At 42.5% G+C, this 115,343-nt stretch carries 81 protein-coding genes, 1 tRNA gene and 1 pseudogene (3 of these 83 running past the window's edge); 38 read left to right on the top strand and 45 right to left on the bottom strand.

The window, feature by feature from the left end:
• From CGC64_RS05305 to CGC64_RS05285, 5 genes are all read right to left on the bottom strand, one after another.
• Nucleotides 1-697 carry the beginning of a RagB/SusD family nutrient uptake outer membrane protein gene (locus CGC64_RS05305; protein WP_005678959.1) on the bottom strand. Its footprint begins 941 nt before the window's first position, so 697 of the gene's 1,638 nt are visible here — the first part of the coding sequence; the start codon lies at nt 695-697; its stop codon lies off the left edge, out of view.
• Between the two features lie 28 nt (nt 698-725).
• The gene (locus CGC64_RS05300; protein WP_005678958.1) at nt 726-3,740 is read right to left on the bottom strand and encodes a SusC/RagA family TonB-linked outer membrane protein; all 3,015 of its coding nucleotides are present in this window, start codon (nt 3,738-3,740) and stop codon (nt 726-728) included.
• Nucleotides 3,741-3,772: 32 nt separating this feature from the next.
• The gene (locus tag CGC64_RS05295; protein ID WP_005678957.1) at nt 3,773-5,713 is read right to left on the bottom strand and encodes a RagB/SusD family nutrient uptake outer membrane protein; all 1,941 of its coding nucleotides are present in this window, start codon (nt 5,711-5,713) and stop codon (nt 3,773-3,775) included.
• Between the two features lie 6 nt (nt 5,714-5,719).
• Nucleotides 5,720-8,851 (bottom strand): SusC/RagA family TonB-linked outer membrane protein, encoded by a 3,132-nt coding sequence (locus CGC64_RS05290; protein WP_005678956.1) that lies wholly within the window; start codon nt 8,849-8,851, stop codon nt 5,720-5,722.
• A 249-nt stretch (nt 8,852-9,100) separates the two neighbouring features.
• A complete protein-coding gene (locus CGC64_RS05285) occupies nt 9,101-13,255 on the bottom strand; it encodes a hybrid sensor histidine kinase/response regulator transcription factor (protein ID WP_005678955.1) in 4,155 nt (1,384 codons plus the stop codon).
• Nucleotides 13,256-13,455: 200 nt separating this feature from the next.
• On the opposite strand from CGC64_RS05285, the gene CGC64_RS05280 reads away from it, so the two are divergent.
• On the top strand, nt 13,456-14,460 hold the full coding sequence (locus CGC64_RS05280; protein WP_005678954.1) for a family 43 glycosylhydrolase: 1,005 nt from the start codon (nt 13,456-13,458) through the stop codon (nt 14,458-14,460).
• Between the two features lie 386 nt (nt 14,461-14,846).
• On the opposite strand, the gene CGC64_RS05275 is transcribed toward CGC64_RS05280, so the two are convergent.
• The 6 genes from CGC64_RS05275 to folP form a co-directional block, all read right to left on the bottom strand.
• Nucleotides 14,847-16,808, bottom strand: coding sequence for a glycoside hydrolase family 97 protein (locus CGC64_RS05275; RefSeq protein ID WP_005678953.1), 1,962 nt, complete (start codon nt 16,806-16,808; stop codon nt 14,847-14,849).
• Between the two features lie 78 nt (nt 16,809-16,886).
• Nucleotides 16,887-19,346: an alpha-L-arabinofuranosidase C-terminal domain-containing protein gene (locus CGC64_RS05270; RefSeq protein WP_032855471.1), complete on the bottom strand. Its 2,460-nt coding sequence runs from the start codon at nt 19,344-19,346 to the stop codon at nt 16,887-16,889.
• Nucleotides 19,347-19,538: 192 nt separating this feature from the next.
• Nucleotides 19,539-20,510, bottom strand: coding sequence for a glycoside hydrolase family 43 protein (locus CGC64_RS05265; protein ID WP_005678951.1), 972 nt, complete (start codon nt 20,508-20,510; stop codon nt 19,539-19,541).
• A gap of 28 nt (nt 20,511-20,538) precedes the next feature.
• On the bottom strand, nt 20,539-22,875 hold the full coding sequence (locus CGC64_RS05260) for a beta-galactosidase (RefSeq protein ID WP_005678950.1): 2,337 nt from the start codon (nt 22,873-22,875) through the stop codon (nt 20,539-20,541).
• 191 nt (nt 22,876-23,066) lie between these two features.
• Nucleotides 23,067-23,831 carry a diadenylate cyclase CdaA gene (gene cdaA, locus CGC64_RS05255; RefSeq protein ID WP_005678948.1) on the bottom strand — a complete coding sequence of 255 codons (765 nt, stop codon included), beginning with the start codon at nt 23,829-23,831 and terminating at the stop codon, nt 23,067-23,069.
• Nucleotides 23,821-24,684 carry a dihydropteroate synthase gene (gene folP / locus CGC64_RS05250; protein WP_005678947.1) on the bottom strand — a complete coding sequence of 288 codons (864 nt, stop codon included), beginning with the start codon at nt 24,682-24,684 and terminating at the stop codon, nt 23,821-23,823. Before folP ends, cdaA begins: the two co-directional genes overlap by 11 nt.
• 117 nt (nt 24,685-24,801) lie before the next feature.
• Between folP and CGC64_RS05245 the strand changes: the two genes are divergently transcribed.
• Nucleotides 24,802-26,817: a tetratricopeptide repeat-containing sensor histidine kinase gene (locus CGC64_RS05245; protein ID WP_005678946.1), complete on the top strand. Its 2,016-nt coding sequence runs from the start codon at nt 24,802-24,804 to the stop codon at nt 26,815-26,817.
• A gap of 76 nt (nt 26,818-26,893) precedes the next feature.
• Nucleotides 26,894-28,192, top strand: a complete 1,299-nt coding sequence (locus tag CGC64_RS05240) for a UDP-N-acetylmuramoyl-tripeptide--D-alanyl-D-alanine ligase (RefSeq protein ID WP_005678945.1) — start codon at nt 26,894-26,896, stop codon at nt 28,190-28,192.
• Here CGC64_RS05240 and CGC64_RS05235 read toward each other — a convergent pair whose 3' ends face one another.
• Nucleotides 28,193-28,582, bottom strand: coding sequence for a VanZ family protein (locus CGC64_RS05235; RefSeq protein ID WP_005678944.1), 390 nt, complete (start codon nt 28,580-28,582; stop codon nt 28,193-28,195).
• A 103-nt stretch (nt 28,583-28,685) separates the two neighbouring features.
• On the opposite strand from CGC64_RS05235, the gene CGC64_RS05230 reads away from it, so the two are divergent.
• Both CGC64_RS05230 and CGC64_RS05225 read left to right on the top strand, forming a co-directional pair.
• A complete protein-coding gene (locus tag CGC64_RS05230) occupies nt 28,686-30,056 on the top strand; it encodes a sodium-dependent transporter (protein WP_005678943.1) in 1,371 nt (456 codons plus the stop codon).
• Nucleotides 30,056-30,979 (top strand): helix-hairpin-helix domain-containing protein, encoded by a 924-nt coding sequence (locus CGC64_RS05225; RefSeq protein WP_005678942.1) that lies wholly within the window; start codon nt 30,056-30,058, stop codon nt 30,977-30,979. Before CGC64_RS05230 ends, CGC64_RS05225 begins: the two co-directional genes overlap by 1 nt.
• A 202-nt stretch (nt 30,980-31,181) precedes the next feature.
• Here CGC64_RS05225 and CGC64_RS05220 read toward each other — a convergent pair whose 3' ends face one another.
• Genes CGC64_RS05220 through CGC64_RS05210 form a run of 3 tightly spaced genes read right to left on the bottom strand, consistent with a single transcriptional unit; the run spans nt 31,182 to nt 34,695 of the window.
• On the bottom strand, nt 31,182-31,838 hold the full coding sequence (locus CGC64_RS05220) for an ABC transporter ATP-binding protein (protein ID WP_005678941.1): 657 nt from the start codon (nt 31,836-31,838) through the stop codon (nt 31,182-31,184).
• A gap of 5 nt (nt 31,839-31,843) precedes the next feature.
• Complete coding sequence (locus CGC64_RS05215; RefSeq protein ID WP_005682232.1) at nt 31,844-32,578, bottom strand: tRNA threonylcarbamoyladenosine dehydratase; 735 nt, start codon at nt 32,576-32,578, stop codon at nt 31,844-31,846.
• On the bottom strand, nt 32,560-34,695 hold the full coding sequence (locus CGC64_RS05210) for a cation:proton antiporter (protein WP_005682233.1): 2,136 nt from the start codon (nt 34,693-34,695) through the stop codon (nt 32,560-32,562). Before CGC64_RS05210 ends, CGC64_RS05215 begins: the two co-directional genes overlap by 19 nt.
• A gap of 260 nt (nt 34,696-34,955) precedes the next feature.
• Between CGC64_RS05210 and CGC64_RS05205 the strand changes: the two genes are divergently transcribed.
• Nucleotides 34,956-35,963: an aspartate-semialdehyde dehydrogenase gene (locus CGC64_RS05205; protein ID WP_005678936.1), complete on the top strand. Its 1,008-nt coding sequence runs from the start codon at nt 34,956-34,958 to the stop codon at nt 35,961-35,963.
• Nucleotides 35,964-36,163: 200 nt separating this feature from the next.
• Here the strand turns inward: CGC64_RS05205 and CGC64_RS05200 are convergent, their stop codons facing one another.
• Together CGC64_RS05200 and CGC64_RS05195 are read right to left on the bottom strand one after the other, a co-directional pair.
• Complete coding sequence (locus CGC64_RS05200; RefSeq protein ID WP_005678934.1) at nt 36,164-36,703, bottom strand: DUF5043 domain-containing protein; 540 nt, start codon at nt 36,701-36,703, stop codon at nt 36,164-36,166.
• Nucleotide 36,704: 1 nt separating this feature from the next.
• Nucleotides 36,705-37,019 carry a hypothetical protein gene (locus tag CGC64_RS05195; RefSeq protein ID WP_005678933.1) on the bottom strand — a complete coding sequence of 105 codons (315 nt, stop codon included), beginning with the start codon at nt 37,017-37,019 and terminating at the stop codon, nt 36,705-36,707.
• 222 nt (nt 37,020-37,241) lie between these two features.
• Between CGC64_RS05195 and CGC64_RS05190 the strand changes: the two are divergent.
• The 10 genes and pseudogenes from CGC64_RS05190 to murQ all read left to right on the top strand — a co-directional run.
• Nucleotides 37,242-37,657, top strand: a pseudogene (locus CGC64_RS05190) (DUF4857 domain-containing protein); the annotation flags it as partial.
• A gap of 282 nt (nt 37,658-37,939) precedes the next feature.
• Nucleotides 37,940-39,235 (top strand): lamin tail domain-containing protein, encoded by a 1,296-nt coding sequence (locus CGC64_RS05185; protein ID WP_005678931.1) that lies wholly within the window; start codon nt 37,940-37,942, stop codon nt 39,233-39,235.
• Between the two features lie 181 nt (nt 39,236-39,416).
• The gene (locus CGC64_RS05180; protein WP_005678930.1) at nt 39,417-40,862 is read left to right on the top strand and encodes an alpha-L-fucosidase; all 1,446 of its coding nucleotides are present in this window, start codon (nt 39,417-39,419) and stop codon (nt 40,860-40,862) included.
• 34 nt (nt 40,863-40,896) lie between these two features.
• Nucleotides 40,897-42,369, top strand: a complete 1,473-nt coding sequence (locus CGC64_RS05175; RefSeq protein WP_005678928.1) for a sodium:solute symporter — start codon at nt 40,897-40,899, stop codon at nt 42,367-42,369.
• 14 nt (nt 42,370-42,383) lie between these two features.
• Nucleotides 42,384-44,855 carry a DUF4922 domain-containing protein gene (locus CGC64_RS05170; protein ID WP_005678926.1) on the top strand — a complete coding sequence of 824 codons (2,472 nt, stop codon included), beginning with the start codon at nt 42,384-42,386 and terminating at the stop codon, nt 44,853-44,855.
• A gap of 6 nt (nt 44,856-44,861) precedes the next feature.
• Nucleotides 44,862-46,202: a SpoIID/LytB domain-containing protein gene (locus CGC64_RS05165; RefSeq protein ID WP_005678923.1), complete on the top strand. Its 1,341-nt coding sequence runs from the start codon at nt 44,862-44,864 to the stop codon at nt 46,200-46,202.
• Nucleotides 46,203-46,217: 15 nt separating this feature from the next.
• A complete protein-coding gene (locus CGC64_RS05160; RefSeq protein ID WP_032855469.1) occupies nt 46,218-47,501 on the top strand; it encodes an MFS transporter in 1,284 nt (427 codons plus the stop codon).
• 41 nt (nt 47,502-47,542) lie between these two features.
• Nucleotides 47,543-48,658, top strand: coding sequence for an acyltransferase family protein (locus CGC64_RS05155; RefSeq protein WP_005678921.1), 1,116 nt, complete (start codon nt 47,543-47,545; stop codon nt 48,656-48,658).
• Nucleotides 48,655-49,491 (top strand): hypothetical protein, encoded by an 837-nt coding sequence (locus CGC64_RS05150; RefSeq protein WP_005678920.1) that lies wholly within the window; start codon nt 48,655-48,657, stop codon nt 49,489-49,491. The genes CGC64_RS05155 and CGC64_RS05150 overlap by 4 nt, the downstream gene beginning before the upstream one ends.
• A gap of 41 nt (nt 49,492-49,532) precedes the next feature.
• A complete protein-coding gene (murQ, locus tag CGC64_RS05145; RefSeq protein ID WP_005678919.1) occupies nt 49,533-50,363 on the top strand; it encodes an N-acetylmuramic acid 6-phosphate etherase in 831 nt (276 codons plus the stop codon).
• 180 nt (nt 50,364-50,543) lie between these two features.
• Here murQ and CGC64_RS05140 read toward each other — a convergent pair whose 3' ends face one another.
• The 3 genes from CGC64_RS05140 to CGC64_RS05130 all read right to left on the bottom strand — a co-directional run bounded on the left by CGC64_RS05140 (nt 50,544) and on the right by CGC64_RS05130 (nt 55,654).
• Nucleotides 50,544-51,113: an FKBP-type peptidyl-prolyl cis-trans isomerase gene (locus CGC64_RS05140; protein WP_005678918.1), complete on the bottom strand. Its 570-nt coding sequence runs from the start codon at nt 51,111-51,113 to the stop codon at nt 50,544-50,546.
• Nucleotides 51,114-51,124: 11 nt separating this feature from the next.
• The gene (locus CGC64_RS05135) at nt 51,125-52,666 is read right to left on the bottom strand and encodes a glycine--tRNA ligase (RefSeq protein WP_005678917.1); all 1,542 of its coding nucleotides are present in this window, start codon (nt 52,664-52,666) and stop codon (nt 51,125-51,127) included.
• Between the two features lie 702 nt (nt 52,667-53,368).
• Nucleotides 53,369-55,654 (bottom strand): hypothetical protein, encoded by a 2,286-nt coding sequence (locus CGC64_RS05130; RefSeq protein WP_005678914.1) that lies wholly within the window; start codon nt 55,652-55,654, stop codon nt 53,369-53,371.
• A 422-nt stretch (nt 55,655-56,076) separates the two neighbouring features.
• Between CGC64_RS05130 and CGC64_RS05125 the strand changes: the two genes are divergently transcribed.
• The 9 genes from CGC64_RS05125 (at nt 56,077) to CGC64_RS05085 (ending at nt 70,442) form a co-directional block, all read left to right on the top strand.
• Entirely contained in the window at nt 56,077-58,722 is a 2,646-nt protein-coding gene (locus tag CGC64_RS05125) for a DNA gyrase/topoisomerase IV subunit A (RefSeq protein ID WP_005678912.1), read from the top strand.
• Nucleotides 58,722-59,585: a DUF3316 domain-containing protein gene (locus CGC64_RS05120; RefSeq protein ID WP_005678909.1), complete on the top strand. Its 864-nt coding sequence runs from the start codon at nt 58,722-58,724 to the stop codon at nt 59,583-59,585. Before CGC64_RS05125 ends, CGC64_RS05120 begins: the two co-directional genes overlap by 1 nt.
• Nucleotides 59,586-59,635: 50 nt before the next feature.
• A complete protein-coding gene (locus tag CGC64_RS05115) occupies nt 59,636-60,658 on the top strand; it encodes a S41 family peptidase (protein WP_089421555.1) in 1,023 nt (340 codons plus the stop codon).
• Nucleotides 60,659-60,729: 71 nt separating this feature from the next.
• Nucleotides 60,730-60,814, top strand: a tRNA-Leu gene (locus CGC64_RS05110).
• Between the two features lie 57 nt (nt 60,815-60,871).
• Nucleotides 60,872-61,762 carry a carbohydrate kinase family protein gene (locus CGC64_RS05105; protein ID WP_005679335.1) on the top strand — a complete coding sequence of 297 codons (891 nt, stop codon included), beginning with the start codon at nt 60,872-60,874 and terminating at the stop codon, nt 61,760-61,762.
• A gap of 147 nt (nt 61,763-61,909) precedes the next feature.
• Nucleotides 61,910-64,975 (top strand): SusC/RagA family TonB-linked outer membrane protein, encoded by a 3,066-nt coding sequence (locus CGC64_RS05100; protein WP_005679334.1) that lies wholly within the window; start codon nt 61,910-61,912, stop codon nt 64,973-64,975.
• A 91-nt stretch (nt 64,976-65,066) separates the two neighbouring features.
• On the top strand, nt 65,067-66,596 hold the full coding sequence (locus tag CGC64_RS05095; protein ID WP_005679333.1) for a RagB/SusD family nutrient uptake outer membrane protein: 1,530 nt from the start codon (nt 65,067-65,069) through the stop codon (nt 66,594-66,596).
• A gap of 21 nt (nt 66,597-66,617) precedes the next feature.
• The gene (bglX, locus tag CGC64_RS05090; protein WP_005679332.1) at nt 66,618-68,927 is read left to right on the top strand and encodes a beta-glucosidase BglX; all 2,310 of its coding nucleotides are present in this window, start codon (nt 66,618-66,620) and stop codon (nt 68,925-68,927) included.
• A 162-nt stretch (nt 68,928-69,089) separates the two neighbouring features.
• A complete protein-coding gene (locus CGC64_RS05085; RefSeq protein WP_032838382.1) occupies nt 69,090-70,442 on the top strand; it encodes a glucoamylase family protein in 1,353 nt (450 codons plus the stop codon).
• A 25-nt stretch (nt 70,443-70,467) separates the two neighbouring features.
• Here CGC64_RS05085 and CGC64_RS05080 read toward each other — a convergent pair whose 3' ends face one another.
• Complete coding sequence (locus CGC64_RS05080) at nt 70,468-73,020, bottom strand: outer membrane beta-barrel family protein (RefSeq protein ID WP_005679330.1); 2,553 nt, start codon at nt 73,018-73,020, stop codon at nt 70,468-70,470.
• 152 nt (nt 73,021-73,172) lie between these two features.
• A complete protein-coding gene (locus tag CGC64_RS05075; protein WP_032855509.1) occupies nt 73,173-73,637 on the bottom strand; it encodes a hypothetical protein in 465 nt (154 codons plus the stop codon).
• 973 nt (nt 73,638-74,610) lie between these two features.
• On the opposite strand from CGC64_RS05075, the gene CGC64_RS05065 reads away from it, so the two are divergent.
• A complete protein-coding gene (locus CGC64_RS05065; RefSeq protein WP_005679327.1) occupies nt 74,611-76,722 on the top strand; it encodes a BT4734/BF3469 family protein in 2,112 nt (703 codons plus the stop codon).
• A gap of 166 nt (nt 76,723-76,888) precedes the next feature.
• Here the strand turns inward: CGC64_RS05065 and CGC64_RS05060 are convergent, their stop codons facing one another.
• Complete coding sequence (locus CGC64_RS05060; RefSeq protein ID WP_005679326.1) at nt 76,889-78,451, bottom strand: ATP-binding protein; 1,563 nt, start codon at nt 78,449-78,451, stop codon at nt 76,889-76,891.
• A 416-nt stretch (nt 78,452-78,867) separates the two neighbouring features.
• Here CGC64_RS05060 and CGC64_RS05055 point away from each other — a divergent pair, with 416 nt between their 5' ends.
• The 6 genes from CGC64_RS05055 to CGC64_RS05030 all read left to right on the top strand — a co-directional run bounded on the left by CGC64_RS05055 (nt 78,868) and on the right by CGC64_RS05030 (nt 89,481).
• Complete coding sequence (locus CGC64_RS05055) at nt 78,868-81,579, top strand: DUF5689 domain-containing protein (protein ID WP_005679325.1); 2,712 nt, start codon at nt 78,868-78,870, stop codon at nt 81,577-81,579.
• Between the two features lie 81 nt (nt 81,580-81,660).
• Nucleotides 81,661-82,857, top strand: a complete 1,197-nt coding sequence (locus tag CGC64_RS05050) for a DNA/RNA non-specific endonuclease (protein WP_005679324.1) — start codon at nt 81,661-81,663, stop codon at nt 82,855-82,857.
• An 11-nt stretch (nt 82,858-82,868) separates the two neighbouring features.
• Nucleotides 82,869-83,903, top strand: a complete 1,035-nt coding sequence (locus CGC64_RS05045) for an endonuclease/exonuclease/phosphatase family protein (protein WP_005682257.1) — start codon at nt 82,869-82,871, stop codon at nt 83,901-83,903.
• 13 nt (nt 83,904-83,916) lie between these two features.
• Nucleotides 83,917-86,661, top strand: coding sequence for a carboxypeptidase-like regulatory domain-containing protein (locus tag CGC64_RS05040; protein ID WP_005679322.1), 2,745 nt, complete (start codon nt 83,917-83,919; stop codon nt 86,659-86,661).
• Between the two features lie 25 nt (nt 86,662-86,686).
• Nucleotides 86,687-87,685 carry a DUF5689 domain-containing protein gene (locus tag CGC64_RS05035; protein ID WP_032855523.1) on the top strand — a complete coding sequence of 333 codons (999 nt, stop codon included), beginning with the start codon at nt 86,687-86,689 and terminating at the stop codon, nt 87,683-87,685.
• Nucleotides 87,686-87,825: 140 nt separating this feature from the next.
• The gene (locus CGC64_RS05030; RefSeq protein ID WP_005682003.1) at nt 87,826-89,481 is read left to right on the top strand and encodes an IS1182 family transposase; all 1,656 of its coding nucleotides are present in this window, start codon (nt 87,826-87,828) and stop codon (nt 89,479-89,481) included.
• Between the two features lie 108 nt (nt 89,482-89,589).
• On the opposite strand, the gene CGC64_RS05025 is transcribed toward CGC64_RS05030, so the two are convergent.
• From CGC64_RS05025 to CGC64_RS05005, 6 genes are all read right to left on the bottom strand, one after another.
• A complete protein-coding gene (locus tag CGC64_RS05025; protein ID WP_032855522.1) occupies nt 89,590-90,882 on the bottom strand; it encodes an MgtC/SapB family protein in 1,293 nt (430 codons plus the stop codon).
• A gap of 55 nt (nt 90,883-90,937) precedes the next feature.
• Nucleotides 90,938-91,405, bottom strand: a complete 468-nt coding sequence (locus tag CGC64_RS05020) for a CYTH domain-containing protein (protein WP_005679318.1) — start codon at nt 91,403-91,405, stop codon at nt 90,938-90,940.
• A 22-nt stretch (nt 91,406-91,427) separates the two neighbouring features.
• Nucleotides 91,428-92,480: a porin gene (locus CGC64_RS05015; RefSeq protein ID WP_005679317.1), complete on the bottom strand. Its 1,053-nt coding sequence runs from the start codon at nt 92,478-92,480 to the stop codon at nt 91,428-91,430.
• Between the two features lie 222 nt (nt 92,481-92,702).
• The gene (locus CGC64_RS19230) at nt 92,703-92,837 is read right to left on the bottom strand and encodes a hypothetical protein (RefSeq protein WP_005679316.1); all 135 of its coding nucleotides are present in this window, start codon (nt 92,835-92,837) and stop codon (nt 92,703-92,705) included.
• 84 nt (nt 92,838-92,921) lie between these two features.
• A protein-coding gene (prfB, locus tag CGC64_RS05010; RefSeq protein ID WP_122118086.1) for a peptide chain release factor 2 occupies nt 92,922-94,038 on the bottom strand; the annotation gives its coding sequence in 2 pieces (ribosomal slippage) (nt 92,922-93,974 and nt 93,976-94,038; 1,116 coding nt in all).
• A gap of 64 nt (nt 94,039-94,102) precedes the next feature.
• Nucleotides 94,103-95,908, bottom strand: coding sequence for an AMP-dependent synthetase/ligase (locus CGC64_RS05005; protein WP_005679312.1), 1,806 nt, complete (start codon nt 95,906-95,908; stop codon nt 94,103-94,105).
• A gap of 108 nt (nt 95,909-96,016) precedes the next feature.
• Here CGC64_RS05005 and CGC64_RS05000 point away from each other — a divergent pair, with 108 nt between their 5' ends.
• Nucleotides 96,017-97,084: a M20 family metallo-hydrolase gene (locus CGC64_RS05000; protein WP_005679311.1), complete on the top strand. Its 1,068-nt coding sequence runs from the start codon at nt 96,017-96,019 to the stop codon at nt 97,082-97,084.
• Nucleotides 97,085-97,607: 523 nt separating this feature from the next.
• Here the strand turns inward: CGC64_RS05000 and CGC64_RS04995 are convergent.
• From CGC64_RS04995 to CGC64_RS04970, 5 genes are all read right to left on the bottom strand, one after another.
• A complete protein-coding gene (locus tag CGC64_RS04995) occupies nt 97,608-98,615 on the bottom strand; it encodes a DUF2059 domain-containing protein (RefSeq protein ID WP_032855520.1) in 1,008 nt (335 codons plus the stop codon).
• Nucleotides 98,616-98,908: 293 nt separating this feature from the next.
• Nucleotides 98,909-99,364, bottom strand: a complete 456-nt coding sequence (locus tag CGC64_RS04990) for a tetratricopeptide repeat protein (protein ID WP_005679309.1) — start codon at nt 99,362-99,364, stop codon at nt 98,909-98,911.
• A 136-nt stretch (nt 99,365-99,500) separates the two neighbouring features.
• Complete coding sequence (locus tag CGC64_RS04985) at nt 99,501-99,872, bottom strand: hypothetical protein (protein WP_005679308.1); 372 nt, start codon at nt 99,870-99,872, stop codon at nt 99,501-99,503.
• A 5-nt stretch (nt 99,873-99,877) separates the two neighbouring features.
• Nucleotides 99,878-100,180, bottom strand: a complete 303-nt coding sequence (locus tag CGC64_RS04980; protein ID WP_005679307.1) for a hypothetical protein — start codon at nt 100,178-100,180, stop codon at nt 99,878-99,880.
• 165 nt (nt 100,181-100,345) lie between these two features.
• The gene (locus CGC64_RS04970; protein ID WP_005679306.1) at nt 100,346-100,891 is read right to left on the bottom strand and encodes a hypothetical protein; all 546 of its coding nucleotides are present in this window, start codon (nt 100,889-100,891) and stop codon (nt 100,346-100,348) included.
• 263 nt (nt 100,892-101,154) lie between these two features.
• On the opposite strand from CGC64_RS04970, the gene CGC64_RS04965 reads away from it, so the two are divergent.
• Complete coding sequence (locus CGC64_RS04965) at nt 101,155-101,805, top strand: hypothetical protein (protein WP_005679304.1); 651 nt, start codon at nt 101,155-101,157, stop codon at nt 101,803-101,805.
• A gap of 308 nt (nt 101,806-102,113) precedes the next feature.
• Here the strand turns inward: CGC64_RS04965 and CGC64_RS04955 are convergent, their stop codons facing one another.
• From CGC64_RS04955 to dut, 9 genes are all read right to left on the bottom strand, one after another.
• The gene (locus CGC64_RS04955) at nt 102,114-102,476 is read right to left on the bottom strand and encodes a hypothetical protein (protein WP_005679302.1); all 363 of its coding nucleotides are present in this window, start codon (nt 102,474-102,476) and stop codon (nt 102,114-102,116) included.
• Between the two features lies 1 nt (nt 102,477).
• Complete coding sequence (locus CGC64_RS04950; RefSeq protein WP_005679300.1) at nt 102,478-102,780, bottom strand: hypothetical protein; 303 nt, start codon at nt 102,778-102,780, stop codon at nt 102,478-102,480.
• Nucleotides 102,781-103,251: 471 nt separating this feature from the next.
• Complete coding sequence (locus CGC64_RS04940) at nt 103,252-104,052, bottom strand: hypothetical protein (RefSeq protein WP_005679299.1); 801 nt, start codon at nt 104,050-104,052, stop codon at nt 103,252-103,254.
• A 174-nt stretch (nt 104,053-104,226) separates the two neighbouring features.
• Entirely contained in the window at nt 104,227-104,802 is a 576-nt protein-coding gene (locus tag CGC64_RS04935) for a DNA-3-methyladenine glycosylase I (RefSeq protein ID WP_005679298.1), read from the bottom strand.
• Nucleotides 104,803-104,926: 124 nt separating this feature from the next.
• Nucleotides 104,927-106,057, bottom strand: a complete 1,131-nt coding sequence (locus CGC64_RS04930) for an aldose epimerase family protein (RefSeq protein ID WP_005679297.1) — start codon at nt 106,055-106,057, stop codon at nt 104,927-104,929.
• A 255-nt stretch (nt 106,058-106,312) separates the two neighbouring features.
• A complete protein-coding gene (locus tag CGC64_RS04925; RefSeq protein WP_005679296.1) occupies nt 106,313-107,620 on the bottom strand; it encodes a murein hydrolase activator EnvC family protein in 1,308 nt (435 codons plus the stop codon).
• Nucleotides 107,617-108,183, bottom strand: coding sequence for a DUF4292 domain-containing protein (locus CGC64_RS04920; RefSeq protein ID WP_005679295.1), 567 nt, complete (start codon nt 108,181-108,183; stop codon nt 107,617-107,619). Before CGC64_RS04920 ends, CGC64_RS04925 begins: the two co-directional genes overlap by 4 nt.
• Nucleotides 108,180-110,024 carry a tetratricopeptide repeat protein gene (locus CGC64_RS04915; protein WP_032855503.1) on the bottom strand — a complete coding sequence of 615 codons (1,845 nt, stop codon included), beginning with the start codon at nt 110,022-110,024 and terminating at the stop codon, nt 108,180-108,182. The genes CGC64_RS04920 and CGC64_RS04915 overlap by 4 nt, the downstream gene beginning before the upstream one ends.
• Nucleotides 110,021-110,455 (bottom strand): dUTP diphosphatase, encoded by a 435-nt coding sequence (dut, locus tag CGC64_RS04910; protein ID WP_005679292.1) that lies wholly within the window; start codon nt 110,453-110,455, stop codon nt 110,021-110,023. Before dut ends, CGC64_RS04915 begins: the two co-directional genes overlap by 4 nt.
• Nucleotides 110,456-110,580: 125 nt before the next feature.
• On the opposite strand from dut, the gene CGC64_RS04905 reads away from it, so the two are divergent.
• A complete protein-coding gene (locus CGC64_RS04905; RefSeq protein ID WP_032838457.1) occupies nt 110,581-111,927 on the top strand; it encodes a deoxyguanosinetriphosphate triphosphohydrolase in 1,347 nt (448 codons plus the stop codon).
• Here the strand turns inward: CGC64_RS04905 and CGC64_RS04900 are convergent.
• On the bottom strand, nt 111,899-112,912 hold the full coding sequence (locus CGC64_RS04900; protein WP_005679290.1) for a GNAT family N-acetyltransferase: 1,014 nt from the start codon (nt 112,910-112,912) through the stop codon (nt 111,899-111,901). The genes CGC64_RS04905 and CGC64_RS04900 overlap by 29 nt on opposite strands.
• Before the next feature lie 26 nt (nt 112,913-112,938).
• A complete protein-coding gene (locus tag CGC64_RS04895; protein ID WP_005679289.1) occupies nt 112,939-113,757 on the bottom strand; it encodes a 1-acyl-sn-glycerol-3-phosphate acyltransferase in 819 nt (272 codons plus the stop codon).
• A gap of 260 nt (nt 113,758-114,017) precedes the next feature.
• Here CGC64_RS04895 and CGC64_RS04890 point away from each other — a divergent pair, with 260 nt between their 5' ends.
• Nucleotides 114,018-114,521 (top strand): RNA polymerase sigma factor, encoded by a 504-nt coding sequence (locus CGC64_RS04890; RefSeq protein WP_005679288.1) that lies wholly within the window; start codon nt 114,018-114,020, stop codon nt 114,519-114,521.
• Between the two features lie 352 nt (nt 114,522-114,873).
• On the top strand, nt 114,874-115,343 hold the 5' portion of the coding sequence (gene mraZ / locus CGC64_RS04885; protein ID WP_005679286.1) for a division/cell wall cluster transcriptional repressor MraZ. The gene runs 1 nt beyond the window's last position; only the first 470 of its 471 coding nucleotides appear in the window; it begins with the start codon at nt 114,874-114,876; the stop codon is cut by the window's right edge — 2 of its three bases fall inside, at nt 115,342-115,343.
• Nucleotides 115,331-115,343, top strand: the beginning of a protein-coding gene (gene rsmH, locus CGC64_RS04880; RefSeq protein WP_005679285.1) for a 16S rRNA (cytosine(1402)-N(4))-methyltransferase RsmH. Its footprint extends 902 nt past the window's final position; the window shows 13 of its 915 coding nt (coding positions 1-13); it begins with the start codon at nt 115,331-115,333; its stop codon lies off the right edge, out of view. Before mraZ ends, rsmH begins: the two co-directional genes overlap by 14 nt.

Here is a 115,343-nt window from a genome sequence, read left to right as displayed (position 1 = left end):
ATGCGGCACGGGCTTTTAATGCCAAAGCAGTTCCCTGCGTGACACGACCGGCCTCCGGGTTGGAACCACCCGCAGCATCATTATCCAAAGCGGAATAAGAAACGGGCAACTCAGGCGCCACTTCCTCACATTCACTAATAATAAAATCAAAGACTTCCGACGCCGGAGTACGTGAAAGAGAATTAGCTTCTTTCTCTGTCAACACATTCACCGTAAAAGGCACATCCCCATACGCACGCACCAACAAGAAATAGTAATACGCACGTAGCAGACGAACTTCATACTGATAACGATTAAACCGGTTCATCTGAGCCTCATAATCCTGCGCATAGCGTAAATCATAAAAATCAAGGTCTTTACTTTCTTCCAGAAAGTAATTAGCGGCACGAATACCCGAATAATACCCCCACAGAGACTTAGGGTTCAATGCACTCCAAGCACCATTTGTATAGTCGAGAACAGATGAATAAGTAACAGCCATTTCTGCTTCATCACAAGCGGAAGCCAATGACTGATAGCTTGGCAAGTCGGAATCCAGATAACTATAGATATTATTCACAAATCCTGCCGTACGGGAAAAATCCGAAAAGACATAATCCTTGTCGTATGACGTGTATTCATGATAATCCATCTTATCGTTGCAAGCTGACACCACCGCTATACAAGCTATTCCTAGGCATATATTTTTCAATTTCATAGTTTCTTTCTTTTTATAGCGTTAAACGTTAAAATCCTACTGACAAACCAACATGAATAGATCGGGTAGCAGGATAAGAGCTATTCATCGCTTCCGGATCCAATTGGTCAATACTATCGAAGCAAAGTAAATCAACCCCTCTTACATATACTTTCGCATTCTTTACCCAAAACCTGTTCAACCAGGATGAAGGAAGCTTGTAGTACACCTCACAATTACGCAACTTCAAAAAAGAACGATCTGCCAACCATAAAGAGCTTGTCTGCAGATTGTTGTCAACAGTTTCCGTCGTCAACCTTGGGAAACGAGCGTTCGGAGTTTCCGGTGTCCAACGATTCCGGTAAACATAATTAGAAATTGTCGTATTATCCACCAATGGACGATAGTAAGTTCCCGACAAGATTGCCGTATAATTTCCCACTCCTTGGAATTGTGCACTAAAACCTAATCCCTTCCATTCCAAACCAAGACTGAACGAATAATAAATTTCAGGACATGTACTATTGTATCCCATAGCTACTCTATCATCCGAATTAATTACTTTATCACCATTCATGTCCTTGTACTTAATATCTCCGGCCTTTACCGGTCCAAACTGCTGTGGCAAGCTATTATCTATATCTGCCTGATCTACAAAATATCCAATAGCCTGCAATCCAAAGATTTGTCCTACCGGATTGCCCGTAGAGCGCGTATAGTCGTAAGCTGCCGGTTCTTCTAGCATTTCTATAATTTTACTTCGATTGTAAGTGAACGTTCCTCCCAAATTTAATTCCACATTACCCATCTTCTTATAGTAATTGGCGCCGATTTCCGTGCCCCAACTATCTACGATACCCGCATTTACATAAGAACCGGATGCACCCAACACCGCCGAGTTCTGTCCGTCTGAACTGACCCAAATATCAGAACGTCTTTCATAAAAGCCATCCACTGTCAAAGTCAATCCCTTGAACAAGGTAGCATCCACACCCGCATTATACTTATAAGCTTTTTCTGTGGTTCCGTTAACAGATGCCAGACGACCTTCATGCCAGCCTCCGTCACCACCGAAATTATTATTTATCGGATAGCCATTACCGCCACCTACCGTCTCATTCCAATAGCCGTTACCGGGAATATTATCCGTATTCAACATACCGAAGGAAGCCCGCAGTTTCAGGAAATCCACCACATTCTGGCTTTGCATAAACTTCTCATTAGAAATAAGCCATGCCAGCCCAACTGTAGGAGATACATTCCAGCGATGATCGGGCGCCAATAAGTTGGAGGCAGAAGCCATCAATGTAAAATCTGCAAAATAACGGTTCTTAAAGCCATAATGAGTATACCAACCCGCATTCTGACGGTAGAACGTATTATTGATTCCTTTAGCATTATCATATTTATAGGTATAAAGCAACATGGAATACAGACTGTGTACACCAAACTGACGTTGCCAATCGACATTCATTTGGAAGTTAAAGGCGCGATATTGCCAGTCAAGTTTGCTGTCACCCGACATTTCCGTATCTTTTCCTCCCGTTATTTCCTCACCAGCTATCGGCAATCCGTTTTCCCAGGAAGCGACCGATGCCATACCATATTTATATCCTTTTGTGTGATTCTCCCAGTAAGAAGCGAGATTGTCATATCCTATACGGACAGAAGCTCCTAACCCCTTGGTTAAAGAAGACAAATCCTGCCGTAAAGACATATCAGCATATAATCCACGAGTATGTCCTTTTGAGTATGCGCGCCCTTCAGTCAACGCTACCGGATTCCAGTTCTCACCCCAAGTAGTATTTCCTCCCCACAAACCACTTTTCGTACGGATAGGGAAAGCCGCTGAAGGTAATTGATACAGTTTGCTTATCAAATTATCGCTGCCCATACCCGGACGACTGAATTCATTCAAAATCCCCATGATATTGGCCTGCATCTTTGTTTTCGGTGACAAATCAATATCCAGATTGGTACGGAAGTTAGCTTTTGAATACTTTTCCTGAGTGGAATAGTCAGCATTCGTATCAAAGTTTTTGATAAATCCACGGTTATTCTGCAAATTCATCATTGTATAATAACGCATCTTGGTAGATCCGCCGCGAAAACTTAATGTTGCGATATCTGACGCCCCACGATCACGAAAAACTTCTTCCCACCAGTTTACATTCGGATAAAGATAAGGAGAAGTGCCATTCTTAAACGCATTCAATTCATTTTGCGAATATCGCACCTGCTTGCCATCATTTGTCAATGCTTCATTTAAGGCAGAAGCATACGTATAGGCATCCGCCAATTCCGGCTTGCGCGTCATATAATTGAAAGCATGGTCATAAGAAAAATTAATCTCACGAGTATCGTATTTACCACGTTTTGTCACAATATTGACTACGCCATTCACTCCCCTATAGCCATAGAGAGCCAACGCGGCCGCATCACGAAGTACACTAACAGATTCCACTTCTTCCGGAGTAATATATTTTAAAGCCTGCCAGTTATTATCCCGTTCAAGTCCGTCCACGACCAACAAGATGCCATTATTACCATTCAGTGTCTTCAGGCCGCGAATATACATCGACGGCATCTGCTCCCATACCACACCGGTACTTTGCATGGTAGTCAGTCCCAGCACATTGCCATATAATGAATTTCCGATTGAAAAAGCCGAACTTTTATCTATATTCTCTGCATATACAGTAGATACGGCACCAGTAGACTCCGCATTCGTTTGCTGCAATCCAAATCCGTAATTTACTTTCTCTGAAGAGTAATCCATGACAACCGTCAATTCCGAACCGTTTTCTATTTTCACCACCTTCATTGCATCATCACCAGTCTGTACTTTCAAACGGCTTCCTTTCACAGCAGTGATTTCAAAACGTCCATTTTTATCTGTAGCCACCCGCACCAATGGGTTCTCTTCAACCGAAACCAAGGCTCCCGCTACCGGCTTCCCTTTTTCATCAAGAACTCTTCCGGTTACATTATCTTCACTTTGTGCCCAGCCGTTCAAGGTGACGCAAGCGAATATCGCTAAAGCTAGTATCTTATATTTTTTCATTTTATTCTATGATTAATCGTAGTTATTCCACATTAATTCCAACCAGGATTTTGAGTCAATCCGTATTTCTTGTTCACCTCTGACGGTGGGAATGCTGACAAATACCACTTCGGACTAAAATTACTCCACCATGCACGGGAAGGATTCACTAGCGGAAACGCTTCATGAGTGAATTTCGTTGGTTTAGGATAAATACTGCTGTTTCCGGTACTTCCGGACCAAGGCGTATTTCCTCCCCCATCATTTCTATAAATCTTCAATCCATGGAGTTGTTTTCTAAAAAGATCTTCTCTTTTATATCGTGTCATGTCAAACAGACGTACATCTTCCAAGCCTAATTCGCAAGCACGTTCTCTGAGGATCTCTTCCAGCAAGGCATCAGCGTCAGTCGTCAGATTCTTGCCGGGATTGCAAACCGCCAAGTCTCCTAAACCAACACGGGCACGTACTTTATTTACTTGCTCAATAGCACCTGGCAGATCATTCTTCGATTTAAGCAAAGCCTCCGCATAAATCAGATACATTTCTGCCAGACGCAGATATGGCCATTGCAGATATTTATCTTTCAGAGAATTGACACCTTCCTTATAGAACTTGTAACATCCGAATCCGGTAGCATATTTGCCTGTCTCTTTCTCTGTATCATTAATATTGTCACGTCCTCCAATCCATAATTCGGCAGCATGATCTCCAAACTGTGTTCCATTCACCAGCATCGTTTCATACAACCGTGGGTCACGAATCGGTTTATTGTAATCATTATCCGTATAAAACAAGTCTGTAGCAGTATTCAACTGGAAAGGTTCGCCATTACTCATTGGAAACATCTCCATAAATTCCAGTGTGGGGGTCAATCCACCCGTAATAACTGTACCATTTCCGCTATTGACAAAAATATACTGCCATTCATCCCATGAATTAAATTTACCGAAACGGGAAATATGCGTAGAAATCAACAGTTCTTTATTATTCTCACGGGTAAAATAGGCCTTATTATACGCATCTCTGTAACCTTTTGCCGTAGCTTCCGTTGCCTGTGTCAGTTCATAATACCCTCTTGATTGAAGTTCTGTAAAGAAATCAACACAAGCCTGCAAACACTGGTCCCATAACTCCGGTTTGTAAGCACCATACCACACCTGATGATTAGTCACAGCATCTTGCGGCGGCTCCGTACAATAGGGGACATTGTCATTAAACAATGGGCTGGCTGCAAACAAAAGAATCTTACACTTGAGCCCCATAGCAGCTGCTTTGGTAAAGCGTCCTTGCCAATTCGTGTCATCCGTACCTAAGTCCCACGGAAGTTGAGGAGTAGCAGCAGCCTCATCTAAAAGATTAATCATGTAATTCACCGTTTCTTCCACCGTAGCGCGAGGCAATTCATAAGAAGGCTGCACGTCATAGGTTTCCTTTATTAACGGAAGCCCTCCAAAGTGGCGAAACAAATCAAAATAACGAGATGCTACAATCACTTTAGCTTCTGCCGCCAAACGTTTTTTCTCCGCATCTTCCATATCCGGAACCCGCTCTACATTCTCCACAAAAAGTAATGCAGCACGAATCGCCTCCCAACAATTCTCTTTAGTATAACCAAAGCGCGTATCATCGCTACTATCCTCATCACCTGCCTTATAAGAGCCTGAATAGTATTTCCGGTTAATTCCATTCCAATCCGTGTGGCTATGCCAGCAATCGGACATCATTTCAAAGATTCCTGTGTTCATTTTCCCCTCCACCGTATTCCAATATACAGGGAGCGCGTAATAAAGTTTACTATAAGTATTCCACAGGAAAGCACGAGCGTACGTAGCTTTTCCGAAGATTGTATCTTGCGTTACCGCTACCCCCGGAGCCTTTTCTAAAAAGCTATCTCCAAATTTCACTTGATCGACACAAGAAGAGGAAAACAAAGCTACTCCTGCCAATGTCGCTATAAACCATTTACTTAAATGTTTCATCATATTATTCATAAAGTATTAGAATCCAAGTTTCAATCCAATATTAAATACACGTGTCAAAGGATAATTAGGGCGGGAGCTCTGACGAGATTCCGGGTCTCCCCATTTGAATCCGGTAATAGTAATCAAATTATATCCATTTACATACAACCGGCAATTATCCATCTTCAGTTTCTTCATGAAAGGGAAATTGAAATTATAACCTATTTCCACACTTTTCAGACGCAAATAGCTGGCATTAATCAAATACAAGTCAGACCCTGCATAATTATTGGAAGCATGCAAACTAGAAGTACGCGGGAATTTAGCAGTGAATGTATCAGCCGATGAACGCCACGTTGTATCATACTGATAAAGCAACAATCCTTTTTCATTTGTGTCACCCAACGGACGTCTGAATTCGTCTAACATCCGATCCACATTCCAAGCTCCTGTCCATTGCATGGAAAAATCAAAATTCTTCCAACTGAATCCGGTATTCAATCCGGCAGTGTATTCCGGCATATCGGTATACCCTATATCGCGCGTAGCATCATTGGAATTTATTTCACCATCGGCATTCAAATCCACATAAACGCAATCACCCGGCACCAATGTAATACCATGATTAGCTATCGGACGTCCAAACTCCTCTTGATAACGCATATCTGCCGTTTCATCATAGAACCCCCAAAACTTATACATCGAACGGGAACCTATTCTACGTCCAGTCTCATACATCCAAGGCTCATTTTGATCTACCTCATTCTTATAGACAATTTTATTCCTTGAGAAAGAAATATTAAAGTTTGCCCAATATCTGAAATCATTTTTCAGAGTTTCGTTCCATTTCAACTGTACTTCAAATCCTCTATTCAATGTCTCCCCAACGTTAACAGAAGGAAGTGACATACCTAGAATTGCCGGCAAATAATCGGGTTTAGATAAAATATCACTACGATCTTCCCTAAAGTAATCTAAAGAAACCGTCAAACGCTCTGCCAGGAAGGTGGCATCCACTCCATAATTCTGCTTTACTGCAGTTTCCCACTTGGCATCCGGATTAGAACGGCTGACTTCACTGGCACCGGGCATTTTATTTCCAACATTCTGCCCGAAATAATATCCTCCATCACCATATTGATAAGAATCAGGCAAATATAAGAATCGTTGTGATACATCATTACCCACCATTCCTACAGAAGCACGTAGTTTTAAATAATTCACTACACTTTTAATCGGTTGGAAGAAAGATTCCTCACTTACAACCCAGCCCAATGAACCTGCCGGGAAGAAACCATACCGATTTCCTGGACGAAAGTTTTCCGAACCATTATAACCCGCATTAAACTCTGCCATATAACGGGTTTTCCAATCATAAGTCACACGTCCTACCAAACCTACATATCCGGTAGGAATGTCAGAGTACTCTGACGGATAGTATTTCTTTGATTGATTATAGAGTAACAATGCTGTCACATTATGATCCCCAAACTTACGGGCATAATTCAATGCCAGTTCCATATACCAGTTGCGCGCCTTAGAAAAACCGTTATCAGGTTCCCCATAACTTAATTGAGAGTCAGTCCCATATTTACGAAGAGAAATAGATCCATCAGCATTTGCAACAGGTGTATAATAAGCCTTGGATGAACTCGCTTTCTTAGTATTAGCATATTCTGAATTATAAGCACCTTTCAGTTTTACGGACAATCCTTTTGTGATAAAATCCAACTTTTGATTCAATGCAAGGTCTACATTCAACACATTTGTTGTCTTTGTCTGAAAGCCTTTTCCATAATAAGAGCTCAATCCATCCACTCCCGTAAAAGGAAGAACTTCAGAATTAGATACAACACGTTCACCGTTTACAATACCTGCACCCGCAAAAGGAACCGCCCAATAAAGTTTGCGGAACAATTGATTCTGATCTTCACCTGATTCCGGAGTACGCTTTGTCTCTATACGACCGCCAATATTGACTGACAGTAAGGTTGTTTTCGTTACATCAAAATCCAAATTAGCACGATAATTGTATCGTTTGTAATCAAAGTTAAAATCATCTGTCGCATTAAACTGCTTGAACATACCGCCTTGCGTGAACAAACCGGCAGAAACAAAATATTTCATATTACTAGTTCCACCAGATATATTCACATTATGCTGAGACTGAAAAGCAGCCTTATTCATACAATAATCAATCCAATTAATATCCGGATACATCAACGGATTAGAATGATTGCGGAATGTTTCCAACTGTTCATCGCTAAAAGTAGCCACCCCACCATCATTTACTTTCATCATATTATAATAGGAAGCATACTGGTAAGAATTAGCGAACTCCAGATCCTTCGTTCGCACATTGACACCAGCCGATGTAGAGAAAGAAACCTTAGCCTTACCTTCTGCACCACGTTTGGTTGTAATCAAGATAACACCATTGGCACCACGTACACCAAATACAGCCGTAGCTGAAGCGTCTTTCAACACAGTCACGCTCTCAATTTCATTCGGATCAATCTGAGAAAAGTCACGTTCTACACCATCAACCTGAATCAGCGGTTTCGCATTGTTCCATGTAGCGACACCACGCACATAAATATCTGCTGCATCCGCTCCCGGCTCACCGGAATATTGTACAGAAGAAATACCGGTGATTTGCCCGGATAATACATTAGATAAAGATCCTGCCGGAGTCTTCAACAGATCATCCCCCTTCATAGATGAAATAGCTCCTGTGATAGATACTTTTTTCTGTACACCATAAGCTACTACTTGCACTTCACCCAGTGTCTGTGCGTCTTCTTCTAATACTATATTTAGACTAACACCTTTCTTTGCGGTTACCTCTTTATCCTTGTAACCAATAAAACTAATTTTGATTTTCGCACTTGCACCGGATACATTGATTGAAAACTTACCCTCAAAATCGGTAATGGTTCCTTGTGTCGTTCCTACAACCTTTACATTGGCCCCAATCACCGGTTCACCATAGGCATCCTTCACTACACCTGTGATTCTTGTAGAATTCTGTTGTACTACCTCCGGCATGGGAGTATCGTCACCATAGCCGTTCAGAGGAATCAAAAGAAATAAAAACAAAGGGAATACGATTGGGAGTAACCGTTTCTTCCCGACTTGTCTTCCATGGAAGGTCTTTCGCTTTTCCATTCAGTATAAAATTAAGATTAAACATTAAATAAACAAATCTCATGATCCTTAGGAATCACAACGCAAAGATAGAAACCTCCCCTCCTACCAACCTCCAAAGATGCTTTTTAGAGGTAGAATTTTAGACATTCGCCTTTTTTGAATGATAATTCGACATAAAAAAGAGCATAGAAAACTTTCCCTATACAAAGTACAAGGATTAAGCAGAACAAGATAATATAAAATAGAAAGGTAAACCAGAACAGATTTCTACTCGTGCTCTTTTTCAACTACAAATTGGTCGAGGTATTCAGAAGGTAAAACTCCAAACTCTTTCTTGAAGCAAGCACTGAAATATTTTGGATCATTAAATCCGACCGCATAAGCCAATTCGGAGACACGTATACTATTTCCTTTTTCCTCCATAATCCGGCAAGCCGATTTCAAACGGACGTTCCGGATAAAGGCAGAGGTGTTCAGCCCAGTCAAAGACTTTAGCTTCTTATATAAAGTAGATTTACTAGTTTTCATTTCATCCGCAAACTGGGGTTGGTCAAATTCACAATCTTCCAGATGATTATTCACACAGTCAATGGCTCGTTGCATAAAATCCTCATCCAGACTGGTATAATTCAAATCTTTTAATTCAAAAACCAGCTGTTTCTTAAATTCGTGCGCCATACGCTCCTTATATTTCAGCAAATTACGAATACGTGCATGCAATACAGCCAAATTGAAAGGTTTGCTTATAAAAGCATCCGCCCCTACCTCATACGCTTCCGCCCTGTCCTCTTCCTTATTTTTAGCAGTCAATAGAATCACAGGAATATGACTGATTTCCAGTTTCCCCTTCACATATTTACAAAACTCCATTCCGTCCATCTCCGGCATCATCACATCAGACACAATCAAATCAATGTCTTCATTCTCCAACACTGCAATGCCTTCTTTTCCATTTTCAGCAGTAAAAACATTGTATTCATGCCTCAAGAGTTTCGTCATTAAATGCAATAGTTCCTCATTATCTTCTATTACTAATATAGAATTTGCCTTTTCGGCCGTAACTAATATTTCATCAGACTGTTTCTCATCCATTTCTTCTTCATAAGCTACTAATTTCTGAACCGGTAAGATTACTTCATCATCAATTTGTTCTTCCCTGAAATAAGAACGGTCAATAGGAAGGCGGATAATAAACTCTGTTCCCTGTCCTTCTTCACTTTCCACAGTAATAGTTCCTTCATGCAACTCTACCAAATCTTTAGTTAATGAAAGCCCGATTCCTGTACCAATGGTATTAAATTTCCGGTAATCACCCTCGTAGAAACGACGGAAAAGTGTCTTTTGTTTCTCTTTCGATATCCCTTTCCCATTGTCCTTTACACGTAAAAGCACCCAATCTTTATTTTCCGCATAGGATAAAGTTACCTGAATAAAACCATCTTCTTTGGTATATTTTGCAGCGTTAGACAGAAGATTATAAAGAATCTTATCCAATTTATCCGTATCAAAATAACCAATGATTGATTCCGGATCACACAACACAGAGAAATGTATCTTTTGTTTCTTAATCAAAGGCTGAAAACTTTCCGCCCCATTTTTCACAAAGGAAGCGATATCTCCCGGAGATACACGAAGCCTCAGATTGCCGGTTTCCGCTTTTCGAAATTCAAGGATTTGTTGTAATAAACGTATCAACCGACGAATATTACTATTCATCACCACATACAAGTCTGTATGCTTTGGAGCTTGTATTTTAAGCTCATCTACGGTAGCTGAAATAATTGTCAACGGAGTCAGCAATTCATGGGTAATATTTGTGAAGAACTGCAACTTGGCATGGTTCAACTCCTCCGCTTTCGCCTTCTCCAATTCACGCAAACGGAGTTCATTCCGTAGTAAAATACGATTTTTCGTTATTCTGTATAGTCCAATGACAGTTCCAATGACAATCAATAAATATAAAATATATGCCCACCAGGTTGCCCAAAATGGAGGAAGCACAACAACCGTCATTTCCCGAATATATCCATTCCAAATACCATTCTCATTTGTCACTTTCAATTTAAATTTATACGTCCCGCTTTTCAAATTATTATAGTAAGCAAAACGACGCTCGGCGCTTGTATAAACCCAATCCTTATCAAATCCCTCTAACTGATAAGCGTATCGGTTAAGTTCGGGATTCTTATATGTCAGTGCCGCAAACTCTATATTGAAGTTATTATATTTATAAGGTAACTCTATTTTCTGAGTAAAAGCAGGAGTTAATGGAGATATTTCCCGTTGCACCTCCAAAGGTAATGTACTTATGGAACGATTGAATATCTTTATATCCGTAATTGCAAACTGAACATCTCCTTGAATATCTTCCATATCCTCAGGAATAAAGCTATTATAGCCTTTATAACCACCAAAAAACAATTCTCCCTCCCGACTGCAAGCAGATTGAGCGATAAAGAAATTTCCTTGTAGCCCATCAGCTTCTGTGTACACACGAACAACCGGTTCGTTACTTTTCATTTGAGCACCCAGTTTTACCAAACCGACATTCGTCCCCAACCACAAATTTCCATTTTTATCTTCTTCGATACTTCCGACCATATCTCCGGGAATATTATATTCCTGATTTTTCTCTTCAAACCGGTCATTCTGTCTATTATACAGATAAATTCCTCCCCCTTCGGTGCCAACCCATAAACGTCCCGATTTATCTATGTGCAAACACAATACATTATTGGTCAGCATTCTTTTATTATAAAAACTATAATTATAATATTTCAAGGTAGACGGATTTCGGATGTCACCTTCAATATGAATCAGACCATAATTCGAAGTGGCTATCCACATACTATTATCACTATCGGCAATTATATCCCTTACATAAAACCAATTCAATTGAGCACCATCTACAAAACTCATATTTTCGAATAAAAAGCTATTTCCATCCGCCAACTGTACACCTAAACTTCCACGTGTACCTACCCAACAATTAGCATATTTGTCTTCATAAAGTGCAGAAACACAAGAAGAACCTAAGAATTTACAATTTTCCGGAGTCAGGTTTCTTACCCTTTGTCCTTTGTGGTAAGCAAATATTCCACCATCATACGTTCCAAACCAAATTTCTCCACTACCCTTTCTCTGGACGACAGAAAAAACTGTGGGAATAGTCATTCCGGTAAATTCCGGCATTTGTGAATGCGACTTCAATTTTCCTGTTGCATATTCCAGACAAGCTAATCCATAGGTACCGATCCCCATCCAAATATTATTGTCAGAATCTGTAAACAAAGACCGTACGGAAGTGGTCGGAATATCATCATCGGCAAAATTCAAACTATGAAAGGTAAACATAGACTGATGTGTATCTGCATTCAGGACTCCTCCTCCAATAGAACCAAGCCACATCATACCGGAGTTATCACGTATAATGGAATTTATTTCATCACAAGAAATATAATGAGAAGAGCCGCGGGATTTATAATTAATAAAGTGTCCGGGAGTATCATTGCTCATAATACTCAACCCGCTACGTGTTCCTACCCACAAAGTATTGGTATTCAAGTCTTCAGATATATCATATACAATATCATCGGATAAACTAATATTGTCACCTAATTTATGCCGATAGTTCACGTAAGATACCCGTTGCAGGTCTTTCGGATTATTGAGTTTAAAAAGTCCGCAATTCCAACTACCTACCCATATATTTTTATTGGTATCTTCGTAAATAACATGAGCAGAATTACGTTCATTCAATTGAGGATAAGCATAAAACTTGCCGGTAGAAGGGACATACCTATATAATCCCGACGACCATGTACCAATCCATAAATCACCTTCCGAGTCTTCGAATAAAGATTTGATAGCAGTATAATCCAGGACTCCATCAGTCTGTTCCCGATGATAAACTACAAATGAATCTTTTTCGGCAATATATTTGCACAGCCCGGAATCCGTTCCCAGCCATACAGAATGATCCCGAGTAACCAGCAAACAAGATACGACATTATTAGGAATTTCAGGAGCCAGAATTTTTCTGATCTCCCCTGTTTTTTTATTAAGAATATTCAAGCCTTCCTGAGTGCCAATCCACAAGTTGTGTTTATAATCATCCACCAAACAAAGTATGTTGTTATTAGTCAGTAAACCGGGGGCGTAAAGATTTGATTTATATAACGTTGCCTCATAGCCATCATATTGATAAAACCCGTAACGGCTAGCCAACCAGATAAAGCCATCCTTATCCTGATAAACTTTCTGGATTTCATCTGTAGGCAAATTATTAAGAGCAGGCAGTTTCTTAAAATTCAAATGTGAAACAATATCACCTTCGAATGCGAAAAGTAAAGTTGAAAATAAGGCACAAAAAATAGAGGCATAAAACCTTCTATTGATATAAGAATATTGATTGTTTTCCATAATACAATAATTGTAATATTTGCAAAGATAAAAAAGTTTTATGTATATATAAGGAGAATTATCATTCTTTTTAATCGATTTTACACGCAAAAACGCCCTTTTCTGTAATTGAATGATATATAACCGTTATCGAAACATATTTGCTCCAAAGATTTGATTAAAAGAATTATCTTTGAACCCTGAAACAAATACCTCAAGTCATGAAACATTTATTTATCAGGTTTCTTTTATTTTACCTGTTTTTTATTGGAATAAGCCCAATAAACGCACAACACAGAAAGTCTGCTAATCCTATTTTATCCGGCTTTCATGCCGATCCGGAGATCTTATACTCCCGGCAGACCAAACGTTATTATATCTATCCTACCAGTGACGGTTTCCCCGGTTGGGGTGGAAGTTATTTTAAAGTCTTCTCTTCAAGGAATTTGAAGGAATGGAAAGAAGAAAGAGTCATTTTAGATATGAAAAAAGATGTCTCTTGGGCAAACGGAAATGCTTGGGCCCCCTGTATTGAAGAAAAGGAAATAGACGGGAAATATAAATACTTTTTTTATTACAGTGCAAATTCTGTCACTAATAAAGGCAAGCAAATAGGAGTAGCCACGGCAAACTCACCGACCGGTCCGTTCACCGATTCCGGAAAACCGATTATCACTTCCTCACCTGTCGGACAAGGGCAACAAATTGATGTGGATGTATTTACTGATCCCACATCAGGCAAAAGTTATCTCTACTGGGGGAACGGCTATATGGCAGGGGCCGAACTCAATAATGATATGCTGTCTGTCAAAGAAGAAACAATCACGGTGATGACTCCCAAAGGCGGAACTCTGCAAACGTATGCTTTCCGAGAAGCTCCCTATGTATTCTTCAGAAAAGGAGTTTATTATTTCCTATGGTCCGTTGATGACACGGGATCACCCAATTATCATGTAGCTTATGGGACCGGCAATTCTCCATTAGGCCCCATTCAGGTTGCCAAAGAACCGATTATTCTCATACAATCTCCTAAAGATGAAATTTACGGTCCGGCACATTGTTCGGTTCTTCAAGTTCCTGACAAAAAGGACAGTTGGTTTATCGTATATCATCGTATTAATAAGGAATATCTGAAACATGGACCGGGTTGGCACCGTGAAGTCTGTATAGACCGGTTGGAATTTAATAAAGACGGGACAATCAAGCAAGTAATTCCCACACCCTAATCCCATTATCAAGTTTCATTAGAAAATGATAAATCAGGATCAGGTAAAGTCAGTTTCCTTATGGGAAACTCTAGTTTCCAAGGCTCGAAACTTTAGTTTCAAAGGTTTGAAACTAGAGTTTCAGAGTCTTGAAACCAATCGTTTCACTAAGGGAAACACTTTGTTTCTCGGTGAGAAACAGAATCGTTTGCCTTAGCTACTTTTTCGCCTGTAGACTCTATCTAAATTGAAGGTGATAGGTGATAGATTAGGTGATAGGTTAGCGACAACCTATCACCATTCTGAATGTACGATGAACAAGCAGTTTCAGAAGGGCGGTGATAGGTTGAAAGAGGATTCTTGTTTTTTACATAGGAAGAGGATCGCGAATATACAGGGTCCGGCATTTATAATGTTTCTTCTATCCGATCAGAAAGCACAATTCCTCCTTGAGGATAAACTTCTAATTGCACCCTTCCCTTTTCTTTTACCTTCAAAGGTATAAGCTGAGGTTCTCCTCTCTTATCATCTTTATAAAGAGACACTGTTTTTCCGGCAAACATATCCAAATCAAGCTTCAATTTTAACGGTTCACTTCCGGCATTTACAGCTGCTACATACCAAGTATCTCCATGACGACGGGCTAAAACTATGTATTTTCCCGGATAACCTTCAATGAAACGTGTTTCATCCCAAGTGACAGGAACCTGTTTCATAAAATCCATGCAAACCGGAGAAACATCATTCAGATTATTCGGAGCAAGAGCAAAGTTCTGAACGGGATTTTGGAATAGTATGGCTGTCGCCAACTGGAATATGTCAGTAGTACGACGAGTGGTGCCTCCGTCATTGTTACGATTCAGACGCTTGTTCAGGAAGCAGCCGCCAAACTCCATACAGCCTACTGCGTTGCGAATGAACGGATGCAGGCAAGTATTGAATGCTTCTTCATCACAGAAATGCTGGCTGAACACCATATTCTCGGAAGCCAACACAGCTTCGCTGCCTACATAATTAGGATACATACGTTCCCAGCCGCGAGGTAAGGTGCAACCATGGAAGATTACCATTAGCCCGTGGTCATCCGCATCGCTCAGGATCTCTTCATACAGGCGCATCGTCTCCTGTTTGTCGCCACCGAAAAAATCGACTTTGATTCCTTTTACACCCAGGCTTTGCAGCCATTTCATTTCACGTTTGCGGATGATTGCATTGTCCATGTGATTAATCGGGCCTTGTTCAATGTCATTCCAATAGCCGGAGGAACTGTACCACAAAAATAATTCCACTCCTTTGCCACGTGCGTAGTCAATCAGAGATTTCATACGTTCACGGCCGATATTAGTATCCCACCAGTTATCTATCAGTGCATATTCATATCCCATAGCGGCGGCAAAATCAATGTAACGCATCTGGTCGTCATAGTTGATACTGCCGTCCTGCCAAAGAATCCAACTCCATGTGCCACGCCCGAAACGATAGTCATGCTTCGTCTCATAAAGAGGGTTTACGACATCCCAAGGAACAGTGGTTTCCACAATCGGTTTCAACGTTTCGCCGACGGTAATCGTACGCCAAGGGGTAGCACCGGGTAATGCGAATGCCGGAGCAACCGTTCCGTTGCCATTATTCTCTTCGGGCATCGGGAACGCCACTGTGTACAGATTGCCTTCACTGACATCGCTCAAACGGGAACCGCAATAGCGACTGTCTACTCCTGTTTCGCTCACCAACACCCAACCGGCGTCACCGATACGGAACAGACAAGGGAAAGTATATCCATGACCGTACTGCGAACGTTCGCTCATCGGTGCATCCGCTTTATATTCTTCTTCATAACTCGGTTTTGTGCGCTTCCATCCGATCATCGCATCGCTCTGCGGACACAGGAAAGTTGTAGTCTGCCGCGGAAAACGGAAACCGGTCTGTTCATGATTGACGGTAACGCTGCCTTTCCCTCCCTGTCGCGGTAAGGTATAACGGAAAGCGACATCATTATTACTTACGCGGAAAACGATTCCTATCTTCTGTCCCTGCGCATTCTCCAAATTACAAGTCAGTTCATTCGCACGATAATGTACTTGGGAAGTCTTAATACGTGTCTGATGATAGACAGTGTCTATCACCTCTACGGAATGTCCCGACAACTTCAGGGCTTTCGTAAAGTCGCCTATATTCGTGCTGATTCCCAAAGGAGATTTTTCCAGCATTGCTTTCCCGTTGTAGGTAACGGAATAGCAGGGAGTTTCTTCGTCCTGCACAAATACAACTAATTGCAGTTTCTCATCCGGGCCTTTCACTACTACATCTTGTGCTGCAAGGCTATTCAGGCTGAGAGATATCGCCAATATGCTTACAATGTTTTTCATATATACTAATTCCAGCTTATTATCTTTAGAAAATTCACATCTACCCCCAGATACGTTCTTTTTCACTTCCAGCAACTTCTACTTCGTTTTCAGACGAATCACCGTAAATGAATAGGCGGGTAGTTGCTGCTTGAAGTTTGCTCCGACTTCGATAGTGTCGGTCACGGGAAGTGGAGTTGATTCCGGTGCACCTGCCAATACTGTCCTTACAGCAGAAGGTTGAACACTGCCTATGCCGGGTAATTGTATTTCTGTCTCCACACTGACAGGCAATAAGTTGACCAGTTTCACAATCACATCTCCGGTCTTGCTATCGCGGACAATGGAGGAACCGATACGAAGCTTCACCCGGTTGTCCTGATTATCAAGAATTATCTGTGAGGGGATATAATGGCTACCTGCATTCTGCCCATATAACTTTTGAACGTAATATCCGGTAGTCGGTTTCACTTCACGGTTATTGAAGTAAATCAAGTCCGGGCTCCATTGGGTATGCTTTTCTTTTGCCAGCAAAGGAGCATAAGAAGTCATGTGTACTACGTCTCCATTACGTTCCAAGGCGGTCAGGTAAAGAGCTTCAGTCAATGCTGTTTCCATATTGGCTTTCCGCCCGGGAATATGAGTGGCATATTCGCCTAGATAAACTTTAGTCTTTTTTGAACGGTCGTATTTATCGTAGAAGTCCTGATTATGCAGAAACCACCCCGGAGACTGATAATAATGTTCGTCTACCATAGGAATGCCTAATTTATCCGCCAACTTCCAACCTTCGACGTAATCGGTACCTTCATTGAAAGGACCAACTGTACCTACAACGATTATTTCAGGGTATTTCTCCTTAATCGCATTGAAAATCATCGTAAAGCGTTCCTCGAAAACATCAGTGATAAGATCCTCATTACCGATACCTATATACTTCAGATTGAAAGGCTTCGGATGTCCGGATTCGGCACGTACCTTTCCCCATTTTGTCTTTCGGGCGTCACCATTCGCCCATTCTATCAAATCTAGAATATCCTGAATATAAGCAGGCATTTCACTCATCGGGATACCGCCTTGTTGTCCGCCTCTCAAATCACCGTGACAAGCAGAGTTCTGACAAGGCACACCGGCAGCAAGCACCGGAAGCGGTTCGGCACCTATATCCTCGCAAAACTGGAAATATTCATAATAACCCAGTCCCATGCTCTGATGATACCCCCAAAGATTGCGGGCAGATTTACGGGCTTCCAACGGGCCAATCGTATTTTTCCATTGATAGATATTCTTCAAACCGTCTCCATGAGCTACACAACCACCGGGGAAACGGACAAAGCGAGGATGTATATCGGCTAGTGTCTGCGCCAAATCGGCACGCAGGCCATTCTTTCTACCTTTGAATGTATTCTGTGGAAAAAGAGAAATCATATCCAATTCGACTTCTCCCACTGATTGCAGTTGAAGTTCCAGATGCGTATCGGCAGCTGTTTTTGCAGTCAATACAGTTTTATAAGTTTTCCATGAACGGGAAGAAACGGTTATCGATGCCTCTCCCTGCACTGTGCCATTGGAATCTATCAAACGTATCTGCAATTTGTTAGATTTATGTCCGGCCGGAATACGTCCAAACAAAGAGAAATCATACTTTTCGCCGGCTTGAAGGGCTATCCCATCAAACCCTGCATTTGTCAGTACAGCTCCCGGCTGTTGTATATTCAACACAGCGTAATGAGGATTATTCGGATGAACGGGATCAGAGGTATTTATTGTGAATGTGGCATTATCTCCCTCCAACTTCCAGGAATGCGTACTGTTCCAATTCTTATCTCCCTCACGGTCGGACGGGTCATATTCAAAATCCCTGTTTTGAATCAGTTCTGCGTATAAGCCACCATCAGCAGAATAGTTAATATCTTCGAAGAATATTCCCAACAGCAAATTACTGATTTCTTTTGTTTCCTCCGGTTGTACCGTAATCGTCGCTTTTACAGGTTTCAGCCCGGCAAAACGCTCTTTATCTTGTACCGGACGTTCTGCATGCAAAAAATTCCGGTATTGGTTCCTTTCATAGTGTTTCGTCAACTTGTCCACCAGTGTCCAAGATACCCGATTAATATTTCCGGTCTGTTCCTGCCCGTCAATAGTTACCTTTACTCTTGTTCCCTCAAAATCAGAGGTTACCTGAGGATATTTCTGACTTTCCCAATAAACCAGGTCTTTCGATTTTGCCTGCCCGTATCCGTCATGCGTATTCAACTTCCATGTGCAGAGCCATCCGCCGTCAGGAAGTTGCTTCAAGAACGGATCGAGCATTTTCTTCTGCGATCCCCAACGGCTATAATCACAACGGAGGTATCCGGTTCCCTGTCCTACTGCGAACCAATGCTTCTGATCCATGCTCCAGGCAAAACGAAGTCCGCTGCGTCCGTCATCCCGGGAAGTTGCATACGAAAATAGAAAAACGGAATCCGGAGTGTTCGCCGCCTCTCCGATTGCAGCTAAAGTAACCTGTTGGAACGACAAAAACAAGACAATTACTAGCAGGAATAATTTTTTCATGGCATAAGTATCATTAAGATTATCAATCATAAAGACAAACTCTTCACTGTTATGAGAAGCACATATTTAGTGTAAAATCACCAATTATTATTCAAAGGCATATCAAGAAACAAGCGAACAAGAACAAATTGTACGCCTTTCCTGTCTTATGTATTATTTTCCAGTCTTAAGGCAGCAATTTGCTCCGGCTTATCATAGGCCGATTGGTTTACCGTAGACCTTATACAAACGTTTCAATTCTTTTTCAGTGATAGGTATCACAGTTCCGTGACGAGGGTGAAAGTCCATACTGACAGCATGATCTATGACTTTAAAATTTTCCAGGTCGGTACTTTCCGTAAACTGGTATTTGCCTTTCATATATACATCGTACATCAGGATATACTTGTCCGAACCTATTAGCGGAAAGATACTCGAACCTTCTACCGCTTCTTTCGTCTGCTGTTTGTATTCCCCTGATTCCGTCCATTGTCCGGAAGTCAGGGAGACGGTAGCCGCTTTCTTGATGCCGTTTCCATCTCCTTCTGTCTTATAAAACAGATGATACAGTCCATCTTTATAGATGATATCTCCGTCGATACATGACTTGCCATTTTTAGGAAGAAACAAGGGCTTCGGCTCACCTTCAAGGTCGGTAAAGTCTTTATTCGCATACGCATAATAAATGATATCTGCGCCATTGCCATGCTTCATTGACCAATATACCATATACTTTCCGGCTTCTTTGTCATAAACGGTCTGTGGAGCCCATACACGTTTCAGGTTTTCCTGGGCAGGATATTTCTTTTGAATATTGACAATATTGGAAGTCCAGTGCACCAGGTCCTTCGATTTCAACAGCACCATGGCACGGTTGGAATCCCAACCGTTTCCGGACACCATGTCGGTGACAACCATATAGAATGTTTTACCGTTCTCACAACGCAAGATATGAGGATCACGTACCCCACCCGTAGAACTAATCACACGGGAATCAAGTACAGGTTGGTTACCATTCAGGGCTTTATAATTATATCCGTCGAGGCTGACTGCCATGCGGATCGCTTCTTCGCTCATCCGGTTCCCGGTAAAGTAGACAAACAAGTAAGCGGATTGCTGGCAGTAACCGGTCAGCACTCCTATAAAAAGGAGTGCTAAAAGGGTAGTATATTTCTTCATATTCATTTAATATTCAGCACTTGGCTGGGAGTAATCAATACTTGAAATCGGCTGGTTTCACATAGACACGATATTCTTTAATCATACCCGGATAATTCTTTTCGGCACGGGGCAGATAACGGAAGCCTGTTACAGTCTCCACCTTACTCAAATCAATCACCAGTTGGTGAGGATACGCCACATTATCTACTGTCATCCAGAAAGTAGATTCCTGTAAATCGAAAATCTTATCGGCTGTACGGTTACCGCTGCGTGTTTCCTCACTATCGGCATAACGAATCTTCCAATGTTCTCGGGATACCGGTTTACCGTCCGCACCCAGAACATCAAATTCTGCAATAGCAGCAATATTGTCATTTGCCTGTGGTGAAAGAGCTTCGAGACAAAAATAACGTCCTTTCACCGGAGTAGTAAAACGTACTTCCTGCCAGCTGTTGCCCGGAGTAAATGCACCTTCGTGTGCAACCTTCTCGCCTGTCAGTTTCAGTTTCTCTCCCTCTTTGCGATGAGTTTCCGGTGCTTTTTCACGAAGCACATCCAAGAGGGGTTTCTTCAGGCCTTTGATAGAAGCTTTGACGGGACCTTTCAAGTCAAGAACAAGAATCTCATTCTCACCTTCTTTCAGCCAACATCCCGGCATAAAGAGAGTCTGCTGAGGACCAATCTCCCAGAAACGTCCCATAGCATGACCGTTCACCCATACCATACCTTTTCCCCAAGTACTCATATCAAGGAAAGTATCACCGACTTTGTCCAGTTTAAAGGTCGTTTTATAGTAAGCAGGCATAGCTGGTAATATTTTCGTATCCTGATAGTTCTTATTCTTAATAAAGGAGTAATCTACAGGGAAGCTGTACACCGTCCAGTTTTTCAGTTCTTTTGACCGGTCGCCGGAAACAAGTTCCACCTTTTCCGTGATTCCCTTCCGGTCGTGAATGGACTTATCAAAGTTTACACGTCCCATAGCCTCTACCAGAATATCCAGTTGCGTCCCTTTCTTCAAAGCAGGCAACACCGTCGTAAACTCACCTTTACGACGATCCAAACGTGTCAACAGTTTACCGTCAGCATAGATTTGTGCCCAATCATGCACTTCGGTAATCTTCAGAGTCGTTCCGGATTTTACAGATTCGGACAATGTCGTCCGATACAGAATTGTTCCCCAACCTTGGTTAAATTGTTCCATAGGTTGAATATCCACCGTTTGTTTTGCTTCCGGCAGATTAGAGAAAAGAGGAGCTATTTTTGTAAAATGAAACTCAGGAATTTCAATGACCGGCAATGCGGCAGGTATTTCAGGCAACGCTTCACCGGCAGGAAGATATGTTTTCAATAAATCGCGAAGCAGGAAATATTTCTCTGTCGTCCAACCGGCTTCACTGATAGGAGCGTCATAATCATAGGAACTGCACATGGCAGAATAAGCAGGATTATTAGCACCTCCCCAATGTCCGAAAGTGGTTCCGCCGTGAGTCATATAAAGACTGAAAGAGATATTACGATCGAGCATATCCTTGATTCCCTGTACCATGTCTTTTGCAGGACGCGTCTCATGTTTTCGTCCCCAATGGTCGAACCAGCCACTCCAGAATTCACTGCACATCAACGGAGTTTCCGGACGAAGTTCTTTCAGTTTCTTGAATTGTTGGTCAATATTGGCACCGGTTCCAAAATTCACTGTCCAGAGCAAATCCTCCAATGCGTTATTTGTGAAGTTACTACTCCAGTCACACTGGAAAAGAGGCACATCCGTAAACCCTGATTCGCGTACCAAATCACGCACGGCAGCTACATAAGGCTTGTCGGTTGCATAAGAGCTGTATTCATTCTCTACCTGCACCATGATGATATTACCACCTTTATTTACTTGCAGTGGCGCCAATTGTTTGCCGACTTCTTTCATAAAGATGCCTACGCGCTCCATATAATAGGGATCGAGGGTACGAAGCGCCACATCTTTTTTCTTCAGCAGCCACCAGGGAAGACCTCCCATTTCCCATTCCGCACACACATAAGGACCGGGACGGACAATGACATACATCCCATGCTTTTGTGCCGCACGACAGAAAGCAGCAATATCGTTCTGACCGGAAAAGTCAAACTTACCTTCTTCCTGTTCATGGATATTCCAAAAGATATAGATACAAATGGTATTCATCCCCAATGTTTTGCACATCTCAATACGATGTTCCCAATAAGCTTGCGGGATACGGGTGTAATGAAGTTCGGCGGCCTTCACCACAAATGGTTCACCGTCCAGCAAAAAGGTATTCTTGCCGGCTTCAAATTTGCGGGCAGTAGTTTGTGCCTGTGCACTACTAAAGATAACGACTGTAAAAAGTACCAGTAAAGCAATCAATCTGTTTCTCATGGTTTATTCAAAATAGAATTTTAATAGTATACGACAAAGGTAGGCGATTCACCTAAATCCGAGGGCATAATTATCATTCAAAAAGGGTTAGAAATAAAGCAAAATAACTACAAACAGGGCCATTTTCATTTATTTTCCCACTACAAAAGCAATATCCAGTATAAGTCCGGCTATCAGTCATAACACCAAAATCAGTTTTCTTTCGTCAACATACTTTCCAGTTCTTCCGCATTCAGGCGAAGATAGAATTGCCCGCGATAGGCGACAGAGATAGCTCCCGTTTCTTCGGAAACAATAATGGCGTGTGCATCCGACTGCTGTGAGATACCCATAGCGGCCCGATGACGCAAGCCGAGTTCTTTAGGTATATTCAAATCGTGAGAAACAGGAAGAATACATCCTGCCGCTTTGATACGTTTCTTGCTGATAACCATTGCCCCGTCATGTAACGGACTATTCTTGAAGAAGATATTTTCAATTAAACGTTGGTTGATTGCCGCATCAATCATTTCACCTGTACGGACGATTTCGTCTAAAGGAACGTTATGCTCAATGACAATCAGTGCACCGACTTTTTGCTTTCCCATGCTCAGACAAGCCATTACCACAGGCATAATATCATCATGTTTCAATACTTCTTTCTTCGCCCCGTTAAAGAGACGGGCCAATGCACTGACATGCCGGTGAGAACCCAAAGTCAGCAAGAAACGGCGTATCTCGTCCTGAAACAGTACGATCAGCGCTATCACGCCCACATTCATCAAAGTATCGAAGATGGAACCCAGCAACTTCATCTCCAAAACCTGAGTCACCACCAACCAGATCAGTATAAAAACCAGAATACCGGTGAATACCTTGATAGAGCCGGAAGCCTTCATCAACTTGTATGTATAATACAGCAAGAAAGCCGCCAACAGAATATCAATAAAATCTTTTATGCCAAATTCAAAAAACATCGTTCTCTGATTTTAATTTTTCAACAATGCGAACCGCTTCCACTGCTTCGCGTACATCATGTACCCGAAGGATGTGAGCGCCTTTCATTAACGCAACGGTATCCAATATAGTTGTCCCGTTCAACGAATCCTGCGGAGTGCCCCCCAACAATTTATAAATCATAGATTTTCGTGAAACTCCTACCAACAAAGGTAATTCGAATATACGGAACTCTTCGAGATGTGCCATTAGTTCATAATTATGCTCCAACGTCTTCCCGAACCCGAATCCTGGGTCGAGTATGATATCCTTCACTCCCAAATCACGAAGCTGCTGAACTTTACGCGCGAAGTAAAGGAAAACGTCCTTTATCAGATTATCATAATGGGGTTCTTTCTGCATATTCTGCGGGGTGCCCTGCATATGCATCATGATATAGGGCACTCCCAGTCCGGCTACTGTCTGAAACATCCGGTCATCCATTTCACCGGCAGCAATATCGTTAATGACAGCAACGCCATACTCGTTTACGCATTGCGCTGCTACATCAGCCCGAAAAGTATCTACGGAAATAATAGCCTCCGGATGATTGCGGTTCAGAATCTCCAGACCGGTGCGTAACCGGTTCATTTCTTCTTCGGCAGAAATATGTTCTGCATTAGGACGCGAAGAATAAGCACCTATATCGATAATAGCAGCGCCTTCATCAATGATTTGTCGGGCCCGGGCAGCAATATCTTCTTCGGTCTGCATCCGGCTACCGGCATAAAAAGAATCGGGAGTTACATTCAGAATACCCATTACCTGCGGAATGGAGAGATCAAGCAACTGCCCTTTTACATTTATATAAATAGGAGACGTAGATTTCATCATTGACAGTATTCCTTTTAGATTGCCCACAAATGTAGAGAAAAAAAGCAAGCAATCGTACTAAAAAGAAGAAATAAACGTATATTTGCAAACAACAGAAGAAACCGAAAACATCATACCATGAGCCAAACAGCCCTATCTTTCACCCGATTTCTTTTTTTATTTTTATTCTTTACCGCTTCTGTAAAAGCCCAGAAAGAAGCTAAAGACTTTAACGTTGACTCTACCCTTTATGCCTATTATCAACGTTGTCAGGAATGCTTATTGCAACCCGTTGTACTTAGCATGTCCGATACCTTGTATCGAATGGCAGAGGAACGGCATGATAAACGGATGCAGGCAGTAGCTATTTCCACCCAACTGGATTATCATTATTTTCAGGCAACAAATGAAGACAGCATTATCTATTATACCAATAAGGTGAAAGACTTCGCCAAAGCAACCCAACAACCCAAGTATTATTATTTCGCATGGTCGAACAGGCTTATTCTATATTATCTGAAAAACGGTAGAACCAATATTGCACTTTATGAAGCGCAAAAGATGCTGAAAGAAGCACAAGAGGAAGACGACAAAACCGGTCTGTCCCGCTGCTATAACATCATGTCGCAGATTTATACAGTCAAAAGACTGGATTCCATGGCTTTCGAATGGCAATTGAAAGAAATAGAACTGACGGAGAAATATGATCTGGAAAACTATAACATCTCGCAAACATACAGCCAGATAAGCAGTTATTACATCAATACCAACCAGCCGGAAAAGGCACTGGAAGCATTGAAAAAGGCGGATGCAACCGCATACTCCCCTACACAAAAAATATCCGTGCAACTGGAATACGTTAATTATTACAGCAAATTCGGAGATATGCAGGCAGCCGAGAAAATACTAAACGAATGTAAAACAGCATTTGATCAGGATAAAAGATTATGGTCGATAAAGAAAAGACTATATAATATAGAATACGTCTATTATCTGCAATCCAAGCAATACCCAAAGGCACTGGAAGCTGCCAAGAAACAGGAAGCGGAGGAATTAAACCTTAGCGAAAGTATACAGAACAGTGTCCATTACCTGACGAAAGGAAAAATATACAGCAATATGGGTAATATGAGCGAAGCAATCAAATACCTGCAAATGTATATCGAAGCAGAGGATTCTTTAAAGATAGCCAATGAACAAATGGCCAGCAGCGAATTTGCCACTCTGCTCGAAGTGGAGAAACTCAATGCCGAAAAAAAGGAATTAATGCTCCAGGCACAGGAAAAGGAGATACGCAATAAGACGACATTAATCATCTCATTAATTGTTTTGTTAGGTATCCTATTCATGTTCTTATACAGAGAGAATTTCCTGAAACGTAAGTTGAAAGTTTCGGAAAGCGAACTTAAAATCAGGAATGAAGAGCTCACTATATCCCGGGAGGAATTGCACAAAGCCAAAGATATAGCCGAAGCAAGCAGCCGGATGAAGACAACGTTTATTGAAAGTATGACACATGAGATTCGTACACCGCTTAATTCGATTGTAGGCTTCTCACAGATTTTAAATGACCATTATAGCAATAGTCCGGAAACTCAGGAATTCGTCAAAATCATAGAGAATAATAGTAATGACCTACTCCGGTTAGTTACCGACGTGCTTGCTCTGTCCGAACTCGACCAATATGACAAGCTACCTACGAATATCACCACAGACGTCAACGCCATCTGCGAACTTGCTTACGAAGTAGCTAAAAATAAGAGCCAGAAAGGAGTTGAAGTATTCTTCAAACCTGAAAGAGAAAGCCTGTTTATACTCAGCAATCAGGAACGTATCTCACAAGTATTGAATAATCTGATGCACAACGCTGCCAAATTCACCTCGCACGGAAGTATCTGTATAGCGTATTCCATATCGGAAGCTGAAAAGAAGATTGAAATCAGTGTCACCGATACAGGAATAGGGATACCCGCAGACAAACAAAATTGCGTATTCGAACGTTTCTATAAAGTAAATTCTTTCACACAAGGGACAGGACTAGGACTTTCTATATCCCGAAGTATTGCAGAAAAACTGGGAGGCAGCCTCCAGATAGATTCTTCTTATACAGACGGATGTCGGATCGTACTAACCCTACCTTTAGTATACGCCTAAGCAAAAAACCGTCCGAAGCCGTATCTAATCCGAAAGAATAGCCTATCTTTGCAACGTTTTAATAGATGTTCAGGTTATGAAACTTTCTGCTATTTACCAGATTTTTCTGGATTGTCAATCAGTAACCACTGATAGCCGGAATTGTCCGGACGGTTCATTGTTTATCGCTCTGAAAGGCGAGTCATTCAATGGCAATGCCTTTGCCGGAAAAGCGTTGGAAGACGGTTGCGCATTTGCTATTATTGACGAGGCCCAATATGCCATAGAGGGTGATCGACGATACATACTCGTAAACGACTGCCTGCAAACATTGCAACAGCTAGCCAACTATCATCGACGTCAACTCGGAACACGGGTTATCGGTATCACCGGAACCAATGGAAAAACAACAACCAAAGAATTAATCTCCGCCGTTCTTTCTCAAACGCATAACATTCTCTATACCCAAGGAAACCTGAACAACCATATCGGAGTGCCAACAACTCTACTCCGGCTGAAACCGGAACATGACCTTGCCGTCATCGAAATGGGTGCCAATCATCAGGGAGAAATCAAATTCCTTTGTGAAATAGCCGAACCGGATTATGGCATTATAACCAATGTCGGTAAAGCTCACTTGGAAGGATTCGGTTCTTTTGAAGGTGTAATCAAGACTAAAGGAGAGCTGTATGACTTCCTCCGCAAGAAAGGAAATTCTACAATCTTTATCCACCATGACAATCCCTATCTGATGAATATAGCCAAAGGATTGAATCTGATTTCTTATGGAAGCGGGGAAGATCTTTATGTCAACGGCTGCATCACAGGGAATTCACCTTATCTCGCTCTCGAATGGAAGGCAGAAAAGAATGGTGAAATCCACCGGATACGGACGCAGTTAATCGGAGAGTATAATTTCCCCAATGCCCTGGCTGCCATTACAATCGGACGGTTCTTCGGGGTGGAAGACCGGAAGATAGACGAAGCGTTGGCCGGATATACACCCCAGAATAATCGTTCACAGCTTAAAGAGACAGCAGACAATACCCTTATCATTGATGCATACAATGCCAATCCTACCAGTATGGCGGCTGCCCTGCAAAACTTTCGGAATATGACAGTTTCTCACAAAATGCTTATATTGGGGGACATGCGCGAACTGGGCACCGAAAGTCTGAACGAACATCAGAAGATTGTTGATTACATAAAAGAGAGCGACTTTGAAAAAGTATGGCTGGTCGGAGAGCAGTTTGCATCTGTCTGTCACTCTTTCAAGACGTATGCAAATGTACAAGAGGTCATAAAGGAACTTGAAACAAATAAGCCTAAAGGCTATACCATTCTCATCAAAGGTTCCAATGGGATCAAACTTAGCTCAACAGTAGAATATTTATAATCACTGTTTCATCATTCTTGGACGCACCACATAATAAGCAACCAGACTTGCGAGCAATGCTCCGGTAGAATTTGCTGCAAAATCCAGCCAGTCTCCTCCACGGTAACTGGTACAGTATTCTTGCAGCAATTCTACACACCCGCTGAACAGCACGGGGCAGAAGAACGCTCCTACCCAAGCATGCCACAACGGTGCCTCGTCCCGGCGATGTGCACGCAAAAATTCCAGCCACAACATACCTGACATACCGAAATACATACAAATATGAACCAGCTTGTCTAAGTTAGGAATCTCACTCAAATCCGTCTTGGGTGGTTTAAAAAATGAAAGATAAATCACAGTCAGGATTATAAAAAGTGAGATCGGATATTTCTTAATATAAGATAGCATATCTAAATAATATTACATATTTCGTGCAAATATAAGTATCATTTTCTATATTTGCACTCTTATAGGTACATTTTATAACGATTTGTAAGATAAAACAAGATTTATGACAAAAAATGATAGAGCGAACTTCGGTAGTAAGTTAGGCGTAATACTTGCTTCCGCCGGCTCGGCAGTAGGACTGGGTAATATCTGGCGGTTTCCCTATGAAACCGGAAATCACGGAGGTGCTGCATTTATATTAATCTATTTAGGGTGTATTCTCCTTTTAGGGCTTCCTATTATGATTGCAGAGTTTCTGATAGGACGCCATTCGCAAGCTAATACGGCAAGGGCTTACCAAAAATTAGCTCCCGGCACACATTGGCGCTGGGTGGGACGTATGGGAGTATTGGCAGGTTTCCTGATTCTCAGTTATTATGCCGTAGTTGCAGGGTGGACGCTGGAATATATTCTCGAAGCTGCCACTAATGGTTTCTCAGGAAAAACCTCCGGAGAATTCATCACCTCGTTCCAACAATTCTCCAGTAATCCCTGGCGACCAGTTATCTGGTTAATAGCCTTCCTGCTGATTACGCACTTCATCATCGTGAAAGGGGTAGAAAAAGGAATCGAGAAATCTTCCAAGATTATGATGCCTACCTTATTTATTATTATAGTTATATTGGTTGTTTGTTCGGTCACTCTACCGGGAGCCGGTGCGGGCATCGAGTTTCTACTGAAACCGGACTTTAGCAAGGTGGACGGAAATGTATTTTTGAGTGCTATGGGCCAAGCCTTCTTCTCTTTAAGCCTGGGAATGGGATGTCTTTGTACGTACGCCTCTTATTTCAGCAAAGAGACCAACCTGACAAAAACGGCTTTCAGTGTAGGAATCATTGATACTTTCGTTGCGATATTAGCCGGATTTATCATCTTCCCGGCCGCTTTCTCCGTAGGCATACAACCTGATTCGGGTCCAAGCCTCATCTTTATCACTCTGCCTAACGTATTCCAACAGGCATTCGGCGGAGTACCTATATTGGCATACATATTCTCTGTGATGTTTTATGCATTGCTGGCAATGGCTGCATTAACCTCCACGATTTCCCTGCATGAGGTAGTAACCGCCTATCTGCACGAGGAATTCAACTTATCCCGTGGAAAAGCAGCAAGACTCGTGACCGGAGGATGCATCTTTTTGGGAATATTCTGTTCACTATCCCTCGGAGTGACGAAAGGATTCACGATTTTCGGTTTGGGAATGTTCGACCTCTTCGACTTTGTTACGGCTAAAATCATGTTGCCGCTCGGCGGGCTCTGTATTTCTCTCTTTACCGGCTGGTATCTTGATAAGAAAATCGTCTGGTCGGAGATTACAAATAACGGTTCAATAGAAATTCCTGTATACAAACTAATCATCTTTATATTAAAATATATCGCCCCAATCGCTATCTCACTGATATTCATCAATGAACTGGGACTAATCAAACTATAATGTGGAAAGACTTTTTTTATTTCACTAAAACCGAACGACAAGGCATTATCGTCCTTGTCGTTCTTATTATAGGGGTATTCTCAATTCCCCGGCTCGTGCAACTATTCTCCACTCCTCAAGAAGTTACTCCTGAAGAAGATGAGAAATTCAAGCTAGAATATGATGAATTCATTTCATCGATCAAAGAAATAAAACCTCAAAGGAAATTCGCAGAAGGGGACCCTCCGAAAAACGATTCCTATTCACCAAAAGAAGTCAGGCTCTCTATATTCGATCCGAACACTGCCGATTCCATTACTTTTATATCATTGGGATTGCCTCCGTGGATAGCTAAAAACATTCTGCGTTACCGCAAGAAACAGGGAAAGTTCCGTCATCCGGAAGATTTCCAAAAGATATACGGGTTGACAGACGAGCAATATCAGACTTTACATCCTTATATCCGTATTACCGAACAGTCCTCAACAAAAGATACCGTCCGACTATTAATGAAACAAAGGATGCCGCAGGATACCCTGTTTAAATATCAGCCCGGCACCGTCATCAACCTGAATGAAGCAGACACGACCGAACTTAAGAAAATTCCAGGTATCGGAAGTGCCATTGCCCGTATGATTGTAAATTACCGGACACAGCTAGGGGGCTTTTATAAAATAGAGCAATTACAGGAGAAACATTTAAAAGCAGAGATGCTCCGACCCTGGTTCTCTATCAACGCAACCCAAATCCGCCGTATTAACATAAATAAGGCAAGTATCGAACGGATGATGCATCATCCGTATATAAACTACTATCAAGCCAAAGTTATTGTGGAATACCGAAAAAAGAAAGGGATCTTGACAAACCTCAAGCAATTATCACTTTACGAGGAATTCAATACAGCAGATTTCGAACGGATTACTCCTTATATTTGTTATGAATAGTTCCTCGTTTGTCACAATAAATAAAAAAAGATGCATTCCTATCACACCAGACAAGAATGCATCACACACAAACAAAACAAACACTCTACTATCATCTTCACAGACTTCCGTAGAGAAGCGACTATAAATATATAGCTAAAAGATAGAACACTTGCAAGGTTCTACCTTTTTGGTATGCATTTTTAGAAGTTGAGTTCTCTTATTAATCTTTTTTAATCATGCCGTCAACCATATGTATCGTTCGGTCGGTGATTTTCGAAAGTCCCTCGTCATGGGTAACAATCACAAAAGTCTGTCCTAAACGCTCCCTCAGGTCAAAGAACAGTTGATGTAAATCTTCTTTATTATGTGTATCCAAACTACCGGAAGGTTCATCCGCCAGTATTACAGCCGGATCATTGATTAAAGCACGCGCCACAGCAACGCGTTGTTTCTCTCCTCCCGACAACTCATTCGGTTTATGGGAAGCACGCTCTGCCAATCCCATAAAATCGAGTATTCTAATAGCATGTTCGTTTGCCTCTTTCGAAGATACTCCTGCGATAAACGCAGGAATCATCACATTCTCCAATGCGGTGAACTCCGGCAGCAATTGATGAAACTGAAAAACGAAACCTATATTCTTATTACGGAATGCAGAGAGTTCTTTTTCTTTCATCCGGCTCACTACAGTTCCGTCAATCTGTACATTACCTGCATCCGGTTCGTCCAACGTTCCCATGATCTGCAACAAGGTAGTCTTACCTGCCCCACTAGGACCTACAATACTGACAATCTCGCCTTTGTTAATTTCCAGATCAATACCTTTCAGGACTTGCAATGAACCGAAGCTTTTTGTTATTCCTTCTAATTTTATCATGATATTTATAATCGTTTAATGACATATTCCGCCAAATAGCAGCCGAACACAGCCGGCATATAGCTCACTGTCCCGCAAGTTGATTTCTTATTCTGTTCATCATCAGTCAGCAATACAGCTTTCGGATCAGCCTGTTCGGTACTGAATACTACCGGAAGTTTACGTTTCATTCCCATTTTCTGCAAACGTTTCCGCACCGCCTTACTTAGTCCACAATGATAAGTATCCCAAAGATCTGCAAAACGGACCTGAGAGATATCGCTCTTTGCTCCCGCTCCCATACTGGACACAATCTTGATATGCCGTTTCATCGCCTCATAAATCAAGAAGCACTTCGGACTGATTGTATCAATTGCGTCTACTATAAAATCATACTTGCCTGCGTCCAATAGTTCCGGTATATTCTCATCTTTCAGATAAACAGGGAGTACCGTCAGTTCAATATCCGGATTGATATCTTTATACCGGGTAGCCAATACTTCCGCTTTCGGCATTCCCAACGTAGAGTGCATGGCAGGTAACTGGCGGTTCATATTCGTAGGCTGCACGGTATCCGCATCTACAATAGTCATTTTGCCAACTCCCGTACGACAAAGCATTTCGGCAGCATAAGCGCCCACTCCGCCTAATCCCACAACCAATACGTGTGCCTTCCGGATGCGATTCATCTTTTCTTCTCCTAACAGGAGTTCCGTTCTTTGTTGCCAGTCGTTTTTTTCCATTAGCTTTTCTTTAACCATTTATAGAACCATTTACCCACTTTCTCATAATGTTGTGATTCATTATGACCGCGCGGATCAGAGAAAGACACAATTTCCTGCGGATCTCCGAATTGGTCGGGATACAGGATAATCAAACTATTGTTTGAGAAATATTTTCCTAGCTGCGCCGGAAGACGTTCGAAAGAGGTGTCATAAGAGATAGAACCGCGACGGGCTGAGATTACCACCAGCAAATGATCATAGTTCACTTGCCCTGTTAATAACAAAAGGTCTTCCCATTCTTCCAACAAGGAAAATTCAGTCGGAGTTCCTGCATATTTTTTCTTTACCAGTTGCTGAAGACGCATCAGCGTACGTTCATTGGAAAAGAAATGCACGCGACATCCCAGAATACTTCCCATACGGCAGAAATGTTCCACCCATTTTGAGAACCCGGTTTCATATTCCGCCTTTGGTGGCACGGCAATATTTATCCGGCGCAAAGTATTAACCGGCATCAGAAACTTAGCGATCATCACCTCGCGATGTGTACCTTTCAAAAGGCTTTCCGCCAAATTCCCGAAAAAGGTATCAACAATATTCGCTTTCCGATGCAGACCGATTACTACATCCGTAGCTTCATATTCTTTAATCGTGTGGATAATTCCCGAAGCGATGTTCAGGTCATAACGGCTGACCATATTTACAGGAACATCGGCAGCAGCGGCAATCATTGCCGCTTTTTCCAAATTTCGCTTTCCTTGCAGTTCTTTCTTCTCCGAACTGTTACTATCATTAATAACGTTTAATGCGATTAAACCATTCTTCTGTTTGGCGTCTTTTATCACTAAAGCCAGATTTATCAAATCCTCAATTGTATCCGGGTTAGCCACGGGAATCAATATCTGTTCGGTACTTTTCTTTGCACCTTGTTCCTCTGATTGCAATTCCTCATTCATAGCGAAACGGCGGGCGGAACGTTCTGTTACCAAAGAACTGATTACACAAGTAAAAAGAATCATCACCACCGTACCGTTCAACACATCATCATTCAGCAAACGCTCCCCATTCTCCATAATAATTTCGTGACCGATCAATACCGCTGCAAGCGTAGCTGCTGCCTGAGCATTACTAAGTCCGAATATCATACTCCGTTCATTCGGTTGCATACGGTAAATCTTCTGCGTGATCCATGCAGCCAGCCATTTACTAAAAGTAGCTACCACTGTCATAACGACAGCAACTTTCAATGCCTCGCCTCCGGTAAACAGGCTTCGTACATCAATAATCATTCCTACACCAATCAGGAAGTAAGGAATAAACAGTGCATTTCCTACAAATTCCAACCGATTCATCAAGGGAGATACATGAGGAATCAGACGGTTCAAGACCAATCCGGCAAGGAAAGCTCCCAAAATGCCTTCCATTCCTACAAACTCCATTAATCCACCACCGAGAAAGACCATCGCCAGCACAAATACAAATTGCATCACGCTATCATCGTACTTCCGGAAAAACCAACGGCCGATACGAGGAAAGAAGAAAACAATCAGAAATCCGAGAAAAGCAACTTTTGCCACAAGAAATCCCCAGAACCAACCGTCAACAGTTCCTTTGAACATACCGCCTATGACGGCAAGGATTATCAAAGCAAGAGTAACGGTAACAGCCGTACCACCAATCGTAATATTGACACTGCGCAAACGCGACAATCCATAACGACTGATAATAGGATAAGCTATCAACGTATGAGAAGCATACATACTAGCCAGTAACACAGCGGTAAGGAAACCATAACCCAACACACTCATACTACTCCAGATACCCAATCCCATTGGAATAAGAAAAGTGAGCCAACCGAACACAATGCTTTTCGTCCGGTTCTTCTTGAAGTCTTCCATGTCCATTTCGAGTCCGGCAAGGAACATGATATAATATAGTCCTACTTTACCGAAGAGTTCGAAGCTGCTGTCACGATCGAGCACGTGAAAGCCATGTTCACCTATCAGTACTCCCGCCAGAATCATGCCAATAATATGAGGTATATGAAGGCGTCCCAAAATCATCGGAGCAAAAAGAATGATAATCAATACCAAAAAGAATACCCAGGTCGGATCGGTTATCGGTAAAGTCAAATTAAAATCAAACAAGTTCATAGGCTGTGGCTTTAGGAATTCAATGCAAAGGAACAAAAAAGTTCGCATACCACCAATAAGTTACAAGGTTTGAGTCGTGAGTTTTAGGTTATTTCAATACAGGTTCTATCAGTTACTGCTAAAAACTCATAGTCTTATAACTTTTTTCTCACCCGAAATACTGATTATATGGCAAAATGTTATAATTTTGCAGCCAAATATCTTCTATTCGACAGTGTAAGAAGATAAATACAATATTCACAATTTAACAAAAGAAAAAGATGAAAGTAGCTATTGTTGGCGTAAGCGGAGCCGTGGGACAGGAATTCCTGCGCGTGCTCGATGAGAGAAACTTCCCGTTGGACGAGTTAGTTTTGTTCGGTTCTAAACGTAGTGCCGGAACAATTTATACTTTCCGCGGTAAACAGATCGAGGTGAAACTCTTACAACACAACGATGACTTTAAAGGGGTAGACATTGCTTTCACTTCTGCCGGAGCAGGAACATCCAAGGAATTCGAAAAAACAATCACCAAGTATGGTGCTGTGATGATCGATAACTCCAGTGCATTCCGTATGGATGCCGATGTACCTTTGGTAGTGCCTGAAGTAAATGCCGAAGACGCATTGGAACGTCCTCGCGGCGTCATCGCCAACCCGAACTGTACGACTATCCAAATGGTAGTTGCACTAAAAGCCATCGAACAGCTTTCTCATATAAAAACCGTGCACGTGTCTACCTATCAGGCAGCAAGTGGTGCGGGTGCTGCTGCCATGGACGAATTGTATGAACAATATCGCCAAGTATTGGCTAACGAACCTGTTACCGTGGAAAAATTCGCGTATCAGTTGGCATTCAACCTGATTCCTCAGATTGACGTCTTCACCGAAAATGGTTACACCAAAGAAGAAATGAAGATGTTCAACGAAACACGCAAAATCATGCACTCCGATATCAAAGTCAGTGCTACTTGCGTACGTGTTCCTGCATTACGTGCTCACTCTGAAAGCATTTGGGTAGAAACAGAACGTCCGATTTCCGTAGAAGAAGCCCGCGAAGCATTCGCCAAGGGCGAAGGATTGGTTCTTCAGGACAATCCGGCAGAAAAGGAATATCCGATGCCGTTGTTCCTTGCAGGTAAAGATCCGGTTTACGTAGGACGTATCCGTAAAGACCTGACGAACGAAAACGGACTGACTTTCTGGATTGTAGGTGACCAGATCAAGAAAGGTGCGGCATTGAACGCAGTACAGATAGCTGAGTATCTGATTAAAGTAAAAAACGTATAAGAAGGCATAAAGCCTAAGGATATCCAAATGATCGACTTAGGGATATTCCTAAAATAAGAAAATGCAAGGCAACTAATTCGCTATGAATTAGTTGCCTTTTTACATCTTTAAGCATTCCCTCGAAAATACAATTGACGACGAAAACGGGAGTAACTTACTGTTTTTCTTATTATTACACACCATTTTTTAATATTAGTATTCTATTTCACAGTATGAGCCCACACAAAAGGAATATAATTGAACCTTTTTCCTTTTTCCGTTATATTAAAGACTATTTCCTTTTTCAACTTTATTTCCATTTCTTGATAAACAGAAACCGGTACTGTTGCAAGCATACTAACAGCCGGAAAACGATATTCTACATCACGTATTATTCCTGTGTTAGTATCAACACGCAGTATTATTATAAATTTGCAACCTTGTACCCGCGTTCTCTCCTCTTCAGAAAAAGATTCATTCAAAATAGACAAACATTTTCCCCATAACTGACTATCATCTACAAAGTTTGCCTCTTTTCTTTCAGCATCAGTCATTTCTGCGCCCGTTTCTTTATTGACAGCTTCAACTTCTGTAAACTTATTACTTTTACTATATAGCCTTACAGACTTGGATTCTTGTGTTACATCACAAACATAACGCTGAGCATAAAACACCTGAGTAGTATCATAATAAAATGTTTGTGCATACATATCAACTAGCACAAATAACAAACTAACTAGGACTATTACTTTTTTTCTCATATCAACAATTTTTAGCTATTTCTCTTAAATTTTCAAAATCAAATTCCACACCACGACTATTGTCATATGGATAATCTTTATAGGCATCAGTTTTTCTAAAAACATTTACAATATTATTTTCAATAAGACCATTCACATATTCCGGTGACATATCAGGTAGTAATCTCCTTTTATTGTTAATATATGTACTTAACATCTGTATCGCTATGCCTCGATTGTCTGCATGCTCAGCCGCAAACGACCATCCTGGAGCATCATCCTCACTCTTTAATAAATAACAGTATTGCGCAAAATGTGCCTCAATTTCATGATTCATTTTCGCATTACAGAATGAAGTGATGTTCTTCTCCTTTCGATACTGGTACGCATGAAACAATTTATGAAAAAGTTCGTTGCTCTCCAACTTTGAATTTATTCTAAGAAGATTGTTTTGTGGATAATATGCCGTATCTATCTAAAAATGTATATCAAAAGTAGTAAATAATAATATTAAAGACAAGATATATATAGTTTTTCTCGAAATCAATTAAGCAAATAAATTAACGTAACCATTGCATTCCTGCTTCTCTGGCAGTTACCGTGGCGCTACACAATTTCTTTGTCGTAAAGCCGGAGAAGATTTCCTTTACGCTATGCAGTTCCGTGATCGGTGACTTCGTCATGATGGAGCAAGAGGAAGAGAAAGGAACCGTACGCTGTGACCTCACCGGAAATATTTATTCGGAAACAGTATTCGCCAGTATCCTGTCCATGTTTTATTTCCGCCGGTTGATGTCCGACGAGCGTTTTCCGGACACTCTCAACGGAGTAACCGTTACTCCCAAGATAGTACAGACGGAGAACTTCAACTTCCGAAATGTCCCTACCGATATAAATACCCCATCTATCAGGCTGTACCCTCTGTTGGAGTCCATGTTCGGACGCGTAGACTTGAAAATGCCCGGCATAACATTCACTTCCTATACGGATAAATATGTAATGCCCCGCTTCAAACAGTCTTTTAATGTTACCTATAAATAAAATGAATCAGAGATTACCGGAAGCCTATAAAACAGAATGGCCCCCGGCAGTCCTTGATTATTATTTCTAAATTCCACTTAAAACAATAGACGATTTTTTTTCTTTATTCAACAGAAAGCCATACCTTTGTCCCCGTAATCATAAGATAAGCCGCAATTGTCTCTGCGTTATTCACAAACAAATACGGTTAAATAAAATGACTTTATACAAAACCGTATGAGAATTTGTAAGACTTTCACGTTTCTAAGTATCTTTATTGTCTTATTCTATAATTGTTCGCTTCCCGCCGACGATGAAGATGAGGGAAATCCAGAAGAAGATAATACTACATCCGAACTGCCCTGGGAAGGAGAAACAGATAAATTCACAATCAACTCTAAAGAAGGACTGCGCCTGAACGATCCGCAAGAAAATGCAGGAACCGCTTATGTCACTATACCTTCCAACTCCGTAAAGAATACCCGTTGGGAGTTCGGAGTTCGCCTTACATTCAATCCTTCCGCCAACAATTATGCTCGATTTTACCTGACTTCTTCTTCAAATGTACTCTCCGGCAACGTAAACGGTTACTATATCCAAATAGGAGGAGCCAAAGACAACGTTGCCCTTTACCGGCAGAACGGAGAACAACCCAAGCTGTTGGCTTCGGGAAGGGAAGTGATGAAAGGAAACAACTCACCCAAGTTATACATAAAAGTGGAATGTGATAACAATGGTTACTGGACTTTCTGGACACGACTGGAATCAGAAAATGAATACACCAAAGAAAAGCAAGTAAAAGACAACAGCATTCTGACTTCTCTTTATTGTGGAATATACTGTATTTATACCAAGACACGTTGTAAAGGTTTCACATTCCACCATATACAATTGTCCAATGATGTGGAGACTACTACCAAACCTACTGAAACACCTGATGAGCCAGATAAACCTGATGTTCCCGAAGATCCGGTTCTGCCTGATTATCCGGAAGAAGTCAAGGATATATTATCATTCAACGAAATCATGTATGACAATGCAACAGACGGTGCGGAATACATAGAGTTTTATAATCCGGGTAACAACGGTATTTCTATTCCGGCATTAAAACTTCTAAGATATATCGACACAGATAACGGCTCAACAGAAACCAAGACAACGGTAGTCTTGAAACACCCGGACAACAATCAAAACATCTGCATTTCTTCCCACGGATATATATGCCTGACCAAATCTGCCGCCGCACTTAGAAAAAAGCATAAAGTAAACGGAGAAACCATTATAGAGATTCCCAACTTCCCGAAGTTGACTAATGAAGACAGCCACTTGGCTATAATGACTAACGAAGAAAATCCCCGAATGATCGACAAGTGCAGCTATCTTGAGTCAATGCATAGTTCCGGTAACAAAAGGAACCAAGGTATCTCTCTCGAAAAGAAATCACCGGACTTAGTATCTTCAAAGCAAGCTAACTGGCATTCTTCCAAAGACCCGACAGGAGGAACACCCGGAATAAAGAATACACAAGAATAATCAGGGTTTCTATGATAAATGTCTATATTCAATCCTCCAAACAGAGTCTAAATAAAGAGCGAAATGAGAAACCTCAATTTTTACAATCCAAAAATATTACCACAATTACAAACTAATCCCTATCTTTGCAGCAAAGCCAATAAATGTAAAGTATAAAACAACATCTAATCACATATATATCATGAAAAAGCAACACTTGATAATTATTCTTTTATTCAGTTTTCTATTAGCCGCCGTTCCGGCTGTACAAGCACAAAAGAAAGTTCTACCTGCAGAACTGGAAGTTGAACTCAAATATGGCGCCGACCGTCTCGGTAAAAGACAGGACCCTGCTATGCAGAAGTTTCGCGAGAACCGTTTGGGTGCATTCATTCACTGGGGGTTATATGCCATTCCCGGCGGTGAATGGAACAATAAAACATACCACGGCGCTGCCGAATGGTTGAAAGCGTGGGCCAAAGTTCCGACTACGGACTGGCTGGAACTTATGAAACAATGGAACCCCCAACAGTTTGATGCCAAGAAATGGGCTAAAATGGCCAAAGAAATGGGAGTAAAATATGTAAAGATAACCACCAAACACCATGAAGGCTTTTGCCTGTGGCCCAGCAAATATACAGAGTATACGGTAGCTAATACCCCTTACAAGAAAGATATCTTGGGAGAATTGGTAAAGGCTTATAATGCAGTCGGCATCGACGTACATTTCTATTTCTCCGTGTTGGACTGGAGTCATCCGGACTGGCGAAGCAGTATCAAGACCCAGGAAGATAGCATCGCTTTCCAAAGATTCCTGACATTTACCGACAATCAGTTGAAAGAACTGGCAACCCGCTACCCTACTGTCAAGGATTTCTGGTTTGACGGAACATGGGACGCAAGTATCAAGCAAAACGGTTGGTGGACAGCACACGTGGAACGTATGCTGAAAGAAATGCTTCCCGGTGTAACTATCAACAGCCGATTGCGGGCCGATGATTACGGGAAACGCCATTTCGACAGCAACGGACATCTCATGGGGGACTATGAATCGGCTTACGAGCGCCGCCTGCCTGATCCCGTAAAAGACTTACACGTAACAAAATGGGATTGGGAAGCCTGTATGACTATTCCCGAAAACCAATGGGGATACCACAAAGACTGGTCACTGAGCTATGTGAAAAATCCGACTGAGGTATTGGCACGTATTGTACACGCCGTATCTATGGGTGGAAATATGGTAGTCAACTTCGGCCCTCAGCCCGATGGAGACTTCCGCCCGGAAGAGAAAAAGATAGCCGATTTCATCGGTAAATGGATGAAGAAAAACAGCGAATGTATCTATGGTTGCGATTATGCCGGCTGGGAGAAACAAGATTGGGGATATTATACCCGCAAAAGCAATCAAGTCTATATGGTCGTATTCAACCCTCCCTATTCCGGACAGCTCACAGTTAAAACTCCCAAAGGGATAACTATCACCACCGCAAAGACATTGACGGGTGAACAAACCCAGGTAACAGAAACCACTCGCAATGAATATAATGTCAGCCTGCCTAAAAATATGCCGCAGGAGCCGTTTGTTATTAAGTTGGAAGTAAAAGATGCACAAAAAACGCAGGATAAGTACCGGGAAGCGCTTACATAAGTGCGAAACGAATCGAATCCTTTAAACAGTAGATATGAGTCCAATCGTTTTGTCCGTTACTATCGTGGCATACTTCGCAATCCTGTTCACAATCTCTTATATAGCAGGACACAAGGCCGATAATGAAGGTTTCTTCGTAGGAAACCATAAATCGGCATGGTATATCGTCGCTTTTGCCATGATCGGCTCCACCATCTCCGGAGTTACTTTCGTTTCTGTTCCGGGCATGGTGCAAGCCAGCAGTTTTTCCTATCTACAAATGGTATTGGGATTCATCGTCGGGCAAATTATCATAGCGTTTGTGCTCGTCCCGCTTTTCTACCGCATGAATTTGGTATCCATTTACGAATATTTGGAGAACAGGTTCGGCTCCTCGTCTTATAAGACAGGCGCATGGTTTTTCTTTATCTCAAAGATGTTGGGGGCAGCCGTACGGCTATTCCTCGTTTGTCTGACACTGCAACTGCTCATTTTCGAGCCCTTTCACCTCCCTTTCCTGCTGAACGTCATTCTCACCGTATTTATTGTGTGGCTCTATACATTCCGGGGAGGTGTGAAATCACTGATATGGACAGATGTACTCAAAACATTCTGTCTCGTTGTTTCTGTTGTCCTGTGCATTTATTATATAGCTTCGAGCCTGCACCTGAATTTTAACAGCTTAGTCACTACCCTATCGGACAGTGATTTCTCCAAGACATTCTTTTTCGATGATGTGAATGACAAGCGATATTTCTTCAAACAATTTCTGGCGGGTGTATTTACCGTCATTGCCATGAACGGACTCGACCAGGACATGATGCAACGTAATCTTAGTTGCAAGAACTTCCGGGATTCTCAAAAGAACATGATTACAAGCGGCATCTCACAATTCTTCGTGATTCTGCTTTTCCTGATGTTAGGGGTATTACTCTATACATTCACAGCGCAACAAGGCATTAAGAATCCGGATAAGAGTGATGAGATATTCCCTATGATTGCCACGGGAAACTACTTTCCGGGTATAGTCGGTATCCTATTCATCATCGGATTAATAGCTTCCGCCTACTCGGCTGCCGGCTCGGCATTAACCGCACTGACCACCTCTTTCACTGTCGATATTCTGAATGCACAGAAAAAAGGGGAGGCCGCTCTCAGCAAGATACGCAAGCACGTACATATCGGCATGGCAATCGTTATGGGAATCATTATTTTCGTTTTCAACCTGCTGAATAATACCAGCGTCATTGATGCGATTTATACATTAGCCAGTTACACGTATGGTCCTATTCTCGGATTGTTCGCCTTCGGTATCTTTACCAAGAAACAAATTTACGATAAATATATCCCGCCGATAGCTATCGCTTCCCCTGTCCTCTGCTATATCCTGCAAAGAAATTCGGAAGCATGGTTCAACGGTTATCAAATCAGTTACGAACTGCTATTATTTAACGCTGCATTTACTTTCACCGGGCTTTGCTTCCTTATTCGAAAGAAATCAACCATAAACAATACGACAGCTCTTTAATACCAATTAGCAAAATGAAAAAAAGAATCAATTGCTTTATACCTTTCGGCACTTCGGAAGATACAATGCAAACAGTGAAAGAATTACAAGCGTCAGAGCTAGTAGATAAAATCTATTTATTAGGTTCTGCTCCCGGTAAGAAATGTCTCCCGGATTGTGAATGGCTCCCTATCGATGGGCTTTACTCCACAAGTACGATGAAAACAATCGCAGCTCATGCAAGTACAGACTACATTCTGTTGTACACCAAACAAACTCCATTAAAGTTGGGATTATATGCATTGGAACGCATGGTGCAAGTTATGGAGAACAACAAGAAAAATGGAATAGTATATGCCGACCGCTATCAACAGATTCATGAAGAACTAAAACAAGCACCCGTCATTGATTACCAATTGGGAAGTGTTCGAGATGATTTCGACTTCGGTTCCATACTTTTATTCAGCACTTCCGCATTCACTTACACAGCGGATAAACTGTACAAAAGATATCAATATGCAGGACTATATAATATGCGCTTATTCATAGCTGTCAACTATTCCATTATACACATTAACGAATATTTATATACCGAAGTTGAAACTGATACCAGAAAAAGCGGAGAGAAACAATTCGACTATGTAGATCCCAAAAATCGGGAAGTACAGCTCGAAATGGAAGCTGCTTGCACAGAATATCTGAAATGCATTGATGCCTACTTAATGCCTTCTTCTTCACGGACAGTCAATCTTTGCAACGAGACCTTTGAATTTGAAGTATCCGTAATCATCCCTGTCCGCAATCGTATTCATACTATTCGTGATGCAGTCAGCTCTGCTTTAAACCAACAGACTACCTTTCCTTTCAACGTTATCGTTATCGACAATCATTCGACCGACGGAACTACCGAAGCGCTTCAGGAACTAAGCGCAGACAAAAGATTGATTCATTTCATTCCCCAAGAGAATGATTTAGGTATAGGCGGCTGCTGGAACAAGGGTGTACATCACGAGAAATGCGGAAAGTTCGCCATACAGTTAGATAGCGACGACTTATATAAAGACGAACATACAATCCAGAAAATCGTGGATACTTTTTATAAGGAAAGCTGCGCAATGGTGATAGGAACGTATCTAATGACCGATTTCCACTTGAACGAAATAGCCCCCGGCATCATTGACCATAAAGAATGGACATTGGAGAACGGAAAAAACAATGCTTTACGCATCAATGGTTTGGGCGCTCCACGTGCTTTCTATACCCCTATCATTCGTAACATCAAATTTCCAAACACCAGCTACGGTGAAGATTATGCCATAGGATTAAACATTTCACGCGATTATAAGATCGGACGTATCTATGATATAATATACCTTTGCCGACGTTGGGAAGGTAATTCAGATGCCGCATTAAGTATTGAAAAAGTCAATCAGAACAACTTTTATAAAGACAGAATCCGCACTTGGGAAATACAAAGCAGAATTCAGATGCATACGATTGATGAAGATTTTCAGGAGCTTGTAGAAGAAATGATAGAAGATCAGAAAGAAAACTGGGAACTCGCGAAAAAGAATTATGAGGCACTGGAAGAAAATCTGGAAAAAGCAAAAGAACTGGAAGTCGAAGAAGATGATATTGAAATGGTGTTCCGAATTTTCCCCAACCCTCAACGCGCCCTCTCCACTATGGCAAAAACGGATACCCGCTCCATTCAGGAAAGACCATGTTTCTTATGCGAAAAGAATCGCCCTGCAGAACAAACCAGTTTGCCGTTCGGACATTATGAGATATGCCTCAACCCTTACCCCATTTTTCAGCGGCACTTGACAATCATCGACAAGGAACATACCTCACAAAGCATTAAAGGACGTTTTGAAGATATGCTTCACTTAGCCGAAAATATGATAGACTTCTATATACTCTATAACGGCCCGGAGTGCGGTGCTTCTGCTCCTGACCACATGCACTTCCAAGCAGCAGGAAAAGAGGAAAGTTTATCTACTCCCTTTTTCAAGGATTTTCTGAACGATATAATAGAACAAACAGACTTCGACGATGTCCCGGCTATCGTAAATAGCTATGCAAACAATACTTTTATAACCAGCATTGGTCTAGCATCAATTCTCAGGTCTGAATTAATAGAGAAATTCGAGAATATCTACAACATCCTCTCTACCTTTTACGGTAAAGAACCTTTAATCAATATAATAGCTTGGTATGCAATTGACAGTACAAAGCATGGCGAAGATGATGAAGTGGTAGCTTGGAATTGCGTCATTTTCCTACGTTCCAAACATCGTCCCGACTGTTACTATAACCAAGGGGAAAAAGGATTGTTAATAAGTCCTGCTGTTGCAGAAATGGGTGGTGTTTTCCCTATTATCAGAGAGGAGGATATGGATAAATTAAACACAAAAGAGATTATTGATATTTACAAGGAAATTAGTTTGTCACCGGAGCAGTTTGAAACCCTATGTGACGAATTATTCAGAAAAGACGAAGTGTAAAACTTTATGCAGGAGCCTGTCATTACAGTCGGTATTCTTTCCGGGAAAGAGATTGGATTCTCTTTCCCGAAAGAATTTATATCTTCTGACGGAATAGCAATCTGCGGAATACAACAGGCTGTCTATCGGAAAGGAAAAATCTGTTGGCAGGAGAAAGAATATGACGAACTCTCCTTCACTCCCCAACAAGATACTTCTTCTTTCTTTGAACTGCAAGACGTAACCATAGGCATCAACTTCCATTGGGAACGTAAAGAAGTTCAAAGATTCAAAGGTGAACTGAAGATTATTGTTGAAGATGACAGACTGACTGCTATCAATATAATTCCTATTGAAGATTATCTCACCAACGTGATTTCATCAGAGATGAGTGCAACAGCTTCTTTGGAGCTATTAAAAGCACATGCCGTTATTTCCCGAAGCTGGCTGCTTAATAAGTTGAAAGTTGCAAATGGGAAATTGAAAGTTATTATGCACCCAGACAACACAGCCAACTTTGAACTTTCAACTCTCCCCTCTCAACTTATTAAATGGTACGACCATGAAGCCCACAAAAACTTTGATGTATGTGCCGATGACCATTGCCAGCGTTATCAAGGCATTACACGCACCTCAACTCCACAGGCAATTGAAGCTGTTTTTGCTACACGGGGTGAAGTACTTATGTATGAAGGAGAGATTTGTGACGCTCGTTTCTCTAAATGTTGCGGCGGCGCTTTCGAAGAATTCCAGAACTGCTGGGAGAATGTAAAGCATCCCTATCTTATCGGGCAACGGGATAGTAAAACAGAAACGCGACTTCCCGACCTGACAAAAGAAGCGGAAGCCGATAAATGGATACGTACTTCTCCTACGGCCTTTTGCAACACCCATAACAAACAAGTGTTGAGTCAGGTATTGAATAATTATGACCAGGAAACAACAGACTTTTACCGTTGGAGAGTCTGCTACTCCCAACAAGAACTCTCGGAACTGATTCATAAACGTTCAGGAATCGAGTTCGGAAAAATCATTGATTTGATTCCGGTCGAACGGGGAACTTCAGGACGGCTGGTCCGATTGAAAATAGTAGGAACGTTACGCACTCTCATCATCGGCAAAGAGTTGGAGATCCGTCGTACCCTATCATCTTCCCACTTATATAGCTCCGCTTTCGTTGTGGACAAAGAATACAAAGAAGATGAAAAAGAAATCCCTTCCCGGTTTATCCTCACGGGATCCGGCTGGGGACATGGCGTGGGACTTTGCCAGATCGGTGCCGCCGTAATGGGGGAACAAGGCTATAAATACAAAGAAATACTATCCCACTACTACCCCGGTAGTGCGATCGAGCAACAATATAAATAGAACCCAATGAATACCATGACAACGCCAACCCTGAAAAGAGACCCTTGGAGCTGGATTCCAACCCTCTACTTTGCAGAAGGACTTCCCTATGTAGCAGTAATGACAATCGCTGTCATCATGTATAAACGTCTGGGGTTATCGAATACAGAAATAGCTCTTTACACCTCCTGGCTTTACCTGCCGTGGACTATCAAGCCCTTATGGAGCCCGTTCGTTGATCTGATTAAAACGAAACGAGCCTGGATTATTACCATGCAAGGATTTATCTCAGCCGGATTTGCCGGTATTGCCTTTTTCATCCCGACAACACACTACGTACAATTCACCCTGGCTTTTTTCTGGCTGCTGGCATTCAGTTCCGCCACTCATGACATTGCAGCAGACGGTTTTTATATGCTCGGACTCAATAACAAGGAACAATCCTTCTTTGTAGGTCTTCGGAATACGTTCTACCGGTTTGCCAGTATTTTCGGTCAAGGAGTTCTTGTGATGTTGGCGGGTTGGCTGGAAACATTACAAAATAATGTACCTCTGGCATGGAGCATTACTTTCTATCTTATGGCAGGACTATTTTTGGCACTCACTATCTATCATCGTTTCATGCTCCCTTATCCCGATTCCGACGTCAAACGGGAAGGCCTGACACCCAGCAAACTGCTAGAAGACTTCTTTAAAACTTTTGTCTCTTTTTTCCAGAAGAAACATATAGGTCTTATGTTCTTTTTCCTGCTCACCTACCGACTGGGCGAATCTCAATTAGCCAAAATCGCCTCACCTTTCCTTCTGGATAGTATCGAAAAAGGAGGATTGGCTCTATCTACAACAACAGTCGGAATGATTTATGGCACCATAGGCGTTGCAGCTCTCTTATTCGGTGGAATCATCAGCGGTTTGCTCGTTTCCCAAGACGGATTCAAAAAATGGATATTACCCATGGCATTAGCGATTAATCTCCCCGACCTGTTATATATCTGGTTGGCAGCAGCAACCCCAGATAACCTCATTCTAATATCTATTTGTGTCGCCATTGAGCAGCTAGGCTACGGTTTTGGTTTCACTGCCTATATGCTTTATCTGATTTATATTGCGGAAGGCGAGCACAAGACTGCTCATTATGCTATCGGAACCGGATTTATGGCATTGGGCATGATGATTCCGGGAATGCCCGCAGGCTGGATACAGGAACACATCGGATATACCAGTTTCTTTATCTGGGTCTGTATTTGCACCATACCCGGCATTATAGCCTCATTGATGATTCGCAATCGGCTGGATGATTCTTTCGGTAAGAAACAATAAACAATTTACTTAATAACTTAACACATTAACAAGTAACAGTCATGAATGTAACAAGTAACAAACGTCTGTTGGCACTTGATGTAATGCGAGGCATTACTATCGCAGGAATGATTCTGGTGAATAATCCGGGTTCATGGGGATATGTATATTTCCCTCTTAAACATGCTCAATGGAACGGTCTCACCCCCACAGACCTGATTTTTCCTTTCTTTATGTTTATCATGGGAATCTCTACTTACATTTCACTCAGAAAGTATAACTTCACGTTCAGTACCCCCGCTGCCCTGAAAATTATCAAAAGAACGATTGTCATTTTCCTTATCGGGATAGCCATCAACTGGTTTGCCTTGCTTTGCTACTATCACGACCCGCTTCCCTTTGCCCAAATCCGGGTTCTGGGAGTGATGCAACGGCTTGCCCTTTGCTACGGAGCATCCGCATTAATTGCCTTGCTTATTAAACACAAGTATATCCCTTATCTGATCGTCGCCTTATTAGTGGGTTACTTCATACTCCTCATCACCGGCAACGGCTTTGCCTACAACGAAACGAACATTCTTTCCATTGTAGACCGTAGCATCCTGGGAGATGCACACATGTATCAGGACAATCACATCGACCCGGAAGGACTTCTAAGCACTATCCCTTCTATTGCACACGTACTGATAGGCTTTTGTGTCGGCAAACTACTAATGGAAGTGAAAGATATCCGCGAAAAATTGGAACGTCTCTTTCTTATCGGTACGATTCTCACTTTCGCAGGTTTCCTGCTTAGCTATGGATGTCCGTTCAACAAAAAGATATGGTCGCCGACTTTTGTTCTGGTCACTTGCGGATTAGGTTCCAGTTTTCTGGCTTTACTCGTCTGGATTATCGACATAAAAGGATACAAGAAATGGAGCCGTTTCTTCGAATCCTTCGGAGTAAATCCGCTCTTTATCTATGTACTGGCAGATGTTCTCGCTATCCTGCTAGGTGTCATTACCGTCACATATCAGGGAGAAAACACTTCCTTGCAGCAAGTCTTTTATGCCGGTGTCCTTCAGCCCGTTTTCGGTAATGAAAGCGGTTCCCTTGCTTATGCCATTCTATTTGTCCTTCTCAACTGGGCAATAGGCTATATATTATATAAAAAGAAAATATACATTAAGATATGATACTTATTGCAGATAGCGGTTCTACCAAAACCGATTGGTGCATCGTATTCAACGGCACCCTGATTAAACGAATTGGAACGAAAGGGATAAACCCTTTCTTCCAATCGGAAGAGGAAATCCAACAAGAGTTAACTGCCTCTCTCCTGCCACAGTTACCGGAAGGGACGATAAACTCCGTTTATTTCTACGGTGCAGGATGTACGCCCGAAAAAGCTCCCGTCCTCCGACGGGCAATTGCCGACAGCCTGCCCGTCATAGGAAATATAAAAGCCAATTCGGATATGCTTGCCGCCGCCCGCGGACTATGTGGACACGAAGCAGGCATTGCCTGTATCCTCGGCACGGGTTCCAACTCCTGCTTTTACAATGGCGAAGAGATTATAAGTAACATTTCACCTCTTGGATTTATTCTGGGTGACGAAGGAAGCGGCGCAGTATTAGGTAAACTGCTGGTAGGCGATGTACTGAAAAACCAGCTTCCGTCAACCATAAAAGAGGCTTTTTTAAAGCAATTCGACCTGACAGTCCCCGAAATCATCGACCGGGTTTACCGCCAGCCTTTCCCGAACCGTTTTTTGGCAAGCCTCTCTCCTTTCCTGGCTCAACACCTGGACGAACCTGCTATCCGCACACTCGTGCTCAATAGCTTCATTGCTTTCCTTCGCAGAAATGTAATGCAATATGATTATAAGCAATATCCGGCACATTTCATCGGTTCTGTTGCACATTGTTATAAGGATATATTACAAGAGGCAGCACAGCAAACAGGGATTCAAGTCGGTAAAATCCTCCAAAGTCCAATGGAAGGATTAATCCAATATCATCAAAAATAATTTCTCTATCTACAATTAATTGGTAAACAGCAATTTGTATTATGCAGATAACCGAACAACCATCGCTTTACGATCACCTGGAAAAGAAATCCGTACGGGAAATACTGGAAGACATCAATCGTGAAGATCAAAAGGTAGCATCAGCCGTACAGAAAGCAATTCCGCAGATTGAGCACCTTGTCAACCTGATTGTCCCCCGCATGAGACAAGGCGGACGTATCTTCTATATGGGGGCAGGGACAAGCGGCCGTTTAGGAGTATTGGACGCTTCGGAGGTTCCCCCTACCTTCGGAATGTCTCCCAATTGGATTATCGGACTGATAGCAGGAGGTGATACGGCCTTGCGCAATCCCGTAGAGGGCGCCGAAGATGACACAAACCGTGGTTGGGAAGAATTGACCGAACATCACATCAACAATAAGGATACCGTTATCGGCATTGCCGCTTCCGGCACTACTCCTTATGTAATAGGAGCTTTACACGAAGCACGCAAACAGGGGATCCTGACTGGTTGCATCACTAGTAATCCCGATTCTCCTATGGCAGCAGAAGCAGATGTTGCCATTGAAATGATCGTCGGACCGGAATATGTCACAGGCAGTTCCCGAATGAAATCCGGCACCGGGCAAAAAATGATTCTAAACATGATCAGCACTTCTGTGATGATCCAACTCGGACGGGTGAAAGGAAACAAAATGGTGAACATGCAATTGAGCAATCAAAAGTTAGTGGAAAGAGGAACACGGATGATTATGGAGGAATTAGGATTAGACCACGATCATGCCCAAAAGTTATTATTGCTTCATGGTTCGGTAAAGAAAGTAATTGACGCAAACAGCCAATCATTTCACCGAAATACAAAGTCTAATTAACCTATACCGAATTTTAGGAGAGGAACAGGAATGAACTGTATCATGCTCTCTGTTTTGTAAATTGATGAAGAAAGAGAGTGTCCGAAAAGTGAAGTGCACCCCAAAAGTTTTTTGTCTAACTTTTGGGGTGCACTTCATAATAGACGCAACACCTGTTTATCTTTATTATACTATATAAGATTATAATTCTACAATCTTATCTAACTTTACGTTATAGACTAATGCCGAATAAGGTTGTAAAGAACCGTCTTCGCTAGTACCGGAGCCATATCCACTCTGATAAGGAATATACAAAGTCCATAATTCACCTTCTGTCATATGCATCAATGTATATGACCAGCCTGTAATTACCCCGTCCAAAGAAAATTTGGATGGTGAATCGTAGTTGCTAGGTTTAATCCCATTAAAGTTCTGCTGCACCACATCTCCGTTAAAATAAGTCATACGATAATATGCACTTACCGTAGAAGTATATAGTGGTTTTTTCTGACTGCTATTTTCATCCTTACTAATCTTCTTAACGTACAACATTTGATTATTAGTCGGATCTTTGTAAGCATGAAGTTTTTCCGGGTCGTTATCCGGCAAAGCCTTATTCTCGGCGCTGTTATATACATTTGCAATAGAATCAATGAATGCCTCACTACGTGCCTGCCAATTATCATAGCGACCCGCCTCCTCTGTTTCACTACAAGCAGTAAACGTCAGAGCCAGCAATACTAAAGAAAATAAATAGATCTTTTTACTCATTCGTCAAAGGTTTATTGTAAAGTTTTCAATAGAGAAGTGATACTTACTCTGTCTGCAATGATATTATTCAGTTCAGAGATAGCCACACGTTCTTGCTGCATGGTATCGCGGTTACGCAATGTCACACAGTTATCTTCCAATGTCTGATGATCGACTGTTACACAGTACGGGGTACCGATTGCATCCTGACGGCGGTAACGCTTGCCGATGCTATCTTTTTCGTCATATTGGCAATGGAAATGGAACTTCAGGTCATCGATGATTTCACGCGCTTTTTCAGGCAGACCGTCTTTCTTCACCAACGGCATAACCGCCAGTTTCACCGGAGCCAAAGCAGCAGGCAATTTCAAAACAACACGGCTTTCACCATTTTCCAGTTGTTCTTCGCAATAAGCGGCGCTCATAATGCTAAGGAACATACGGTCTACACCGATAGAAGTTTCAATTACATACGGAGTATATGATTCGTTCAGTTCAGGGTCGAAGTATTTAATGCTCTTTCCGGAGAACTTCTCATGTTGTGACAAGTCGAAGTTGGTACGGGAGTGGATACCTTCTACCTCTTTGAAGCCAAACGGCATCAGGAATTCGATGTCAGTTGCAGCATTTGCATAATGCGCCAATTTATCGTGATCATGATAACGATAGCTTGCATCGCCGAAGCCCAGCGCCTTATGCCATTTCAGACGGATTTCTTTCCATTTCTTGAACCAGTCAAGTTCCGTTCCCGGTTTTACGAAGAACTGCATTTCCATTTGTTCGAACTCACGCATACGGAAGATGAACTGACGAGCAACGATCTCGTTACGGAAAGCCTTACCGATCTGTGCAATACCGAAAGGAACTTTCATACGACCTGTTTTCTGCACATTCAGATAGTTTACGAAAATACCTTGTGCCGTTTCCGGACGAAGGTAAATCTTCATAGAACCGTCGGCAGTAGAACCCATTTCGGTAGAGAACATCAGATTGAATTGACGAACCTCTGTCCAGTTCTTAGTTCCTGAAATCGGGCATACGATTTCTTCATCAATAATAATCTGACGAAGTTCCTCCAGATTATTGTCGTTCAGTGCTTTTGCGAAACGGGTATGAAGAGCATCACGTTTTGCCTGATGTTCCAACACACGTCCGTTGGTAGAACGGAATTGAGCCTCATCAAAGCTTTCTCCGAATCTTTTGGCAGCTTTCGCTACTTCCTTATTGATTTTATCGTCATATTTAGCCAACTGATCTTCAATCAGTACGTCGGCACGATAGCGTTTCTTGGAATCTTTGTTGTCAATCAATGGGTCATTGAATGCATCAACGTGTCCGGAAGCCTTCCAGATAGTAGGATGCATAAATATGGCAGAGTCGATCCCGACAATGTTTTCGTGCAACAGCACCATGCTGTCCCACCAGTATTTCTTGATATTATTCTTCAATTCAACGCCCATTTGACCGTAGTCATACACAGCGCCCAGTCCGTCGTAGATATCGCTTGAAGGAAATACGAAACCGTACTCTTTACAGTGCGATACTAGTTTCTTAAAAACGTCTTCTTGTGCCATTTTCTTTTCTATATCTATTAATTTGATTTTGCTTTTTTCGTAAAAAGTGCCACAAAGATAGGGATTTATCTCATAAATAAGACAGGTAGGGTATTAATTTATCTTATTCCTGAACTTCTTCGCCGAAACGGGAAACGAGAAAAGAAGATAAGCCTCCTCTTTTTTGTTCAAAAATATAAAGTCGGAATATGTTATTATAGTTTATCATATTAATAGTTGAAATTAAAACATTTCAATGAATGCGTTTCAAATAAATCAAAAAGTGTTTACTCTTTATCCATAATCGATTAAACCTTTTCTAATAAATAAATGAATCGTTTATTATAAACGTCACCCTAGTTTATTATAAACTTTCGCACGCCCTTCCAAAGCGAATATATCAATATTATGCAACAATAAAGGCTGCGAATTTATAATAAATCCACAGCCTTTATTCCCCAAATCGTTTTTGTGAGTCTATTTCCATAGACACCAAACGTCTATGTCGTCAAATTATAGTACCATTCCAAGGTACAAGAAGATCCTCTATGATAGCAAAAAGCAATTCTTTTTTTCATCTATTCCGGTTTTTAGCTAAAAGACAATAGTCGATTACAAATATACAATATAAATAAGACGTTGTCAAGTAAATCTGTTATTGGCAGAGTTAAATAATGAAAGAATGAATCTTTAAAAAGTTATGCATATCATTTATAAATGTCTTTATTCAAAGATATACCAATTAAATCCTTTTGCGGGTATTCTAATTTTCAACGAGATAGAATAGTCTCTGTCAACAGTATAGGTCCGAGCTTTGCCATCCTGTTCTTTTACCCGAACTTTATCATGCAAACCGGTATAGTATAATGGTACCCGAATAGTGCGTTCGATGTCAGTTAAAAGAGGGTTATACACAGCCAGAAAGCCTTTCTGTTGAATGTCAGGATTAACATGCAGGATACCATCCCAGTCTCTGCCATCAGGGCGACGTAAATGAACAATATCAGAATCTAGAATACGACGATATTTCTTATAAAAAGCGACCCAATGACTTACCATTTTGCGAGTATCCTCCGTATCATACAGTCGGGGACCTCGAAAACATGCCTGGACTCCCGCCCCGAATAGATTCTGCAAACGAATCTGGTAATGCTCCAAATGTTCGCAAAGAGGCTCAATAGTCGCAGCTTCCCCGCCTCCATGATATTGTGTAAGAGGAACAAACATAAAGCCCATAGTCGGAGTTTTCTGCCAAGTTCCATCATATATATTTTGGCGTTCAATAATTTCCTGATATGCACGGGGCAACGACCAGTTTGTTTCTACATATCCCATTGGAGTTTTGTTGGAGCCATTGAGAAAATACCAATCGGGAACATTCAAATATATGCCCTGTTCACGACACCAACGATAAAAGTCCCGTATCACCTCCCATTGCTTCCATTGGGAATCCAAATAGCCGCGATGATGTTTGTGTTGTGTCGAAGCACAAGGATCTCCGGGATAAGAACCGTCATTCTCAAATACCCCCATACCCGTCTGCGTAAAGAATGAGCGTAACTTGCCAAAGTAAGTATCTCCCCATGAAGAAGCAAGACAAGGAGATTTTCCAAAGCGACTTCCCTCTTCCCGTGTTGTAGCAGGTTTTCCTGTCTTTCTACTGATAGCAGCATCTTCCGTCTTGGCGCCTCTGCTTGCCAATAGCGAATATCCGCCGAGTGCTATACCTTTAGAGTGAGCATAAGCATTCAGCCGTTTCATCATTTCCATATATTCCGGAGAATTGTTTTCTATATTAAACCCGCTGCCAAAAGTCATTATTACCATTTCAAAACCAACAGCGGCACATTGGTCTATGGCGGCCTTAACAGAAGCTTCATCCGAGCGGCGAACGTGCATAAAAATAGGATTCTCTTGAGTCCAGGGTGCCATCATTCTCCAAAAACGGCATTCCGCTAACCCGCGGCGTTCATTATCAGTGGCATCTCTCAGCATTTCAAAAGCTGTGCATGAACGGAAAGTCATTCCCGGAGTTATTTCATAATCAGGACCAATAGGCGGGCATACTTCTAAACGCGCCGGTTTGTACTGTCCGTAATACCGTATTCCGGTAGCTTCATATTCCGGATGGTCGAACACCCAACGGACTGCCGGATTGTCTTTCATCGCTTCCATATCACCTCCCATGGCATAATCAGTCACTACAAAGAGCTGTGTAAAGCGATCTATATATTCACGAGGCGCGTCAGTCTGTGCAGGAGATTTCCGATAATTACGAGTGTAAGTACCCGGTTCCTGAGCCAACATACGTATTTCATGCGGTTCACCATAGTGCACTTTGGGAGCTGTTTCCGTTAAAGCCAGTATTTCAGATTTAAAAGAATTCAGAACAATCGAAGATTTTCCTTGATTTTCAACTTCTATCTGTTTTGACAGGATAGGAGCCCCATCATATAGCTCATAGATCACTTTTACCGTCACATTCCGTATCATTTCCGGTGCACGTGGGGCAGCTTTATATGTAAAAACAATCCGTTTGCCGGGAGCCGGCCATGGATTTTTGTTCGACAGCCATTCTTGTTTGGGACGATAGGGAAAACGTTCGATCGTTTCTCCCACTGTATGGCTCACATACGTGAATGCAGTGTCGCAACTTATCATATCCTCAATAAAATCGTTATTCAGAAAATTTTGAACCGGTTGTTTATAAAGCCCTCCTACCGGATATTCCATACCATTAATGGTCAATACAGCTTCCGGACGGATAGCACGCAGCTCTGCATTGCCATTCATCAAATTGTCAAATGCAATCGTTGCGACATTAGGAGATAATATGAATGTACGTGAGAGTAGCCCGTTACTAAGGCACAATTCTTTATCGGTAGTTGTCACTTTGGCTTGATAGGATGATCCGTCAATCAACCAATCTTTTTGAAGATTCAATGCAAGAGAATATTGTACTTGTAATGCACACAATATCACCAGGATGTGTTTTTTAAGGTGTTTCATATAACTCAATATATTAATAGATAAATTCAAACATAAGCAAAAATACAGGAGGTGCATAATTTATATACACACAAATATTGTAAAAAAGTACGGTTTTCAATCTATATGAACAAAATAAGCACATTTTATGGAGGATTTGAACACATTTCTACTAAAAAAGTCTATCGGCAGAATTAAATATACACAAAGTCAACTCCGCCAACCGGTCAAATAAATCAAGAATATGACTCTTTATCCCATTAACCTGTATGTTCAGAAAGCAAATCCGGTGCCTGCTAAAAGATTAATGAAGCTGTCAGTATCATAAAAAACGTGAGTTCTTTTCGTCCTCATATGAATTTATTTCGTATTTTTGCGTGGACATCCCCTTTTTTGATGTTCAGGAAGATTATTTGTTGTAAAAGCAAAGTGAAGATTGATTTATGAGTGACGAAATTAACGAGATACCGGAAGAACATTCAGACTACAAACCGGCGGACGCACGGGACGAAAACGTAAAACACCAGTTAACAGGCATGTATCAGAATTGGTTTCTGGACTACGCCTCATACGTTATTCTGGAACGTGCCGTACCCCATATCAACGACGGTTTGAAACCTGTGCAACGCCGTATCCTGCATTCTATGAAACGTCTGGACGACGGGCGATATAACAAAGTGGCAAATATTGTGGGACACACGATGCAGTTCCACCCTCACGGTGACGCTTCTATCGGCGACGCTCTGGTGCAACTCGGACAGAAAGATTTGCTAATCGACTGTCAGGGTAACTGGGGTAATATCCTTACGGGAGATGGTGCTGCCGCCCCCCGTTATATCGAGGCACGCCTTTCCAAGTTTGCACTGGATGTTGTCTTCAATCCCAAGACTACCGAATGGAAATTGTCTTATGACGGACGAAACAAGGAACCGGTCACTCTCCCTGTGAAATTCCCGTTATTGCTGGCGCAAGGAGTGGAAGGTATCGCCGTCGGGCTTTCTTCCAAGATACTGCCGCACAACTTCAACGAACTTTGCGATGCCTCTATCAACTACCTCCGTGGAGAAGAGTTCCAACTATATCCCGATTTCCAGACGGGTGGTTCTATCGACGTAGCCAAATACAACGACGGCGAACGTGGCGGAGCCGTAAAAGTACGTGCGAAAATCAACAAGCTGGACAACAAAACCCTTGCTATCACGGAAATCCCTTACGGAAAAACCACTTCATCCGTAATCGACTCTATCCTGAAAGCTGTTGACAAGGGAAAAATCAAAATCCGCAAGGTGGATGACAATACGGCTGCCAACGTAGAAATACTGGTACACCTCGCCCCCGGCACTTCGTCGGACAAAACGATTGATGCACTATACGCTTTCACCGACTGCGAAGTGAGCATCTCTCCCAACTGCTGCGTGATTGACGACAGCAAACCTCATTTCCTCACCGTCAGCAAAGTCCTGAAAAAATCGGCAGACAACACGCTGGATTTGCTGAAGCAGGAACTGGAAATCAAGAAAGGGGAAATCCTGGAAGCACTGCATTTCGCTTCCCTCGAAAAGATATTTATCGAAGAACGTATCTATAAAGACAAAGAGTTCGAGCAGTCCAAAGATATGGACGCTGCCTGCGAACACATCGACGAACGGCTGACCCCGTTCTATCCGAGCTTTATCCGTGAGGTGACCAAGGAGGATATCCTCAAACTAATGGAAATCAAAATGGGACGTATCCTGAAGTTCAACTCGGACAAAGCGGACGAACTCATTGCCCGGATGAAAGAGGATATTGCCGAAATTGACGACCACCTGGCACACATCGTCGACTATACCGTCAACTGGTATCAGATGTTGAAGAACAAATACGGCAAGAACTTCCCTCGTCGTACCGAACTGCGTAACTTCGACACGATCGAAGCCGCCAAAGTGGTGGAAGCCAACGAAAAACTTTACATCAACCGCGAAGAAGGATTTATCGGAACAGCCTTGAAGAAGGACGAGTTCGTAGCCAACTGCTCGGATATCGACGACGTGATTGTCTTCTTCCGCGACGGGAAATATATCGTCACTCCGGTAGCCGACAAGAAATTTGTAGGCAAGAACATACTTTATGTCAATGTCTTCAAGAAGAATGACAAACGTACAATCTATAATGTCACCTACCGCGACGGCAAGGAAGGCACAACCTATATCAAGCGTTTTGCAGTCACTTCCGTTGTCCGCGACCGCGAATATGACGTCACGCAAGGAACACCGGATTCACGTATCACTTATTTCAGTGCCAATCCGAACGGGGAAGCCGAAATCATCAAGGTGACTTTAAAACCGAATCCGCGTGTGCGGCGTATTATCTTCGAGCGTGACTTTAGTGAGATCAGTATCAAGGGACGACAAGCACAGGGAGTTATCCTGACCCGCCTGCCGGTACACAAGATAGCCTTGAAACAGAAAGGCGGTTCCACACTCGGCGGACGTAAGGTATGGTTTGACCGTGATATCCTCCGTCTCAATTATGACGGACGCGGCGAATATCTGGGCGAGTTCCAGAGCGACGACACCATACTCGTTGTGCTGAACAACGGTGACTTTTACACCAGCAACTTCGACCTGAGCAATCACTACGAAGACAACGTAAGTATTGTCGAGAAATTCGACTCCAACAAGGTATGGACTGCCGCGCTATATGATGCCGACCAGCAGAATTACCCGTACCTGAAACGTTTCTGCTTCGAAGGTTCCAACCGTAAGCAGAACTATCTGGGCGAAAACAAGAATAACCGCCTCATCCTGCTGACCGACGAGTTTTATCCCCGTCTGGAAGTGATATTCGGCGGACACGACAGTTTCCGAGAACCATTGGAAATCGATGCGGACGAGTTTATTGCTGTCAAGGGATTCAAAGCTAAAGGTAAACGTATCACCACTTACACAGTGGAGACGATTAACGAGCTCGAACCGACCCGCTTCCCCGAACCGGAACAGGAACCGCAGGAAGAGGCAAGTGAAGAACCCGAAAATCTGGATCCGGACAGTGACAAAAGCGAAGGGGATATTATTGATGAAATCACCGGGCAGATGAAATTATTCTGATGAAGAAAAAACTAATATACTTGGGGCTGACAGGATGCATCCTGTTCGCCCTTTGCACAAAATTACAGGCACAGATTGATTCCCTGCAGACTCATCGTTATGTAACACGTGCCACCATGTACGGCATCGGTTTTACCAATGTGTTCGACACCTACCTGTCACCACAGGAATATAAGGGAATCGACTTCCGCATTTCCCGCGAAACAATCCGTATGACAAAGTTGTTCGACGGCAATGTTTCCGTACAGAATTTCTTTCAGGCAGATATCGGCTATACGCATAACCGTGCCGACAACAACAATACATTCTCCGGATTAGTCAACTGGAATTACGGCCTGCATTACCAGTTCCGCCTGACGGAGAACTTCAAATTACTGGCCGGAGGACTGATAGACGCCAACGGCGGCTTTGTCTACAATCTCCGTAACACGAACAATCCGGCTTCCGCAAGGGCATACGTCAATCTGGACGCTTCAGGAATGGCTATCTGGCATCTCAAAATCAAACGCTATCCAATGGTGTTGCGCTATCAAGTGAACCTTCCTGTCATGGGAGTTTTGTTCTCGCCGCACTACGGGCAGTCTTATTACGAGATTTTCTCATTGGGCAATGCCGGCGGAGTGATTAAATTCACTTCTTTGCACAACCAGCCTTCCCTCCGGCAAATGCTCTCGATTGACCTGCCGATAGGATATACCAAGATGCGTTTCAGCTATCTGGCTGATTTGCAACAATACAAAGTAAACAATATCAAAACACATACCTACTCTCATGTATTCATGGTAGGATTTGTGAAAGACCTATACCGAATCCGAAATAAAAAAGGAACAGCCCCTCTGCCTTCATCGGTAAGGGCCTACTAAGAGAACGAAAGATTTAATGTTGAAATTTCAAAGAGCGATAGATAAGAAGAATGAAAAATAAGATTATACAATTACTTTTACTAATCTGCTGCCTGCCGGCGCTGACCGGTTGCATCAGGGAAGAAGAGTACGCCAATGATCCCGTAGGCAACTTCGAGCAACTATGGAAGATCATTGACGAACAGTATTGTTTTCTGGAGGCAAAAGGCATTGACTGGGATGCCGTACACGAAAAATACCGAAAACTGGTGGTACCGACCATGTCCAACGATGATTTGTTTGACCTTCTGAGTCAGATGTTATATACCCTGAAAGACGGGCACGTCAATCTTTCTTCCGCCAAACGCACTTCTTTCTATGATGAGTGGTATCAGGGGTATGATTGGAACTACCGGGAAGACATTCTTTACCAGACCTATCTGGGCAGTGCCAGCAGCGGTTACTACACAGCAGCCGGACTGAAATATAAGATATTCGACAATAATATAGGATATATCCGTTATGAGAGTTTCAGTGCAGGGGTAGGAAACGGTAATCTGGATGAGGTTCTTCTCTACCTGTCACCTTGCAACGGATTAATCATTGATGTACGCGACAACGGAGGGGGAAACTTGACAAACTCCACCCGTATCGCCGCCCGGTTCACCAACCAAAAGACGCTGACCGGATACATTCAGCACAAGACCGGACCGGGACATAATGATTTCTCCCAAATGGAACCGATTTATCTGGAACCGTCCAACAGTATCCGGTGGCAGAAAAAGGTAGTGATATTAACCAACCGTCGTTGTTACAGCGCAACAAACGATTTTGTCAATGCGATGCGCAGCATAGAAGATACAGAAATTATCCAGTTGGGCGACCGGACCGGAGGTGGTTCCGGCCTTCCGTTCTCGTCCGAACTGCCGAACGGTTGGAGCATCCGCTTCTCCGCCAGCCCGCATTTCGATAAGAACAAACAGCCGTTGGAAGAAGGTATCGCACCGGATGTTGCTATCAATATGTCTAAGGAAGACCAACTTGAGAATAAAGATACACTGATAGAAAAGGCATTTGAGATACTAAACGAATAACTTTATTGCCGAATAATTTGTCAAATCAGAAAATCTTCCTATCTTTGCACCGCTAAACAAAAAAGCTACCTGCGGATGTGGCGTAATTGGTAGCCGCGCCAGACTTAGGATCTGGTGCCGTGAGGCGTGTAGGTTCGAGTCCTATCATCCGCACCAAAATAAACTAGAAAGCCTTCAAGATACATTCTTGGAGGCTTTTTAATTGCTTACAATATGAAGAAACATCAACTTTGCTGTATTGGTCACATCACATTAGATAAAGTAGTTACCCCTCAAAGCACTGTTTATATGCCGGGAGGAACCGCTTTTTACTGTTCACACGCCATTCGTCATTTCAATGATATCGACTATACACTGGTCACGGCAGTTGGTGCAACAGAAATGAACGTTGTAAAACAGCTGCGTAAGGTCGGCATTGATGTCACTGCATTGCCCAGCCGGCATTCCGTATATTTCGAGAACATCTACGGGACCAATCCCGATGACCGTACCCAACGTGTACTGGCAAAAGCTGATCCTTTCACCGCTTCCCAACTCCGTGAGATAGACGCGGAGATTTACCACCTCGGCTCCCTGCTAGCCGACGACTTCTCACTGGAAGTAATCAAGGAGCTTTCCCTAAAAGGATTGATTGCAGTAGACTCACAAGGTTACCTGCGTGAAGTACGTGACACTCATGTATATCCGACAGACTGGACCGACAAGCGGGAAGCCTTACGATATATCCATTTCCTGAAAGTCAACGAACACGAAATGGAAGTGCTGACCGGACTTTCCGATCCTCACGAAGCCGCCCGGCGGTTGCATGAATGGGGAGTAAAAGAAGTGTTAGTTACATTGGGAAGCATGGGCTCACTTATTTTCAACGGGACGGACTTTTTCCGTATCCCGGCTTATAAGCCTGTGCAAGTGGTGGACGCGACAGGCTGCGGTGATACATATACAATCGGCTATCTGTATCAACGGGTATCCGGAACCGGCATTGAGGAGGCGGGGCGTTTCGCCGCTGCGATGTCGACACTGAAAATCGAGAAATCCGGTCCTTTCAACGGCAACAAAGAAGATGTCTTCCACTGCATAGAGACAGCGGAAGAAATGTTTTAAGGTCACTATTGCTATTTCACATCGGTTCCTTTTGTGTTAAAATCGGACATTCCTGTATTTTCCAAAATCTTTTTTGCCTTTCGTTTGTTCACTTTGTTACTTTCGCCAAATAGCGGCAGAAAAAGACTTCAACCTAAATAGTAACAAATGGAAAAATTTAATGCAATGAGGACTAGACTTTTACAACATCTTCAGAAGAAAACCACTTGGTTTAAGAGCATAGTGGCACTCACTTGCTTATTGCTTACCTCTGCATCTGCCTTTGCACAAACAAAGACGGTGACGGGTACGGTAACAGACGCTGCTAATGAACCACTAATAGGCGCATCGGTGCTCGTACAAGGAACTTCCACCGGAACCATTACAGACATGGACGGTAAGTATTCAATCTCTGTCACCCCGGACGACGTACTGGCATTTTCCTATGTGGGAATGACCTCGCAGAGCGTCAAGGTCGGTGCGCAGACCGTTATCAACGTCACCCTGAAAGAAGATTCGCAAGTGCTAGCCGAAACGGTAGTTATCGGATATGGTAGTGCTAAGAAAAGGGACTTGACAGGTTCTATCACCAACATCAAAGGAGAAGAACTTGCCAACAAACCTGCCATGAACCCGCTTTCTTCCTTACAGGGAAAAGTGGCCGGCGTGCAAATCGTAAACTCCGGACGTGCCGGCTCCGACCCGGAAATTCGTATTCGCGGTACAAACTCTATCAACGGATATAAACCTTTGTATATCGTTGACGGACTATTCAACGATAACATCAACTTCCTCAACCCGGAGGATATCGAATCCATGGAGATTCTGAAAGACCCGTCTTCACTGGCGATCTTCGGTGTCCGTGGTGCTAACGGTGTGATTATCATCACCACCAAAAAAGCCAAAGAAGGACAAACACTGGTAAATATAAACACCTCCTTCGGCTTCAAGAAAGTAGTAGATAAGGTGAAGCTGGTAAACGGATCGCAATTCCGTGAGTTATACAGCGAGCAGCTCGCCAATCAGGAAGACGCCCCGTTCGACTTCACCGGCTGGAATGCAAATACCGACTGGCAGGATGAAATCTTCCAGACAGCTTTTATCACCAACAATAATATAAGCATTACGGGAGCTTCGCCCAAACATAGTTTCTATCTGGGCGTAGGTTACTCGTATGAACAGGGCAACATCGAACATGAGAAATTCAGCAAAGTGACGATTAATGCAAGTAACGATTACAAGATTACGGATTATCTGAAAGTCGGCTTCCAGTTCAACGGGGCACGTATGCTTCCCGCCGACTCCAAACAAGTACTGAATGCCCTCCGTGCCACCCCGATCGCTCCGGTATATAATGATGAATACGGACTATACAGTGCACTGCCGGAATTTCAGAAAGCACAGATCAACAATCCAATGGTAGACGTCAGTCTGAGAGCAAACACCACCAAAGCCGAGAACTACCGGGCGTCCGGTAATATCTACGGTGAAGTGGACTTCCTGAAACATTTCAACTTCAAAGCGATGTTCTCTATGGACTATGCTTCCAATAACGGACGGACATACCAGCCTATCGTCAAAGTGTACGACCCCACTGTCAGCGGGAATATAGCCACCTTGGGAACAGGCAAAACCGAGGTCAGCCAGTTCAAGGAAAATGAAACGAAAGTACAGAGTGACTATGTGTTGACATATACGAACAGCTTCGACAATGGCAACCATAACCTGACTGCTACTGCAGGTTTCACGACTTATTACAATTCCCTGAGCCGCTTGGACGGAGCACGCAAACAAGGTGTAGGTCTGGTGATTCCCAACGATCCGGACAAATGGTTCGTGAGTATCGGTGATGCAGCCACTGCCACCAATGGAAGCACGCAGTGGGAACGCAGCACACTGTCCATGCTTGCACGTGTTATCTACAACTATAAAGGCAAATACCTGTTCAACGGTTCGTTCCGTCGCGACGGTTCTTCCGCTTTCTCTTATACGGGCAACGAATGGCAGAACTTCTTCTCTCTGGGAGGCGGCTGGCTGATGTCCGAAGAAGAATTCATGAAAGATATCAAATGGCTCGATATGTTGAAAATCAAGGCTTCTTACGGTACGCTGGGTAATCAGAACCTAGATAAAGCCTACCCTGCCGAGCCGTTACTGAGCAACGCTTATTCCGCCGTATTCGGCAAACCGTCTATCATCTATCCGGGCTATCAGCTTGCCTATCTGCCCAATCCAAATCTCCGTTGGGAAAAAGTAGAAGCTTGGGAAGCCGGATTTGAAACGAATCTTCTCCGCAACCGACTGCATTTTGAAGGTGTTTATTACAAGAAAAACACCAAAGACCTGCTGGCCGAAGTTCCCGGTATTTCCGGAACAATTCCGGGGATAGGTAACTTGGGACAGATTCAGAATAAAGGAGTAGAAATGGCTGTGACCTGGCGCGACCAGATCGGCGAATGGGGATATTCTGTCAGTGCCAACCTAACCACCATCAAGAATGAAGTGAAGAGTCTGGTTCAGGAAGGATACTCTATCATCGCCGGAGACAAGCAGCAAAGTTATACAATGGCAGGCTATCCGATCGGTTACTTCTACGGTTATAAGGTAGAAGGCGTTTATCAGTCGCAAGCCGACATAGACGCATCGCCCAAGAACACGCTTGCCACCGTCACCCCCGGTGACTTGAAATTCGCAGATGTCGACGGAAACGGAGAAATTACTCCGGAAGACCGTACCATGATAGGTAATCCTACCCCGAAAGTAACTTACGGTTTCTCCCTCGGAGTGAACTACAAGAACTGGTCGTTGGGGATCGACATGATGGGACAAGGCGGTAACAAGATATTCCGTACGTGGGATAACTACAACTTCGCCCAGTTCAACTACCTCGAACAACGGCTGGACCGTTGGCACGGGGAAGGTACTTCCAATACCCAACCGTTGCTGAACTCCAAGCACTCTATCAACTACCTGAATTCGGATTATTACATCGAAAGCGGCAACTTCTTCCGTATCCGTAACGTACAACTTGCCTATGCATTCGACAAGAGCCTGCTTGCCAAAATCCGCCTGCAAGCCCTGAAAGTGTATGTCAACATACAAAACTTGAAAACATGGAAGCATAACACCGGATATACTCCGGAATTGGGAGGAACCGCCACCGCATTCGGCGTAGACAACGGAAGCTATCCCGTACCGGCAGTCTATACGTTCGGTATTAACCTGACATTCTAATGGCAAGATAATAGCGTAGGGGCGAAAGAGGAGAAAGCATGCAGGCCCCTTGCGAAACTTCAGCAACTTTAATCTTTAAAACTATAATTGTATGAAACTAGATAAATATATATTTTCAACCTTTATTGCTGCGGCCGCACTCACTTTGGGCAGTTGCAGTGACTTTCTGGACCGCAGTCCGCAAGGACAGTTTACAGAAGACGATAATCCCAATGCGCTGGTCAACGGTAAAATCTACAATGTCTACACGATGATGCGTAGCTACGATATCACCGCAGGCACTACCGCCCTCGCTATCCACTGTCTCCGTTCCGAAGACGAAGAAAAGGGAAGTATTGCCAGTGACGGGTCGGATGTAGCCGAGATGTATGACGACTTCAAATACACGGCCTCCAATGGTCTGCTAGGTGCTTATTGGGGAAAGAACTACGCCGTTATCTATCAGTGTAACGACATCCTCGACGCCATTGCCGAGAAAGAAACTGCCGGACAGACCGAAGCCGAAGACATCATCAACAAAGGTGAAGCCTCTTTCTTCCGTGCCTATTGCTACTTCAACCTGGTAAGGGCATTCGGCGAAGTCCCTCTGGTGACTTACAAGATCAACGACGCTTCGGAAGCCAACATTCCGAAAACCACCGTCGATAAAATCTACGAGCAGATTGATGCCGACCTGAAAACCGCCGAGGAGTCACTGCCGGAAACATGGAGTACCGAGTACCTGGGACGACTGACATGGGGAGCCGCCCGTTCTTTGCACGCACGTACATATATGATGCGTAACGACTGGAACAATATGTACACTGCCTCCACCGACGTCATCAAGAAAGGGCTCTACAACCTAAGAACTCCGTATAATGAAATCTTCACCGATGATGGCGAAAATAGCGGCGGTTCTATCTTCGAACTGCAATGTACCGCTACTGCCGCCCTTCCTCAAAGCGATATTATCGGCAGCCAATTCTGCGAAGTGCAAGGTGTGCGCGGAGCGGACCAATGGGACTTGGGCTGGGGCTGGCACATGGCAACCGAACTTATGGCGCAAGCCTACGAACCGGGCGACCCGCGCAAGAACGCCACCCTGCTTTACTTCCGCAGATCGGACAGCGAACCGATTACTCCGGAAAATACCAACGAGCCTTACGGCGAATCTCCCGTCTCTCCGGCAATAGGTGCTTACTTCAACAAGAAAGCCTATACCGACCCTGCCCTGCGTAAAGAATATACCAATAAAGGATATTGGGTGAACATCCGCCTGATCCGTTATGCAGATGTCTTGCTCATGGGAGCCGAATCCGCCAACGAGAAGGGTATCTCCGGTGAGGCAATCGACTACCTGGAACAAGTACGTGCACGTGCCAGAGGCACCAACACCAACATTCTTCCCAAAGTGACCACTACCGACCAGGGAGAACTGCGTGAAGCTATCCGCCACGAACGCCGTGTGGAACTGGGACTTGAGTTCGACCGTTTCTACGACCTCGTCCGCTGGGGCATTGCAAAAGAAGTATTGCAAGCTGCCGGCAAAAATTATCAGGACAAGAACGCTTTACTTCCATTGCCTCAGACTGAAATAGACAAGTCCAAAGGGGTACTGGTGCAAAATCCCGATTACCAATAAAACAAAATAAAATATAATAATATGATATACAAGAAACTAAGTTTATTAATCCTGTTCTTTGCGACAGGACTCCTGACCGCATCCGCTCAGAAGTCGCCACAAGACATGGATCGTTTCATCGACGCATTGATGAAAAAAATGACCACCGAAGAAAAGATCGGTCAGTTGAACCTTCCCGTCACGGGAGAGATTACTACCGGACAAGCCAAGAGCAGCGACATCGCCGGCAAAATCAAGAAAGGCGAAGTGGGAGGACTGTTCAACCTGAAAGGGGTGGAGAAAATACGTGAGGTACAGAAACAGGCTGTGGAAGAGTCACGCCTCGGCATTCCGTTGTTGTTCGGCATGGACGTGATCCATGGATACGAAACGATGTTCCCTATCCCTCTCGGACTCTCCTGTACATGGGATATGGCGGCTATCGAAGAATCCGCCCGCATTGCAGCCGTAGAAGCCAGCGCCGACGGTATCTCATGGACGTTCAGCCCAATGGTGGATATTTCGCGCGACCCGCGTTGGGGACGTGTATCCGAAGGTAACGGTGAAGATCCGTTTCTGGGAGCTATGATTGCCGAAGCCATGGTGCGCGGCTATCAGGGCAAAGATATGAAACGCAATGACGAAATCATGGCTTGCGTAAAGCACTTCGCCCTGTACGGAGCAAGTGAAGCCGGACGTGACTACAATACGGTGGACATGAGCCGCCAACGGATGTTCAACGACTATATGCTGCCTTACGAAGCCGCCGTTGAAGCAGGCGTAGGCAGTGTCATGGCATCATTCAACGAGGTGGACGGCATTCCGGCCACTGCCAACAAATGGTTAATGACGGACATCCTGCGCGGTCAGTGGGGATTCAACGGATTTGTAGTCACCGACTATACCGGTATTTCCGAAATGATAGACCACGGTATCGGCAACCTCCAGACGGTAACGGCACGTGCCATCAACGCCGGAGTGGATATGGATATGGTCAGCGAAGGTTTTGTTGGTACTCTGAAAAAATCCATTCAGGAAGGCAAGGTTTCTATGGAAACATTGAACACCGCCTGCCGCCGCATCCTGGTAGCGAAATACAAACTGGGGTTGTTCGACAACCCGTATAAATATTGCGACCCGAAACGTCCGGCACGTGACATCTTTACGAAGGCACACCGCGACGCTGCCCGCAGAATTGCGGCAGAAAGTTTCGTCCTGCTCAAAAACGACAGCCCCGACGGAAATCCGAACGGCAACCCTCTGCTGCCTTTTAATCCTAAAGGCAACATCGCCGTGATAGGCCCGCTAGCCAACAGCCGTGCCAATATGCCCGGAACATGGAGCGTAGCCGCCGTGCTCGACCGTTGCCCATCACTGGTGGAAGGCTTGAAAGAGATGACTGCCGGAAAAGCGAATATCATGTATGCCAAAGGCAGCAACCTGATTAGTGACGCCGCCTACGAAGAACGCGCCACCATGTTCGGCCGTTCACTGAACCGCGACAACCGGACCGACCAGCAATTGCTGGACGAAGCCTTGAATGTAGCCCGCCGCTCGGACATCATCATCGCAGCCTTGGGCGAATCGTCAGAAATGAGCGGGGAAAGCAGCAGCCGCACTAACCTGGACCTCCCCGACGTACAACAAAACCTGTTAAAAGAATTACTGAAAACCGGAAAGCCGGTAGTACTGGTGTTATTCACTGGTCGTCCGCTTACGCTAAACTGGGAACAGGAACACGTGCCCGCTATTCTGAATGTATGGTTCGGAGGTAGCGAAGCGGCCTACGCTATCGGCGACGCCCTCTTCGGTTATGTCAACCCGGGCGGCAAACTGACGATGACTTTCCCGAAGAACGTCGGACAGATCCCTCTTTATTATGCGCATAAGAACACCGGACGCCCGTTGGGACAGGGTAAATGGTTCGAGAAGTTCCGCAGCAACTATCTCGATGTGGATAACGAGCCACTCTATCCGTTCGGTTACGGACTTTCTTATACCACTTTCTCTTACAGCGATATCGACTTGAGCCATTCCAGCATGGACATGAACGGCTCGCTGACCGCAGTAGTGACAGTCACCAACACGGGCACATGGCCCGGTTCGGAGGTAGTACAGCTTTATATCCGCGACGTCGTCGGCAGCAGTACCCGTCCGGTGAAAGAGCTGAAAGGTTTTCAGAAGATATTTCTCGAACCGGGTGAAATGAAGATTGTCCGTTTCAAGATTGCTCCGGAAATGTTGCGATATTACAATTATGACCTGCAACTGGTAGCGGAGCCGGGAGATTTCGAAGTGATGATCGGCACCAACAGCCGGGATGTGAAAACAGCAAGATTCACTTTGAACTAAAGTAACCGTGAAAAGTCGGTAGTAACTCAATTCTCCTCCTTCGGGAAGGAGGAGAATGAAGATACAACCGCCTCTTGCCCCTTTTACAAACCAAACTTAATAGTATCAGTTATGAAAAATAAACATCATAGAAGAATCACAACAGGAAGCCTACTCCCTCTCATGCTACTGTTTCTATCCACCCTTACCCTGACCTTCCAAAGTTGTAAGGGAAAAAGCAGCAGCAACCTCACCGCCGCCACCGACTCACTATCGGATGACGCCTTAATGGATACCGTTCAGCGAAGGACTTTCCTTTATTTCTGGGAAGGTGCAGAACCCAACAGCGGTCTTGCCCCCGAACGTTATCACGTAGACGGCGTATATCCGCAGAATGACGCCAACGTGGTCACCTCCGGCGGCAGCGGCTTCGGCATCATGGCTATCCTTGCCGGTATAGACCGCGGCTACGTCACCCGCGAAGAAGGATTGGCACGTATGGAACGTATCGTCTCCTTCCTCGAAAAGGCCGACCGTTTTCACGGAGCTTACCCGCACTGGTGGTATGGTGATACCGGAAAAGTGAAGCCGTTCGGTCAGAAAGACAACGGCGGCGACCTCGTAGAAACCGCCTTCCTGATGCAGGGTCTTCTAGCCGTGCACCAATACTACGCAAACGGTAATGACAAAGAAAAGGCCATAGCCCAACGTATCGACCGCCTCTGGCGGGAGGTAGACTGGGACTGGTACCGCAAAGGCGGACAAAACGTTCTTTATTGGCATTGGAGTCCTACTTACGGCTGGGAAATGGATTTCCCCATACATGGCTACAACGAATGCATGATTATGTATATCCTTGCCGCCGCTTCACCGACGCACGGAGTACCTGCCGCTGTCTATCATGACGGTTGGGCACAGAACGGAGCGATTGTTTCCCCGCACAAGGTGGAAGGTATAGAATTGCATCTCCGCTACCAGGGCACGGAAGCCGGACCGCTTTTCTGGGCACAATATTCTTTCCTCGGCCTCGACCCCGTCGGACTGAAAGACGAATACTGTCCCAGCTACTTCCACGAAATGCGTAACCTGACGCTAGTCAACCGCGCCTACTGTATCCGCAACCCCAAACACTATAAAGGTTTCGGGCCGGACTGCTGGGGGCTGACCGCCAGTTACTCCGTCGACGGATACGCCGCCCACTCGCCGAACGAGCAGGACGACAAAGGGGTCATCTCCCCCACCGCCGCACTTTCGTCTATCGTCTACACCCCGGAATATTCTCTGCAAGTGATGCGCCACCTATATAATATGGGAGACAAAGTATTCGGTCCTTTCGGATTCTACGACGCTTTCAGCGAAACGGACAACTGGTATCCGCAACGCTATCTGGCTATCGACCAAGGACCTATCGCCGTCATGATCGAGAATTACCGGACAGGCCTGTTATGGAAACTCTTTATGAGCCACCCCGATGTACAAGCCGGATTGACGAAACTCGGTTTTAATACCAACAAACAGGATGTGAGACAACAATAAGGAATCACGGTCGGTGGAAGTGGTCTTACTGACCACCTCCGCCACCGGCGTTTCCTCCGCCTCCGCCGCCTTTCACATCATCATTACTAATGCTTCGGGCAGCTTTCTTCACGCTGGCTTTCAGTTCTCCGATCCGGTAGCTGACACTGACTCCAAAGCTACGGCTCGGCCATTTGCTACTGCTCTTTGACACGAAGTTGGCTCCTTCCGTATGGTTGTTGTAGCTCCTGTATTTTTCAAAGATGTTATTACAATATAAGTTCACAGACAAACGGTCCTCTTTCAGGAACGAGCGGTTCAGGCTAAGACCATAATATTGATAACCGGACCCCTTTCCTTGCAGACTGATATACGGCGTACTTCCACCACCATTCAGGCTCAACCGCAACTTCAAAGGAAGCGTGTGCTGGATACCCCCGTAGAAAGAGCCGTTCCATCCATAGTTGTGCAATCCCTGCGCCTCACTTTTCATATCTGTATAACTTCCGCGTCCGTTCACATAAATACGTGTTTTCGGAGAAGCATTCCAGTTCAGATAAAGGGAAAGGCCGGTATTCCGGTTCTTGCCTATATTATCATAGGTGCTGTATAAAGCCCCGTGCGGTGCTATATGACCGCCGCCAAAGTCTTCCCCGTCCTCGGCAGTAATCAAACGGCTGATTCTCTCGATTCCATTATTATTAAAGGAGTGACGCAATGAGACATTCACGTTAAACTTAGCACTGAAACTGCTGTAAGCCACATCGAACGCATGACTTTTCTCACTCTTCAAATCCGGATTACCCTGACTGATAAACATCGGGTTCTGATCGTCAAAATAAGGGTTCAGGTTCCAGATACCCGGACGCCAGATACGCATATTATAACCGGCACGTATGTTCTGCGTTTTGCCGATCTTCATCCCCAAAGAGACGGAAGGCACCAAGTCACTGAAATTGGTATGGAAATTCTCTCCCGGACCGACAATATATTTCACCCGTTGTATGGTCTGTTCGTAGCGGAGTCCCGGTTTGAAAGTAAAGTCCTTATATCTCAACGTATATCCGGCATAGGCGGACAGGATATGGTTCAAATGACGGTAATCGCTGCTGCGGTCCTCGTTGTATGCATAATCATTGCTGCCTCCTGCTGCCTCGTAAAACTTATTATCACTGGAGTTCCGCCGGAAGATATACTTCACGCCGGTTTCAATCGTATGCAATTTGCCGATCGGTGTCGTATAATCCACCTGAAAGGTCTGTTCCATAGTATTCGTCTTACCGTCCGAATGGTAATTGTACAACTTCAGATTTTCTATCAGTTCATCTTTTCTTTCATCCGGAAGAATATCGAGATAAGTGCTATAAGAATCACTCGTCTGAGGTTGTGTGTTCACCTTATAAGAAAGCGTAATCATCCGTTGCTTGTTCTTCTTGGAAGTACGCTGATAATCAACGTTTCCATTTATGGAGAACCACGAACTTTTTCCATGATTGTCCGTCCGGTAGCTATAAGCAACATCCTCGTAATTTGCTCCGTACATCACGGTACTACCGTCGCTGTTACTCTTATTACTGCTGCCATACATCCCGAAAGCCACCGTCAGCAACCGTAACGTATCAATCTCGTAACTCGCCTCAAGATTCCCGTACTGGAAATTCCCCTTTGACTTGGAACTGCTGCCGGACTCAAGATATTTCTCCGTATCCGACTCAAAGTTCTCACGATAACTGTCCGAATAGCCGCGCGGGCTGTTATTATAATTAAAGTTATAATTGGCGGAAAGAGTTAGTTTCCCCTGTTTCACCATTGCATAAGCACCGGTACCTGCCCCGTTATTGTTCGCGCTTCCACGGAAAGTAGCCGTATATCCTTCAAATCCGCTGCCTACTGTCACGATATTCAGGATACCGCCCACTCCTTCCGCATCATATTTAGCTCCCGGTGAAGTGATAACCTCAATATATTTAATCGAATTGGCAGGCATACTTTTCAACACTTCCTTCGGGTTATTGCTCATCATGTTATTGGGTTTCCCGTTCACGTGTACCTTGAAACTGCTGCTTCCGTTCACCTGTATATTATCTTCCCCGTCCACCGTCACCAAAGGAACTTTACGCAACATTTCCAATATACTGTTGGACTTGGAATCGGGGTCATCCTCAATATTATACTCTATCTTATCGACATCTACCTTTACCAGAGGCTTTTGTGCCACGACTTCCACCCCTTTCAGCTCATTGTTGGCTTCCGCCGAGAGCATTGTCCCCAAATCAACCACCTTAGTTGACGATTTCAACGTAAATTCCTTCACCACAGGCGCTTTACCTATCGAAGAAATACTGATTACATAATCTCCTGCCGGCACATTCAGCTTCTCCTGAAATTTACCGTTCGCACCGGTCACCGCCATTTTCAGCGCTTTCTCCGGAGCATTTTTCTTTGTAATTCTGATTGTAGCATACGGTTCCCCTTCCTGCGTCAAAGAATCCAGAAGCACACCTTTGATTGTATAAGAAGGAGCCACGGATTTTTGCGCCCACCCCGCCACAGATGCAGTGAACACGAATAGTAATAGTAGCAACAGTCTGTGTTTCATAACTAGAATGATTTAGTTCTTATTTTATTAGACGTGCAACATTTCGGAATGTTGCAAATTTGGGGGATAAAAGTAGGTGGTTTCCCAACAGTTACGAAACATTCGGAGTTAAGAAAGTAAAAAGAATAGATAAAAAATATTATACGCTCTATTTATTTCAGCCCCGTCCAATGCTTCACGCCTGACAACAACTGCTTCAAATTGTTCCATAATCTATCTACCCAACTGATATGAAAAGGCTTTTCGTATTTCATAAGCACCTTCGCACAGTCCTGCATCCGTTCGCCTTGTCTTCTCATGGCTATCTGTATCTCATTCATTCGAGCGATTTTTTCCCTCTGCAACAGCAGTTCCTTATCCTGAGCACCTATAATTTCGGCATACAAAAGACAAATCTTTGTTTTTTGCATACACAGTTCTTCTAATGTATCAATATATTCCGCCATAACCCGATCCTTACCTCGACGCAAAAAATCGTCCATACCTTCTTCGTCAACTGCAGGCGGTTCCTTAGTGTACGCTACCGGAAATCTATTCATTTCTATCCAAAGCCAGATCACCTCTTCGTTAATCCCATACTTAAACGCTGCTTTTTCTATGCTAATCCATTTCGGCATAATGCTCTTTTTTAATGTGTTCCACAATAAAAAGTAAATGTTATTTTGTTTATGTGGGACAACACGCATCCACGTTTTTTGCATTTCGGACGAGTAAGGAGTGGTTAGGTTAGACTTTTCTGGGGTAATGTATAACCGCCCGGATACAAAAAAGACGTGAATGCTGTTGTACCATTATCTTTACCCTAGGCCTAGCGAACCTTTTCACGAGACAATGATAACAACAGACATCCACGCCAATCGTTTATATATAACACATCTCCTAACGGATATGTTGATACAAGCCGTTCACGTGGAATATCTGTTGTATCATCTCTCCGTGAATAGAAACTGCTAGATTTCGGGTAAGAGAGATAATACGTCATATTCCATTTAAAATAATAACCGCTTTCCACCGTTTCATCACGCCGATGAGCAGAAAGCGTATGACAAAGATATATGTTTATTTTGAAATACAGTAGAAATATGGAAATAAATACAAGAAATTCCGTATATTCCAACTACTCTCTACAAAGGGAAAAATGCAAATTCTCTTTCAACCTATCACCACCCTTCTGAAACCCTTTACAGATCGTACTTACAGAACGGTGATAGGTTGTCAGTAACCTATCACCTTACCTATCACCTATCACCGCCCAATTTGATAAATGCCTCTTGTAAACAAGAGTACCACTCAGAGGTAACTTCCGTTTCATGCCTTGTTACAATTTGTTTCAAGGCGAAGAAACTTTAGTTTCAAGCTGCCGGAACTAAAGTTTCAAGCTATTGAAACCAGAGTTTCAAGGTGCAGAAACTAGAGTTTCTCACCGATGAAACCGATCGTTTCCCCGTATGGAACAGGCAGCAAAAAGGCATATAAAACTTAACCAAGTTTTAGTGATAAATAAATACGAAAGAGTTTGCCCGACCGGATTATAAAGCCTACCTTTATCAGCCTTTAATAAAAAAGGAATAAATAATAAACACACTTGACATGAAACTTACTTTGATGCGGGACAACAGCGGGACATTAACCATGCGAACGCTAGATATTACCCTACAAATAGAAGCGATGAAGCATGAAACGAAAGCCCGCCCGATCAGTAATCTACGGACAAGCATACGTCACGCATCACCGGACTGCAAACTAGAAGAAGCGCAAAAACTGACGAAAGTCATCCCTGCCGCCAACTTCCGCAAAACAACCAACGGGACACAAATGACCGCATACAACGGCATCGTGCAAATAGAAGTAAACCACCTGGCAAACAGGACGGAAGTAAACCGTGTGAAACAGGAAGCAGCAGAACTCACCCAAACCCTCGCAGCCTTCATGGGTTCCAGCGGACACTCCGTAAAAATATGGCTGCGTTTCACACGCCCGGACAAATCACTACCCAAAAGCCGGGAAGAAGCGGAAATATTCCAAGCTCACGCTTACAGAAAAGCCGTCGGCCTGTGTCAACCGGCACTCTCCTATGCCATCGAACTTAAAAAACCGACATTGGATCAATTCTGCCGGCAAACCTACGATCCGGAACTTTATTACAATCCCGACTCTACCGTCATTTATATGCGCCAACCATTAGAAATGCCGTCGGACACCACCTACAAAGAAACCGTGCAAGCGGAAAACTCCCCATTCAAACGGCTGATTCCGGGATACGACAGTTTCGACACCTTATCCGCCCTCTTCGAGGTCGCCCTGAATAAGGCTTACCATTCATTAAGCGAACTTCATCCCAACGTGCATCTCCATTCGGACGATGACCTCAAGCCTCTCTTAGTGCAACTTGCGGAAAACTGCTTTCAGTCAGGCATACCGGAAGAGGAAACCGCCCGTTGGGCCATTGCACACTTCTACACCCAAAAGAAGGAATTCCTGATCCGCCAAACCGTACAAAATGTATACCTGAACGCCAAAGGTTTCGGAAAAAAGTCCCCCTTATCAGCCGAACAGGAACTGGAACTCCGGACAGAAGAATTTATGCAACGCCGATACGAGTTTCGTTACAACACGATGACAACCGTCACCGAATATCGCGAACGAAACACGTTCTGTTTTTGCTTCCGTCCGGTCACCAACCGCACGCGCAACAGCATCGCCATGAACGCACGACTCGAAGGACTCAACCTTTGGGACAGGGATGTTGCCCGTTATCTGGACTCCGACCGTATTCCGGTTTTCAACCCTATCGAAGATTTCCTTTTCGGCGTGGATATCCGTTGGGACGGTCGCGACCGCATCCGCGAGCTTGCTTCCCGTGTTCCTTGCAACAATATCCACTGGCCTGATCTGTTTTATCGCTGGTTCCTGAATATGGTGGCTCATTGGCGCCACACTGACCGCAACTACGCAAATTGCACGGTACCGTTGTTAGTCGGTCCGCAAGCTTACCGGAAATCCACTTTCTGCCGGAATCTGCTACCGACCGAATTGCAACCCTACTACACCGACCGCATTGACTTCAGCAACAAAAGGGATGCCGAACTATCTCTCAACCGTTTCGCACTCATCAACATGGACGAGTTCGACCAAAACAGGGAGAGTCAACAGGCTTTCCTGAAACATATCATTCAAAAACCGGTAGTCAACACCCGCCGTCCTCACGGTGTAGCGACACAGGAGTTGCGCCGCTATGCCTCATTCATCGGCACGAGCAATCACAAGGATTTACTGACCGACACTTCCGGCAGCCGACGTTATATCGTCATCGCCGTAACCGGTCCGATCGATTGTTCTCCTATCGACTATGAACAACTTTACGCGCAAGCCATACACGATATTTACAAAGGAGAACGTTATTGGTTCAATGCCGAAGATGAAAAGGTTATGACCGAAAGCAATCAGGAGTTTCAAGTGATCCCCATTGCAGAGCAATTATTCCACCAATATTTCCGAGCTGCCCGGGAAGATGAGGAAGAATACGAGTTACTTCTCGCCATCGAGATACTGGAACAGGTGCAACATGATAGTAGAATCCGCATTTCCAATTGCAACATTATCCAGTTTGGAAGAATATTGCAGAGGAATCAAGTGCCTTCCATACACGCCAAGCGCGGCAATGTCTATAAAGTTGTCCGAATCAAGCCGAAAAGAGCATAAATATACAATTATCGGTACGGTGACAGGTGAAGGATACGGTGATAGGTTAACGACAACCTATCACCGTTCTGTAAGTACGATCTGTAAAGGGTTTCAGAAGGGTGGTGATAGGTTGAAAGAGGAATTGGAAAAATCAATAGGAATTGCGAACAGTGCCCAACAGTCACTATTCTTCAGCAATAACCCAGTCTCCGATAGTTCTTGTCGTACTGTCGAAGTTGACTCCTATCTTTACAACACTTCGATGATCCGGCTGATAAGGTATAGCATATCCTTTACTGTTTATTTGTTCCAACGCTTCTTCCGGTGTACCATCTACCTTGAACTCAAAGACATAAATAGCATCATGTAATTTTACAACTACGTCAGCCCGTCCGATAGCACTTTTTACTTCCACATCCACGTATTGGCCCATCAAGCGGAATAAAAGATAGAAGATAGTCTGATAATGTTTTTCCTGCTTATTCTCCAGATCATTGGGAATCGAAGCGAAGAAAGCCCTTATTCTCTCCAGACATTCAACCAGTTTTCCGGCACGCAAGTCTTTGATAAAAGAAACCACATAAAACGTATTTTCACGTGCCGGCAAATGTACGTAGGCGGGCATAAGAGACTCGATAAATCCTTTCCGCACTTCTTTGTTGGGATAAGCCAAAGTATAAAGTTGGAATTCCGAATCGTAGCCCTTGATAGTAAGATAGCCACTTTGATAAAGCACAGGGAGAGGATCAGTGATAACACTTGTAGGAGCATCAAACTGTTCGGCAGTAGCCGTAGTCCCATCCAATTCTCGGATATCGAAATTACTCTGCTGTAATATGTTTATCAAGAAAGTAGGTGTTCCGGTAGAAAACCAGAAATTCTCATAGCTCTTTTGAGCAAATGCATTAAACAAACTAAATGGATTATAAACGTCTTCACACTTTTTGCTAAAATGATACCCGTCATACTGCTGTTTCAAGTGCAAACAGGCCTCCTCATAGGTTTCGCCATTAGCCTGTGCCATCATCTCAATATCTGCTTTCAGTTGCGTACGTAATTCCTGCTCGGTAATACCACAAATTGCGCTATAATCATCCCGCATGCTGATATTCTGCAAATTATTCAGTTCACTGAAAATACTCATTTGACTGAATTTGCTGATTCCCGTCAAGAAAAGGAAACGAAGATATTCTCCTTGTGCCTTTAAAGGACTAAAGAATTTCCGCATTTCTTCACGTAATTCATTTTGCAGTTCCGGCAAATGGTTACTGTCTAATAAAGGTGCATCATATTCGTCAATAAGCACTACTACCTGCAAACCGGTTTGCTGGTATGCTCTTTTTATTATCCCAGAAAAACGGGCTGCATAGCCCTCCTCTTCCGGAGCGTTCCCATAAATTCGCTCCCACTCACAAAGTTGAAGATTCAAACGTTCGTTCAGATCAGCCATAGTGGTATATTTCGTCATGCTGAAATCTATGTGCAGCACCGGATAGACATTCCATTCTTTCTCCAAACGTTCCATTGCCAATCCTTGGAACAAGTCTTTTCTTCCCCGAAAATAAGCGTCCAAAGTGGAAACCAGCAAACTTTTCCCGAAGCGGCGGGGACGACTTAAAAAATAAACCTTATTGGTATTAGCCAACCGATATATCAACTCCGTCTTGTCAACGTATACGTTGTTATTATTACGCAAGTCTTCAAAATTCTGTATCCCTATCGGGTATATTCTAAAAGTATTATTCATAATGCCTATCCTCTCTAAAATGAAATATAGACAAATATAGGTATTAAAAGACAAACATCAAACAGTACTATACATTTTCTCAAATCTTATCGGCATTTACAACCATAAGACAGAAAGGACACCCGACTATTATCTCATAACAATACCCGAACCATTGCTATTATTTTACATAAGCACACATTTATATTCCTACGGAGTTGTAACAAGCAGTTATTCTTTTTAGTATTATTACAAACCTTCCTATTTATTTTTTATTTTTTATTAACCCCTACATACTGTTACACTCCTTAACAGTATCAACTTGTAAAGCTGTAACTCAAATTTAACCTTATTGTAACACAAAAATAGTGGCACAAAGCTTTGTTAGTTTCGTAAAATAAAATATCTTTGTTTGCTAATTACTTAAATCGAAACGTATGATAACAAACAATTCACAAGAAATATTAACTATTTATTTAAAAACGCTAATGAAAAATCTAACTTTTCTCAAACTGTTCGTTACGACGATGTTTGTAATGGCTACAGCATTATTTGCAGGTTGCGTTGACGATAACGACGACACTGAAGCTCCACGTTTGGAGGTTTCTCCAAAAACGTTAGTATTTGATACCGACGGAACCCCGGTAGAGGGAAGTCAATCTTATTTTGAAATTTCAGCAAACCGCCACTGGACAGCAACTGTACTGGACGATAAAACCTGGGTGACACTTTCCAAAATGGAAGGTGACGGTTCTGACAAAGTTCAGGTGAGTATCCCCGAAGGTATTACAGACGAAGCGAAAGTCCTGATTCAGATTTCTAACAAGGTAGGAGTGCTGATGAAAGAGGAAGTTACGATTAGAAGCGGAAATGTTGTTCCTGCTGTTGTTATTTACAATGAGACATTCGGAACAGGAGATGTTAGTAGTAATCCTGATGTTGCAGATTATAATGATTGGAATAAAACAGGAGAAGGAGTAGTAGATGTTACTTATTTAGGAGAAGGAGTTAGCATCCGCAACACAGGTAAAAGTAACATAGACGCATACGAAGGAGCTTCCGGACCAAATGTTGCTCTTTTCACAAAAACAGGCATCTTCCAAATTAGTAAAATAAGACTTACTACTGACCAAACAAATCTTAAACTGACATTTGGAGGTAATTACTCTTACAAGCCTGAAGGGGGAGAATGGGATAATACTTTTAATATAGAAAAGTTTAAAGTTGCTTTAAGTTCCAATGGAACAGAATGGGTTCCACTTGCATATACCAAGAATAATGGAGATGCTAATAATCCATATTGGATCCTCGCAACTGCCAACTTTACTTTAAAGCAAGGAATCAACAACATATATATTAAGTTTACAGCATCATCAGAAAGTTCTTCTTTCCGTCTTGATGATATCACTCTATCCACCGGCAATGGCGGACAAGAAATTGATTTAGGAAATACTGATCCTGCTGTTTCTACTGCCGAAGCAACTCAAGTAAATGGCACATCTGCAACTCTTGGCGGTTCAGTCGTTAACATGGACGTTGCTTCTGCAACAGAAGTCGGTGTACAATATATAGAATACACCGGAGATGTTACAAATATTGATTGGGCAAATGTAGCTAAGACAAAAGCTCAAGAAAAAGTTTCTCCTTGGGCAGTAGCAGTAACAGGACTCACAAGTGGAAGCCAATATGCAGTTCGTGCATACGCAACAACTTCAACCGGAGATATTTACGGTTCTGTAGAAACCTTCACTGCTAGTGCTCCGGAAGCTATAAGCATTGCAGATCTGGTTACGAAGATAAAAGCAACGACAGAAGCAACTCCTATTGATAATGACTATATAATTCAAGGTATTATCTGTGGCGACCCGGAAGCACAAAACTGCTCATATGGTACATTATACGTAATGACCAAAGGTGCTACTACCGCCGGCAATGCACTTACTCTTTACAATACGACTATCAAGCCTGAGACTTATTCTCTCGGTGATGAGATAAAAGTTACACTGCGCAAAGAGAGTGCGAAAATGCAAGTATATAACAGTGCTCCACAAATCAGTGGCTTCGATGCTGCAGAAGTTGAAAAGATATCTTCCGGCAATAATGTTCAGCCTGTTACTATTACCGTAGATAAACTTCTAGACTTTGCTTGTATGCCTGTAAAAATAGAAAATGTAACTATTGAAACGGCAGGCATTTGGAAAACAGAGGTCGATAAGGCTTCGACTCATACTTTCAAGGCTAACGGAAGTGATTTAACTGTATATATAAATAAAGGTGCAAGTAGCTTTAATAATGTAGCATATATAGCTAAAGAAAACGGTTCACTTACAGGTATAGCTGCTGCCTATAAAACTAGTGCACAACTTCTACCTCGTAATTTGGAAGATGTTAAAGAGTTCGAAGCAACAGGACCGACAATAACGTCAGTAACTCCTACATCATTAAGTTTCCCCGCTGAAGGTGGTACTAAAGAAATTGATGTTACTGTAGCAAATTCAGAGTCTCCAACTTTTAAACTCAGTGGATTAACAGGTGACATAGTATCAGCAACAGTTGAAGGAACAAAAATCACTGTTAAAGCCAACCCTAATCCTAATGCTACTACAAATTCTCAAACTTTGACGATTTCATTAGTTGGTGGAAATGAAGTAGAAGTACCAATCACCGTTGCCGGTAAGCCTTCAGGAAATGAGACTATTATCAGTTTGGATTTAACAAAAGCAGAGAATTACCCCGCTGATTTTCCAACCTCTAAGCTTGTTGATACCAAAACTTATACTTTTGGAAGCTATGAATATACATTTGCAGGTTCATCCGGTAATGGATATTATAGAGCAAAATCTGGTAGCGATTATTACACAATTATTGGACAAAAAGGAGCTTATATAGAATTACCAGCCATTACAGATAAAAAGTTAGTAAAGGTTACTGCAACAACCCGTTCCAATGCTTCTAAAGCTGTAACAGTAGGAATCGCAGATGAATCAAATGTAGATGTGGTAGGTGGAGCAGCTGTTTTATGGAATCAGGAATCAGGAATGGATTACACATATAATTTATCAGAAACGGCTGTTAATACCAAATATAGAATTTATGTCGGGAATGCAAAAAATGCTCAATTCGTTAAGTTAGTACTTATTTACGAATAATTTTTTTCTAATAATATTCTCATGGAAAGGCTAAATAGCCCTTCCATGAGTTTACCCAAATGACTATTAAGTAAAATTCAAATGACATCACCCCCCAAATACTACGCAGCAGCAATAAAGTCCGTATTCTTTACGGTGCTGATACTGTGTGCATTTGCGTGTAGCAATAACGACGACCCGGTATCCCCGACCGAAGACGGAGAAGCATATTGGAAAATATCTTCGACCGTGAAATCAGTTTCCGGATCATCAGCAATCATTCTATCCGGTAAAACCGGTACGGAATGGCACGCAGAAGTGACCGAAGGAACAGAATGGTGTTCTTTCAGTAGTAAAGATTATAATATAACGACCAAAAGTGGACAGATAGCAGATGGACTTAATGTACTATACGTATATTATAAGACCAATTCTGGAAAAACTCAACGAAGAGCACAACTAACGTTGCGTTTTGCAGAGAATGCTCAAAAGACTTTTGATCTGGTACAGCTAGCAGAATCCCAAGAGAATCTGCCGGCGTTTAACTCATGGGCTGAGCTACCTACTAAAGTAGAAAACACTAACTATCAATATGTTACTCACTATGGGCTCTTAAACAATCAAACAATTCGTAACTATTCGATTTGTTTCGATAAAACTAAGAAAGCCGCTTTATGGGTAGCATATCCGATACATGACGCCTACTTAAGAAAGAATGTAGAACGTACCAATCGTTGGGCTTTCGACCCTATTGTTCCTCAAAGTTTCCAGGCAAATTGTGTAGAGCATTCTTATAAAAGTAGTTATGACCGTGGCCATCAGATAGCATCTGCCGACCGTGTGTGTACAGATGAAATGAATGCACAGACATTCTATATGTCGAATATGACACCACAGCTTGGTTCCCTGAACCAACAGATGTGGGCGACTCTTGAGGGTAAAGTCCGCAGTTACAGTTGTAGTGATACATTGTATGTAGTGACCGGAGCTTATTTCGGCCCCGGAGCAACTACAACCACAGACGGCGTAGGTAGTTCCGTACCCGTTCCTACAAACTATTTCAAAGTACTGCTACGCACAAAAAGCGGTTCTACGAATAAAAAGGTGCAGGATTGCTCACCCAACGAATTAATATCTATTGGTTTCTGGGTAGAACAAAAAGGCTATGGAAATTCTATACCGAAAAGTATTTGCACAACAGTAGCTGATATTGAAGAAAAAACAGGTTTTACATTCTTCCCCAAAGTAGATAGTTCTGTGAAGCAACAGAAAGATCTCGCCCAATGGGGAATAAAATGAGATACAAGCTTATGAAGAAACAATTATTTTGCACCATATTCTTTGTACTGCTGATTTCCGTTTGTTTTGGTCAGAAACCATACAAAGTGGTATTCTATAATCTCGAAAACTTCTTCGATACGATCAATGATCCCGAAGTTAAAGATGACGAGTTTACCCCCGAAGGACCAAAAAAATGGAATACAGCCAAGTATAATAAAAAGCTTGGCAATATCGAACGAGTATTGTTCGGTATGGCAGCTATCGACAAAGAGTATCCAATCGTTATCGGGGTATCGGAAGTAGAAAACCGGAACGTACTGGAAGACATTGTAGCTACCCCCAAGCTGGCACCGGGTAATTATCGGATCTCACATTTCGATTCACCCGAAGCCCGTGGAGTAGACGTAGCTTTCCTCTACCGTCCGGATGTATTCAAATTGGAAGGGCAATATCCTGTAAAGACCGTCATTCCTTCATTGCCGGACTTCAAGACTCGCGATATCCTGACTATGTGGGGAACCATAGAAGACGAACCGTTCTTCTTTATGGTAGCTCACTGGCCCTCTCGCCTGGGAGGAAAAGATGTTTCAGAGTTCAAACGTATTGCGGTTGGACGCCAGATGCGCAGCATCGCAGACTCTGTACTGCAGGCCAACCCGGCAACTAAAATAGTGATGATGGGTGACTTCAATGATGATCCGACAGATAAAAGTATAACCGAAGGGTTAGGAGCCAAATTAAAAATGAAAGATTTGTCTGCCGGTGATTTATACGCCCCGTATGCCGATATGCTGAAAGCCGGTTACGGTACATTAGCTTACGGTGATGCGTGGAACATATTTGATAATATTGTTATATCTGAAAATCTTGCCAAAGGATCTACCGGAAAACTGAAAATACAAAAAGCTCCCGGATCAAAATTCTACGGCAATATCTTCAAACAACATTATATGATACAAAAAGAGGGACAATACAAGGGGTATCCACTACGTACCTATGTCGGAAATAATTTCCAAGGTGGATTCAGCGACCATTTCCCTGTATATATCTATATAAGCAAATAAAACTGAAATACTTATGAAAATAAAGAGTTTTCTAATCATGGTATTATCTTTGATTTCGCTGACTGTCGCTGCACAGAACGGCGGAATCAAGGGTAAAGTCGTATCACGTGCCACGCGTACGGCTATTGACGGTGTGAAAGTCACTTTAACACCGGGCAACGTCACAACGACAACTGACGAAAAAGGTAACTTCATATTTGAGAATTTGAATAAAGGTGAATATTCACTGGCTTTTGAAGCGGCAGAATATGAGCCATTGTCCATTGCGGTCCGAGTAGACAAACTGATAAGGGACATTAACAATGTAGTGTTAGTACCCGACAATCAATCTCCTACTGTGGACGATGCTATTTTTGCAGAATTTGATACGGAGACTTTGGACGATGCCCAATCATTGCCTTCATCACTGTCGGCATCCAAAGATGTATTCAACAACATCGCTTCCTACAAATTCAGCGAGATGCGTTTCAACCTTCGCGGATACGACTCACGCTATACTGATGTATACTTGAACGGTATCCTGTTCAATGATGCACTGACCGGATATTCTCCTTGGTCATTATGGAGCGGGTTAAACGACGCTACCCGTAATCAGGAAGTTACTTCAGGATTGAATATGGGAGAAATGGGTATTGGTAGCCTCGGCGGTACAACCAACATCAATACGCGTCCTTCACAAATGCGTAAAGGATTCCGTGCCAGTCTTGTAAATGGCAACTCAACATACCGTTTCCGTGGTATGGTGACGTATGCCTCAGGACTGCAAGATAATGGTTGGTCATACGCCTTCTCCGTTTCAACCCGACAGGGAGGTAACTCTTACGCTCGTGGTGTATATTACAATGCATTCGGATATTTCGCTGCCGTAGAAAAACAATTCAACGACCAACACCGTTTGGCTTTGAGCGTATTAGGTGCTCCGACAGAAAGAGGTACTCAACAAGCTGCCACTCAGGAAGTGTATGATCTAGTCGGAAACAACTATTACAACCCGAACTGGGGTTGGCAAAGCGGTAAACGCCGTAATGCACGTGTACGTAATTATCACGAGCCTATCGCTGTATTGAATTACACTTATGACATCAACGACCGTTCACAACTGAACGTGGCTACTTCCGTACGCTTCGGAGAGAACGGTTATTCGGCACTTACCTGGTATGCCGGTCCCGACCCACGCCCCGACTATTACAGATATTTGCCCAGCTACTCTAACGGGACTACTTACGGTGCCTGGTTAGATGAAGCATGGCGTGCCAATACGGATAATATCCGGCACATTAATTGGGGACAACTGTATGACATCAACCGTAATCAGGAAGAAAATGCAACGTATGGTCCGGGACACCGTTCTATCAATATGATAGAAGAACGCCATACCGACCAGTTGGACTGGAACTTCTATACACAGTTCTCTCATACGTTCCGCAATAATTCCAGAATAAATGGAGGAGTAAATTTACGCCGTAACCGTACGGAGTATTATAGCGAAGTGAAGGACCTGCTCGGTGGCGATTACTGGGTAGACATCGACAAATTTGCCGAACGTGACATGGGCGGATTAAATCCGATTCCTTATCAGAACGACATGGAATATTATGAAAAATACGGTCATGCACGCGCTGCCAAAAAAGGAGATAAATACGGATATGATTATTACGGAAATGTACTCAACGCACGCGCATGGGCTCAGTATGAAATGAGTTTCGGCAAACTGGGTGTCAACCTGGGCGGCGAGATCGGTCATGCTTCTTTATGGCGTCACGGGTTATGGAAGAAAGGTTTGTTCCTGGATGACTCTCAAGGCGACTCTAAGAAACTTAATTATCTGACTTATAAATTAAAAGCCAACTTCAGCTATAAATTCTCGGCAGCGCACTCTATCGAGGCTAATATCATGTATATGCAAGATTCGCCGGAATTTCAGTCCGCATTTGTATCACCGCGTACACGTAACGCCGTTACTCCGGGACTTTCCGCAGAAAAAGTATTCGGTGTAGACGGTTCCTATAATTTCCGTTTAGGAGAACTTAGGGCACGTGTATCCGGCTATTATACCAAGTTTATGAATCAGAACAAGGTTCTTTCTTACTATGACGACGTAGAAGCCACTTTCTCCAACTTTGCGATGAGCGGTATTGACAAACGTCATTTTGGCGTGGAGGTTGCTGCTTCTATTCCGCTCGACGCCGGATTCTACCTGAACGGTGCACTTAGCTGGGGACAATATACATACGATTCGAATCCCAACTACGTTCAGATACAGGATAATAGTGGTGAGATCAAAAACGAAGGTAAGGTATACTGGAAAAACTTCCGCGTAGAAAGTACTCCGCAGAAAGCAATGAATATCGGTTTGTCTTATCGTGGTCCCAAGAATATCTATGCTTCACTGGATTTGAATTATTACAGCAATATGTACATATCCATGAGTCCGCTGTATCGTACAGATGCGGTATTGACTCCGGGTATGACAAAAGAAGATGTTGCAGAACTCCGTAGCCAAGAGAAATTCAACTCTGCCTATGTAGTAAATGCCAGCATTGGTAAGAACTGGTTTATCAAGCGCCAGTACACTCTTGGATTCAGCCTGGAAATGAAGAATCTTCTCAACGACCAGGACATCAAGACCGGTGGTTACGAACAGGTTCGTTTGTTGAAGAACAAAGATACAAGCTACCAGACTTATCAGCCATTTGACTCCAAATATTTCTATATGTTTGGTTCGACTTACTATCTGAATCTTTATTTCCGCTTCTAATCTGTAACGAATAAAAATGAGAACTATGAGCAAATTATTAAAAATATGTATGGTTGTAGCTGCTGTACTCAGTTTTACCGGTTGCTACAATGACTTTGATGATCCTGCACCGGCTAAAGTCTGGACAGAGGCAGATTTCAACAAAGACCAAATCATTACAATCAAACAGTTGAAAGATATATATTATGCCAAATATGCTCCGGGATCAACTGCCGGACTTGGCAAATATGTAGAAATCACAGAGGATTATGTAATCCGTGGTAAAGTAATATCAAGCGACCAGGCCGGGAACGTTTATAAATCTCTTTATATCTATGACGAGACTTCCCAATCCGGCATCGAACTAAAGCTAATGGTCAGCAACTATGTGTATTATCACATGGGACAGACTATTTATGTGAAGACCAAAGGAATGGCTCTCGGCAACTACCGGTATATGATTAGTCTCGGTATGCCGCCTACGGAAGCGGATATTGAGAAAAACTATGCAAACCGCAATCTGGAAAACCAACTGTTGATAAACGAACATATCTGCCCGGGTGCTATGGGAGAACTGACGGAGAATGATGTTTTAGTTATTACTCCAAGCAACTATGAAACAGTACTCAACGACGATGCGCTGGGACGCCTGGTTCGTTTCGAAGGATTAACCTATAAAGAAGGTACATCCGGTAACAACTTCTATCCTTCCTATCTGGAGGCTATTTATGAGAATGGTAAAACCGAGGCTACATACACTAGCAAGTCTTATATATCCGAAGGATTAACACCCACGTATGCATATAGCTATAATAACCAACGTTATTATGGTTCGGCATGGTTCTCTTATGGCGGTACAACCACCGAAGATAAGGGTAACTACATTGTACGTGTAAGCGGATATTCAAACTTCGCCCTACAACCATTGCCCGAAGCCGGTGCAACGGGAGATATAACAGCCATTTATACAAAATACTCTTCCAGTTCAGGCGGTTTCATCACTTACCAGTTACTGGTGAACAGTTTTAATGACATTAATTTCTAAGTATAAGATACACATTAAACCCAAAGGAGGTGTGTCAAAATGCGCACCTTCTTTTTTTTAAGCACAAAGCCCCGACTTTCACAAGCTGGGGCTTTGTTATTACCTAAAGATTTTGTATCTTTAGGCATAAGATTTTCACTATGACAAAGATACATTTTCGTCCTTATAATTCCAACCAAACAGTGCTTTTTCCTCAAAGAATTGACGAGGATATTGCAGAGCATGATCCAGTTCGGATGGTTGACGCTCTGGTTGAGAGCCTGAACCTTGAAAGTTTCAGGAAGTTGTATAAGGAATGCGGCCGCAGCCCTTACCATCCCAGGATGATGCTCAAGGTCATTCTCTATGCCTATATGAACAACGTCTATTCCTGCCGGAAAATTGAAAAGCTCCTTCATCGTGACATCCATTATATCTGGCTTGCCGGATATGAGAAACCTGATTTCATTACCATCAACCGTTTCCGCAACCGGGTGAAAAAGGAAATCAACGAGGTATTTACCCAAACCGTACTCCTTCTCTCTTCCAAAGGCTTCATCAGGCTGAATGTGGAATACATTGACGGGACAAAGATTGAGTCCAAAGCCAATAAGTATACTTTCGTCTGGCGAAAAACGGTTGAGCGGAACTGTGAACGCCTGATGAAGAAGATACATGTCCTGTTAGGGCAGATAGACGATGTCATCGCCCAGGAGAACTCATCGGAAAGCAATGAGGAGATTGAGTTCACTCCGGCCATGCTGACTGAGATGGCTGGAGAATTGCGGAAAGCACTTGAACAGGTTCCTGAGCCCTCCACGAAAGAGGAAAAGACTGCGTTGAAAAAGAAACGCAAACAGCTGAAGGAACTGGAAGAACACAGGGACAAGCTGCAGGAATACGACAACCGTCTGAACACGCTACAGGACAGGAACTCCTATTCCAAAACGGACAAGGACGCTACTTTCATGAGAATGAAGGAGGATGCCATGCGTAACGGCCAGACAAAGCCCGGTTACAACCTCCAGATCGGCACCGAGAACCAGTTCATTACCGATTTTGCACTCTTTCCGAACCCTACGGATACACTGACCATGATACCTTTCCTGCAATCCTTCTCAAGCAGATATGACAGGTTGGCCCATACGGTGGTGGCCGATTCCGGCTACGGTTCTGAGGAGAATTACCGCTTCATGTCAGAAAACGGTATGGCGGGCTACGTCAAATACAACTACTTCCACATGGAACAGCGGCCGAGATTCAAACCGGACCCGTTCAGGGCGGAAAACTTCTACTACAATGAAGAACAAGACTTTTGTATCTGCCCCATGGGACAGAAGATGCAAAGGATAGGGACTAGACATGTGAAAACAGCATCCGGATATGTCAGCGAAAATGCCACGTACAGAGCCATCAGATGTGAAGGCTGTCCGCTAAGATGCCGATGTTTTAAAGCAAAGGGGAACAGAACGATAGAGTTGAATCACAGACTCAGAAAATACAAGCAAAAAGCCAAAGAGTTGCTCTGCTCAGAGGAAGGACTGAAACACAGAGGACAGAGATGCATAGAACCGGAAGCCGTGTTCGGACAAATGAAAAACAATATGAATTACAAACGTTTCCGCCATTTTGGAAAGGATAAGGTCTTCATGGACTTTTCCTTCTTTGCCATTGCCTTCAATATAAAAAAGATGTGTGCAAAAATGACTAAAGAAGGTATGGATTGGCTGATTAGACCGTTTTATGAGCTTACAGTTGCTCTATTTAGATGTTGCGAACACATAAACCAAAGAAATCCTCAAAATATCGCAGCTTAAAGAAAATGAACCGATTTTTATAGTCAATGAAAAAAAAGAAGGCGCATCGTGTATTACGACACACCTTCTTTTTCATTTTATTATTCCGTACTACCGTAAGTATCTTTCTTAAAGATAGAAGAACAGCAACAACACAAAATTACAGGCAATCACTACCCCGAATCCCCCTAAAATCCAAGGACGGAGCTTGCTTCCCTTCCCGGCGAAGAACAAAGCATAGAACATATTCACCATTATATTACTGATGATAGCCTGCATACTGCAAGCAGTAATAATCAGTGCGGCAACGCTACCGGTATTTTGCAACAAGTTCAAGATAAAAGGAGTAATATCACTAAAGCCGGATACAAAAGAAAGCAGATTCAATCCACCTGTACCTGCATAGACTAACGTATAATGAGTCAGCACAGTAAAGATTACAAATAATACGGCAAAGATTAGGGCAACCTTAAATTCCAGCGGGTTACTGCTATCATCGTCTTCCGGTTCGGCATCCGAATCTTTAGGACGTTTCTGCCGGGAATGAATAAACCACCCTACAGCCGCAGCTATCACCGACATAATCAGCAAGTACGGATAAATAGACTGGAAAATCTCCCGGCTAAAAATCAGTATCAGTATCATAAAACGCAGGAACATCATACTGACAGCAAACAGCATGGCGGCAACATAGTCGGTAGCTTCCTGCTCCGACGCTTTCCGACTTTTACGGGCAAGTACCGAGATCGTAGCCGTACTGCTATACAGCCCTCCGATAATGCCGGATACCAAAGTGCCTGACTCATGGAATACATATCTTTTCAGCAGATAAGACAGATACGAGATGCCGGATACCACAACCGTTGCCAGCCAAATGGAATAAGGAGTAAGATTGATATCAGGAATCAGGTTCTTGTTCGGCAACATAGGCAATATGATACCACTGATAGCAAGGAATTTCGCCAGCGTAATCATTTCATCATTCTTCATACGCTGAGCAAATTCGGTAAACGTATGTTTCAGTTCGGTCAAAAGAAGTACCGTCACAATCACCATGACGTAAAACCAGGAAGGTTGAGTGGCTACGATAGGAGCCATGCAATAGGTAATCAACGCAATAATAATGGTAGTAACACCAAAAACATGAAACTGAGACTGCTTGACGTAATAGTTCAGCCCCAACAACACTCCCAACACTGCACCGCCTCCCATAAACAGACGCATATCGGTAGGGTCGAGTATATAGAGCAGATACCCCAAGATTCCGATAAAAGTAAATGTACGGTCGGTCCCGAAAAGGGTAGTTTCACCCTCACGCTTCAAACTGATTCGGCGCTGCGAAAGCCCGATTAGTAAAGAAAACAAGGTCACCAGAACGAAAGTGACCAATTCCCGCGGCAGATAGTTGTACAACTGTTCCATATCCATACATTGCTCTTTTAGAATAGGAACAAATATACGGTTTATTTGTTAACGTTCACCACGTTTTATACGGTTTTTTCATTAGTTGGGAGTTGTAGTAACGCACATCTCCGGTCACTTCCTTACCGATGAAGTCCGGTTTCACAAAAGATTCCTCTTCCGATTCCAGTTCGACTTCCGCCACGACAAGTCCTTCATTCTCACCATAAAACTCGTCAACTTCGAATACATGCTTACCGCTTCGTACCAAGTAACGGGTCTTATCAATGATACCGGGTTCACAAAGTTTCATCAGTTCTTCCGCTTCCTCCAAAGGAAGCTCCTTCTCCCATTCATAACGGCTGGTTCCGGAAGCATTGGAAGCTCCTTTAATGGTAAGATACCCCTTATCGTCACGAATACGGACCCGTACAGTCCTCCCGCGAGCACTGCTGATATACCCTTGTACAATCCGGCTATGCGAGGTTGCCAGAGATTTAAACTCACCGGAGACTAAAAACTTTCGTTCTATTTCTTGTGCCATGGCACAAAAGTAATGAAATTCCTTAAAATCTCGTCATAAACTCAATGACGATTTTATCCCGTTCCGACTCTTTAGGGATACCCGATTTCTTGTAGAAGTACTTCTCGAAGTTCAGACGGAGATCGGCAATAAAAGCCTTGGAGAGACTAAGCGTAATCCCGCCTGTCACACGGTGACGGGCATAGTCATTTATAATCAACGTTCTTGTTGTCTCATCAATCGTACCATTGCTATGGTCCGTCATCATATCATAACGGGCCAGGAAAGATATTTTATTAAAAACCTTCTTCAGCGGCAAGTCATAATTGACAAAGCTGTTAACTGCATGAACATCTTTAAACGCATTATGCCCATACATTTTATACAGGTATTCCGCCTCAATATGGAAACGATTGTTCTGATAATAGATACCGGCATCATACATATTGATTCGTACATCTTCCGGTTTTATCATTTGAGTGCTAAGTGTCACATTCCAGTTCTTGCCGGGCAGTAACTGCGCCTTTATAGAATAATTCAGTGTTTTGTGCCATTCTTTCTGGTTTGTCAAACCGGAACCGTTGAACAGTCCACCTTCCAGAATAAACGGGAAATCTCCTTTATGCCTATAGGCAGAAGTAAGTCCGACATCACGCACATTACCCACCTGCTTGGCAATAAATGAACGGTTAGCGAAATACTGTTGGTGCGGTGAACGGTGTGCATCTATCGTGAAAGGAACACGCATCTGCCCAATTGTAAAATTCAGGTCTTTCACCGGAAAGACACGTGCGTACGCATCAAGCATTTTGATAGAGCCTTCATCGGAAAGGTCGATTTCTGCCTTATAAGCAACCAGCGGATGTACATTTCCCGAAACACTGAAACGGGCATTGCGTACCTCAAAACGGCTTTCGCCTGTTTCTGTCTGATATTCATATTTACCCCGGATCGTTCCGTGGATTTCCGGCAGATAATCCTTTATCTCCATTGTCTGCTTATCCAGTTTCTTGCCATCTCCGGCATCATCCTTGGCCTGTCCAAAGGCTGCTGTCGTTAGTAAAAGTGTAACGACGGTTGTTGTAATTCTACTCATTTCAGTTGTTTGCTACTATATTCGCAGCAAAAGTACAACTGTGAAGATACACCGGAATGACAAACCGGCTACGGAAGAATTACAGAAAAGTTACATTAATATTACAGGGGTTACAAAAGCGTTACAAAACAAGAATTCACCACAGATCACATGATTTTCACCGTCCGGGCAGACCTTCTTTTCGTGCCCCTTGTGCAATCTATGTAATCTGTAGTGAATCAATCAACCGAAAAAGGAGAATGCAACCAACATTACCAATGCCAAAATAATTAATGAGACGAACACTATTTTGACTACCTTTTGGGCTTGTTGTTCTTCCTTCTTACTAATCGCTGTTTTTTTCTTAGCCTTACCCATAATAGTTAGTTTTAAAGTTCAACACTAACAAAGTAAGAACAAATCTTTTAACTTTCCAAAAATAACACTTGCTAATTTTGTTTTTTATGATTCCTGCGAAGAAAACTCCATCAGGTAAGCCTTGATAAAGCCATCGATCTTACCGTCCATTACTCCGTTCACATCCGAAGTCTGATAGTTGGTACGATGATCCTTTACACGGCGGTCATCAAATACATAGCTTCGGATTTGTGACCCCCATTCGATCTTCATCTTACCGGCTTCCACCTTTGCCTGTTCCGCCATACGATGCTGCAATTCCTTATCATACAAGATAGAGCGTAACTGACGCATTGCATTTTCACGGTTCTTCGGCTGGTCGCGGGTTTCGGTATTCTCAATCAGGATTTCCTCTTCTTCGCCCGTATAAGGGTCTTTATACTGATAACGCAAACGGACACCGGATTCTACCTTGTTCACATTCTGACCACCGGCACCACCGCTTCGGAATGTATCCCAGGAAATACGTGCTGTTTCTATATTCACCTCGATACTGTCGTCTACCAGCGGAGTCACAAATACGGAAGCAAAAGAAGTCATACGCTTACCTTGTGCATTGTACGGAGAGACACGAACCAACCGATGCACGCCGTTCTCACCTTTCAGATAACCGTAAGCAAAATCTCCTTCGATATTGATCGTACAAGTTTTGATTCCCGCCTCATCACCTTCCTGAAGGTTGGCAATCGTAGCCTTATAACCATTTGTCTCGGCATAGCGCAGATACATACGCATCAACATGGATGCCCAGTCCTGACTTTCCGTACCACCGGCACCGGAATTGATTTTCAACACACAATCCATCTGGTCGGCTTCGTCACGAAGCATATTCTTGAGTTCAAGTGCTTCCACCGCCTCACTGGCTTTCGCATAAGCGGCATCTACATCTTCCTCTGTCACCAGTTCTTCTTTATAGAAATCAAATGCCAGTTCCAGCTCGTCTGCCAGTGTCTTCACTTCATTATAACCGCTAATCCACTTCTGCAGATCCTTTACCAACTTCATTTGAGCTTCCGCCCGTTTCTGGTCGTCCCAGAATCCCGGAGCTTGTGTCCTTAATTGCTCTTCTTCGACTTGAATTTTCTTCCCGTCGATGTCAAAGATACCTCCTCAGCGCATCTGTGCGCTCTTTCACGTCTTTAAGTTGTTCAATAGTAATCATCTGATTTACAATTTTATTAGTTATATTTTTTCAAATCCGGCGACAAAGATACGAAAAAGCCTGCTTACTCCTCATACATCTTTTCAATCAACTCGCTATAATTCTGCGCTACAACCGCCCGTTTCAATTTCAGCGTGTTGGTCAGTTCGCCACGTTCCATGCTGAATGGTTCGGGAAGCAGAGTGAAGCGCTTGATTTGCTCGTAATGAGCAAACTGCTGTTGCAACGTTTCTATCCGGGCACGGAAAAGACCGACAATCTTCGGATGTTGCAGCAGTTCGGCCATATCTTTATACTCAATGCCTTTCTCCTTAGCATATTCCTTCACGTATCCATACACAGGAACAATAAGGGCAGAAACAAACTTACGCTGATCGGCAATAATAGCAATCTGATCGATATAACGGTCAATCACCAGTTTTGTTTCCAACGCTTGCGGAGCGATATATTTGCCGTTCGATGTTTTGAACAGGTCTTTGATACGTTCCGTCAGGAAAAGCTGTCCATTCTTAAAGTAACCTGCATCCCCCGTGTGGAACCAGCCGTCGGGGTCAATAGCGGCAGCAGTGGCTTCCGTTTTCTTATAATATCCTTTCGTGATCGTCTTACCACGAAGCAGTATTTCATTGTCTTCGCCTATCTTCACTTCAACTCCCGGCAGTACAACACCCACCGAACCGATATCATAGCCCACTGGCAACGTACAGGATACAGTAGCCGTAGATTCCGTCAAGCCGTATCCAACCACCATATTGATGCCTACCGAATGAACAAATTCATTGATCTCATCGGGAACGGCAGCACCGGCAGTCGGGAAAAAGTTTCCATTCTCAATGCCGATCGTCTTCTTCAGTAAAGAATAGATCGTTTTTTCGTAGAACTTATATTTCAGCTGATTCATCACCGGAGGTGTTTTCCCCCGGCGCAGATAATCCAGATTATGGATTCTACCCACTTTGATAGCATCCAGCATCAACGCCTTCTTTAAACCGGTTGTCTCATTGATCTTCTCCTGTACGCCTGCATATACCTTTTCCCAGAAACGGGGAACACTGCACATCAACGTCGGCCGGATCTCCTTGATAGTCGTCTGAATATCTGCCGGACGAAGATTGATACAAATCTGCACGCCTTTATGAATACAAAGGTAACACCACGCTTTCTCGAATACGTGCGTCAGTGGCAGGAAGTTCATGGATACATCCTTATCCGACATTGTCGTCAGGCGGTCGTCATGTGTATGGAACTGTTCCAGATAGCAGGAATGATGCAGCATGACCCCTTTCGGTTCGCCCGTTGTTCCGGACGTATAAAGGATATTCGCCAAATCATCGTAAGAAGCGCGTTCCGTACGTGCTTCCACCGTATCATTATGCGGGAGTCCCTCCCCCATTGCCATAAATTCATCAAAGTAGATAGAAGATACATCCCGAGGGTCTTTCACCACCGAACGGTCAAAGATAATCAGTTGTTGCAGGGAAGAACAGAAACCGAAAATGCTGAAAGCAGCATCATATTGAAACTGTTCCCCCACAAAAAGGTAACGAATCTGCGCATCATTGATGATGTATTGCGCTTGCGCAGGCGAACTGGTCGCATAAAACGGAATGGTAACAGCGCGATTGGCAAATGCACCAAAGTCAACATAGAACCATTCGGGCTTATTCTGTGAAAATATACCGATATTCTCTTGTTCTTCCACTCCCAACGCCACGAAAGCATTAGCTGCTTGTCGTACAGTTCCCGAGAACTGATTCCACGAAATAGGAATCCATTGAGCTGTCTCATAGTCGCGGTATTTTAAGGCTACCTTGTCGCCATATTTTTCGGCCTGACGATGGACCAGGACAGATAAATGATGATAAGTCATACTCTTTGTATTAGTAAATATGGTACAAAGGTATTAGTTTTATTTGAAACTATTGCTCAAAACGACTATCTTTGTGCAAAGATTAAGATATAGATAAAAGATTTGACTATGAAATATGATATTTCCTATATGACAACAGAGGCTGTAAGCCTGCTTAAATCACTGATTAGCATCCCTTCCATCAGCCGGGAAGAAACCCAAGCTGCGGATTTTCTGCAAAACTATATTGAAATGGCAGGTATGCAGACCGGACGCAAGGGAAATAATGTGTGGTGCCTCAGTCCGATGTTCGATTTGAAAAAGCCCACTATCCTGCTTAACTCTCACATTGACACCGTAAAACCTGTCAACGGTTGGAGAAAGGATCCGTTCACTCCCCGCGAAGAAAATGGCAAATTGTACGGGCTGGGCAGCAACGATGCCGGCGCCAGCGTTGTTTCGTTATTACAGGTGTTCCTGCAACTATGTCGCACTTCGCAGAAATACAACCTCATCTATCTTGCCTCGTGCGAAGAAGAAGTTTCAGGTAAGGACGGAATTGAAAGTGTATTGCCGGGACTTCCTCCTGTCTCATTCGCCATAGTGGGCGAACCGACGGAGATGCAGCCCGCCATTGCCGAAAAAGGCTTAATGGTGTTAGACGTCACTGCAACAGGTAAAGCCGGACACGCGGCACGCAATGAGGGAGACAATGCTATCTACAAAGTATTGGATGACATCGCCTGGTTCCGTGACTATCGTTTTGAAAAGGAATCTCCGCTACTAGGTCCGGTGAAGATGAGCGTCACGGTGATTAATGCAGGTACTCAACACAATGTCATTCCCGACAAATGTTCTTTCGTTGTCGACATCCGGAGCAACGAACTTTACTCAAACGAAGAACTGTTTGCGGAAATCAAAAAACATATTTCCTGTGACGCCAAAGCGCGTTCATACCGCCTCAACTCTTCACAAATTGATGAAAAACATCCGTTTGTTCAGAAAGCAGTAAAGCTTGGCCGTGTTCCTTTCGGTTCTCCAACTCTGTCCGATCAGGCATTAATGTCCTTCCCTTCGGTAAAGATCGGTCCGGGACGCTCTTCACGTTCGCATACAGCAGAGGAATATATCATGCTGAAAGAGATCGAAGAAGCTGTCGGAATTTATCTGGAGTTATTGGATGGGCTTCTGATTTAGTTACATCAATGTATATACAAATTACTTTCTATAAAAATATCCTATCGGGCGTATTCAATCTCGCATATAAAGAAGAAAAAAGCGAACGTTTCTTGCACAAACGTGTTCCATGTTATTAATAAACTTTTGAGGGGTTTATTAATAACGGTATCTAAGTTTATTATAAACTCTCAAATCCAAGACAAAGGTTATTCCTGTGATTTTTAACAACAAAAAAGGCTGCAAACCCTACAAAGATTCGCAGCCTTTAGTTTATACCAAGGTTCTTACAGCTTAACTACTGTAAGGAGTTTCCATTCCACTGTTGCAATATTGCACTATTTTCTTTTCCATTCTTCTTTAGTTCCGTTCTTTACTCATCACTATTCTCCTACAAATATACAAAATAAAAAGAGCTTTTCCAAAAGTATCCGGCCCAATAAAAGAACAGCGGACAATTATTATGCCGATTGTGTTTACCGTAAAAGCAGGATATATTTAGTCCATTATCAGTCATTGCGATTTCAATACTAGTTATCTTGAACTAGAAATAGACTTTTTTATTTTTCTTCCCGGAAGAAGCTTGATAATCTTTCACTCTTATATTAAAATATGATTTAGCCTTTCCATCATCATTAGAAGGCAATAGTTCCTTATCCTTTGCATGTGGCAATTCAAGGATATCAATTTCCTTCACACTTTTCTTCAATTTTGGGAATAAAAGACTGATATAAATGTATTTATGATTAAATCCTTCAACGGTTAACAGCCTATCCATAGATGCTCCGCCATCATATCCTCTCACATTATATTCATCGCCACTTTCTTTATCTATAATCTTGAATCCCGGACTATAATACAGCCATTGTGAATCCCAATAAACAGGTTGCACGAATGTCACTTTTGTATCCTTTTTTCTTCTTTCAATCGAATATAATGAAGGAGTTGTAGACATTCCGTTCTCATAAACTTTTCCAGGAACTACAGCGATACTGTCTTTCGGAAGCAAATAAGCTTGTGCACACAACTCTCTATCACGTTTCTTTTTTTGCTCATATTCTTTCATTGCTTGTTCGTGCTCAACCATTTGTTTATCCATTCCCGGTCTCACCTCTCTAAACATCTCTGTTTGGAGTTCCTGTACCAACAATGGCATTGCTTCACGCATCACAGCCAATGAACTTTCTTTATATTTCCTGCCGACAGGAGATTCATAAAACGCGGCAATTGCTTTCAAATCTTCCAATGTCAAATGTTTCTTATAAGCAGGCATACACAGTTCAATCACCCTATTTTCTATTTTTTCTTTCCAGTCTTTAGCAAAATCATTCCAGTAGGCATCATCTTTTCCCGGTGCATTAAGTTTCATCACAGAAAGCATTTTCGGATAAAGATCGTCCGTAGCAGCCGAAGCACCGGAAAGCTTCATCATCTTCTTTAATGTCTCTTCATATTCATCTGTCGCATTCGTGGTTTGTGCAAAGACCGGAAAAGTTAGAGTAAGCAGTGTAATTACACACACAATTACTCGGGAAGGAAATAAGTTTTTCATAAGCATCAAATTTTCTTTATTAAACAAATGTTCTAAACATATTATCATATTTTCTATTCTTAGTCCAGTCGTACCATAAGTTTCTTTAGAATCATACCACCAGAATAATTAAATACGCTTCATATTTCATTAGTATGCAATTTTAATAACCAACAATATCCGCCAAACGATCCTAAAAAGAATATTTCTTATAAAGATATGCACTATTTAATTATTACGCAAGGAAATGTTATATAGTTTCCATTAATTTCTCCTGTTATTACAACATATAGATAAACCTCTGCTGTCCGTTATCATCTAAAATGAAATAACTTATAAAGAGGCAGGAACCGGGAAGGACACATCATAGACGCATTATCATAATACCTCTCCGCCAACTCATACTTATCCAATTCCTGATAGTTCTCACCAATCATAAGTTCCAAGTCATAGTCCGCCCAATACTTACGACATTGCAGTGCTACTGTCAAACTCTCCTCATATTGTTTATTTTCCAAAAGTATGGCTGCATAGTTATAAAGAAAATAAGGATTATTTTCAAACTTCTTCTCTAACTCTGCATAAGCCGGAAGAGTTTTGCCGGATGCCCCACAAAATGCAAGCCTGGATGTATTTCCCCATTCCTTTTCTGCCATTACACGTTTCACTAAATTATAGATCCCCCAAAATGAACAAAGAATACGAGTTACCTTTTGAGCATGACAAACACCTACAAAAAGGAATGACAAAAGAATAAAATATAATTTCATATTTCAAAGGTTTTATAGTATGTAATGTAGCTGAATGAAACGATATGTAACTCAGCTACAAAAACAAATTATTCTAAAAGATCATCTTTGTATTTTACAAACGCTTCTATCACCTTTTGACCAAAAACGATCAAAATCAATCATCAACCACTTCTATCAAATTCTCATCCTCCAATATTTTTTTCAACCGATAATAAAGATTTAATTTATGTTCTAAATCTTTCGATTCATCTACACTATCTGATTGTTCTTCCATTAAGCAACAGTGTTTATCTTCCGCAACAGGAGTTGAGGCTTCATCAAACTCTGCAATTTCCACTTCTACTACATCTCCTATGTCCAACATACCTCCGTTCCATACCAAATGTATTTCTTCAGGCATTTTTAAACCACTAAGAGTCCAAGTCAGACCACTATGCCAAGTAATATTAGCAACGATCCCTACTCCACACTGAGGAATGCCCGCCTTGCATGTTTTATCTTTAGATTTTACAATAAGTCCTTTCATACAAATTATATAAGCCCTTTTACTTTAAGTTCAACTTTTAGTTGTTCATATTTTATTTTCATTTTATCTTTATCATAGATTACTTTCATAGGAGGAGACACTTTTGATATTTCAACTACTTTTATTACAACCTTATCGCCTATTTTTAAGTTCTCATCGACCCAAACAAGCCTGCTCAAAGTGTCTGTCCCTCCTATATAAATGTTATCGTCAAATGAATAGTTACAGTTCACCATTACAAACGCTACATCATAGGATGTAATAATCACAGGCTCCCGGTTATTAATTCTTATTTCAAATCCTATCATAATTTTTTTTAGTGAGGACGAGGACAATCCCATATTCCTCCTTGGGCTAAACAGTATTCATAACAGCGCCTACATTCGGAATACCCCCAACCACCAGAATTTAGTCCACTATGTTCTTTCCCCTCCATACATTCATTATATTTTCTATTACAATAACTTGTATTACTACTTTGCTGACTCGCACATACCACGATTCAAATCCATTTTACACTTCAAAACTTGATTCAACAAATGGATAACATTATATTTAGGAATTTTAAAGCGGTTAGGATAATGATAATTAGTTATTTTCATATCAGAAATCGCCTCGGTTGTATATAAAAAAGTTTCTTTAGTTGCTCTAGGAATTAAATCAATGAGTGTCCCAGTATCTGAAAACACACATGTCAAAGGTAGTGATAGAGGACAAAGCCATTTCATATACCAAGCATTTGAAGAAACGTTAACATCTGCAATATTATAAATAGCTTTGCTTGTATCTACAAAACCTTTATTCTTCAAGTTTAGACAATACCTTCGAGACAACTCTTGAGTAGAATCTACTAAGACTATACAAAATGCCTTTTCATTTTTATATGCAATAGAGCAAATGTCTTCAAACGACTGATTACTATATATCTTGTATATATGCTCATTGCAATTAAATAAAAGCAAGCAAATAATTATAGTAAATAAAAAAAATAGAAACGATTCTTCAAGTCTTTTTCTCATATTCAGAGGTGTATCAAAGTTTTGTCAAAGATAAACTGAAAATAAATCTTATACAAGTAAGTGTTACATCCCTTTCAATACTATACCATTAATTTTCAATCACTTATAATCACAGAAAAGATTAGATAACCCTATATTGTAACATTACAAATATGCATTAAATCAAGACCTAACTAGATAAACTATTTTTTATGCAAATATTATCTTTAAAACAAAACTATTTTTCGTTACTTTGTACCCACAACAAACTAACTCGAACGGATATGATTAACTCAAAGAAAAAAATTAGCCTCCATGTAACAGCCATTATCTGTGTTGTACTTGCAACAACTTTTTTCAATAGTTGTAATTCGAATGATTATAATGATGAGCAAATGTATGATACAAAACTCCTTATTGATACCATAGCAACTTCTGATGAATTTGGGGAATTTGAAAGGAACAGTGAACTTCTATCAGATAAGTTTCAAGCTTACACTTCAACCTTGAGCGCAGAAGAGTATAACAAACTCATGGAAAATTTAAACGATGATGATTATATGGAAGAGTTTATCGGAAAAGCAAATTTAGAAAAAGAACTCCAACAGATGAATGAAGCCAAGGAAAACTTACTTTTGCACACTGGGTTCTCCAGACTAAGCGAGGATGAACGTATGTTACTATTCATGCAGTATGCTGAAAGTCGTGAATTTACAGGAAAAACACTTATAAAGACACGAACAGAAGGTAATGCTAATAGTTGCGAAACAAATAAACAGATAGCGTATGCACAAGCAAAAGCAGATTATGATAATGCTATCATAAAATGTAGACAAGAGTCTTCTACAAATTATTGTTATACACAAGCATTAGCTAAGTATGAAAGAAACAAAGATATAGCAGACGCAGACTATAAAACATGTATAAGAAAATAATTATATATATAGTTCTAAATAATGTAATGTGGCTTATCAGTATTGCAATGTGTTATCTTCATCGCTTTATTGATAACCTCAACTACACATTTCAAGATTTCCTAATTATCTTCTTTGAACTTCTCGCACGTATAACACTTGTAATAGGAGCAATCAGTATATTCCCACAAGAACCATACTCTAATAAAAGAGTGTGGTTCTATTATATCATCATGGGTGGGAGTTTGACTATTATTGACACATTTATACGATTGGCAGGTACTTTACAAAAGTTATTATTTTAATTCCTTTTGAAGAAAACGTCCAAATCAATCATCAACCACTTCTATCAAATTCTCATCCTCCAACATTTTTTTCAACTGATAATAAAGTTCTAAATCTTTTGAATAATCCTCTACTCTCTCCGACATCTTTTCTATCAGAGAACTGTGTTTTTCTTCTGAAACAGGTGTTGAAGCCTCATCAAATTCGGCTACTTCCACTTCTATTACATCTCCCACCTCTAATATGCTGCCATTCCATATAAAGTGTACTTCTTCAGGCATTTTCAAACCTCCAACACTCCAATATGCGCCACTATGCCAAGTAATGTCAGCGGTGAAAAGTGTCCCGCAGTGAGGAATACCAGCTTTGCATACTATATCTTTATATTTTACAATAATTCCTTTCATCCTATATAAGTCCTTTCTCTTGAAGTTTAATTTTGAGTTGTTCATACTGTTGTATCATCCATTCCCTGTCACATTTCGTCTTTTTACATGGTGACACCTCATCTCTTTCAATAACTTTTATTATTATCTTATCACCAATCTCCGGCTTACCTTTAAGCCAAGTAAGATCGTTAGAACAATCACGACCGATCAAACTAATAGTAGAACCCAAAGGATAACCATACCCGAGTATTACAGATACAACATGATCTGAAGCCATTATTATAGGCTTCTCATCGTTAATATATATTTCAAATCCTATCATAACCTACTATTTTGTATATATGCTCATTACGATTAAATAAAAACAAGCAACTAATTATAGCTAATAAAGAAAAAAAAAACGATTCTTCAAATCTTTTTCTCATATTCAGATAGTTATTAAAGTTTTGTCAAAGATAAACTGAAAATAAATCTTATACAAGTAAATGTTACATTCTCTCAGCACTACACCTTTTATTTTCAAGCACTTAGAATCATAAAAAGATTAGATAATTTTATATTGTAACATTACAAATATGCATTAAATCAAGCCCTAACTAGATAAACTATTTTTTATGCAAATATTATCTTCTTTGAACTTCTCGCACGTATAACACTTGTAATAGGAGCAATAAGGATATTTCCACAAGAACCATACTCTAATAAAAGAATGTGATTCTATTACATCATCATGGGTGGGAGTTTGACTATTATTGACACATTTATACGATTGGCAGGTACTTTACAAAAGTTATTATTTTAATTCCTTTTGAAGAAAAACGTCCAAATCCTTGTCGTCAAGCCCTAAACGCTTTCGAGCACGAGACCTCATCGTACGATAAGTCCCATCAGTAATACAAAATATGGATAATATTTCCTCTTTTTTCTTATACATCCGAATCAACACACATAATACAATATCTCGCGGTGGAAGTTGGAAATCCTGCTTCTTAAGCCAATTAAAGAACTCAGGATCAACAATTTGGCATCCTTTCACCAGCAAAAGATAGTCTTTGGCCGAGAATTGAGCAATAGATTGATTCTCTACGAGCTTACGCAAGAAAGAAATTCCTTTCTGTTCTGGTGGAGGAGAATCTAGCAATTGCTGTATTTTTTGAGCTTGAAGAATAGCCTGCCGACGTTCGTCCGCCAATTTATGATACAGTGTAATAGAGACTTTTATTGTAGCGGCTACCATTATACCAATAACGGCTAACACAGGAATAGTATACTCAGATAATACCGGTGCTATTTCCATATGGATTTCTCTCGGCATAATCATATAAATTTCATCTGCTGTAATCAAAATAAAAGCTGCAATGAACTGCCAATCTATCACCTCAGAAATGCCAAAGGGTTCTCCCTTCTCATGAAATGTCCACAGTAATGCCCCCACAAAGAGAGTCAACCACATCAATAGATGCATAGAAGATGAGAATGCATCAACATACATTCCAGGAAAAAATGCCTGAAATATATAAGCTGCCAACAGAATCAAACAACAAAGCAAACCTCCTGACAGTAACTGTTTAAAAGAATAAGTCGAAAATTTCATTACTTACTTTATCTTGTGCTCTTGAATTACAAATATAGCGAAAAGAATATTCACATAGTCAATCATCATCAATATTCTTCTTCACAAGATAAAAAAGATGTATTATCAAACGAGATAATTGCACCTTCATCGTTTTTAAAGCATGTTACACATTAGGTTATCCCTCGCTTTCTTTTATCGAACAGCTTTACAGAAACAATCTTCCAAATGATCATTCACAAAACCGGCAGCCTGCAAAAAAGCATAACAAATAGTTGATCCAAAAAACTTGAAGCCTCGCTTTCTCATGTCTTTGCTCATAGCGTCCGATTCGGGAGATGTAGCCGGAACCTGACTTAAAGTTTTAAAATTATTGACAACAGCCCGTTGTTTGGGGAAGAATGATAAGGTGTATTTGTAGAAACTACCGTACTCTTTCTGAATAGCTATAAATAGTTTTGCATTATTGATTGTACTATTGATCTTCAACCGATTTTTGACGATTCCATCATATTGCATTAACCGTTCGATATCTTCCTGTGTCATTTGTGCTACTTTCTCCACATCAAAATGATGAAAGGCTTCCCGGTATCCTTCACGCTTTCGAAGGATAGTAATCCAGGATAGTCCTGCCTGAGCACTTTCGAGTACCAAGAACTCAAATAGAGTTCTGTCATCAGTAACGGGTTGGCCCCATTCTTCGTCATGGTATTTTATGTATAATTCATCTGTTCCGGCCCAGCCGCAACGTGCATTTATCAGATCTTCCATACTCTTTTATATTATTATTAAGCAGTCAACATCTAAAACATCAGATATTGACTGCTCACATTTAACGGGATTATTTCTGTTATTACAAATACCCCTATAACGAAACGCTTGGAACTAATCTGTATTACTTGTCCACCGAGAATTTAAAAATACACTGGCTCATGTATTTCTCGCCCGGACGCAGAACAGCCGAAGGCCATTCAGGCTTGTTCGGAGTATCCGGATATTTCTGTGTTTCAAGACATACGGAAGCACGTTGATTATAGGTAATACCTTTCTTTCCGGTCAGCGAACCATCAAGGAAGTTTCCGGCATATACCTGAACTCCCGGTTCATTGGTATATACATCCAATACAATACCTGTTTTCTGAGATTTCAATGAAGCAGCCCTACGGTTAATATCGCCTTTGGCATTCAATACCCAGTTGTGATCATAACCATTACCGTTCTTCAGTTGCACAAAGTCGAAATCGTTGATACGTTCTCCCACCGGCATTGGTGTACGGAAATCCATTGGAGTATCTTCTACCGGAACTATTTCACCGGTAGTCATAAAGGTGCTGTCCACCGGAGTATAATAATCTGCATCAATAGTCAGCAGATGCTCTGCGTTGCTGCCCGCATCGCCATCCAGATTAAAATAAGAGTGGTTGGTCATATTGACAATAGTCGGTTTATCCGTCTCCGCTTCATACTGAATATCGATTGCATTGTCGTCAGTCAGTTTCATTAGCACTTTACAAGTAATGTTTCCCGGAAAACCTTCTTCACCATCTTTTGCCACATAAGTCAGTTGCAATTCCTGCGGATTCAATTGTACGGCGTCATACACCCGATACTGGAACCCTTGCGGACCTCCGTGCAGGCAATGGCCGTAGTTATTACGGGGAAGCTGATATTCTACGCCGTCCAACGTAAACTTACCCTGATTGATACGGTTAGCATAACGTCCAATGCTTGCACCGAAGTCGGAAGGTTTGCTGATATAATCCTGAATGGAATCGAAACCAAGAACTACATCACGCATCTGTCCGTCCTTATCGGGAACCATGACAGAAACAATGCGTCCGCCAAAGTTCGTGATGCAAACTTCCATATTGTTCTTGTTGCGCAGAATGTAGAGATCGGTTTTCTTTCCGTCCACTTCCGTACGGAAATTACTCTGTAATAGACCGGAATCCGTAGCTTTCTCGGCTTTCGGTGTACAAGCTGCCATTAAAAGGGCGGCAACTGCCCATACACATAACTTTTTCATGGTGTTTTATTAATTAATTACTATTAAACAGACTTACCAAAAGAAATCTAAAATTCATTCTACAAAGATGAGAAAAAACTAATTGTTTTTTTAAAACAAATTGTTCAATAAAGGATAAAAATTAATCATTAATTCAACTTTTAGAATAATACATTAGAAAAAAGATGCCAAATACACCCTTCATTTGCAATAACTTACCTAGAAAAGATTTAGTTTTGACATATTTCTTGTATACGTATGCCTTACATTGCTTGACTATCGGTTCAGCCAAGGTTCCGGATTCAGTTTCTCTTTCTCCCGGCGTAACTGGAAGTGCAATACCGTTCTTCCATTATCAGTGCCGTCAGAGAAAACTTGTCCGATAGATTGCTTGGTCTTCACCATGTCGCCGGACTTTACAGAAGCCGATGATAAGTTACAGTAAACGGAAATATAGTTGCCATGGCGGATTAGCACATTAAATAATCCATTCAACTGGAATACTGCTGCGACTTTTCCGTCAAAGATAGCACGTGCCTGTGCTCCCGGCTTTCCTTGGATATCAATACCTTTATTATCCAGTTTCACATTACGAAGACCTTCCACAGCATATTGTCCATAATGGCTGGTGATAATATAAGCACCGGATATAGGCATAGGAAGTTTTCCCCGATTGGCTGCAAAATTGCCGGACAATTCCCGGTCGGCTTTACTCATTGTATAAGTTTCCAGAGGCTTCGAGTTCGTTTTAACGGTTGTTCCGGTTCCGGCAGTTTGACTTTCTTTACCCTCCGCTTTCTTACGGGCGGCAGCCTCGCGTCGGGCTTCTTCCTCGGCACGCTTGCGGGCACGTTCTATTTCTTCTGCAATCAACTTGTCAATGCGGGCATTCAATTGGTTAGCTTCTCTCCGTTTCTTATTGATCTCACCTTGCAACCCTCTCTGTTTCTTTTGCAGATTGGCCACAAGCGTACGTTTTTCCTTCTCCTGCGCTTCCAGTTTGGTCTTCTCGCCTTCACGCTCTTTCAACAGACTTTCTTTAGCGGCTTTCACCTGTTCCCGTTCCACCTTTTTCTTCCGTATCTGTTCCTGTTTCTTCAGGATTTCCTCACCTTGCAACCGTTGATAAGTAGCATATTCACGAACATAGCGCATACGGCGGTAAGTCTGCCCGAGATTCTTGGCAGAGAAAATAAACATCAGTTTTTCTTCAATCGACTTGTTCTTATACAAGTATTGGACAGAAGCCTCATACTTTTTCTTCTTATCCTTCAAATCCTTTTGCAAACCGTTCAACTGACGTTGCAAGGAAGTCAGTTCACGTTCTATCGCTTCCACGTCATTATTGATAGCAATGATATAACGTTTCCGCTCCTCGATCTGGCCGGTCAATACCGCCAGACTATTCAACTGACTACCCACATCTTTCTTTGTATCCTTCAAGATTGATTCCGTCTCGGAGATCTGCTTTTGCAGCGCACCACGTTTGCTTTCCAACTCACGAATCAGCTTGTTCGACTGAGCGAAAAGAGGAATTGCCAACCATAAGCAACCAATCAGAATTACAAAGAAATGTTTCATCATAAGAAAGCTACCAGCATTTTTACTAATTCTTCCAAGGGAACTTGCCGATATTTAGAAGTAAGTTCCGTAGGAGTCATTGAAAATTCTTTTGTCGAGAACTCATAAAGTTGGACTTTAGCCTTTTCCAACGAAGGAATGCCTATATCTTTTCCGGACAATTCCGTCTTCCCACCGGGCAAAGAGGCATCCAACAATATCTTCTCCAGACGGGAAAATTCTGCATTCTTCGGCAGCATGCCCTTCAATTCATCTTTGGTGGCACGGACAAAACGTTTGTTCATCCGGTCTACCAATAGCACACCGTCAGGAGTAACTTCCACACGCGCTACTTCCGTACGCAAGATAGGCATTAATAAGGATATTTGTACCCGCTCATGGGTTTTCATCTTCATAGTTCCCCCAACAGACATACTTCCCCCCTTTTTACCGGGAATAGTCAATTGAAGTTTGGAAGTCAGATAGCTGGACACCTGAACATTCTTCTCCGAAGTCGCCAAATGCTTCGAGCTCTTACACCCGGCCAGCACAACTACAACCAACAATAGAAAAACTATTCTTTTCATTCTGCAATATATTTCTTCTTTTCTATTTTCTCTTTCAGTGTTTTCGATTCACTACCCATTTCCAATGCTTTCTTCCAGTATTTCAGTGCACCTTCCACATCACCGGTCATAAAATAGATATCACCGCAGTGTTCCACAACCACATCACTCTTTTCTTCGTCACTCTTCATTGCATTATCAATGTAGATACGAGCTTCTGCATAGTTGCCCTTCTCAAAAAGAATCCAAGCGTATGTGTCGAGATAAGTGGCATTGTTAGGTTCGGCCTTCACCGTCTTGTAACTCATTTCTTCCGCCTTATCCAGATCGCGGCGTTCCACGGACAAATAATAAGCATAATTATTCAATGTACCAATATTGGACGGATTATACACTAAAGCCGAATCATAGGCTGCGTATGCTTCCTTCATTTGTTTCTTGGTATGATAGATATCCCCCATAATTGAGTAGAAATTCGAGACTATTTCTTTCCGCGTGTCAGTCGTCACACGTTCCAGCGCCTTGGTACAAACGCTCAACACACTGTCCGGCTGTTCTGCCTGATGATAGGCAATGGCTAGATAATAATAGAAATCCAATGCATCCGGAGTAGCCTCAATACCCGGTTCGCAGACTTTTATAATCTGTTTATAGTCTTCCTTCTTTATCGCCGCACTTATCAGCATAAGACGGGCAGCTTTATTAGTCGGATCCAAATCAACAACCTGTTCCAGTACCGGCACCGCCTCTGCTTCCATACTTTTCGACAACAGATATTGTGCATAAAGCATCGGAACCTGCGGATCATCCAGATCTTGTTCCATCATCCGGTCAAACAAGGCGATCACTTCCGTACTATCTTTTACCGATGATTGTTCATTCTCCACAATCACCTGACGCATGACACTGATTTTTGTATCCGGAGTAACTTTCTTATTCAGCAATAACGTATCGAGTTGTTGCTGGTATAATTCCTTCTGACCCGTCTGTTCATAATAAGATGCCATTGAAAAGAGAGCCATTGGATTATCCGGTTCTACTGACAATACCTTCTGATAAGCCTCATATGCTTCCTCTTTTTTTCCATTTTGAAGATATACATCCCCCAGTATCACTTGATAACGCATATCTGCCGGATATTCATTGACAAGACTCTCTATTTCCTGAAAAGCCTTCTTGTCATCCTTCATCTGAAGATAAATACGGAATTTCTCCATCGACAACTGTTCATTCTTACCTAAGCGTTTTTCCAGCCGGTTCAGTGTAGAAATTACATCACTGTACTTCTCCTGTCGTCCATAGATATCGAGAAGATTGAACAGAGGATCTTGCTTGGTCGGGAAACGGGTTACCATTTCTTCAAGCAACGTAACAGCTTTATCCAACTCATTCTGTTGTTGATACAGACTCACCAGCCCTTGACTATACCAGTAATTATCAGGTGCATAAGTCACAGCCTTTTCCAAGGCTGCCTGCCCTTGCGGCACTTGACGGAGAAACATATAATACTGGGATATTTCGTAAAGCGCAGAAGAAGCATTCGGGTGAATGTCCAGACAATGTTCCAACAATCCGAAAGCCGCGTCATACTCTTTCTTTTCTTTCATCCGCATGGCTTCCAGAAAAAAATAGTCATACTTACGCTGTTGCTCCTCTGTTAATTGAGAAGCCAAAGCTTCTTCCTTCTGAACTTTTTTCTTTTTATCCTTCTTTTTCTTAACCTTCTTTGTAACTGCATTCGCGCCAAGAGCATATCCCGACACCATAACCGCACCTCCTGCTACACTCCCCACCACTTGCACAGCCATGCAGGAAGTAAGCAGCAAAGTACTTAACAACGAGAATAATAGTATCCTTTTCATTTTTTTCCTGTGTGACCGAAGCCGCCGGCTCCCCGTTCCGTTTCATCCAATACTTCCACTTCCTGCCATACGGCCTGTTCATGTTTTGCTATCACCATTTGTGCAATACGTTCACCGTCTTCAATCACAAAAGTTTCCGATGACAGATTAACTAAAATAATACAAATCTCTCCCCGATAATCTGCATCAATGGTTCCCGGAGAATTGAGAACGGTAATCCCTTTCTTGATGGCCAAACCACTACGCGGACGAATTTGTGCTTCAAATCCCTGTGGAAGAGCAATATATAGTCCGGTAGGCACCAGGCAGCGTTGTAGCGGTTCCAATGTGATAGGTTCGGAAAGATTAGCACGGATATCCATTCCTGCAGACAATTCAGTGGCATAAGCCGGAAGCGAGTGCTTCGATTTATTGATAACTTGAATATTCATAAATACACGTTTACTATATTAACGGGCGAAAATACACATTTTGAACTGAAAAATAGTTAAGTTTGCAGTTAAATAATGTACCGGCAACTAATTTGTGAATGGTAAATAACGAAATAATGATTAAAATGATGAATTGGAACCAATTAATATCTGCAAAACGCTTCGGAATGGAAGAGTTCCATGAAGAACGCCAGGAAAACCGTTCGGAATTTCAACGGGACTATGACCGCCTCATTTTCTCCGCCCCTTTCCGCCGACTGCAAAACAAAACCCAAGTATTCCCCTTACCGGGCAGTATCTTCGTACACAACCGGCTCACACACAGCCTTGAAGTATCCTGTGTCGGACGTTCGTTAGGAAATGACGTCGCAAAAGCGATTCTTGAGCGCCAGCCCGAACTGCAGGAGTCTTTCCTACCGGAAATAGGTTCTATCGTTTCCGCTGCCTGCCTGGCGCACGACTTGGGCAACCCGCCTTTCGGACATTCCGGCGAACGGGCCATATCTACTTTTTTTTCTGAAGGTAAAGGACAATTCTTAAAGGACAAGCAACCGGATGGAGAACAACTTTCTTCGATGGAATGGGAAGATTTGACACATTTTGAAGGAAATGCGAACGCATTCCGACTGCTCACACACCAATTTGAAGGACGCCGGAAAGGAGGATTTGCCATGACTTACACGACATTAGCTTCCATTGTGAAATACCCTTTTTCATCCAGTCTTGCAGGTACGAAATCAAAATTCGGCTTCTTTGTCAGCGAAGAAGAGAGTTTTCACAGAATTGCTACGGAACTGGGGCTTACTTTGCTCAACGAACACCCGCTGAAATATGCACGCCACCCACTGGTATACCTGGTAGAAGCTGCCGATGATATCTGTTATCAGATGATGGACATTGAAGACGCCCATAAATTGAAAATTCTCACAACCGAAGAAACTAAAGAACTGCTAATGGCATACTTCAACGAAGAACGGCAGGCGCATATCCAAAAAACATTCCATATCGTAAATGACACCAATGAACAAATCGCTTATCTGCGTTCTTCTGTGATCGGATTATTAATCCGGGAATGTACACGTGTATTTTTGGAACACGAGCAAGAAATACTTTCCGGCACATTTGAAGAAGCACTTATCAAACATATCTCCGAACGTCCGGCAAAGGCTTACAAGCATTGTGCCGAAGTTTCGATCAAGAAGATTTACCGCTCACGAGATGTACTGGACATCGAATTAGCCGGCTTCCGGGTTATCAGTACCCTACTTGAGTTAATGGTAGATGCGGTGACCTCACCCGGAAAGGCTTACTCCGAACTTCTAATTAACCGGGTCTCCAGCCAGTACAATATAAAAGCACCTGCACTCTATGAAAGAATACAGGCGGTACTTGATTATATATCGGGAATGACCGATGTCTTTGCTCTTGACCTCTACCGCAAGATTAACGGCAACAGTCTGCCTGCGGTGTAACGACTTTAGGAGTAAACGCCTCATCCTCCTCACAAGGCATTTTCAACGCATCCGGATGACTTTCAATAAACGTCTGGATGTGGCGCATGCGCTTGTCCTCCAATATTTCATCTACAGCAATCAGGATTCCGGTTTCTTCTACATCCCCAAACTCATAGTTGATAGCTGTGCCAAACATACGCATAGTGGGACTCAAGCTCATATAAGCATTTACCAACGGTGGAATATTATATCCTAATTTGCGAATCTCACAATTCAGGATCTTATAATCTTCTTTAAACGTATTCTTGCAGAACAACGCTTTCAGTTCTTCTTCGGAAGTTTCCGATTTTAACGGGTCCATTGGAGTCACCAGATGTTCTTTATCACAGAAATGCTTCTTGAGGAAATAAAGAATCATATCGCGACCGCGACGGTGATAACTGGGATACATGGTCACTTTACCAAAGAAGTATTTCACATTCGGCATGACAACAGTCAACGCCCCCAATCCGTCCCAAAGATTATCCAAAGCAAACAGACCTTTGCTTCCGGCACGGGTAGACTGGTATTCAAGCGTCACAAACGAGCGTCCCAATTCGATTGTTTGAGGCAGATATTCTTTAATAAAAGTATCCGAAAAATGGAACATGTGGGAAGTAGCCAGAATCGGCGCCCCTTTCTCATCAAAGCGCACATCTGTCCCGAGCAGATACCGATATCCCCCCAGAATTTCTTCCGCTTCCGGGTTCCATACAATTAACTGCTTGTAAGGATGCTCCATTGTGTCGTATTCATCAATATCCATTGACAAACCTGTCCCTCCACCGGCAGCACGGAAAGCTATCTCACGCAAACGACCGATTTCCCTCATCACATTAGGAGCGTTCAGGTGAGTAATAATATAAATCTGATTATTACTCTTATTCGTCATTCGTAAGCGTTTGTCCTCCGTCAACTCTGCCTTCAGCAGTTCCTTGCTTATCGGTTTAATAATATCTTCCATATTCCTTGTTATAGTTGTTCTATCAGTTACAGTTTATATACAATATCCTTTACGTATTCAGCCCACTGTGCAGGTGTTTTCGACTTATCGAAAGTCTGCCAGGGAATAGGTTTACCAAAGGTGACAGTAAAAGTTTTATGGCGGTTTTTAAACATTTCATCCGCAAGATACAACATAGCGATGTTAAACTTAATCCCCAATGCCTTACAAATATTGGCCAGATTGTAGAAGAAATCAGAATTCCTGCCGCCAAAGTGCACAGGTATCACATCACGTTTTGTTTGTACGCTCTTTACCACAAATGTTTTTTTCCATTCCAGATCACGAATCACTCCGTTATAACGACGCGAGCACAGCCCGGCGGGAAACATGATCAGTTGATTATCGGACTGGAATCCGGCTTCCACCATTTTCGGGAAGTCCTTCGCCTGCTTCCCTGTTTTATTAATCGGAATACAAAGCGGAGCAAGTCCGCGCAAGTTCATCAGCAGGTCATTTACCAGATATTTCACTTTTCCGTCATAGTGACGCCCCAGCACATAGCCCAGCGCAACTCCGTCTTGTCCGCCCAGCGGATGATTGGAAACGAAAGTATACAGCCCGTCTTTGGGAAGATTCTCAATGCCTTTCACATCTACTTTTGCGTCCAGAAAGTCCATACACGCTTCTAGAAAGTCCACTCCCACCTTGTCTTTCGATTCATCCAGGAATATGTTTATCTCATCCTGATGAACGATTCTTTTTAAATAAGAAGTCACAAACTTAGGGATGTACTTATAGTGCTTCGAAGCCTTCGTCCGAAGTATCTTATCGACATCAATCAAAAATAAAGAGTCATCAGTCATTCTTTTCAAATAAAAATGATGCCACAAAATTAGCGGTTCTTTTTTATTAATCGCAATAATTTGGTAGAAAATGCAGGAATTAAGTTCACATCGCAAAAAAACAACACCTAAAAACTATCAAATATGACCTAAAATCTATCCGCAGATAGTTTTTCCCCTAAAGAAAGTTGGATTCCCCCCTACCGGACTCCGGGAAATGCTGTAAACTTGCATCATCGAAATTATTACAACGAATACTCACAATTTAAAAAGCAACGTATATGAAAAGTTTAAGCTTCAGAAAAGATTTAGTAGGAGTACAAGATGAACTACTCCGGTTCGCTTATAAACTGACAACCGACCGCGAAGAAGCAAACGATTTGTTGCAGGAAACATCATTGAAAGCATTAGATAACGAAGACAAATATACGCCTGACACTAATTTCAAGGGCTGGATGTACACCATCATGCGTAACATCTTTATCAACAACTACCGCAAAGTAGTTCGTGACCAAACATTTGTAGACCAGACCGATAACCTCTATCATTTGAACCTGCCGCAAGACGGTAGTTTTGAAAGTACGGAAAGAGCTTATGACCTGAAAGAGATGCACCGTGTAGTCAATGCTCTTCCTAAAGAATACAGAGTTCCGTTTGCCATGCACGTTTCCGGTTTCAAATACCGCGAAATTGCAGAGAAACTGAACCTACCGTTAGGCACCGTTAAAAGCCGTATCTTCTTCACCCGACAGAAATTGCAGGAAGAATTGAAAGATTTCCGCTAGACCTTAACTATATAACTTTCAAACTTCAAATTAAATAATTTATTAAATGTAGATTTTTAGTTGTGTCAATGGTTAAAGGCAGAAGTGATTAAAGCACTTCTGCCTTTTTTTTCTTTACTGCTAAGAAAAAAAAAGATTTGCCGCCTGACAATTCCTTTTTCCCTATACAGACAAAATCTGCTGTTTGACAAAGCATATTTCCCCACTGATAAAGACTTATCAAAGCTACATCATTTTCAAGCAAATAGACATTTAACAATCTGTTGAAAACTTCTCTGAAAGTTTTTTATGGAAAATTGTGGGGAATTGTGGGGAATTTCATACTTTTACGGTCGCTTATTATAATAAGGTAATGATACGTTTTTTAGGGAATATTGAAGCCAAGGCGGACGCCAAAGGAAGGGTGTTTATCCCCGCCACCTTCAGGAAGCAGTTGCAAATTGCTTCTGAAGAGAAGCTTATTATGCGTAAAGACGTATTTCAGGACTGTCTGACTCTGTACCCCGAGAGCGTGTGGAACGAGGAATTAAACGAGCTTCGGAGCAGGCTCAATAAATGGAACAGCAAACATCAACTCATTTTCAGGCAGTTTGTGAGTGACGTTGAGGTGGTGACTCCCGACAACAACGGGCGCATACTAATCCCCAAACGGTATTTACAGATATGCAATATCCACGGGGATATACGCTTTATCGGTATCGACAACAAGATAGAGATCTGGGCGAAGGAACGGGCCGAACAGCCGTTTATGTCGCCTGAGGAGTTCGGTGCAGCATTAGAAGAAATTATGAACGACGAAAATAGACAAGATGGAGAAAGATG

It is taken from the genome of Bacteroides caccae (assembly GCF_002222615.2).
Lineage (GTDB): Bacteria > Bacteroidota > Bacteroidia > Bacteroidales > Bacteroidaceae > Bacteroides > Bacteroides caccae.
This window is presented reverse-complemented; position numbering and strand designations above follow the sequence as displayed.

Excerpts from the sequence above, each read along its gene's own strand:
- CGC64_RS04970 (WP_005679306.1), bottom strand. The coding sequence starts at position 100,891 with ATGAGAAAAAGACTTGAAGAATCGTTTCTATTTTTTTTATTTACTATA.
- CGC64_RS04940 (WP_005679299.1), bottom strand. The coding sequence starts at position 104,052 with ATGAAATTTTCGACTTATTCTTTTAAACAGTTACTGTCAGGAGGTTTG.
- CGC64_RS04890 (WP_005679288.1), top strand. The coding sequence starts at position 114,018 with ATGAAAAGTTTAAGCTTCAGAAAAGATTTAGTAGGAGTACAAGATGAA.
- CGC64_RS05300 (WP_005678958.1), bottom strand. The coding sequence starts at position 3,740 with ATGAAAAAATATAAGATACTAGCTTTAGCGATATTCGCTTGCGTCACC.
- CGC64_RS05135 (WP_005678917.1), bottom strand. The coding sequence starts at position 52,666 with ATGGCACAAGAAGACGTTTTTAAGAAACTAGTATCGCACTGTAAAGAG.
- CGC64_RS05290 (WP_005678956.1), bottom strand. The coding sequence starts at position 8,851 with ATGGAAAAGCGAAAGACCTTCCATGGAAGACAAGTCGGGAAGAAACGG.
- CGC64_RS04895 (WP_005679289.1), bottom strand. The coding sequence starts at position 113,757 with ATGACTGATGACTCTTTATTTTTGATTGATGTCGATAAGATACTTCGG.
- CGC64_RS05140 (WP_005678918.1), bottom strand. The coding sequence starts at position 51,113 with ATGAGTAAAAAGATCTATTTATTTTCTTTAGTATTGCTGGCTCTGACG.
- murQ (WP_005678919.1), top strand. The coding sequence starts at position 49,533 with ATGCAGATAACCGAACAACCATCGCTTTACGATCACCTGGAAAAGAAA.
- CGC64_RS04905 (WP_032838457.1), top strand. The coding sequence starts at position 110,581 with ATGATGAATTGGAACCAATTAATATCTGCAAAACGCTTCGGAATGGAA.
- CGC64_RS05195 (WP_005678933.1), bottom strand. The coding sequence starts at position 37,019 with ATGAATCATGAAATTGAGGCACATTTTGCGCAATACTGTTATTTATTA.
- CGC64_RS05220 (WP_005678941.1), bottom strand. The coding sequence starts at position 31,838 with ATGATAAAATTAGAAGGAATAACAAAAAGCTTCGGTTCATTGCAAGTC.
- CGC64_RS05060 (WP_005679326.1), bottom strand. The coding sequence starts at position 78,451 with ATGAATAATACTTTTAGAATATACCCGATAGGGATACAGAATTTTGAA.
- bglX (WP_005679332.1), top strand. The coding sequence starts at position 66,618 with ATGATATACAAGAAACTAAGTTTATTAATCCTGTTCTTTGCGACAGGA.
- CGC64_RS05275 (WP_005678953.1), bottom strand. The coding sequence starts at position 16,808 with ATGAAAAACATTGTAAGCATATTGGCGATATCTCTCAGCCTGAATAGC.
- dut (WP_005679292.1), bottom strand. The coding sequence starts at position 110,455 with ATGAATATTCAAGTTATCAATAAATCGAAGCACTCGCTTCCGGCTTAT.
- CGC64_RS05000 (WP_005679311.1), top strand. The coding sequence starts at position 96,017 with ATGAAATATGATATTTCCTATATGACAACAGAGGCTGTAAGCCTGCTT.
- CGC64_RS05055 (WP_005679325.1), top strand. The coding sequence starts at position 78,868 with ATGATAACAAACAATTCACAAGAAATATTAACTATTTATTTAAAAACG.
- CGC64_RS05245 (WP_005678946.1), top strand. The coding sequence starts at position 24,802 with ATGAGCCAAACAGCCCTATCTTTCACCCGATTTCTTTTTTTATTTTTA.
- CGC64_RS05085 (WP_032838382.1), top strand. The coding sequence starts at position 69,090 with ATGCTACTGTTTCTATCCACCCTTACCCTGACCTTCCAAAGTTGTAAG.
- CGC64_RS05155 (WP_005678921.1), top strand. The coding sequence starts at position 47,543 with ATGAATGTAACAAGTAACAAACGTCTGTTGGCACTTGATGTAATGCGA.
- CGC64_RS05040 (WP_005679322.1), top strand. The coding sequence starts at position 83,917 with ATGAAAATAAAGAGTTTTCTAATCATGGTATTATCTTTGATTTCGCTG.
- cdaA (WP_005678948.1), bottom strand. The coding sequence starts at position 23,831 with ATGTTTTTTGAATTTGGCATAAAAGATTTTATTGATATTCTGTTGGCG.
- CGC64_RS05115 (WP_089421555.1), top strand. The coding sequence starts at position 59,636 with ATGAAAAATAAGATTATACAATTACTTTTACTAATCTGCTGCCTGCCG.
- CGC64_RS04935 (WP_005679298.1), bottom strand. The coding sequence starts at position 104,802 with ATGGAAGATCTGATAAATGCACGTTGCGGCTGGGCCGGAACAGATGAA.
- CGC64_RS05105 (WP_005679335.1), top strand. The coding sequence starts at position 60,872 with ATGAAGAAACATCAACTTTGCTGTATTGGTCACATCACATTAGATAAA.
- CGC64_RS04915 (WP_032855503.1), bottom strand. The coding sequence starts at position 110,024 with ATGAAAAGGATACTATTATTCTCGTTGTTAAGTACTTTGCTGCTTACT.
- CGC64_RS05285 (WP_005678955.1), bottom strand. The coding sequence starts at position 13,255 with ATGGAAAACAATCAATATTCTTATATCAATAGAAGGTTTTATGCCTCT.
- CGC64_RS05295 (WP_005678957.1), bottom strand. The coding sequence starts at position 5,713 with ATGAATAATATGATGAAACATTTAAGTAAATGGTTTATAGCGACATTG.
- CGC64_RS04995 (WP_032855520.1), bottom strand. The coding sequence starts at position 98,615 with ATGAAAAACTTATTTCCTTCCCGAGTAATTGTGTGTGTAATTACACTG.
- CGC64_RS04930 (WP_005679297.1), bottom strand. The coding sequence starts at position 106,057 with ATGAAAAAGTTATGTGTATGGGCAGTTGCCGCCCTTTTAATGGCAGCT.
- CGC64_RS05120 (WP_005678909.1), top strand. The coding sequence starts at position 58,722 with ATGAAGAAAAAACTAATATACTTGGGGCTGACAGGATGCATCCTGTTC.
- CGC64_RS19230 (WP_005679316.1), bottom strand. The coding sequence starts at position 92,837 with ATGGGTAAGGCTAAGAAAAAAACAGCGATTAGTAAGAAGGAAGAACAA.
- CGC64_RS05075 (WP_032855509.1), bottom strand. The coding sequence starts at position 73,637 with ATGCCGAAATGGATTAGCATAGAAAAAGCAGCGTTTAAGTATGGGATT.
- CGC64_RS04925 (WP_005679296.1), bottom strand. The coding sequence starts at position 107,620 with ATGATGAAACATTTCTTTGTAATTCTGATTGGTTGCTTATGGTTGGCA.
- CGC64_RS05205 (WP_005678936.1), top strand. The coding sequence starts at position 34,956 with ATGAAAGTAGCTATTGTTGGCGTAAGCGGAGCCGTGGGACAGGAATTC.
- CGC64_RS05225 (WP_005678942.1), top strand. The coding sequence starts at position 30,056 with ATGTGGAAAGACTTTTTTTATTTCACTAAAACCGAACGACAAGGCATT.
- CGC64_RS04955 (WP_005679302.1), bottom strand. The coding sequence starts at position 102,476 with ATGAAAGGAATTATTGTAAAATATAAAGATATAGTATGCAAAGCTGGT.
- CGC64_RS05230 (WP_005678943.1), top strand. The coding sequence starts at position 28,686 with ATGACAAAAAATGATAGAGCGAACTTCGGTAGTAAGTTAGGCGTAATA.
- CGC64_RS05170 (WP_005678926.1), top strand. The coding sequence starts at position 42,384 with ATGAAAAAAAGAATCAATTGCTTTATACCTTTCGGCACTTCGGAAGAT.
- CGC64_RS05175 (WP_005678928.1), top strand. The coding sequence starts at position 40,897 with ATGAGTCCAATCGTTTTGTCCGTTACTATCGTGGCATACTTCGCAATC.
- CGC64_RS04965 (WP_005679304.1), top strand. The coding sequence starts at position 101,155 with ATGATTAACTCAAAGAAAAAAATTAGCCTCCATGTAACAGCCATTATC.
- CGC64_RS05270 (WP_032855471.1), bottom strand. The coding sequence starts at position 19,346 with ATGAAAAAATTATTCCTGCTAGTAATTGTCTTGTTTTTGTCGTTCCAA.
- CGC64_RS05050 (WP_005679324.1), top strand. The coding sequence starts at position 81,661 with ATGACATCACCCCCCAAATACTACGCAGCAGCAATAAAGTCCGTATTC.
- CGC64_RS05025 (WP_032855522.1), bottom strand. The coding sequence starts at position 90,882 with ATGGAACAGTTGTACAACTATCTGCCGCGGGAATTGGTCACTTTCGTT.
- CGC64_RS04990 (WP_005679309.1), bottom strand. The coding sequence starts at position 99,364 with ATGAAATTATATTTTATTCTTTTGTCATTCCTTTTTGTAGGTGTTTGT.
- CGC64_RS05125 (WP_005678912.1), top strand. The coding sequence starts at position 56,077 with ATGAGTGACGAAATTAACGAGATACCGGAAGAACATTCAGACTACAAA.
- CGC64_RS05200 (WP_005678934.1), bottom strand. The coding sequence starts at position 36,703 with ATGAGAAAAAAAGTAATAGTCCTAGTTAGTTTGTTATTTGTGCTAGTT.
- CGC64_RS05035 (WP_032855523.1), top strand. The coding sequence starts at position 86,687 with ATGAGCAAATTATTAAAAATATGTATGGTTGTAGCTGCTGTACTCAGT.
- CGC64_RS05210 (WP_005682233.1), bottom strand. The coding sequence starts at position 34,695 with ATGAACTTGTTTGATTTTAATTTGACTTTACCGATAACCGATCCGACC.
- CGC64_RS05045 (WP_005682257.1), top strand. The coding sequence starts at position 82,869 with ATGAAGAAACAATTATTTTGCACCATATTCTTTGTACTGCTGATTTCC.
- folP (WP_005678947.1), bottom strand. The coding sequence starts at position 24,684 with ATGATGAAATCTACGTCTCCTATTTATATAAATGTAAAAGGGCAGTTG.
- CGC64_RS05080 (WP_005679330.1), bottom strand. The coding sequence starts at position 73,020 with ATGAAACACAGACTGTTGCTACTATTACTATTCGTGTTCACTGCATCT.
- CGC64_RS04980 (WP_005679307.1), bottom strand. The coding sequence starts at position 100,180 with ATGATAGGATTTGAAATAAGAATTAATAACCGGGAGCCTGTGATTATT.
- CGC64_RS05215 (WP_005682232.1), bottom strand. The coding sequence starts at position 32,578 with ATGGTTAAAGAAAAGCTAATGGAAAAAAACGACTGGCAACAAAGAACG.
- CGC64_RS05260 (WP_005678950.1), bottom strand. The coding sequence starts at position 22,875 with ATGAGAAACAGATTGATTGCTTTACTGGTACTTTTTACAGTCGTTATC.
- CGC64_RS05005 (WP_005679312.1), bottom strand. The coding sequence starts at position 95,908 with ATGACTTATCATCATTTATCTGTCCTGGTCCATCGTCAGGCCGAAAAA.
- CGC64_RS05185 (WP_005678931.1), top strand. The coding sequence starts at position 37,940 with ATGAGAATTTGTAAGACTTTCACGTTTCTAAGTATCTTTATTGTCTTA.
- CGC64_RS04920 (WP_005679295.1), bottom strand. The coding sequence starts at position 108,183 with ATGAAAAGAATAGTTTTTCTATTGTTGGTTGTAGTTGTGCTGGCCGGG.
- CGC64_RS05280 (WP_005678954.1), top strand. The coding sequence starts at position 13,456 with ATGAAACATTTATTTATCAGGTTTCTTTTATTTTACCTGTTTTTTATT.
- CGC64_RS05015 (WP_005679317.1), bottom strand. The coding sequence starts at position 92,480 with ATGAGTAGAATTACAACAACCGTCGTTACACTTTTACTAACGACAGCA.
- CGC64_RS05030 (WP_005682003.1), top strand. The coding sequence starts at position 87,826 with ATGACAAAGATACATTTTCGTCCTTATAATTCCAACCAAACAGTGCTT.
- CGC64_RS05160 (WP_032855469.1), top strand. The coding sequence starts at position 46,218 with ATGACAACGCCAACCCTGAAAAGAGACCCTTGGAGCTGGATTCCAACC.
- CGC64_RS05240 (WP_005678945.1), top strand. The coding sequence starts at position 26,894 with ATGAAACTTTCTGCTATTTACCAGATTTTTCTGGATTGTCAATCAGTA.
- CGC64_RS04900 (WP_005679290.1), bottom strand. The coding sequence starts at position 112,912 with ATGGAAGATATTATTAAACCGATAAGCAAGGAACTGCTGAAGGCAGAG.
- CGC64_RS05020 (WP_005679318.1), bottom strand. The coding sequence starts at position 91,405 with ATGGCACAAGAAATAGAACGAAAGTTTTTAGTCTCCGGTGAGTTTAAA.
- CGC64_RS05130 (WP_005678914.1), bottom strand. The coding sequence starts at position 55,654 with ATGAAACACCTTAAAAAACACATCCTGGTGATATTGTGTGCATTACAA.
- CGC64_RS05150 (WP_005678920.1), top strand. The coding sequence starts at position 48,655 with ATGATACTTATTGCAGATAGCGGTTCTACCAAAACCGATTGGTGCATC.
- CGC64_RS04950 (WP_005679300.1), bottom strand. The coding sequence starts at position 102,780 with ATGATAGGATTTGAAATATATATTAACGATGAGAAGCCTATAATAATG.
- CGC64_RS04985 (WP_005679308.1), bottom strand. The coding sequence starts at position 99,872 with ATGAAAGGACTTATTGTAAAATCTAAAGATAAAACATGCAAGGCGGGC.
- CGC64_RS05095 (WP_005679333.1), top strand. The coding sequence starts at position 65,067 with ATGAAACTAGATAAATATATATTTTCAACCTTTATTGCTGCGGCCGCA.
- CGC64_RS05100 (WP_005679334.1), top strand. The coding sequence starts at position 61,910 with ATGGAAAAATTTAATGCAATGAGGACTAGACTTTTACAACATCTTCAG.
- CGC64_RS05180 (WP_005678930.1), top strand. The coding sequence starts at position 39,417 with ATGAAAAAGCAACACTTGATAATTATTCTTTTATTCAGTTTTCTATTA.
- CGC64_RS05065 (WP_005679327.1), top strand. The coding sequence starts at position 74,611 with ATGAAACTTACTTTGATGCGGGACAACAGCGGGACATTAACCATGCGA.
- CGC64_RS05265 (WP_005678951.1), bottom strand. The coding sequence starts at position 20,510 with ATGAATATGAAGAAATATACTACCCTTTTAGCACTCCTTTTTATAGGA.
- CGC64_RS05165 (WP_005678923.1), top strand. The coding sequence starts at position 44,862 with ATGCAGGAGCCTGTCATTACAGTCGGTATTCTTTCCGGGAAAGAGATT.
- CGC64_RS05235 (WP_005678944.1), bottom strand. The coding sequence starts at position 28,582 with ATGCTATCTTATATTAAGAAATATCCGATCTCACTTTTTATAATCCTG.